At 53.8% G+C, this 112135-nt stretch carries 123 protein-coding genes, 1 pseudogene and 1 riboswitch (1 of these 125 cut by a window edge); of the genes and pseudogenes, 21 read left to right on the top strand and 103 right to left on the bottom strand.

What is annotated here, in order from left to right:
* Positions 1–122: 122 nt before the first annotated feature.
* From ACVBDQ_RS01200 to ACVBDQ_RS01330, 27 genes are all read right to left on the bottom strand, one after another.
* Positions 123–998, bottom strand: coding sequence for a tyrosine-type recombinase/integrase (locus ACVBDQ_RS01200; RefSeq protein WP_014196318.1), 876 nt, complete (start codon positions 996–998; stop codon positions 123–125).
* Positions 999–1159: 161 nt separating this feature from the next.
* Positions 1160–1978 (bottom strand): sporulation transcription factor Spo0A, encoded by an 819-nt coding sequence (gene spo0A, locus ACVBDQ_RS01205; protein ID WP_025038882.1) that lies wholly within the window; start codon positions 1976–1978, stop codon positions 1160–1162.
* 384 nt (positions 1979–2362) lie between these two features.
* Positions 2363–3658 carry a SpoIVB peptidase gene (gene spoIVB, locus ACVBDQ_RS01210; RefSeq protein WP_011231870.1) on the bottom strand — a complete coding sequence of 432 codons (1296 nt, stop codon included), beginning with the start codon at positions 3656–3658 and terminating at the stop codon, positions 2363–2365.
* A 273-nt stretch (positions 3659–3931) separates the two neighbouring features.
* Positions 3932–5653 carry a DNA repair protein RecN gene (recN, locus tag ACVBDQ_RS01215; protein WP_011231871.1) on the bottom strand — a complete coding sequence of 574 codons (1722 nt, stop codon included), beginning with the start codon at positions 5651–5653 and terminating at the stop codon, positions 3932–3934.
* A 126-nt stretch (positions 5654–5779) separates the two neighbouring features.
* Positions 5780–6229, bottom strand: coding sequence for a transcriptional regulator AhrC/ArgR (ahrC, locus tag ACVBDQ_RS01220; protein ID WP_011231872.1), 450 nt, complete (start codon positions 6227–6229; stop codon positions 5780–5782).
* A gap of 56 nt (positions 6230–6285) precedes the next feature.
* Complete coding sequence (locus ACVBDQ_RS01225; RefSeq protein ID WP_011231873.1) at positions 6286–7134, bottom strand: TlyA family RNA methyltransferase; 849 nt, start codon at positions 7132–7134, stop codon at positions 6286–6288.
* A 3-nt stretch (positions 7135–7137) separates the two neighbouring features.
* Complete coding sequence (dxs, locus tag ACVBDQ_RS01230) at positions 7138–9030, bottom strand: 1-deoxy-D-xylulose-5-phosphate synthase (protein WP_014196321.1); 1893 nt, start codon at positions 9028–9030, stop codon at positions 7138–7140.
* Positions 9031–9278: 248 nt separating this feature from the next.
* On the bottom strand, positions 9279–10172 hold the full coding sequence (locus ACVBDQ_RS01235; RefSeq protein ID WP_014196322.1) for a polyprenyl synthetase family protein: 894 nt from the start codon (positions 10170–10172) through the stop codon (positions 9279–9281).
* A gap of 3 nt (positions 10173–10175) precedes the next feature.
* Complete coding sequence (locus ACVBDQ_RS01240) at positions 10176–10406, bottom strand: exodeoxyribonuclease VII small subunit (RefSeq protein WP_012820585.1); 231 nt, start codon at positions 10404–10406, stop codon at positions 10176–10178.
* Positions 10403–11749, bottom strand: coding sequence for an exodeoxyribonuclease VII large subunit (gene xseA, locus ACVBDQ_RS01245; RefSeq protein WP_011231877.1), 1347 nt, complete (start codon positions 11747–11749; stop codon positions 10403–10405). The genes ACVBDQ_RS01240 and xseA overlap by 4 nt, the downstream gene beginning before the upstream one ends.
* 11 nt (positions 11750–11760) lie before the next feature.
* A complete protein-coding gene (gene folD / locus ACVBDQ_RS01250) occupies positions 11761–12615 on the bottom strand; it encodes a bifunctional methylenetetrahydrofolate dehydrogenase/methenyltetrahydrofolate cyclohydrolase FolD (protein WP_011231878.1) in 855 nt (284 codons plus the stop codon).
* Between the two features lie 59 nt (positions 12616–12674).
* Complete coding sequence (nusB, locus tag ACVBDQ_RS01255; RefSeq protein WP_011231879.1) at positions 12675–13067, bottom strand: transcription antitermination factor NusB; 393 nt, start codon at positions 13065–13067, stop codon at positions 12675–12677.
* Between the two features lie 192 nt (positions 13068–13259).
* On the bottom strand, positions 13260–13661 hold the full coding sequence (locus ACVBDQ_RS01260) for an Asp23/Gls24 family envelope stress response protein (protein ID WP_011231880.1): 402 nt from the start codon (positions 13659–13661) through the stop codon (positions 13260–13262).
* Between the two features lie 10 nt (positions 13662–13671).
* On the bottom strand, positions 13672–15027 hold the full coding sequence (gene accC / locus ACVBDQ_RS01265; RefSeq protein WP_011231881.1) for an acetyl-CoA carboxylase biotin carboxylase subunit: 1356 nt from the start codon (positions 15025–15027) through the stop codon (positions 13672–13674).
* Positions 15028–15042: 15 nt separating this feature from the next.
* Positions 15043–15576, bottom strand: coding sequence for an acetyl-CoA carboxylase biotin carboxyl carrier protein (gene accB, locus ACVBDQ_RS01270; protein WP_011231882.1), 534 nt, complete (start codon positions 15574–15576; stop codon positions 15043–15045).
* A gap of 144 nt (positions 15577–15720) precedes the next feature.
* On the bottom strand, positions 15721–16272 hold the full coding sequence (locus ACVBDQ_RS01275; RefSeq protein ID WP_011231883.1) for a SpoIIIAH-like family protein: 552 nt from the start codon (positions 16270–16272) through the stop codon (positions 15721–15723).
* A gap of 23 nt (positions 16273–16295) precedes the next feature.
* The gene (gene spoIIIAG / locus ACVBDQ_RS01280) at positions 16296–16928 is read right to left on the bottom strand and encodes a stage III sporulation protein AG (RefSeq protein WP_011231884.1); all 633 of its coding nucleotides are present in this window, start codon (positions 16926–16928) and stop codon (positions 16296–16298) included.
* A gap of 7 nt (positions 16929–16935) precedes the next feature.
* A complete protein-coding gene (gene spoIIIAF, locus ACVBDQ_RS01285; protein WP_014196325.1) occupies positions 16936–17547 on the bottom strand; it encodes a stage III sporulation protein AF in 612 nt (203 codons plus the stop codon).
* A 10-nt stretch (positions 17548–17557) separates the two neighbouring features.
* The gene (spoIIIAE, locus tag ACVBDQ_RS01290) at positions 17558–18721 is read right to left on the bottom strand and encodes a stage III sporulation protein AE (protein ID WP_014196326.1); all 1164 of its coding nucleotides are present in this window, start codon (positions 18719–18721) and stop codon (positions 17558–17560) included.
* A 13-nt stretch (positions 18722–18734) separates the two neighbouring features.
* Complete coding sequence (gene spoIIIAD, locus ACVBDQ_RS01295) at positions 18735–19121, bottom strand: stage III sporulation protein AD (protein WP_011231887.1); 387 nt, start codon at positions 19119–19121, stop codon at positions 18735–18737.
* 21 nt (positions 19122–19142) lie between these two features.
* Positions 19143–19349 carry a stage III sporulation protein AC gene (spoIIIAC, locus tag ACVBDQ_RS01300; protein WP_011231888.1) on the bottom strand — a complete coding sequence of 69 codons (207 nt, stop codon included), beginning with the start codon at positions 19347–19349 and terminating at the stop codon, positions 19143–19145.
* Positions 19350–19364: 15 nt separating this feature from the next.
* Complete coding sequence (gene spoIIIAB, locus ACVBDQ_RS01305; RefSeq protein ID WP_318549040.1) at positions 19365–19877, bottom strand: stage III sporulation protein SpoIIIAB; 513 nt, start codon at positions 19875–19877, stop codon at positions 19365–19367.
* Positions 19874–20794: a stage III sporulation protein AA gene (gene spoIIIAA / locus ACVBDQ_RS01310; protein ID WP_011231890.1), complete on the bottom strand. Its 921-nt coding sequence runs from the start codon at positions 20792–20794 to the stop codon at positions 19874–19876. Before spoIIIAA ends, spoIIIAB begins: the two co-directional genes overlap by 4 nt.
* 61 nt (positions 20795–20855) lie before the next feature.
* Positions 20856–21137, bottom strand: coding sequence for a YqhV family protein (locus tag ACVBDQ_RS01315; protein ID WP_011231891.1), 282 nt, complete (start codon positions 21135–21137; stop codon positions 20856–20858).
* Between the two features lie 176 nt (positions 21138–21313).
* Complete coding sequence (efp, locus tag ACVBDQ_RS01320; RefSeq protein ID WP_011231892.1) at positions 21314–21871, bottom strand: elongation factor P; 558 nt, start codon at positions 21869–21871, stop codon at positions 21314–21316.
* A gap of 27 nt (positions 21872–21898) precedes the next feature.
* Positions 21899–22960: a M24 family metallopeptidase gene (locus tag ACVBDQ_RS01325; RefSeq protein ID WP_011231893.1), complete on the bottom strand. Its 1062-nt coding sequence runs from the start codon at positions 22958–22960 to the stop codon at positions 21899–21901.
* A 260-nt stretch (positions 22961–23220) separates the two neighbouring features.
* On the bottom strand, positions 23221–23751 hold the full coding sequence (locus ACVBDQ_RS01330; protein ID WP_081130484.1) for a YqhR family membrane protein: 531 nt from the start codon (positions 23749–23751) through the stop codon (positions 23221–23223).
* Positions 23752–23937: 186 nt separating this feature from the next.
* On the opposite strand from ACVBDQ_RS01330, the gene ACVBDQ_RS01335 reads away from it, so the two are divergent.
* Positions 23938–24873 carry a DUF1385 domain-containing protein gene (locus ACVBDQ_RS01335; RefSeq protein WP_011231895.1) on the top strand — a complete coding sequence of 312 codons (936 nt, stop codon included), beginning with the start codon at positions 23938–23940 and terminating at the stop codon, positions 24871–24873.
* A 22-nt stretch (positions 24874–24895) separates the two neighbouring features.
* Positions 24896–25252, top strand: coding sequence for an SA1362 family protein (locus ACVBDQ_RS01340; RefSeq protein WP_011231896.1), 357 nt, complete (start codon positions 24896–24898; stop codon positions 25250–25252).
* Between the two features lie 78 nt (positions 25253–25330).
* Here ACVBDQ_RS01340 and ACVBDQ_RS01345 read toward each other — a convergent pair whose 3' ends face one another.
* From ACVBDQ_RS01345 to ACVBDQ_RS01360, 4 genes and pseudogenes are all read right to left on the bottom strand, one after another.
* Positions 25331–26212: a patatin-like phospholipase family protein gene (locus ACVBDQ_RS01345; RefSeq protein ID WP_021322362.1), complete on the bottom strand. Its 882-nt coding sequence runs from the start codon at positions 26210–26212 to the stop codon at positions 25331–25333.
* An 87-nt stretch (positions 26213–26299) separates the two neighbouring features.
* Positions 26300–26725 (bottom strand): transcriptional regulator MntR, encoded by a 426-nt coding sequence (gene mntR / locus ACVBDQ_RS01350; protein WP_011231898.1) that lies wholly within the window; start codon positions 26723–26725, stop codon positions 26300–26302.
* A gap of 161 nt (positions 26726–26886) precedes the next feature.
* Positions 26887–27006, bottom strand: a pseudogene (locus tag ACVBDQ_RS01355) (spore photoproduct lyase); the annotation flags it as partial.
* A gap of 102 nt (positions 27007–27108) precedes the next feature.
* On the bottom strand, positions 27109–27300 hold the full coding sequence (locus tag ACVBDQ_RS01360; protein ID WP_014196329.1) for a DUF2332 family protein: 192 nt from the start codon (positions 27298–27300) through the stop codon (positions 27109–27111).
* A gap of 55 nt (positions 27301–27355) precedes the next feature.
* On the opposite strand from ACVBDQ_RS01360, the gene ACVBDQ_RS01365 reads away from it, so the two are divergent.
* The gene (locus tag ACVBDQ_RS01365) at positions 27356–27796 is read left to right on the top strand and encodes a hypothetical protein (RefSeq protein ID WP_318549036.1); all 441 of its coding nucleotides are present in this window, start codon (positions 27356–27358) and stop codon (positions 27794–27796) included.
* 44 nt (positions 27797–27840) lie between these two features.
* Here the strand turns inward: ACVBDQ_RS01365 and ACVBDQ_RS01370 are convergent, their stop codons facing one another.
* The 3 genes from ACVBDQ_RS01370 to ACVBDQ_RS01380 form a co-directional block, all read right to left on the bottom strand.
* On the bottom strand, positions 27841–29253 hold the full coding sequence (locus ACVBDQ_RS01370) for a LysM peptidoglycan-binding domain-containing protein (RefSeq protein WP_062898810.1): 1413 nt from the start codon (positions 29251–29253) through the stop codon (positions 27841–27843).
* Between the two features lie 124 nt (positions 29254–29377).
* A complete protein-coding gene (locus tag ACVBDQ_RS01375) occupies positions 29378–31951 on the bottom strand; it encodes a vitamin B12-dependent ribonucleotide reductase (protein WP_446663009.1) in 2574 nt (857 codons plus the stop codon).
* 253 nt (positions 31952–32204) lie between these two features.
* Positions 32205–33041 carry a lipoate--protein ligase family protein gene (locus tag ACVBDQ_RS01380; protein ID WP_110107718.1) on the bottom strand — a complete coding sequence of 279 codons (837 nt, stop codon included), beginning with the start codon at positions 33039–33041 and terminating at the stop codon, positions 32205–32207.
* Positions 33042–33250: 209 nt separating this feature from the next.
* Here ACVBDQ_RS01380 and ACVBDQ_RS01385 point away from each other — a divergent pair, with 209 nt between their 5' ends.
* Positions 33251–33625, top strand: a complete 375-nt coding sequence (locus ACVBDQ_RS01385; RefSeq protein WP_011231903.1) for a rhodanese-like domain-containing protein — start codon at positions 33251–33253, stop codon at positions 33623–33625.
* Positions 33626–33681: 56 nt separating this feature from the next.
* Here the strand turns inward: ACVBDQ_RS01385 and ACVBDQ_RS01390 are convergent, their stop codons facing one another.
* The 4 genes from ACVBDQ_RS01390 to gcvT form a co-directional block, all read right to left on the bottom strand.
* Positions 33682–34869, bottom strand: coding sequence for an ROK family transcriptional regulator (locus ACVBDQ_RS01390; protein WP_014196334.1), 1188 nt, complete (start codon positions 34867–34869; stop codon positions 33682–33684).
* 313 nt (positions 34870–35182) lie between these two features.
* Complete coding sequence (gene gcvPB, locus ACVBDQ_RS01395; RefSeq protein WP_446663010.1) at positions 35183–36655, bottom strand: aminomethyl-transferring glycine dehydrogenase subunit GcvPB; 1473 nt, start codon at positions 36653–36655, stop codon at positions 35183–35185.
* A complete protein-coding gene (gcvPA, locus tag ACVBDQ_RS01400) occupies positions 36648–37994 on the bottom strand; it encodes an aminomethyl-transferring glycine dehydrogenase subunit GcvPA (RefSeq protein WP_011231906.1) in 1347 nt (448 codons plus the stop codon). Before gcvPA ends, gcvPB begins: the two co-directional genes overlap by 8 nt.
* A 35-nt stretch (positions 37995–38029) precedes the next feature.
* A complete protein-coding gene (gene gcvT, locus ACVBDQ_RS01405) occupies positions 38030–39124 on the bottom strand; it encodes a glycine cleavage system aminomethyltransferase GcvT (RefSeq protein ID WP_011231907.1) in 1095 nt (364 codons plus the stop codon).
* 186 nt (positions 39125–39310) lie between these two features.
* Positions 39311–39399, bottom strand: a riboswitch (glycine riboswitch).
* A 219-nt stretch (positions 39400–39618) separates the two neighbouring features.
* On the opposite strand from gcvT, the gene ACVBDQ_RS01410 reads away from it, so the two are divergent.
* Both ACVBDQ_RS01410 and ACVBDQ_RS01415 read left to right on the top strand, forming a co-directional pair.
* Positions 39619–41283 carry a DEAD/DEAH box helicase gene (locus tag ACVBDQ_RS01410; protein WP_014196337.1) on the top strand — a complete coding sequence of 555 codons (1665 nt, stop codon included), beginning with the start codon at positions 39619–39621 and terminating at the stop codon, positions 41281–41283.
* A complete protein-coding gene (locus ACVBDQ_RS01415) occupies positions 41270–42064 on the top strand; it encodes a YqhG family protein (protein WP_011231909.1) in 795 nt (264 codons plus the stop codon). Before ACVBDQ_RS01410 ends, ACVBDQ_RS01415 begins: the two co-directional genes overlap by 14 nt.
* A 102-nt stretch (positions 42065–42166) precedes the next feature.
* Here the strand turns inward: ACVBDQ_RS01415 and ACVBDQ_RS01420 are convergent, their stop codons facing one another.
* The 8 genes from ACVBDQ_RS01420 to comGA all read right to left on the bottom strand — a co-directional run bounded on the left by ACVBDQ_RS01420 (position 42167) and on the right by comGA (position 46616).
* A complete protein-coding gene (locus ACVBDQ_RS01420; protein ID WP_011231910.1) occupies positions 42167–42346 on the bottom strand; it encodes a YqzE family protein in 180 nt (59 codons plus the stop codon).
* A gap of 46 nt (positions 42347–42392) precedes the next feature.
* Complete coding sequence (gene comGG / locus ACVBDQ_RS01425) at positions 42393–42782, bottom strand: competence type IV pilus minor pilin ComGG (RefSeq protein ID WP_014196338.1); 390 nt, start codon at positions 42780–42782, stop codon at positions 42393–42395.
* A 74-nt stretch (positions 42783–42856) separates the two neighbouring features.
* Entirely contained in the window at positions 42857–43303 is a 447-nt protein-coding gene (gene comGF / locus ACVBDQ_RS01430; protein WP_014196339.1) for a competence type IV pilus minor pilin ComGF, read from the bottom strand.
* On the bottom strand, positions 43282–43608 hold the full coding sequence (locus tag ACVBDQ_RS01435) for a type II secretion system protein (protein ID WP_011231913.1): 327 nt from the start codon (positions 43606–43608) through the stop codon (positions 43282–43284). The genes comGF and ACVBDQ_RS01435 overlap by 22 nt, the downstream gene beginning before the upstream one ends.
* Positions 43592–44029 carry a competence type IV pilus minor pilin ComGD gene (comGD, locus tag ACVBDQ_RS01440; protein ID WP_011231914.1) on the bottom strand — a complete coding sequence of 146 codons (438 nt, stop codon included), beginning with the start codon at positions 44027–44029 and terminating at the stop codon, positions 43592–43594. The genes ACVBDQ_RS01435 and comGD overlap by 17 nt, the downstream gene beginning before the upstream one ends.
* Positions 44019–44315, bottom strand: coding sequence for a competence type IV pilus major pilin ComGC (gene comGC / locus ACVBDQ_RS01445; protein ID WP_011231915.1), 297 nt, complete (start codon positions 44313–44315; stop codon positions 44019–44021). The genes comGD and comGC overlap by 11 nt, the downstream gene beginning before the upstream one ends.
* A gap of 202 nt (positions 44316–44517) precedes the next feature.
* Positions 44518–45546, bottom strand: coding sequence for a competence type IV pilus assembly protein ComGB (comGB, locus tag ACVBDQ_RS01450; RefSeq protein WP_014196341.1), 1029 nt, complete (start codon positions 45544–45546; stop codon positions 44518–44520).
* Positions 45543–46616 carry a competence type IV pilus ATPase ComGA gene (gene comGA, locus ACVBDQ_RS01455; protein ID WP_021322348.1) on the bottom strand — a complete coding sequence of 358 codons (1074 nt, stop codon included), beginning with the start codon at positions 46614–46616 and terminating at the stop codon, positions 45543–45545. The genes comGB and comGA overlap by 4 nt, the downstream gene beginning before the upstream one ends.
* A gap of 192 nt (positions 46617–46808) precedes the next feature.
* Here comGA and ACVBDQ_RS01460 point away from each other — a divergent pair, with 192 nt between their 5' ends.
* Together ACVBDQ_RS01460 and ACVBDQ_RS01465 are read left to right on the top strand one after the other, a co-directional pair.
* Positions 46809–47507 carry a helix-turn-helix transcriptional regulator gene (locus tag ACVBDQ_RS01460; protein ID WP_011231918.1) on the top strand — a complete coding sequence of 233 codons (699 nt, stop codon included), beginning with the start codon at positions 46809–46811 and terminating at the stop codon, positions 47505–47507.
* Between the two features lie 158 nt (positions 47508–47665).
* Complete coding sequence (locus ACVBDQ_RS01465; RefSeq protein WP_008879854.1) at positions 47666–47908, top strand: DUF2626 family protein; 243 nt, start codon at positions 47666–47668, stop codon at positions 47906–47908.
* An 83-nt stretch (positions 47909–47991) separates the two neighbouring features.
* Here the strand turns inward: ACVBDQ_RS01465 and ACVBDQ_RS01470 are convergent, their stop codons facing one another.
* Both ACVBDQ_RS01470 and ACVBDQ_RS01475 read right to left on the bottom strand, forming a co-directional pair.
* Positions 47992–49125, bottom strand: coding sequence for a class I SAM-dependent methyltransferase (locus ACVBDQ_RS01470; protein ID WP_020278526.1), 1134 nt, complete (start codon positions 49123–49125; stop codon positions 47992–47994).
* A 321-nt stretch (positions 49126–49446) separates the two neighbouring features.
* Complete coding sequence (locus tag ACVBDQ_RS01475; RefSeq protein ID WP_011231920.1) at positions 49447–50079, bottom strand: MBL fold metallo-hydrolase; 633 nt, start codon at positions 50077–50079, stop codon at positions 49447–49449.
* 169 nt (positions 50080–50248) lie between these two features.
* Here ACVBDQ_RS01475 and ACVBDQ_RS01480 point away from each other — a divergent pair, with 169 nt between their 5' ends.
* Entirely contained in the window at positions 50249–50425 is a 177-nt protein-coding gene (locus ACVBDQ_RS01480; RefSeq protein WP_011231921.1) for a DUF2759 domain-containing protein, read from the top strand.
* Positions 50426–50460: 35 nt separating this feature from the next.
* Here the strand turns inward: ACVBDQ_RS01480 and ACVBDQ_RS01485 are convergent, their stop codons facing one another.
* The 4 genes from ACVBDQ_RS01485 to ACVBDQ_RS01500 form a co-directional block, all read right to left on the bottom strand.
* Positions 50461–51621, bottom strand: a complete 1161-nt coding sequence (locus tag ACVBDQ_RS01485; protein ID WP_062898811.1) for a M14 family metallopeptidase — start codon at positions 51619–51621, stop codon at positions 50461–50463.
* Positions 51622–51804: 183 nt separating this feature from the next.
* Positions 51805–52758 carry an ROK family glucokinase gene (locus ACVBDQ_RS01490; RefSeq protein WP_011231923.1) on the bottom strand — a complete coding sequence of 318 codons (954 nt, stop codon included), beginning with the start codon at positions 52756–52758 and terminating at the stop codon, positions 51805–51807.
* Positions 52759–52765: 7 nt separating this feature from the next.
* Positions 52766–52978, bottom strand: a complete 213-nt coding sequence (locus ACVBDQ_RS01495; RefSeq protein WP_011231924.1) for a YqgQ family protein — start codon at positions 52976–52978, stop codon at positions 52766–52768.
* Between the two features lie 95 nt (positions 52979–53073).
* Positions 53074–54537 carry a spore germination protein gene (locus tag ACVBDQ_RS01500; RefSeq protein WP_021322345.1) on the bottom strand — a complete coding sequence of 488 codons (1464 nt, stop codon included), beginning with the start codon at positions 54535–54537 and terminating at the stop codon, positions 53074–53076.
* 125 nt (positions 54538–54662) lie between these two features.
* On the opposite strand from ACVBDQ_RS01500, the gene ACVBDQ_RS01505 reads away from it, so the two are divergent.
* Positions 54663–55526, top strand: coding sequence for a hypothetical protein (locus ACVBDQ_RS01505; protein ID WP_011231926.1), 864 nt, complete (start codon positions 54663–54665; stop codon positions 55524–55526).
* Positions 55527–55576: 50 nt separating this feature from the next.
* Here the strand turns inward: ACVBDQ_RS01505 and ACVBDQ_RS01510 are convergent, their stop codons facing one another.
* The 5 genes from ACVBDQ_RS01510 to rpmG all read right to left on the bottom strand — a co-directional run bounded on the left by ACVBDQ_RS01510 (position 55577) and on the right by rpmG (position 58707).
* On the bottom strand, positions 55577–56746 hold the full coding sequence (locus ACVBDQ_RS01510) for a rhomboid family intramembrane serine protease (RefSeq protein ID WP_014196348.1): 1170 nt from the start codon (positions 56744–56746) through the stop codon (positions 55577–55579).
* A gap of 165 nt (positions 56747–56911) precedes the next feature.
* Complete coding sequence (locus ACVBDQ_RS01515; RefSeq protein WP_011231928.1) at positions 56912–57091, bottom strand: hypothetical protein; 180 nt, start codon at positions 57089–57091, stop codon at positions 56912–56914.
* A gap of 77 nt (positions 57092–57168) precedes the next feature.
* Positions 57169–57942 carry a DUF92 domain-containing protein gene (locus ACVBDQ_RS01520; RefSeq protein ID WP_011231929.1) on the bottom strand — a complete coding sequence of 258 codons (774 nt, stop codon included), beginning with the start codon at positions 57940–57942 and terminating at the stop codon, positions 57169–57171.
* Positions 57932–58504: a 5-formyltetrahydrofolate cyclo-ligase gene (locus ACVBDQ_RS01525; RefSeq protein WP_033007314.1), complete on the bottom strand. Its 573-nt coding sequence runs from the start codon at positions 58502–58504 to the stop codon at positions 57932–57934. The genes ACVBDQ_RS01520 and ACVBDQ_RS01525 overlap by 11 nt, the downstream gene beginning before the upstream one ends.
* A gap of 53 nt (positions 58505–58557) precedes the next feature.
* Complete coding sequence (rpmG, locus tag ACVBDQ_RS01530) at positions 58558–58707, bottom strand: 50S ribosomal protein L33 (protein ID WP_011231931.1); 150 nt, start codon at positions 58705–58707, stop codon at positions 58558–58560.
* Positions 58708–58866: 159 nt separating this feature from the next.
* Between rpmG and ACVBDQ_RS01535 the strand changes: the two genes are divergently transcribed.
* Together ACVBDQ_RS01535 and ACVBDQ_RS01540 are read left to right on the top strand one after the other, a co-directional pair.
* On the top strand, positions 58867–59217 hold the full coding sequence (locus ACVBDQ_RS01535; protein WP_012820534.1) for a sigma factor-like helix-turn-helix DNA-binding protein: 351 nt from the start codon (positions 58867–58869) through the stop codon (positions 59215–59217).
* Positions 59214–59663: an endolytic transglycosylase MltG gene (locus ACVBDQ_RS01540; RefSeq protein WP_014196352.1), complete on the top strand. Its 450-nt coding sequence runs from the start codon at positions 59214–59216 to the stop codon at positions 59661–59663. The genes ACVBDQ_RS01535 and ACVBDQ_RS01540 overlap by 4 nt, the downstream gene beginning before the upstream one ends.
* Before the next feature lie 144 nt (positions 59664–59807).
* On the opposite strand, the gene pstB is transcribed toward ACVBDQ_RS01540, so the two are convergent.
* The 4 genes from pstB to sodA form a co-directional block, all read right to left on the bottom strand.
* On the bottom strand, positions 59808–60617 hold the full coding sequence (gene pstB / locus ACVBDQ_RS01545; protein WP_119878022.1) for a phosphate ABC transporter ATP-binding protein PstB: 810 nt from the start codon (positions 60615–60617) through the stop codon (positions 59808–59810).
* A 329-nt stretch (positions 60618–60946) separates the two neighbouring features.
* Positions 60947–63061, bottom strand: a complete 2115-nt coding sequence (locus ACVBDQ_RS01550) for a peptidoglycan D,D-transpeptidase FtsI family protein (RefSeq protein ID WP_074043510.1) — start codon at positions 63059–63061, stop codon at positions 60947–60949.
* 71 nt (positions 63062–63132) lie between these two features.
* On the bottom strand, positions 63133–64425 hold the full coding sequence (locus ACVBDQ_RS01555; RefSeq protein ID WP_074043511.1) for an MFS transporter: 1293 nt from the start codon (positions 64423–64425) through the stop codon (positions 63133–63135).
* Positions 64426–64567: 142 nt separating this feature from the next.
* Entirely contained in the window at positions 64568–65182 is a 615-nt protein-coding gene (gene sodA, locus ACVBDQ_RS01560) for a superoxide dismutase SodA (RefSeq protein WP_044730821.1), read from the bottom strand.
* A gap of 202 nt (positions 65183–65384) precedes the next feature.
* Here sodA and ACVBDQ_RS01565 point away from each other — a divergent pair, with 202 nt between their 5' ends.
* The gene (locus ACVBDQ_RS01565; protein ID WP_318549024.1) at positions 65385–67064 is read left to right on the top strand and encodes a methyl-accepting chemotaxis protein; all 1680 of its coding nucleotides are present in this window, start codon (positions 65385–65387) and stop codon (positions 67062–67064) included.
* Positions 67065–67159: 95 nt separating this feature from the next.
* Positions 67160–67933, top strand: coding sequence for a DUF1189 domain-containing protein (locus tag ACVBDQ_RS01570; protein ID WP_074043513.1), 774 nt, complete (start codon positions 67160–67162; stop codon positions 67931–67933).
* 38 nt (positions 67934–67971) lie between these two features.
* Here ACVBDQ_RS01570 and pstA read toward each other — a convergent pair whose 3' ends face one another.
* The 3 genes from pstA to ACVBDQ_RS01585 are packed head-to-tail and all read right to left on the bottom strand — an operon-like array spanning position 67972 to position 70740.
* Complete coding sequence (pstA, locus tag ACVBDQ_RS01575; protein WP_074043514.1) at positions 67972–68895, bottom strand: phosphate ABC transporter permease PstA; 924 nt, start codon at positions 68893–68895, stop codon at positions 67972–67974.
* 1 nt (position 68896) lies between these two features.
* Positions 68897–69793 carry a phosphate ABC transporter permease subunit PstC gene (gene pstC, locus ACVBDQ_RS01580; RefSeq protein ID WP_371878453.1) on the bottom strand — a complete coding sequence of 299 codons (897 nt, stop codon included), beginning with the start codon at positions 69791–69793 and terminating at the stop codon, positions 68897–68899.
* 56 nt (positions 69794–69849) lie between these two features.
* Positions 69850–70740 (bottom strand): phosphate ABC transporter substrate-binding protein PstS family protein, encoded by an 891-nt coding sequence (locus ACVBDQ_RS01585; RefSeq protein ID WP_074043515.1) that lies wholly within the window; start codon positions 70738–70740, stop codon positions 69850–69852.
* Positions 70741–71038: 298 nt separating this feature from the next.
* Between ACVBDQ_RS01585 and ACVBDQ_RS01590 the strand changes: the two genes are divergently transcribed.
* Both ACVBDQ_RS01590 and ispG read left to right on the top strand, forming a co-directional pair.
* Entirely contained in the window at positions 71039–71353 is a 315-nt protein-coding gene (locus tag ACVBDQ_RS01590) for a LysM peptidoglycan-binding domain-containing protein (protein WP_042381076.1), read from the top strand.
* A gap of 82 nt (positions 71354–71435) precedes the next feature.
* Positions 71436–72560, top strand: a complete 1125-nt coding sequence (gene ispG, locus ACVBDQ_RS01595) for a flavodoxin-dependent (E)-4-hydroxy-3-methylbut-2-enyl-diphosphate synthase (protein WP_023634660.1) — start codon at positions 71436–71438, stop codon at positions 72558–72560.
* A gap of 61 nt (positions 72561–72621) precedes the next feature.
* Here ispG and ACVBDQ_RS01600 read toward each other — a convergent pair whose 3' ends face one another.
* Positions 72622–72969: a hypothetical protein gene (locus tag ACVBDQ_RS01600; protein WP_011231947.1), complete on the bottom strand. Its 348-nt coding sequence runs from the start codon at positions 72967–72969 to the stop codon at positions 72622–72624.
* Between the two features lie 97 nt (positions 72970–73066).
* Between ACVBDQ_RS01600 and ACVBDQ_RS01605 the strand changes: the two genes are divergently transcribed.
* On the top strand, positions 73067–73633 hold the full coding sequence (locus tag ACVBDQ_RS01605; RefSeq protein ID WP_042381078.1) for a nucleotidase: 567 nt from the start codon (positions 73067–73069) through the stop codon (positions 73631–73633).
* A gap of 16 nt (positions 73634–73649) precedes the next feature.
* On the opposite strand, the gene ACVBDQ_RS01610 is transcribed toward ACVBDQ_RS01605, so the two are convergent.
* From ACVBDQ_RS01610 to ACVBDQ_RS01625, 4 genes are all read right to left on the bottom strand, one after another.
* On the bottom strand, positions 73650–74075 hold the full coding sequence (locus ACVBDQ_RS01610) for a Fur family transcriptional regulator (RefSeq protein WP_042381080.1): 426 nt from the start codon (positions 74073–74075) through the stop codon (positions 73650–73652).
* Positions 74072–74905, bottom strand: a complete 834-nt coding sequence (locus tag ACVBDQ_RS01615; protein WP_074043516.1) for a metal ABC transporter permease — start codon at positions 74903–74905, stop codon at positions 74072–74074. Before ACVBDQ_RS01615 ends, ACVBDQ_RS01610 begins: the two co-directional genes overlap by 4 nt.
* Before the next feature lie 37 nt (positions 74906–74942).
* Positions 74943–75698, bottom strand: a complete 756-nt coding sequence (locus tag ACVBDQ_RS01620) for a metal ABC transporter ATP-binding protein (protein WP_074043517.1) — start codon at positions 75696–75698, stop codon at positions 74943–74945.
* Between the two features lie 82 nt (positions 75699–75780).
* On the bottom strand, positions 75781–76662 hold the full coding sequence (locus tag ACVBDQ_RS01625) for a YitT family protein (RefSeq protein WP_079936347.1): 882 nt from the start codon (positions 76660–76662) through the stop codon (positions 75781–75783).
* 95 nt (positions 76663–76757) lie between these two features.
* Between ACVBDQ_RS01625 and ACVBDQ_RS01630 the strand changes: the two genes are divergently transcribed.
* Positions 76758–77018 carry a DUF2624 domain-containing protein gene (locus ACVBDQ_RS01630; RefSeq protein WP_011231953.1) on the top strand — a complete coding sequence of 87 codons (261 nt, stop codon included), beginning with the start codon at positions 76758–76760 and terminating at the stop codon, positions 77016–77018.
* Positions 77019–77038: 20 nt separating this feature from the next.
* Here ACVBDQ_RS01630 and ACVBDQ_RS01635 read toward each other — a convergent pair whose 3' ends face one another.
* Both ACVBDQ_RS01635 and ACVBDQ_RS01640 read right to left on the bottom strand, forming a co-directional pair.
* A complete protein-coding gene (locus ACVBDQ_RS01635; RefSeq protein WP_074043519.1) occupies positions 77039–77938 on the bottom strand; it encodes a deoxyribonuclease IV in 900 nt (299 codons plus the stop codon).
* Between the two features lie 41 nt (positions 77939–77979).
* A complete protein-coding gene (locus tag ACVBDQ_RS01640) occupies positions 77980–79290 on the bottom strand; it encodes a DEAD/DEAH box helicase (protein WP_446663011.1) in 1311 nt (436 codons plus the stop codon).
* A 397-nt stretch (positions 79291–79687) separates the two neighbouring features.
* Between ACVBDQ_RS01640 and vrrA the strand changes: the two genes are divergently transcribed.
* Both vrrA and ACVBDQ_RS01650 read left to right on the top strand, forming a co-directional pair.
* Entirely contained in the window at positions 79688–80218 is a 531-nt protein-coding gene (gene vrrA, locus ACVBDQ_RS01645) for a VrrA/YqfQ family protein (protein WP_011231956.1), read from the top strand.
* A 121-nt stretch (positions 80219–80339) separates the two neighbouring features.
* Positions 80340–81290, top strand: a complete 951-nt coding sequence (locus ACVBDQ_RS01650; RefSeq protein WP_011231957.1) for a 4-hydroxy-3-methylbut-2-enyl diphosphate reductase — start codon at positions 80340–80342, stop codon at positions 81288–81290.
* 81 nt (positions 81291–81371) lie between these two features.
* Here the strand turns inward: ACVBDQ_RS01650 and ACVBDQ_RS01655 are convergent, their stop codons facing one another.
* The 20 genes from ACVBDQ_RS01655 to rpsU all read right to left on the bottom strand — a co-directional run bounded on the left by ACVBDQ_RS01655 (position 81372) and on the right by rpsU (position 98073).
* Positions 81372–82493: a Nif3-like dinuclear metal center hexameric protein gene (locus tag ACVBDQ_RS01655; protein ID WP_011231958.1), complete on the bottom strand. Its 1122-nt coding sequence runs from the start codon at positions 82491–82493 to the stop codon at positions 81372–81374.
* Positions 82490–83194: a tRNA (adenine(22)-N(1))-methyltransferase gene (locus ACVBDQ_RS01660; RefSeq protein WP_011231959.1), complete on the bottom strand. Its 705-nt coding sequence runs from the start codon at positions 83192–83194 to the stop codon at positions 82490–82492. The genes ACVBDQ_RS01655 and ACVBDQ_RS01660 overlap by 4 nt, the downstream gene beginning before the upstream one ends.
* Before the next feature lie 144 nt (positions 83195–83338).
* Positions 83339–83701: a cytochrome c550 gene (cccA, locus tag ACVBDQ_RS01665; protein ID WP_011231960.1), complete on the bottom strand. Its 363-nt coding sequence runs from the start codon at positions 83699–83701 to the stop codon at positions 83339–83341.
* Between the two features lie 108 nt (positions 83702–83809).
* Positions 83810–84325, bottom strand: a complete 516-nt coding sequence (locus ACVBDQ_RS01670; protein WP_023634655.1) for a hypothetical protein — start codon at positions 84323–84325, stop codon at positions 83810–83812.
* Positions 84326–84398: 73 nt separating this feature from the next.
* A complete protein-coding gene (gene rpoD, locus ACVBDQ_RS01675; RefSeq protein ID WP_011231962.1) occupies positions 84399–85526 on the bottom strand; it encodes an RNA polymerase sigma factor RpoD in 1128 nt (375 codons plus the stop codon).
* A gap of 34 nt (positions 85527–85560) precedes the next feature.
* Positions 85561–87357, bottom strand: a complete 1797-nt coding sequence (dnaG, locus tag ACVBDQ_RS01680) for a DNA primase (protein ID WP_011231963.1) — start codon at positions 87355–87357, stop codon at positions 85561–85563.
* Between the two features lie 533 nt (positions 87358–87890).
* Positions 87891–88691 (bottom strand): pyruvate, water dikinase regulatory protein, encoded by an 801-nt coding sequence (locus ACVBDQ_RS01685; protein ID WP_011231964.1) that lies wholly within the window; start codon positions 88689–88691, stop codon positions 87891–87893.
* Positions 88692–88713: 22 nt separating this feature from the next.
* Positions 88714–89337 (bottom strand): helix-turn-helix transcriptional regulator, encoded by a 624-nt coding sequence (locus ACVBDQ_RS01690; RefSeq protein ID WP_272945229.1) that lies wholly within the window; start codon positions 89335–89337, stop codon positions 88714–88716.
* A 72-nt stretch (positions 89338–89409) separates the two neighbouring features.
* A complete protein-coding gene (recO, locus tag ACVBDQ_RS01695) occupies positions 89410–90198 on the bottom strand; it encodes a DNA repair protein RecO (protein ID WP_011231966.1) in 789 nt (262 codons plus the stop codon).
* A 31-nt stretch (positions 90199–90229) separates the two neighbouring features.
* The gene (locus tag ACVBDQ_RS01700; RefSeq protein WP_011231967.1) at positions 90230–90373 is read right to left on the bottom strand and encodes a YqzL family protein; all 144 of its coding nucleotides are present in this window, start codon (positions 90371–90373) and stop codon (positions 90230–90232) included.
* A gap of 101 nt (positions 90374–90474) precedes the next feature.
* Entirely contained in the window at positions 90475–91383 is a 909-nt protein-coding gene (era, locus tag ACVBDQ_RS01705) for a GTPase Era (RefSeq protein ID WP_011231968.1), read from the bottom strand.
* Positions 91376–91774, bottom strand: coding sequence for a cytidine deaminase (locus tag ACVBDQ_RS01710; protein ID WP_021322326.1), 399 nt, complete (start codon positions 91772–91774; stop codon positions 91376–91378). Before ACVBDQ_RS01710 ends, era begins: the two co-directional genes overlap by 8 nt.
* Positions 91775–91897: 123 nt before the next feature.
* A complete protein-coding gene (locus ACVBDQ_RS01715; protein ID WP_011231970.1) occupies positions 91898–92251 on the bottom strand; it encodes a diacylglycerol kinase family protein in 354 nt (117 codons plus the stop codon).
* A complete protein-coding gene (ybeY, locus tag ACVBDQ_RS01720; RefSeq protein WP_011231971.1) occupies positions 92251–92721 on the bottom strand; it encodes an rRNA maturation RNase YbeY in 471 nt (156 codons plus the stop codon). Before ybeY ends, ACVBDQ_RS01715 begins: the two co-directional genes overlap by 1 nt.
* Positions 92718–94820, bottom strand: a complete 2103-nt coding sequence (locus ACVBDQ_RS01725) for an HD family phosphohydrolase (protein ID WP_011231972.1) — start codon at positions 94818–94820, stop codon at positions 92718–92720. The genes ybeY and ACVBDQ_RS01725 overlap by 4 nt, the downstream gene beginning before the upstream one ends.
* Positions 94821–94869: 49 nt before the next feature.
* Positions 94870–95832 (bottom strand): PhoH family protein, encoded by a 963-nt coding sequence (locus ACVBDQ_RS01730; RefSeq protein ID WP_011231973.1) that lies wholly within the window; start codon positions 95830–95832, stop codon positions 94870–94872.
* Between the two features lie 2 nt (positions 95833–95834).
* Entirely contained in the window at positions 95835–97022 is a 1188-nt protein-coding gene (gene yqfD, locus ACVBDQ_RS01735; RefSeq protein ID WP_014196371.1) for a sporulation protein YqfD, read from the bottom strand.
* 15 nt (positions 97023–97037) lie between these two features.
* Positions 97038–97322, bottom strand: a complete 285-nt coding sequence (gene yqfC, locus ACVBDQ_RS01740) for a sporulation protein YqfC (protein WP_446663012.1) — start codon at positions 97320–97322, stop codon at positions 97038–97040.
* Positions 97323–97423: 101 nt separating this feature from the next.
* Positions 97424–97870, bottom strand: coding sequence for a GatB/YqeY domain-containing protein (locus tag ACVBDQ_RS01745; RefSeq protein ID WP_011231976.1), 447 nt, complete (start codon positions 97868–97870; stop codon positions 97424–97426).
* Between the two features lie 29 nt (positions 97871–97899).
* Positions 97900–98073: a 30S ribosomal protein S21 gene (gene rpsU / locus ACVBDQ_RS01750; protein ID WP_008879912.1), complete on the bottom strand. Its 174-nt coding sequence runs from the start codon at positions 98071–98073 to the stop codon at positions 97900–97902.
* Positions 98074–98257: 184 nt separating this feature from the next.
* On the opposite strand from rpsU, the gene ACVBDQ_RS01755 reads away from it, so the two are divergent.
* Positions 98258–99193, top strand: coding sequence for a Na/Pi symporter (locus tag ACVBDQ_RS01755; protein ID WP_014196372.1), 936 nt, complete (start codon positions 98258–98260; stop codon positions 99191–99193).
* Here ACVBDQ_RS01755 and deoC read toward each other — a convergent pair.
* The 12 genes from deoC to spoIIP all read right to left on the bottom strand — a co-directional run.
* Positions 99190–99861, bottom strand: a complete 672-nt coding sequence (deoC, locus tag ACVBDQ_RS01760) for a deoxyribose-phosphate aldolase (protein WP_014196373.1) — start codon at positions 99859–99861, stop codon at positions 99190–99192. The genes ACVBDQ_RS01755 and deoC overlap by 4 nt on opposite strands.
* 137 nt (positions 99862–99998) lie before the next feature.
* Positions 99999–101348, bottom strand: coding sequence for a tRNA (N(6)-L-threonylcarbamoyladenosine(37)-C(2))-methylthiotransferase MtaB (gene mtaB, locus ACVBDQ_RS01765; protein ID WP_011231979.1), 1350 nt, complete (start codon positions 101346–101348; stop codon positions 99999–100001).
* A 76-nt stretch (positions 101349–101424) separates the two neighbouring features.
* Positions 101425–102201 carry a 16S rRNA (uracil(1498)-N(3))-methyltransferase gene (locus ACVBDQ_RS01770; RefSeq protein ID WP_412728566.1) on the bottom strand — a complete coding sequence of 259 codons (777 nt, stop codon included), beginning with the start codon at positions 102199–102201 and terminating at the stop codon, positions 101425–101427.
* 17 nt (positions 102202–102218) lie between these two features.
* Positions 102219–103157, bottom strand: coding sequence for a 50S ribosomal protein L11 methyltransferase (gene prmA, locus ACVBDQ_RS01775; protein WP_328091312.1), 939 nt, complete (start codon positions 103155–103157; stop codon positions 102219–102221).
* A gap of 5 nt (positions 103158–103162) precedes the next feature.
* A complete protein-coding gene (gene dnaJ, locus ACVBDQ_RS01780) occupies positions 103163–104311 on the bottom strand; it encodes a molecular chaperone DnaJ (protein WP_013524167.1) in 1149 nt (382 codons plus the stop codon).
* Positions 104312–104440: 129 nt separating this feature from the next.
* On the bottom strand, positions 104441–106264 hold the full coding sequence (dnaK, locus tag ACVBDQ_RS01785) for a molecular chaperone DnaK (RefSeq protein WP_013144701.1): 1824 nt from the start codon (positions 106262–106264) through the stop codon (positions 104441–104443).
* A gap of 23 nt (positions 106265–106287) precedes the next feature.
* Positions 106288–106929, bottom strand: a complete 642-nt coding sequence (gene grpE / locus ACVBDQ_RS01790; protein WP_013524168.1) for a nucleotide exchange factor GrpE — start codon at positions 106927–106929, stop codon at positions 106288–106290.
* A gap of 98 nt (positions 106930–107027) precedes the next feature.
* Positions 107028–108062 (bottom strand): heat-inducible transcriptional repressor HrcA, encoded by a 1035-nt coding sequence (gene hrcA, locus ACVBDQ_RS01795; RefSeq protein ID WP_014196378.1) that lies wholly within the window; start codon positions 108060–108062, stop codon positions 107028–107030.
* Between the two features lie 83 nt (positions 108063–108145).
* Complete coding sequence (hemW, locus tag ACVBDQ_RS01800) at positions 108146–109285, bottom strand: radical SAM family heme chaperone HemW (RefSeq protein WP_081130541.1); 1140 nt, start codon at positions 109283–109285, stop codon at positions 108146–108148.
* Positions 109286–109359: 74 nt separating this feature from the next.
* Positions 109360–111189, bottom strand: coding sequence for a translation elongation factor 4 (lepA, locus tag ACVBDQ_RS01805; protein ID WP_011231987.1), 1830 nt, complete (start codon positions 111187–111189; stop codon positions 109360–109362).
* 257 nt (positions 111190–111446) lie between these two features.
* On the bottom strand, positions 111447–111785 hold the full coding sequence (locus ACVBDQ_RS01810; RefSeq protein WP_011231988.1) for a YqxA family protein: 339 nt from the start codon (positions 111783–111785) through the stop codon (positions 111447–111449).
* Between the two features lie 12 nt (positions 111786–111797).
* A protein-coding gene (gene spoIIP, locus ACVBDQ_RS01815) for a stage II sporulation protein P (RefSeq protein ID WP_081130539.1) crosses the window boundary here: on the bottom strand, positions 111798–112135 show its 3' portion. The gene runs 862 nt beyond the window's last position; 338 of the gene's 1200 nt are visible here — the last part of the coding sequence; its start codon lies beyond the right edge, outside the window; its stop codon occupies positions 111798–111800.

Here is a 112135-nt window from a genome sequence, read left to right on the forward strand (position 1 = left end):
AATAATGTGCAAATGTTCGGAAATAATCTGCAAAACCTGGAATAATTCGCAAAGATTTTGCACATTATTTCCGAATCCGTCCGAAATAATTTGAAAAAGGGATTCTGAAATAATGTGCTAATTTACACTAATATTCTGCTCAACGTATAAAGGTCACCACCATTTAACAAATACTGCCTTGCAAAATTGTTTCGTATTTGATGTGGATGAATAGACAATCCTATTCGCTCTCCCGCTTGTTTTAGTTGCTTTTCAAACGAATGTACAGTAAGCGGAGTGTTTCTGGTGGTTGGAAACAGCAGTTCTGTATCTGTATATCTGTCCTTAAATCGTATGTAATGCTTTAATTCCCTCGCCATTACCTGTGAAAAATACACATATCGCTCTTTTCGCCCTTTTGTTTTTTTCACTAATATCATTCGATGCTTAAAATCAATATCATCAACCGTTAAAGCGAGACATTCACCAATTCTCATTCCCGTATCCTGTAACAGCATGGTAATGACTTTGTTTCTATACCCATGAAACGTTGTGTAATCAAATTGACTAAGCAACAAATTAAATTCCTCTTGGCTAATTCCCGCTTTTTGCTTTCTTTCCGTTTTAATCTGTTTGATTTTGTCCACAGGGTTCTTATGAATTTCTCCTTCTTCGTGCAACCAGTTAAAGAACACTTTAATGTTTCGAATGTAATTATTGATTGTGACGTTAGAGATTTTCTTATTGTAGTCTCTTCGGTTCTCAGGTCGATTGATTAACCTCGATGCTTCCCTATTGACTACCGTATATTTTCCTCTTTCTTGAAGGTAAGCAATGTACTGTCTTATATGTCCTGTACGAACAGCATCCACCTCTTCAATCCCGTGTTCGTTTTTTAAATAAGCGATAAATAGCTTTAATGATTGTTCATATGATGACAGCGTTTTTGGTGATAAGTTTTTGCTTTGGCAATACAGCAAAAAGTCCTGTAAATAAAAGTCCAATTCACTTAGCTTCATGATTTAACCTCCCCATCTCAATAAAAAGAAATACCCAATAAATCATTCGATTTATTGGGTGAGATGGAAAAAGTTTATTGGTTTAAAATCCGAGTTTTTAGTGTATTTTTTAAAAATTGGTTGGCTTAGCCTTTATACCTAAACCCTTGATACACTTACTCTTAAGAAGCTTTATGTTCCAATCTTAACTTGTCTGCCACCATTGCGATAAATTCCGAGTTTGTCGGCTTTGCCTTCGAGACGCTCACCGTATAGCCGAACAGCGAGGAAATCGATTCGAGGTTGCCGCGGCTCCAAGCGACTTCGATCGCATGGCGAATGGCGCGCTCGACGCGGCTGGCCGTCGTGTTGTATTTTTTCGCGATGTCCGGATAGAGCACTTTCGTGATGGAGCCGAGCAGTTCGATGTCGTGGTACACCATCGCGATCGCTTCGCGCAAGTACAGATAGCCTTTAATATGCGCCGGGACGCCGATTTCATGGATGATGCTCGTAATGCTCGCATCTAAATTTTTCGGTTTGTTGTCGCGCGCCTGGTAGGCAGAGCCGGTTTTTCTGACCATCGGCGCCGTTTTGCCATGAATCTGCCGAATGTGATGGACCAAATTCTCCATGTCGAACGGTTTTAAAATGAAGTAGGAAGCGCCAAGTTCCACTGCCTTTTTCGTGACATCCTCCTGGCCGAACGCCGTCAGCATAATGACGCTCGGCTGATGCTCACAACCTGCGCGGACTTTCTCAAGCACAGCCAACCCATCCAAGTGCGGCATAATGATGTCCAGAAGCAAAATATCCGGCCGCTTTTCCTCGAGCATATGAAGGCAATCTTGGCCGTTATACGCCGTGCCAATCACTTCCATGTCCGGCTGACTCGAGATATATTCGTCAAGCAATGTCACCAATTCGCGGTTATCATCGGCAATGCACACCTTAATGCTCAAAACGATCGTCCTCCCCCACTTTTTCTTGCTATGTAACATTCCATTAACGTACATTCGACAACAGCGGCAAAAAATCCTTTTATTTTTCAAAAAATAAAAATTATAACAAAAAACGAGCTCATTAGACAATATTCGTTTTCACCAGCGATGCGTTTGTCGAAAAATCTTTACACATTTCATTTTAACGGATGTTTCACCAAATATCTATGCCAAACCGGCAAAATTTTTGCCGCCTTTTTTGAAAAATTTTTAGTGGCAGCCTAACCAATATGGCGGAATCAATGAAGCCGCTCACAGCATTTCGAAACATTGACCTTGGGATGATCAGGAAGAGATGAATGGTGACCAAATCATCACTCGTCATTTCACCAAATATACGCAAGAATCGAATGTTGGCTGCCGGGAAAAAGCGAGCCGACTTTGTCAGCTCGCTTTCTTTTGTTTGCCGTATAGATCGATGCCTGCCTCTTGCAGCATCCACTCAATGTGGACGCCATAGCCGGATGTCGGATCGTTCACGAAAACGTGCGTCACTGCGCCGACAAGTTTTCCATCCTGAATGATCGGACTGCCGCTCATCCCTTGGACGATGCCCCCTGTTTTCTTTAACAAGCGCGGGTCCGTGACGCGAATCACGAGGCCTTTGGTCGCCGGAAATTTCTGCGGAATGGTGCTGACAATTTCCACGTCAAACTGCTCGACTTTGTCGTTTTCCACCACTGTCAATATTTTTGCCGGTCCTTCTTTCACTTGGTTCGCCAAGGCAACCGGGATCGGTTTTGTGAACGGACCGTTCGGCAGTGGTTTGATCAGCTTGCCGAAAATGCCAAACGGGCTGTTGGTGGTGATCGTGCCGATCACTTCTTCGCCGTCGGAAAAGCGGGCTAATTTTTCACCTGGATTGCCGCTCGTCCCTTTTTCGATCGATGTGACGGTCGAGCGCATAATTTGCCCGTTTTGCACGACAATCGGCTTTTTCGTATCCATGTCAGAGATGACATGGCCAAGTGCGCCATATGTTTTTGATTTGGGGTCGTAAAATGTCATCGTCCCGATGCCGGCGGCCGAATCGCGAATGTACAGGCCGATGCGGTACACATCGTCATGCTTGTCTCTCAGCGGAACGAGCTTCACCGTCATGGAGTGCTGATCGCGCAGAATTTTTAGATGAAGCGGTTTTCCCGTTTTGCCGGCCTCCTCGATGAAAGGGGAAAGGTCGCTCATGTTTTCGATTTTTTGGCCGTTAATGCCGATAATGATGTCGCCGACTTGAATGCCGGCTGCCTCTCCCGGCGATTTTTTCCCGTTTTCGGTTTCGACAAGGTGGTAACCGACGACAAGAACGCCGACGGTATTGAGCTTGACGCCGATCGATTGTCCGCCGGGAATGACTTTGAGCGTCGGCAGCACGTTGACATCCACTTGCTTGATCGGCATTCCGGCAACCTGCAACATCATCGTTTCATGTCCGCGGCGTTTCGCCTTTACAGACAGAGAACCGTTTTTTCGCTCAATATTGAGCGTTTCGGGAGCGTTTCGGTCATTGACGGCCGCTTGCACGGGAAGGGAAGCGGCAGGAAATTCAACCGCATCGCCTTCAAACAGGACAAGCTGCTTCGGAATTTGCCAATATTCCTTCATCGGTTTGGAAAAGGCGATGGCCGTCAATATACCAAGGAGAAGCACTCCTGCGATTTTTCGCGCCGTTTCTTTATTCAATGTCGTCCACTCTCCTCGCTCCCGCCTACACCATGCAAAAACGGTTACAGTTTTAATTTTGCCTGAACCGGGGAAAATATAATCGCCCTGTCGATAAAAAAGCTGCCCGGAATTGGATGGACTTGCATCCGGACAGCCGCGCGGCTTTTTGCTTATCTTTATGAAACACCGTAGTTCTCTTAAGGAAAGCGGGCGCCAAGGCAGAACAGGCAGGCGGAATCGGCCCGCTTTGAGAGGGATGCGCCTCCCCTCGACGAACAGGGGAAACAGGAATCAATGTTTCATTTTCGCCGCCAGTTCCAACAGCTCTTTGGCATGCCGTTTCGTCAATTCCGTCATCTCGACGCCGGAAATCATCCGCCCGATTTCTTTCACTTTCTCCTCCTCATTGAGCTTCCTCACGACTGTTTTCGTCCGTTCCCCATCCGTCTCTTTGGCGATCAACAAGTGCGTGTCCGCCATCGCAGCGACTTGCGGCAGATGGGAAATGCAAAGCACTTGCGACTGGCTGGCGATGCGGTAAATTTTTTCCGCCATTGCCTGGGCGACGCGTCCGCTGACACCGGTGTCGACCTCATCAAAAACAATCGACGTCACTCCTTGATGTTTGGAAAAAATCGTTTTCAACGCCAGCATAATGCGCGACAGCTCGCCGCCGGAAGCGACTTTGACGAGCGGTTTTAACGGCTCGCCGACGTTCGTCGAAATGTAAAACTCGACGACATCGATGCCATCTTCTTGGAACCTAACCGGCACGCCGTCGACCAAGGGAGCGTCAAGCGATCCTTCGCGCTTGGCAAATACGATGTCAAATTTCGTTTTGTCCATGTACAAGTCTTTCAGTTCTTGATGAATGCGCTCAATCAGGCGCCGGGCATATGTTTGCCGAACAGCGGTGACGTTTTTCGCCTCCGTGAGCAACTCGTCCGTCACCAGAGCGAGCTGCTGCTTAAGCTCATGCACATGCGTTTCGCGATTTTCGATTGTCTCGATTTCCTCGGCGATCGTCTCGGCATAGTGCAAAATATCGGCGATCGTCGCCCCGTATTTTCGTTTGAGCTGCCCGATTTCCGCGAGACGGCTTTCAATGGCATCGAGCCGCTCTGGGTCGTATTCCATCTCCTCAATTTGATCGCGCAGCTTGTACATGACTTCCTCGAGCAAATAGTAGCAGTTCGCCGTCGTTTCATGCGCATCTTTGAGCGCTGCATCCATGCCTGCGACGTCATCGAGATGGCGCATCGCCTCCCCGATGGAATCAAGCCCGCGTCCCTCTCCGGAGAGGGCCTCATAGCTTTTCTGCAGCGCGGTATAAATTTTTTGAAAATTGACGATGCGAACTTTTTCCTCCATCAGCCGCTCGTCCTCGCCCGGCTCGAGCGCCGCCTGCTCGATTTCACGCAGCTGAAACGTCAGCAAATCAAGCCGGTGCGCCATTTGCTGTTCATTTTCGCTCAGCTTTTTCAATTTGTTTCCGAGCTCCTCATACCGCTCGTAGACGGCGCGGTAGCGAGCAAGCGCCTCTGCCGCCTCTAGGCCGCCGAACTCGTCTAAAAGCGGCAGATGGCGGGACGGATCCATCAGTTCTTGATGTTCATGCTGGCCGTGAATATCAACAAGCGTCGCCCCGATGTCGCGCAGCACCGCCGTCGTGACGAGCTTGCCGTTAATGCGGCAGACGCTTTTGCCGTTGGCGAAAATATCGCGGCGCAACACGATCATGCCGTCGCTGGCGTCGATGCCAACGTCTGCGCATTTTTGCCAGCACGGATGGCGGTCATCATCAAGCAAAAACAGCCCTTCGATTTCCGCCTTTTCCGCTCCAAAGCGGACAAATTCAGCGGAGCCGCGTCCGCCGATCAACAAATGAATCGCGTCGATGATGATCGATTTGCCGGCTCCCGTTTCGCCGGTTAACACCGTCAGCCCTTTGTCAAACGACAACGAGAGCGACTCGATAATGGCGAAATTTTTAATCGACAGCTCGGCGAGCATTTCACCACTCCTTGCCTGTCCGATTAATTCCACTTTTGATTATAGCACGTATGTTCGGATTTGCAAACGAGGACCGCCCTGTCGTTCCGTCCTTGAACGTGGAACGGGAGCTGGGCCGGTCCTCGCCTAGAGCATGGACAACAGCTGGTCGGACACTTTTTCCGCATCTTTCGGAGTACGGCAGATGATCAGGCACGTATCGTCGCCGCAAATCGTACCGACGATTTCGTTCCAATCCAAATTGTCGAGCAAGACGCCGACGGCATGGGCGTTGCCCGGCAGCGTCCGCAACACAAGCAAGTTGCCCGTTCCGTCAAGCTTCACAAACACATCAACAAGCGCCCGCTTCAGCTTTTGCAGCGGATTGAAGCGCTGGTCGGACGGAAGGCTGTACTTGTAGCGGCCGTTGGCCATCGGCACTTTGACGAGCTGCATTTCTTTAATGTCGCGCGAGACGGTCGCCTGGGTGACGTTAAAGCCAGCTTCTCTCAGCCGGTCGACAAGCTCGTCTTGCGTTTCAATGTCATGGTTCATAATGATTTCGCGAATTTTAATATGCCTTTGCCCTTTGTTCACATTGCGCCACCTCCCCGCTTTTCAAAGTGCAGAGCAGATTGTCCGTCCCGCCGACGCTATTTGCCGCTTGGCTCCACGCTCCCCGCCCGCAATCGGGCATGCGCCTCGCTCACCACGTCGGCGACGGATGCTGGCAGTCGGTTTTCTCCCTCCCGGTTTCCTCCAGGATAGGCAGCATGAAGCAAAAATTCAATATTGCCGTCGCCGCCGGTAATCGGTGAATACGTTAAATGAAGAACATCGAACCCTTCCGCGCAGGCGAATTGAATGATCGATTCGAGCACTTCCTCGTGAATGTTCGGATCGCGGATGATCCCTTTTTTGCCGACCTTTTCCTTGCCGGCTTCAAACTGCGGCTTGACGAGAGCAATCACATCGCCGCCCGGCACCATGACCGTCTTGACGACCGGCAAAATGAGCCGCAGCGAAATAAACGAGACATCGATGACAGCTACTTCCGGCAGCCCTTTCGTAAACTGATCCGGCGTCACGTAGCGGAAGTTCGTCCGCTCCATTACAACGACGCGCTCGTCTTGACGCAGCTTCCAGGCAAGCTGGTTGTAGCCGACATCGACGGCATACGTCAGCTTCGCCCCATGCTGCAAGGCGCAGTCGGTGAAACCGCCGGTCGACGCGCCGATGTCAAGAACAATTTTATTTTCCACGCGAATATGAAACTCGCGCAACGCTTTTTCCAGTTTCAACCCACCGCGGCTGACGTACGGAAGCGGGTTGCCTTTCACCTCAAGCGGAATGTCAACCGGCACTTTTTCCCCGGGCTTATCGAGTCGAACGTCGTTTGAATAGACAAGCCCGGCCATGATCGCTCGCTTCGCCTTTTCCCGCGTTTCCGCCAGCCCTCGTTCGACAAGCAGCACATCGAGCCGTTCTTTTTTTCCTTTCATGTCTCAAGCCCTTTTCTGTTTTCTTGGCACCATCGTTTTGATGCGGTCGATGATATGGGTCGACGTCAGCCCGATTTCATTGAGCAGCTCGCTGACGCTTCCATGTTCGATAAAGCGGTCCGGGATGCCCATCCGTTCGATGACCGCTCCGTGATAACCATGATCATGAGCAAACTCCAACACAGCACTGCCAAAGCCGCCTTGCAGCACCGCCTCTTCGACCGTTAAGATCGGCAGGCGGCTCTCAAGCAGTTCGTGAAGCATCGCCACGTCCATCGGCTTCAAAAAGCGAGCGTTGACGACTTTCACCGATATGCCGTCTTTCGCCAGCTCGTCGGCCGCCTTAAGCGCCATCGAAATCGTCGTGCCAAACGTCAAAATCGCCGCATCGCAGCCGTCGCGCAACACTTCCCACGTGCCGATTGGGATTTCTTTCAGCTCCTCATCAAGCGGTACGCCAAGCCCGTTGCCGCGCGGGAAACGCATGGCGATTGGCCCGTCGTCGTAGCGGATGGCGGTGTACACCATGTGCTGTCCTTCGTTTTCGTCTTTTGGCATCATCAACACCAAATTCGGCACATGGCGCAAAAAGGCGATGTCAAACACCCCTTGGTGCGTTTCGCCGTCCGCCCCGACCAACCCAGCACGGTCAATGGCGAAAAAGACATTTAAGTTTTGCCGGCATACATCATGGACGACTTGGTCATAGGCGCGCTGCAAAAATGTCGAATAAATGGCCAAAAACGGTTTCATCCCTTGCGTCGCCAATCCAGCCGCGAGCGTTGTCGCGTGCTGCTCGGCGATGCCAACATCAAACATCCGATCTGGAAACTCGCTTGCGAACCCTTCCAGTTTCGAGCCGACCGGCATCGCCGGCGTAATCGCGACGATGCGCGGGTCGGTGCGAGCGAGCCGGCGCACGGTTTCGCTGACAAGCGCGCTCCATGACGGACCGGCCTCTTTCGTTTTGACAAAAGCGCCGGTTTCGATTTTGTACGGCCCTGTGCCGTGCCATGTGCCGACTTTGTCGTTTTCCGCCGGACTGTATCCTTTCCCTTTCTTCGTGATGACATGCACAAGCACCGGACCTTTCATCTTCTTCGCATAGCGCAAGTTCTCAAACAAATCCTCAAAATCGTGGCCGTCGACCGGGCCTAAATACGTAAACCCGAGCTCTTCGAAAAACACGCCGGAGACAAGCAAATATTTCAAGCTGTCTTTCAGCCGCTCGGCCGTCGCCGCCAGCTTGCCGCCGACCGCTGGGATGCGCTTGAGCAGCAGCTCCAGTTCATCTTTCACCCACTGGTATTTGCCGGCGGTGCGCAACCGACCGAGGATGTTGTGCAACGCGCCGACGTTCGGGGCGATCGACATTTCATTGTCGTTTAAGATGACAATCATATCCGTTTTCTCATGCCCGATATGGTTGAGCGCCTCAAGCGCCATGCCGCCGGTGAGCGCCCCGTCGCCGATGATCGGCACGATGTATTCATCCGTCCCTTTCAAATCACGGGCGATCGCCATTCCCATCGCCGCCGACAGCGACGTCGAGCTATGGCCCGTTTCCCACACGTCATGCTCGCTTTCGCTCCGTTTCGGGAACCCGGACAGCCCCTTGTATTGGCGGAGCGTGTCAAACGCGGCGGCGCGTCCGGTCAAAATTTTATGCACGTATGACTGGTGTCCGACATCCCAAATGAGCTTGTCTTTTGGGCTGTCGAATTCGCGGTGGAGGGCGATCGTCAGCTCGACGACCCCTAAGTTTGGGCCGATATGTCCGCCCGTTTTCGACAACTTCTCAATTAAAAACCGCCGAATCTCGGCGCTTAACCGTTTCAGCTCAGGAATGGACATGTTTTTGACAACGCGCGGATGGTCAATTTTTGTCAAGTCCAACAAAGATCACTCGCTTTCATTCTGTCGTTCTCCGAGCCGTTTCTCCTCGTACAGGTAGTATTATTATACATGATCCGGCGCGAAAAATCGACTTTTCCCGCCAACGCAGCCCGTCACCACCTAGGACGCGTTTTGTGGTGTATCTATAGAACTTGCGGCGGCCGCCCGGCGGAAAACAACCAAAAAAACAAGGCCGCCTCCGCCCCGAAGGAAAGCGAACAACGGGAACAAGAGGCCGCCGCCCCGCATCAGTGGTCGCGGACCGCGACAAGCTCGCAAATGTAGGCCAGCACCGCGTCATCGATTTTGGCTTGTTGCAAATGGCGCTTCGCGGCGTCGATGTGAAACGCCAGTTTCTCTTTGGCACCGCCTAGCGAAAGAAGCGCCGGATATGTCGCCTTCTTGTTGTCGCGGTCGCTGCCGACTCGCTTGCCGATTTTTTCTTCCATTCCTTCAATGTCCAAAATATCGTCGCGAATTTGAAAGGCGAGGCCTAAATGTGCGGCGAACTCGTTGAGTTCGCGCGTCTGCCGACCATCGGCGCCGCCAAGCAGGGCGCCGGCGTGCACGCTGTATTGCAACATTTTCCCCGTCTTATGGCGGTGGATGTATTCCAGTTCCGCAAGCGCCAGCGTTTTTCCTTCCGCCTCCATATCAGCCGCCTGTCCAGCGACCATGCCTTCCGGGCCGGCCGCCTTCGCGAGCTGCTCGATGAGCTGCAGCCGGACGGAAGGCGGAACGCGGTCGTCATCAACCTCGGCGATCAATTGAAACGCATACGTAAGCAAGGCGTCCCCGGCCAAAATGGCCATCGCCTCGCCGAACACTTTATGGTTCGTCGGTTTGCCGCGCCGCAAATCATCGTTGTCCATGCTTGGCAAATCATCATGAATGAGCGAGTACGTATGGATCATTTCAATGGCGCAAGCGACTGGCAGACCGATCGCCGGGTCTTTGCCAAGCGCTTGGATGGTCGCCAGCAACAAAAGCGGGCGGATTCGTTTGCCGCCGGCCTCAAGCGAGTAGGCCATCGCCTTTTTCAGCGTCTCCGGCCCACGAAGCCGCGCCATATAGGAGGAAAGCGCCGCCTCGACGGCCCGTTTTTGTTCGTTGAGAAACTGTTCAACCGAAAGCTGCGCCACCCGTCACTCCTCCTCCGGCGAAAAAGGGACAAGCTCGCCGTCTTCACGCAGCATGTACTCCAACTGTTTCTCCACATGCTGCAATTTATCATGGCAAAGCTTGGACAGTTTCATGCCTTCTTGAAAAAAGGCGATCGCCTCCTCAAGCGGCACGTTCCCTTCCTCGAGCTTTTCGACGATTTCCTCCAGTTTTTTCATCGCTTCTTCAAACGTCATCTCTTTTTCTTCGCTCATACGTGTTTTTCCTCCACTCCCGTCACTTGACAATCGACTCGTCCGTCTTGAACTTGAATGGAAAGATGCTCGCCGATTCGAAGCTGGTTCGTTCGTTTCACGAGCTCGCCCTGCTCATTGTACACCAAGCTGTAGCCGCGCTCCATGATGCGAAGCGGACTGAGCGCCTCAAGCCGGGCGAGGTTGGAGCGAAAGCGGAACCGATGGCGCTCCACCGCGGTGCGCATCGCTTTTTCCAGCGCATTGGCGGCCGCCTTTTGCCGTTCTTTCATCCGCTCAAGCTCTGCAGCTGGATGGTGCCGCCATAGTCTCATGTCAAGCTCATGCAACCGCTGACGATGTTTGTCGACGAGCCGTTCGCGTTGGCGGCTAAGCCGCTCAAGCAACGCATCAAGCTGCTGTTCTTTTTGTTCATAGAGCCGCTTGGGATAGCGGAATGCGTAGGATCCTTGCAGCCGGCGAAGCTGCTCTTTATCAGCGGCAAGCTGCTCTTTCATGGCGCGGATGAGCCGCCATTTCCGCTCGGCGAGCCGCTCAGCGAGCTCCCCAACATGCGGCGCCGCCATCTCAGCTGCTGCCGTCGGCGTCGGCGCCCGCAAATCGGCGACAAAGTCGGCGATCGTAAAATCTGTTTCATGGCCGACAGCGGAAATAATCGGTATTTTTGAGGCGAAGATGGCGCGAGCGACGATTTCTTCATTGAACGCCCACAATTCTTCGATCGAGCCGCCGCCGCGGCCGACAATCAGCACATCAACCCCGCCGAACGAATTCGCCCGCTCGATGGCGCGCACGATGGAGGGCGCCGCCCCGTCCCCTTGAACGAGCGCTGGAAACAAAATGACTTTAGCGAGCGGATAGCGGCGGCGAATCGTCGTCATAATATCGCGCACCGCCGCTCCAGTCGGCGATGTAACGACGCCGATGCAGCGAGGGAAGGCTGGAAGCGGCTTTTTATGGACCGGCGAAAACAACCCTTCCGCCTCGAGCCGCTGCTTCAGCTGTTCGTAGGCTAAATAGAGGCTTCCGACGCCTTCCGGCTGCATTTCTTTGACATAAAGCTGATAGTTGCCGTTCGGTTCATAGACGGAAATTTCCCCGCGCGCGAGCACGTTCATCCCATCTTCAGGGCGGAACGGCAAATGCTGGTTGTAGCCGGCGAACATGACGGCGGCAATGCGTCCTTGGCTGTCTTTCAACGTAAAATACATATGGCCGCGCGAATGCTGCTTAAAATTCGAAATCTCGCCCTTCACCCATAGATCGCGCAAATGCGGGTCGACATCGAACTTGCGTTTGATGTACTTCGTCAACGCCCCGACCGTCACATATTTCACTTCCACTGATCCTGCCCTCACTTTGCGGCCAGCTGCCGTGCCGCTTCAATCGTGTTGTGCAAGAGCATTGTAATCGTCATCGGCCCGACTCCACCCGGCACCGGCGTAATATAGCCAGCCACTTCTTTCACAGCGTCAAAATCGACATCGCCGCACAATTTGCCGTTCTCAAGCCGGTTGACGCCGACGTCGATGACGACCGCCCCGGGCTTGATGTGTTCCGGGCCGATGAGGCGCGCCTTGCCGACAGCGACGATCAAAATGTCCGCCTGCCGAGTGATGGCGGCCAAATCCGGCGTTTTCGAGTGAGTGTAGGTGACGGTGGCATGTTCGCGCAAAAACAGCTGGCCAACCGGTTTGCCGACGATGTTGCTTCGGCCGACGACGACGACGTGCTTGCCGGCGATGTCAATGCCGGCCGATTGCACCATCACTAAAATGCCATGCGGAGTGCAAGGGAGAAACGCCCGTTGGCCGATCATCATTTTTCCGACATTGATCGGGTGAAACCCATCGACATCTTTTTCCGGTGCGATCGTTTCAATGACCGACCATTCGCAAATGTGATCCGGCAGCGGCAGCTGCACTAAAATGCCGTGCACCGCCGGATCGACGTTTAACTCGCGGATTTTCGCAAGCAGCGTCTCTTCGTCGATCGCCGCCGGAAACGTGTAAAGGAACGAGCGAATGCCGACCTCGGCGCACGCTTTTTGTTTTCCTTTTACATACGAATGCGATGCCGGATCGTCGCCGACTAGAATGACGGCCAGCCCCGGCTCAACGCCGTCCGCTTTCAACTGTGCGGCTTCATCCGCCAATGCGGTGCGAATCGTCCTCGCCATCTCCGTTCCGCTAATGATTTGTGCTGTCATCGTGTTTCGTTCCCCTCTCCTCGTTCATCGTTCGATATCTGCCCGCGATGCAGCCGGTTTTATTTTTGCAGCGCCGCCTTCACTTTCGAAAGCACGCCGTTGACAAAACTTCCGGATTTCCAATCGCCGAATTTTTTCGCCAGCTCGACCGCCTCATCGAGGCTGACGCTTACCGGCACATCATCGGCGTATTTCATCTCGTACGTCGCCATGCGCAAAATGGCGCGGTCAACGTTGGCGACGCGTTCAAGCGTCCATTTTTCCAAATTGGCGCGCAACAGCTCGTCAATCTCCTCCTGGTGCTCGACGACGCCAAAGACGAGCTGGCGCAAAAACGGGTCGATGTCGCCGCCGCCCGTGACATTGTGGAGCGCCTCGTCTGGTGGAATGCGTCCGACATCGATTTGAAACAGCGCCTGCAACGCCTTTTCCCGTGCTTCATGCCGCTTCATGGCGGTCCCCCTTTCCAAAAAAACGAACATTCACAATGAAATCATATCATATTTTTCGGAAAAAGCCAGCCTTTTCCCACAAATCATTCGCGCTGCCGTTGGTTGCGCCACAACGGCCTCGTTCATTACAATAACAAACTTTGGCCAAAAAAACAAAAAGGCAGCCGCCGAAAAAGCAACTGCCTTGCGAGATCACTGTTCGACCACGCCTTGTTCCTGCTTGCCGCCCTCAAACTGGATGCCGACGATATGAACGTTCACTTCGCTCGCCTCGAGGCCGGTCATGTTCCAAAGCGCCTGGCGCACATTTTCCTGCACCTTTTTCGCCACGTTCGGAATCGATGCGCCAAACTGGACGAGGCAATAAAGATCGATGACGACGCCGTCGTCGCGCAAATCAACCTTGACGCCTTTGCCATGGTGTTTCTTTCCAAACCGCTCGGCGACGCCGGCGGCAAAATTGCCGCGCATTTGCGCGATGCCGTCGACTTCTGACGCCGCGATGCCAGCGATCACCTCAATCACTTCCGGTGCAATTTCCACCTTGCCGAGCGCCGGGTACACTTGCTCTGTTTCAAAGACATGCTCAGACATAAGGCACCTCCTATTCCGCCTTCATAATATCATATAACTCCAAAAACTTCGTATTAAACTCACCGCTTTGAAAATTCTCATGCTCCATTAATTTTATGTGGAACGGAATCGTTGTATGAATGCCTTCGATGATAAACTCCGAAAGCGCCCGTCTCATGCGGGCGATCGCTTCCGCACGCGTCGGCGCATGAACGATCAATTTGGCGATCATCGAATCATAATACGGCGGGATCGTATAGCCTGGATAGACGGCGGAATCGACGCGCACGCCCGGGCCGCCCGGCGGCAGGTACATGGCGATTTTCCCCGGCGACGGCATAAAGTTTTTCGCTGGATTTTCGGCGTTGATCCGGCACTCGATCGCCCAGCCGTTAAACGTGACGTCCTCTTGGGTGATCGACAGCTTTTCACCGGCGGCGATGCGGATTTGCTCCTTGACCAAATCGATGCCGGTGATCAGTTCAGTGACCGGATGCTCGACTTGAATGCGCGTATTCATCTCCATGAAGTAAAATTGTTTGTTCCGGTGGTCATAAATAAATTCAACCGTACCGGCGCCGGTGTAGTTGACCGCTTTCGCCGCCTTGACCGCCGCCTCGCCCATCTTCCGGCGCATCTCGTCGTCAAGCGCCGGCGACGGCGCTTCCTCGACCAGTTTTTGCAACCGGCGCTGGATCGAGCAGTCGCGCTCACCGAGATGAATCGTATTGCCGTACGAATCAGCGAGCACTTGAATTTCGACATGGCGGAAATCTTCGATATATTTTTCAATATAGACGCCTGGGTTGCCAAACGCCGTCGCCGCTTCCTGCTGGGTGATGTTGATGCCTTTGACGAGCTCGCCTTCGTCGCGGGCGACGCGGATTCCTTTCCCGCCGCCGCCGGCCGTCGCTTTAATGATGACCGGATAGCCGATCTCTTCGGCAATCGCCCGCGCCTCATCAAGGCTTTCGATAACCCCGCGCGACCCAGGCACGATCGGCACCCCCGCCTCGCGCATCGTCTCGCGAGCGATGTCTTTAATGCCCATTTTTGCAATCGCTTCCGGACTTGGGCCGATAAATGTCACGTTGCATTCACGGCACAGCTCGGCGAACGCTTCATTTTCCGCCAAAAACCCGTAACCGGGGTGGATGGCGTCACAGCCAGTCAGCGTGGCGACGCTCATAATGTTTGTGAAATTTAAATAGCTGTCTTTCGAAGCGGTCGGCCCGATGCAGTACGCCTCATCAGCCAGCTGCACGTGCAAGGCGTCGCGGTCGGCTTGCGAAAAGACAGCGACCGTCTCAATCCCAAGCTCGCGGCAGGCGCGGATGATGCGGACGGCGATTTCCCCGCGGTTCGCCACCAACACTTTTTTGATCATCGTCCGTTCTCTCCCTTATTCAGGCTTGACTAAAAACAACGGCTGGCCATATTCGACGAGCTGGCCGTTTTGCACCAACACCTCGACAATTTCGCCATCGACTTCCGCTTCAATTTCATTAAACAGCTTCATCGCCTCGATGATGCAGACAACCGTGTCTTTTTTCACCTTGTCGCCCGGCTTCACATACGGCGGCTTGTCCGGCGCCGGCGCTGCGTAGAACGTGCCGACCATCGGCGAAGTAATTTGATGCAAGTTGCCTTCCACAGCCGGCTTTTCTTCTTTGACTACCGGCGTTTCCGCTTTCGGTGCCGGCGCTTCTGAGGCCGCTGCTTGAACGGGAGCAGCTGCCGAAGCCGGTTCGACCGCTGCCGGAGCGGCAGGCGCCGGCGGCGCGACCGCCGTCTGTGCGGCCGCAGCCGACGCAACGGCGACAGCAGCCGTTCCTTTTTTCATATGTACTTTTGTTTCGCCTTGTTCGTATACGAATTCGTCAATTGAGGACTGGTCGACCAAGCGGATCAATTCACGGATTTCTTGAATTTTCATCGATCTCACACCTTTCTCCAAGTATCGTGCAGCCCGTTCCTTTCTGGCGGTGCCTAAACGTGTCCATAACGATTATACACACAACAGTAGGACAAACAAAAGACTTTTCCGCAAAAAAAGAAGCTGCCCTAAAGAGCAGCGCGTTCATCCAGCCGGCTGAAACTCAACCGTCACGTATTCAGCATCGGGTATTTCTTTTTTCACCATATGAATGACTTCATTCGCCGATTTAGCTGAGCTTTGTTTCGCTTTGATCGTCACGCGCACTTGGTTGTCATCGGCGCGCACGAGCACGTCTTCATAACCGCCTTTCGATTTGATGAGCGTCTCCAACGTTGCTTCTTTTTCGGACAATGCTTGCAATTTTTCAATTTTGTCGAGCGCTTCACTTTTTTCTTCCGCCGTCGCGTTCGCTGAAGCGACAATGGCGTTCAGCTCATCGCGCAGCCGGCTCCGTTCATCCTCAATTTTCATGCGCAGCGCTGTAAACAAGTCGTCGCCCGTTTCGCCAGACGCGGACGGCTTTTTCGCCTCTTCGACAGCGACGCTCGGCTGATCGGTTGTTTTTTCCGTTTTCTTATTGGCGGTAAATGCCGGACTGTCGTTCATATTTTTTGGCGCTGTCACGTAATAGACCGACAGCACAACGACCAAGCTCAACATCGTCAACAGCCATACGGTTTGTTTTTTCAACATGCCGATCTCCTCCCCTTACCCGGTCATTTTTTCGGCAAGACAGCGACGCGGTAGCTCGGAACGTTTAACACGCGCGTCACCGCCTCGACGATCCATTTTTTGATTTGCAAATTATCCGCCCCTTTGGCGACAACGAGAACGCCGCGGATGTCCGGCTTTTTCGTGGCGACGACAAGCGGCGTTTCTTCTTCGCCGTTATGAATAATGATGACTTCTTCATTGGTCGACTCGTTTTCGATCGTCCGCTTCCCGCCTTCCTTGTCGCTCTCTTCCGTTGTCTGCTGCTGAGTCGAACGCTTTTTCTCATACAGTTTCAACTCCGTGGAATCGAGATTGACGACGACCGTGACATCATCCACCCCTTCGATCGCCTCAAGAGCGGCTTTCAGTTCTTTTTCGTACCGCTCCTCATAGGCGGCGATCACTTTCTCTTTCGTCTCCTTGCTTGCCAGGAATGCCGGCTCGGCTGGAGCGGACGGCTGCCCGGCGGAAGGCTTCGCTTCGGCTTCCTCTCCACTGTTTGCCCAATGGCTTGCCGCCATCAAGGCGACACCAGCCAACAGCAGGACGACGACGTACGAAAACGGCCATTTTTTCTGTGCTCCTTCCCCGTCTTTCGGCGCTGAAGAAAAGAGCCGTTTGATGAGCGGCAACATCCCCCCTCTATTCCCTCCCCCTAAATTGCACGTCAATTTTATCTTCATCGATTTCCCATCGGCCGGCGAGAAAAGCGCGCACCTCCTCTGCCAGCGAAGCATCGCCCTCCGGCAAAGCCGGCGGCTTCGTCGTATCGATGACAACCGGTTCCACCAAACCGGCTGACTTCTGTTTCGAAAGGACGACCTCAATCGTCTTGATGTCATCCGGCATGCGCCAGTCGTCGCCTGGCTTGGCGTAAACGTTGACATCCGCTTTCAGCCCATACTTTTCCATCAACTCCTCATTGACATCGTTTTCGAGCTGGACAGCCATTTGTTTTAAAATATATGCGCGTTGCGAGGCTTGTATTTCTTTTTTCTGCTGTTCGATTTGATTTTTTATTGCCTCCTCCCCCGCACGGCCGTTGGAAAAATGGACGAGCGCCGACGCGATGAGCTGCTCGGGATCAACGGAAGCGAGCCGGAGCACCGGAGCGAGCATCACGAGAACGAGCATAAGCCCGACAGCCATTTTCACGTATTTTTGCATCGTCCCCGACGGCAGCAAAAAATCGATGATGACAGCAAACAACAAAAACAAAATGATGTTTGTCACCCACTCAATGACTAGCTGCATAGCGCTCCCCCTAGCGGACCATCATCGTAATGTTTCCGGCCATCACCATGACGGTGAGGCTTAAGAAAAACATGAGCGACACAATGAGCAGCGCCGCCAGCACGTAAGCGATGCTTTTGCCGATGATGTTGAGGCAGGACAATACCGGTCCGCCGCCAAGCGGCTGCAGAAGAGCAGCCGATAGTTTGTAGACGATGACGATGGCGAAAATTTTCACCGCTGGAAAGATGGCGATCATGAGCAAAATCGCCGCCCCGACCAACCCGACCGTATTTTTCAACAGCATGGAAGCGGCGACGACCGTATCGGCGGCATCAGTGAACAGCTTGCCGACGACCGGGATGAAATTGCCGGTGACAAATTTCGCCGCCCGGAGCGCCACGCCGTCAGCCACGGCCGCTGTCGCTCCTCGCACGGACATGACGCCAAGGAACACGGTCAAAATGAGGCCGAGCAAACCGAGGGAGGCTTTGTTGAGCAAATCGGCGAGCTGAGTCGCCTTGTAACGGTCGCTGAGCGTGCTGACGACAGAAAGCAGCGCAGCCAAAAGCAAAAGCGGCAAGGTGACGTATTCAACGACCGTGCCGGTGGTGTTCATCACAAACAAAATGATCGGGTGGAAAAACGCCGCCGACGCGACCCCGCCGGAAGTGGCGAGCAGGGCGAGCAGCAGCGGAACGAGGGCGATGATGAAATGGCTCATCGTCCGCACCGCCTCAAGCGCATAATCCGCCGCGAGGCGAAAGCTGTTTAAGGCGATCAACAAGAGCACCATATAGACGACCGCCTGGGCGATTTTGCTTACTTCCTGCTGAGCGAACGCATTTTGCAGCGATTGCAGCACCGTGCTGAAGACAGCAAGCAAAATGAGCGTGCCGAGCAGTTTGCCGTTCACCTGCAGTTCATAAAACAAATAGCGGGCGAGCGCCTTCAGCCATTCGGACGGCGACCATTGCTTGTCGCCGCTTAAAAAATCGGTGAGCGGCCCTTTCTCGCTTTCCGGCAAAAACCCTCCATACTCGCTGACGATCGTTTCCCAATAGCGGCGGATATCGCTCACATCGAGCTGAGCGAGCTGCTCGCTGACCGACGGTCCATCGCTTGCGGCTTGTACGACCAACGGACAAAAAAAGAGAGAAAGCAGCCCGACAATAAGGAACGCTGTTCGCTTCAATCCGTTCCCCCCTTTAGCGCGCCGACGGGATGAGGCCGATGACCGCTTCAATGATCGCCGTCAAAATCGGGACCGCCAGCGCCAAAATGATGATTTTTCCGCCGAGCTCAATTTTGGCGGCGATCGCCCCTTGGCCGGCGTCTTTGGAAATTTGGGCAGCGAACTCGGCAATGTAGGCAATGCCGATGATTTTCAGCATCGTCTCTAAATACACCATCTGAATATGGGCGCCTTCGGCCATTTTTCGCAACATCGCCAAAATGCTGCTGATTTGATCGACCAACAACAGAAAAATGGTGCAGCCGACAAACACGGTCAACAAAAAGGCGAGATTCGACTTTTGCTCTTGCAGCAACACGACCAAAAACGTCGCGATCAACCCGAGGCCGACGATTTGCAAAATGTCAATGGCCGATCCCTCCTACCCGCGGAACAAAAAGACATCCTTGATTTTTTGGAACAAATCGCTGACGATGGAAGCGACCATAAACAAAATATAAATAAAGCCGAGCAGCGTCACCCATTGGGCGTATTCTTTCCTCCCCATCTGATCGAGCACCGTATGCAAAAACGCGATGACGATGCCGACGCCGGCGATTTTCAAAATGAGATCGACATCGATGCCCATGATTCTGCCTCCTGTCTACATGAGTAAAATGACGAGCAGCAGGCCGGCCAACACGCCTAAACTTTTCGCCATCTTGGCGTAGCGCGCCTGGTTGTCTAGCGCTTCCGCTTCCTCCCGCTCAAGATGGGCGAGCGCCAGCGCGATTTGCTTTTGCTGGGTGAGCCGGTCGTATTGGCCAAGCGTGGCGCCAAATTGTTTCATCACTTCAAATTCTCCTTGCTTTAGAGCGGTTTTTCCCCATACGGATCGCAAGCTTTTTTCCCATGCCTCGGCGGCGCTCGTTTCTTCTGTGCATAACGCGGCGGCAAACCGCTCGAACAATTCGGACAACGGGGCGGCCGTTTGCCGGGCGAGATGCATAGCGGCGTCGGCAAGCGGCGTATGGCCATACATCACTTCCGCCTCAAGCGCCCTCAGCGCCGCTTTCAGCTGGCGGAGCTGGCGCGGCCGCTCGTGCAACACGCGGGCGGCGGCAAACCCAAGCCATGTTGAGGCGGCGAGAATCAACAGAGCGCCAAACCATTTCATCGATGGACCACCGCCCTTTCATACAGCACCGTTCCGCCAGCGTCGAGAATGCGTCGGATTGAGCCGGGATGGGGAATGTTGGTCAGCTCAATAAACCGTTCAAACACCTTTTGTTCCATCACCGGTCCGAGCGTCGGACGCTGCCAGACGTCTTGGATGTTGCGGCCGTGCACAGTCGTCCATACAGAGACGCCAGCATTGGCCGCTTCAAGCACTGCCTCGCTGTCCTCCTCGCGCCCGATTTCGTCGACAATCATGACATCAGGGCTCATCGAGCGGATCATCATCATCATCCCTTCCGCTTTCGGGCAGGCGTCCAACACGTCAAGGCGCGGGCCGAACGAAAACTGAGGAATCCCTTTCACACAGCCAGCGATTTCCGATCGTTCGTCAACGATCGCCACCTTTTGCGCCGGAATGCGCCTCGTCCCGCTGCTAATCAAGCGCGCCGCATCGCGCAGGAGCGTCGTTTTTCCCGTCTGCGGCGAGCCGATGATCATCGTATGACGCCAGCGGCCGTCGTACACATACGGAATCAGCGGCTCGGCGATGCCGATCTGTTCCTTGGCGATGCGAATGTTAAACGAGGAAACATCGCGGATCGCTTTCACCTTGCCCCCTTCAGTAATGACTTTGCCGGCCAGCCCAACGCGATGCCCCCCCTCAATCGTCATAAATCCGCGCTTCAGCTCTTCTTCGACGGCATAGATCGAATAATGACTCAATTTGTTGAGCAAATGCACGCCGTCTTCTTTCGTCACTTCATACGGCAGCAATCGGGCCGTTCCGTCGACGATCACCTCAAGCGGCCGGGAGACGCGGATGCGGATTTCTTCAATTCCGCGGCGGCATGAAGGAAGATGGTGCTGCAACGCGGCGGCGACCGTTTTCGGCAAAATTCCCCACACCGCTTCCATGGCCCTCCCCCTTTTCTTGTGGACTAGTTCATATGTATGGGCGGAATGCGCCGTTTATGCCTTACTTGTAAATTGCGAACAAAATGAGCGCTATCCCGAGCGCCACAAGCCCAAGCCGTGAAAACGAGAGCTCGTCCGCAAGCGAAAGCAGTCCAATCGCCATGGTCACCATCATGACGGTTGGACCGACGACAGCAAGCGCGGCATTAACGGCAAGCGCTTTTTTCACGTCATTGAACACAAGCATCAACAGCGCCGCGCTCAGTTCAATGAACGCGGACACCATCCGCATGCCAGCCATGGCCATAACGGACGGGTCGATCGATCGCAGCCAATGTTTCATGTTCCCCTCCTGTTTTGCCAAATGGGATCGATTAGTACAAACGTATGCGAAAACAAGCCGTTTCAGAAGAAGTTTTTACTGAGGAAAACGATGGGGGAGAGCAAAACGGCGCCCATTTTGCGCATAAAAAACACCGCCCCGGAAGGTGTCCGAGACGGTGCCTGTCGGGCTTGCGCTTACGCCCGCGAAACGTACGTGCCGTCGGCCGTATTAATGATGAGCGTGTCGCCTTCGTTGACGAAAAACGGCACTTGAACGACAAGGCCGGTTTCGAGCTTCGCCGGCTTCGAACCGCCAGAAGCGGTGTCACCTTTAATGCCCGGCTCTGTTTCGACGACTTTCAGCTCGACGGTGTTCGGCAGCTCGACGCCGATCGTTTCGCCTTGGTACATCATAATAAATACTTCCATATTCTCTTTCAAGAACTTCAATTCATGCTCGATTTGTTTCGCCGGCAGCTCGATTTGTTCGTACGTTTCCATATCCATAAAAACGTGTTGGTCGCCGTTGGCGTACAAATATTGCATTTTGCGTGTGTCGATTTGCGCCCGGTTCACTTTTTCGCCGGCGCGGAACGTCCGCTCCTGAATGGCGCCGGTGCGCAAATTGCGCAGCTTCGAACGGACGAACGCCGCCCCCTTGCCCGGCTTGACGTGCTGGAATTCAAGGACGCGCCAAATCTCGCCGTCCACCTCAATCGTAAGTCCTGTGCGAAAATCGTTGACTGAAATCATTAGCCGAAATCCTCCTCACGCAATCCATTATAAAATGATCAGTTCTTTTGGCGAATGGGTGAGCGCTTCGTTCCCGTCAGCAGTGATGACCGTATCGTCCTCGATGCGCACCCCGCCAAGCCCCGGGATGTAAATGCCCGGCTCGACGGTGACAACCATGCCTGGCTCAAGCACGACATCCGAACGGAACGAAAGCGTCGGCCCTTCGTGAATTTCCAATCCAATCCCATGGCCGGTCGAATGGCCGAAATAGTCGCCATACCCTTTTTCGCGGATGTAATCGCGCGTGAGCGCATCAGCCTCTTTGCCGGTCATGCCTGCCTTGAGCCCGTTCATGCCGCGTTGCTGCGCTTCAAGAACGATGTCATAGATCGTCCGCAGCTCCACGCTAATGTCGCCGACGGCGACCGTTCTCGTAATGTCGGAACAATACCCTTTATAGTAAGCCCCGAAATCAAGCGTGACGAGCTCGCCGCGCTCGATCGTTTTCTCTGACGCCACCCCGTGCGGCAGCGCCGAACGGTAGCCGGAGGCAACGATCGTATCAAAGGAGGACGAAGACGCCCCTTGTTTGCGCATAAAAAATTCCAGCTCATTCGCCACTTCGATTTCTTTAACGCCTGGACGGATGAACGACAAAATGTGCGAAAACGCCGCATCAGCGATTTCTGCTGCTTCCTTTAATATCTTAATCTCTGCCTCTGACTTAATCAAGCGCAATTTTTCTACGAGCCAAGACGTTGGCACGAGTTCAGCGCGGATGGCTTCTTCATACGACTTGTATGCGGCATAGGTGACATGTTCTTGCTCAAAGCCAAGCCTCTTGATGCCAAGCCGCTTCACCTGATTGGCAATTTCTTCGATGATCGGCCCGCTGTGCTGGACGACTTCAAACCCTTGGGCTTGCCTCGATGCTTGTTCGACGTAGCGGAAGTCCGTAACCAACACCGCCCCTTGACGGCTGACAAGTACAGCGCCGGCCGTGCCAGTAAACCCGGTCAAATAGCGGCGGTTGTAGCCGTTTGTTACTAACAGCCCGTCGATATGCTGCTCGTCAAGAAGCTCCCGAAGCTTTTCCAGCTTTTCCATGTTTCCGTCTCCTCTTCCCTTAGAGTGTGCTCGTCTCCTCCGCTGCCTGCGTCGAGAGCGGAGAAAATCTTCGCGGTCAGGATGACGCGAAAGACCTCGTAGGCGCGCCAGTTTCACGAGCGCCCGCAGCAGCCATGGACTGATGCTGAAACATGCAAAACCTTCTTTATTTTACCATAAAGATGGTCGTTTCCGCTAGACGTCCGCGCGGCGCTTGATGCAGCACTTACTTCAGCGGATGAGAGTGAAAAGAAGCTTCGTCAGTTTCCTTCATTTTCCGCCTCTTTTCCGACATTTAACGCCGTTCGATTCATTTCTTGCGTTTCAAAAGAAATCGAATACCCGACAAATACGCCATATAAAATGTATAAGCAAAGCGTCGTAATAATCGTATTCGTTTCTAAATCTGCAACTGGTTGGACGTTTGGAAACAGTGGATTAAACAAATAAAAGACAATCATCCAAAGCACCACGCCATATACCATTCCCGCCCACATACCGGCGATCTTGCGCAGGAACGCGTAGTACAAAAGCGCCGCCGCAATGGAAATGATGCCGATCAGCACGATGGCCGCATAATTGCCGGCTTTCCCATATTTCCAGTCCCCGGCAACCCACGGGATGAGAATCATATTCGGACTGATTTCACTGAAATGGAAAAAATAAGCCAAATAGCCGATCAAACTCCAAAACACCCCGCCGACAAACCCGATGATGATCGTTTTTTGTATGAGCGTCATCGGCCGCTCCGTCTCCTCCTGCTCAAGCTTCCCTTTTTGTTCCGCCATCATCGTGCACCTCCTTGTCAGTTAGTATGACCGACAGCCGACCGTCCCATGAATCAAACGAAAAAATGACCGCCCTTGTGTAAATCATGGATTTTTTGGAAATCATAATAGTAGCATCAACCTAGAGGTTTCCGGATGTTTCTTGTAGAATAAAATAATAAACATAAAAAATAGGTTGGTGTTGGCCTGATGAAATCATCAATGGAGAAACCGTTATACGGCGGCCAAGCGGTCGTTGAAGGGGTGATGTTTGCCGGCAAGACGCACTCCGTCACCGCTATTCGCCGTCATGACGGGACGATTGACTATTTTACGCTGCCTCGCCGCAGCCATCCGACGCTGGCTGCCCTGAAAAAAATCCCGTTTGTCCGCGGCATTGTCGCCATTATTGAGGCGAGCGCAAACGGGGCCAAGCATTTGCAGTTTGCCAGCGAACAATATGAGGCGTCCTCGGACGAAAAACAGGCCGCCGAAGAAAACCGCTCCAAATTCGGGCTGATTCTCGGCGCCGCCGTCATCGGTGTGCTATCGTTTTTATTCGCCAAAACCATTTTTACGCTCGTTCCGGCGCTCGCCGCCGACGCCTTTAAACCGCTCGTACCGGGGAAAATGGGGCAAATTTTGCTTGAAGGAGCCTTTAAGCTTGCTCTTTTGCTCGGCTACATTTACTTTATTTCGTTGACGCCGCTTGTTAGGCGCGTGTTCCAATACCACGGGGCGGAACATAAAGTCATCAACGCCTTTGAAGCGGGGTGGCCGCTCACTGTTGAGCACGTCCAGCGCGCCTCGCGCCTTCACTACCGATGCGGCAGCAGCTTCATTTTATTTACTGTCATGATCAGCTTGTTCCTTTATTTGTTCGTGCCGACGGATCCGCTTTGGCTGCGAATCGCAAACAGGCTCGCTTTAATTCCTGTCGTGCTTGGCGTTTCGTTTGAAGTCTTGCAGTTTACAAATAAATTGAGGGATATTCCGCTGCTAAGCTGGCTTGGCTATCCCGGGCTATGGCTGCAGCGGTTGACGACAAAAGAACCGGACGATGACCAAGTGGAAGTGGCCATCGCCTCGTTTCAGCGGCTTCTTGATTTGGAAGCGGAAGCCGAAAGGAAACAAGCGGTGCAGTAATCGATCAAAGGGGGTGGACTCATTGCGGCGCCGGGCCATTCATCCGCTTGTCGGGCTTATGATTTTGCTTGGAACGCTTGGCATTGTCTATACCCTTTTTGCCCATCCGACGGTGCTGTTCCGCCAGCTGTTGTTTGTTGCGCTGTTTTTGGCCGCCATTTATCTCTTCTACCGGTTCGTATACCAACGCCGCACCGATCAAGATCGGTTATCGTATTTAAAGGCGGTGCGGCAGTCGAAAAAGCTCCATCCCCGCTCCGGGCGCAAACAAGCAAAGCCGGCGAAACTGAAGCGGTCGCTGAAAAAACGGACGGCCATTCCGCACTTGACCGTGATCGAGGGCAAAAAAGGCAAAAAAAAGAATCGAGCTTCGTTTTAGCTTGATTCTTTTTTGTTTGCCTCTGCCGTTCAGCTAAAAAATCGGCGGCAGAGGTGTGACCTATTGTCGCTTTCCCGTCTAGTACGCCCATTGGCGCAAAAACTGCCGCGTCCGCTCGCGTCCGTAATCGATCAGGCGCCGGCGCGCTTCCAGGTCGATGGAAAATTCCGTGGAAATAACGTTGTCCACCGGCAAAAAGACGATGTTTTTTTCATGGCGGCGCGAAATGTAGCGCGCATCATGCGCCTCTCTCATGGCCGCAAACAGCGCCTCATACAAATCGAGCGCATTGGTGATCGTTCGTTTCGGCCGCTCCCCTGGTTTTGGGCTCAGCTGAACGCCCAGCACCGGCCGTTTTTTCTTCTTTTCTTCATCGAACAAAAACAGCGGAAAGTTGCTCAACACCCCTCCGTCGACAATGAAAGCCACACCGTTTCGCCCGCGAAGGCGGACCGGCTCAAAGAAATAAGGAATGCTGATGCTCATCCGCACTGCCTTGGCGATGGAAAACGACCCAGGGTCAATGCCGTATATGGCTAAATCGTCCGGCAGCACGACGATGCGTCCGTTCGTCACATCGGAAGCGACGATATACAAACTGCCGGCCGGCACATCTTGAAACGTCCGCACGCCGCGGGCGGCGAGCGCCGCCTCGAGCCACCGCTCAAACACCTTTCCTTGATACAGCCCAAGATGCCAATACAGGCGCACCCATTTCCAAAGCGAAAACGGAATCCATAGCGGCCGTTCATCCAAAAACTGCTCCAACTCCAACTCCTCAAGCAGTCGGGCGATGTCGCGGGCGCTGTAGCCTGCCGATAGCAGCGCCGAAAGCAACGCTCCCGCACTCGTGCCGGCAAGCCGCTTCCAGCGCAGACCTTTTTCCTCAATCGCTTCATACGCTCCAAGCAACGCAAACCCTTTCACCCCGCCGCCGGAAAAGACAAGATCAATGTCCACCGCCGCCTCCCCCTTTTTGCCGTTTATACATATGTAAGAAAAAAGGAGGACATTTAGTACGGCAAACAAAAAAGAGCAAGCATCGGCTTACTCTCCTTGTTCATTGCGCTTTTGGACATCGCGCAGCGCTTCAAGGCGGCGTTCGTCCTCTTGAAAATACTGCACCAAATCGCCGATCCGGTCGATGGCGTTCCAGCTCAAATGGTGTTCAATCCCTTCCACGTCGCGGTAAATGTTTTCTTCGCTGACACCGATCAAACGGAGAAACTGCTCAAGCAGCTCATGGCGGTAGACGAGCCGCTGGCCGATTTTTCTTCCTTTTGGCGTCAAGACGAGTCCGCGGTATTTCTCATACACTAAATACTCATCTTTATCGAGCTTTTGCACCATTTTCGTCACCGAGGAGGGATGGACGGACAACGCTTCAGCGATGTCAGAGACGCGGGCATAGCCCTTTTCTTCAATCAAAATGTAAATTTGCTCAATATAATCTTCCATGCTTGGTGTCGGCAACGTTTGTCCCCTCCCATTACATTTGTCTGCCGCAGACAAGTGCAGCGGCCGTCAGCATCTCTCATGAACATTGCCGCTTTGCCCGCTTCGGCTAGACGCTGCCGGGCCAGTCGGCCGCCCAGGCAAACAAAAAATAGCAATCAATCCCATTATACCATGAAGGGGACATTACGTAAAATACTGCACTTGGGCCGATGGAAAAAAGCGAGCAATACCTTTCCGAGCGGATGCGGCAACGCCTCCGGTTCGAAATACACAAGTTTGGGCATAAACGGTTTCATTCATTTCCCTCCATGTTCTCCGTATTTGATGTTAGTATGATTCAAGGATGGAGGGAAATCGCGTGCTTCTTTTGCTTGGCATCATTTTTCATGGAAGGCTCATTACCCCCAATTTGATATGTTCATCTCCCAGCGAAACCAACGACCATGCCCATCGGTTTCAGCCACGATTTGCCGATATTCTCGGCCGTCAATCATGCCATCCAGATGCAATTTCCGATCCCACATATTGTTATACACATGGAACAAATCCCGTTGGCGGCCGATTTCACGAAGCTGCTCAAGATTTGCCATGACAGCTCATGAACGCAATGATACAATAAAACTAAACTGAAAGGAGGGATGCAGAATGTCTCACGAGCTTGTCGAATTGCTTCGCTCAGTGCTGAAAGAGGAGTTGCAGCCGATTCATGAACGCCTCGACCGACTAGAAGCCGGACAACAGCGCCTCGAAGAACGGCAACAGCGCCTCGAAGAACGGCAACAGCGCCTCGAAGAACGGCAACAGCGCCTCGAAGAACGGCAACAGCGCCTCGAAGAACGGCAACAACGCCTCGAAGAACGACAACAGCGCCTCGAGGAAAAGTTGGACCATTTCATCATCGAAACGCGCAGCCATTTCAAAAAAATCGAGGACGAGCTGGCTGAGCATCGGCGTATGTTCGAGATACTGTCACATGATTGGCGTAACGCGAACATTGCGATTGAATATTTAAATCATAAGATCGGCCAGCACGATCTGGAAATGTATCAACTCAAAAAGCGGCTCGAACTCCAAGAAACAAAATAAAAGCGCATGCCCGATGACCGGCGCATACGCTCTAACTGCTTAGCTTACCCACGCTTGCGAATGCGGAAATTGTCTTCCAACAGCACCCAGTTTTCCGGATACGGATACCCGAGCACCCAGTAGCTGATTCCGCGCAATCCGTATTCTTTCACCAAGTCAAATTTCGCCAACGCGCTGCGGGCGTCCTCAAACCACACTTCATGTTGTCGCCCTTGTTCATCTGTATAGCGGTAAAACGGCGAAGCCGCCGCCGCATCGTATTGGATGGACGCCCCGTAGCGAATGGCGCGCTCTAGCGCCTCTTTCGGACTGAACGTTTCCGCCTCTTGCCCTTGCACGTGCGGCAGCACCCAGTCGCGGGCATAAATTTGAAACCCCATCATGATTTTGCTACGCGGAATGGCGGTCACCGCATAATCGAGCACGCGCCGAATTTGATTCACCGGCGAAATGGCTTGCGGCGGCCCAAATCGGTAGCCCCACTCATAGGTCATAAGGACAACAAAATCAGCGATGCGTCCGTGGGCTGGGTAGTCGTGCGCTTCGTACAGCAGCCCTTTTTGTTCAGCGCTTATTTTGGGCGCCAGCGACGTCGATAAAACATACCCTTCGGCGTGAAGCCGGTTGGCCGCCCGCTGCAAAAACTCGTTATACCGCTTGCGGTCGGACGGATAGACATTTTCAAAATCGACATTCAACGCGCGGTACCCTTTTGCTCGCATCACTTGAATGACGTTGTCAAGCAATCGCGTTTGCAGCGCAACGTCGGCCAGAATCGTCTGCGCCAGCCTCGAGCCCGGGTCTTGGTACGTAAAGTTCGTGATCGTCATCATCGGCACGACACGGGCGGCATAAGCCGCCTGAATGAATGCTGTATCATTGATCGGATTGAGCCCACCATCGGCGCGGATCGTGTAGGCGAATGGCGCGGCATAGGTCAAATGGCGGCCGACTTCGCGCACTTGCTCCGCTCCTTTCTCCCCTTGGTCCACCGTAAATGCGTTCACCTCGATGAGCGGCTTCGCCGGCGGGATGATGAGCCGCTGTCCGGGGACGATCCGGTTCGGATCGGTAATATCGTTTACTTCGATCAGCTGCTGAACCGTCACTCCGTAGAACGAAGCGATTTGCGCCAGCGTCTCCCCGCTTCGCACCGTATGGATGCGCGCTGGGATGAACAACGTTGTCCCTGGATAAAGGAGCGACGGATTCGTGATCCGGTTCGCCTGTATAATCGCTTCGACCGCCACTCCATACTGGCGCGCAATTTGCCATAACGTTTCCCCTGTGCGGACCGTATGGTAACGATATGGAACCGGGATGACGAGCGCTTGGCCAACGGCTAGCCGGTTCGGGTCGCTCAGTTCATTGGCGGCGACAATCCGCTCGAGTGGAACGCCGTAACGCTGAGCCAACTGCCAAAGCGTCTCCCCGCGCTTTACGACATGAACAATCATGACGCTCCCCCTTTCGTTCCCTCCTTTTACCACTATATTTTGGCTTTTGCCTTTTATGTAAAAAAAACGCCGGTTCCTCTACGGAAACCAGCGTTTCATCCATTCAAACCCATCCGTATCGCCATTACAGGCCGCACTTCAGCTGCGCGCCGCAGCTTGTGCACGTGTTGCAGCCGCCGATCTCTTCGATCGTCCCTTCGCGGCAAATCGGGCAAATATTGCCGATTTCGGAACCGATTGTCACATCGGTGGCGCGCACATCTTGAATCGTATCAACGAGCACGACGGGGCGTTTCGTCTCTTTTTCCTCGAGCTCCTCTGGAAGCAGTTCAAGTTGCTCTTCAATCTGATTCTCCTCAGCCTTTAACGTCAACACTTGTGCATCGCGGCTGCCGTCGACATAGACGGTTCCGCCTTTCGCACCGCAACGCCATAAACGCTCGTACACTTTTTGCACTTGCTCGACGGTGTAGCCCTTCGGCGCGTTGACCGTTTTCGACAAGCTCGAGTCGACCCAGCGTTGAATGATGCACTGCACATCGGCGTGCGCTTCCGGCGGCAAGTCCATCGCCGTCACAAACCAAGGCGGCAAGTGGTTCGGGTCGGCTTCCGGGTGTTTGTCCAAATATTCTTGGACGATGTCCGCTTTCACTTCGATAAATTTGCCCAAGCGCCCGCTCCGGTAGTACGAGAACGAGAAGTACGGCTCAAGCCCGGTTGAGACGCCGACCATCGTTCCCGTCGATCCTGTCGGCGCCACCGTCAGCAAGTGCGAGTTGCGGATGCCGTATTTCAAAATATCTTGACGAATATCTTCCGGCATCCGTTTCATGTAGCCGGTGTTGATGAACGCTTCACGCAGCTTGCGCGTCTCTTCCTCCGTTTCGCCGACCAAAAACGGGAAGCTGCCTTTTTCTTTCGCCAGCTCGATCGATGCCCGGTATGCGGTCGTGGCGATCGTGCGGAACAGCTCATCGACAAGCTGGTTTCCTTCCTCAGAGCCGTACGCTTTTTCGCAGTAAATGAGCAAGTCTGCAAGCCCCATGACGCCAAGGCCGATGCGGCGCTCGCCGAGCGCTTGTTTTTTGTTTTCCTCAAGGAAGTACGGCGTGGCGTCAATGACGTTGTCTTGCATCCGCACCCCGATTTCGACCGTGCGTTTCAGTTTTTCGTAGTCAATGACCTTCCGTTCTTTGTCGACCATGTTCGCCAAGTTAATGGCGGCCAGATTGCACACCGAATACGGTGCCAACGGTTGTTCCCCGCACGGGTTGGTCGCAACGACTTTTTGCCCGTACGCGCGGGCGTTCGTCATTTCGTTGGCGTTGTCGATGAAGAAAATGCCCGGCTCGGCCGAATACGTCGCGCAAATGTTGATCAGCTTCCACAGTTCGCGGGCGCGGATTTTCCGGTAGACGCGGACGCGATAGCCCATTTTCTCCCATTCGCGTACATCGCCGACTTCATGCCATTTTTCGTTGTAAATGCGCATTTCCTCTTCGGAATAGGTTTCCACGTCCGGGAAGCGGAGCGCGTATTCTTCGTCCTTTTCGACCGCTTCCATGAACTCTTTCGTCAAGCAGACGGAAATGTTCGCACCGGTCAAAAAGTCTGGGTTGTGCACCGTATATGTACCGCCGGTGCGCAGTTTTTCTTCGGCGTCTTTGATGATGTCTTCGGTGAAACCGCCGTAGTCAGGCGCGTTCTTGTATCGGACGATCGCTTCGTACATCGCCCGCTCCCGCTCGGTGAGCGGCGTAAATTTCAGTTTGTCGCGCGCTGCTTTTTTGATGCCTTCGTCTTCCATATTTTCGAGCAGGTAGCGCAAAATGCGCGGGTTTTGCATTTTCGAGACGATGAATTCGATAATGTCCGGGTGCCAGTCGGCCAGCATAATCATTTGGGCGCCGCGGCGGGAGCCACCTTGCTCGACAAGGTGGGTCAGCTTCGCAATATCGTCAAGCCACGAGACCGACCCGGACGATTTGCCGTTCACCCCGCGCGCAAGCGTATGGCGCGGCCGCAATGTCGAGCCGTTCGTCCCAACGCCGCCGCCGCGGCTCATGATTTCCATCACCTGCTTCCGATGTTCGGAAATTCCTTCGCGCGAGTCTTTCACAAACGGCATCACATAGCAGTTGAAATACGTCACTTCCTTGCCCGAACCCGCCCCGTACAACACGCGGCCGGCCGGAACAAAATTCAAGCTTGCGAGCTCTTGATAAAACTTTTCGAACCACTCTTTCCGCTTTTCTTCTGTCTTTTCCACCGCCGCCAGCCCAGTCGCATTGCGCTTGGCGATTTGCTCATAGAAAATTTCGAGCGGCTTATCAATAATGTCGAGCGACCGAACCACAATGCCGGTCTCCGCCTCTTCCCCTTCGAGCACGTGCCGGTATTCGTCTTCAATCAACACGCGCGCCTTTTTCGCCTCCCAATCGATGTCGACGATAAACCCGAGCCCTCGTGCCGGGAATTTCGGATCCTCCTTGATCGTCAACACGACGAAATCGCCCGGTGTGAGCGTCAGCTTCTCCGTATCTTTGAATGAATACCGGTCAAGCATGACCAAACGGGATACGCCTTTATGGGTGATGTGCATATCCGGCGTAATCGGATGCACTTGCGGAAATAGGCGGATATCCTCGTTCAGCTTGTCAATATTGATCTTCATTTTTTCGGATGACGCCACCGTCATTCTCCTATCTCTCCTCTTTTATATAATCTCTCATGTTTTTGGCAAAGTTGTCCTGTCTTCTCTACCTTACCATATCAAACAGAAAAAAACAATATATAGTATGATTTTTTATGAAAATCATACTATATATTGTTAAAGAGAACAAATGATTTCATTTTGTCAAGCAAAAAAAACAAAACACGGCGAAAAGCGGAGAAAAACGGGGGAGTGCCGCTGTTTTTGCCGGAAAACGAACGATTTACCGCGTCGCTGCTCAGCGCTTGAAGTTCCATTCGTCGCTTTCGTATTTCGTCCGCGCCAGCTCTTCGACGTACGCCCGCTCTTCGGCGGTGAGCGTGTACGGTTCCAATACGATGTTCAATCCTTTTTCAAATCCTTTGTAAAACGCCTCTTTCGCTTCCTCGATCGTCACCGTGCGGCTCGTCAACTCATTGATCGCGACCGCCTTCTTTTTAAAATCGCGCTGCAGACGCTCTTTCACCCGCTCGTTTGGATATTTAAACAAGCTGAACAGCAGCTCTTCGTCCAGATCAAGCAAAATCGATCCGTGCTGCAAAATGACGCCTTTTTGCCGCGTTTGCGCGCTGCCGGCGATTTTCCGCCCCTCAACGACAAGCTCGTACCATGACGGCGCGTCAAAACAAACGGCCGAGCGCGGGCTGCGCAAATCTGCCTTCTCTTCTTCCGTTTTCGGCACGGCAAAATACGCATCCAACCCAAGATAGCGAAATCCCTCTAAAATTCCTTGCGAAATGACGCGGTATGCTTCCGTCACCGTCTTCGGCATCGCCGGGTGCGACTCGGAGACGATCACGCTGTATGTCAATTCTTTATCGTGCAGGACGCCGCGCCCGCCAGTCGGCCGACGGACAAAGCCGAGACCGTGCCGTTTGACCGCCTCTAAATCAATTTCTTTCTCCACTTTTTGAAAATAACCAATCGACAACGTCGGCGGATTCCAGCCATAAAAGCGGATCGTCGGCGGAATTTTGCCTTCGCTGTGCCAATCGAGAAGCGCCTCATCGAGCGCCATATTGAACGCCGGCGGGCAATAGCCGGAATCGATAAAGCGCCATACTTCTTTTGCCATCGTTCCACCTTCTCTATTGTTCCATACTCTAAACGCTGCGGCGGCTTGTCGACCACCGCCAAGGGGCGGGACGCTTTTGGCCGCCTTTATTAGTTTAGCAAACAACGCCGGTGAAGGAAAGAAAAATGGCATCGCGAAAACCTCTTTGCTTCCCGGCGGCGACTTTATATAATAGGAAATAGCAGACGAAGCGAAAGGAGGCATGACGGGTGGAAGCATTGCTCATTATTCTCGGCGCAATCATCGTGTATTCCGTCATTACGTACTTCTGGCAGAAGAGAATTGTCAAAGCATTGACAGAGGAAGAGTTCCGCGCCGGTTATCGAAAAGCGCAACTCGTCGACGTCCGCGAACCGGATGAGTTTGCGGCTGGACATATTTTAGGGGCTCGCAACATCCCGCTCACGCAGCTTCGCATGCGCATGAAAGAATTGCGCAAAGACCAGCCGATCTATTTGTACTGCCAAAACGGACTGCGCAGCGGGCGAGCCGCGCAAATGCTCTACCGAAAAGGATACCGCGACTTGTACCATTTAAAAGGCGGATTTAAAACATGGACCGGGAAAGTGAAGAAAAAAGCGTAGCCCGTTAACCAAAAAGGCGCTCTGCCCAAACAGGCAGGCGCCTCTTTTCGCATGCGCTAGACCGCCGCAAATTCCGGCGGCAGGACGACCGCCTCAAGCACCGAAGCAGCCGCGCCGATGGCGCAGCTTTTCTCTTTCAGCTTGGAGGAGATGATGGACGGCTCGCTTTCTTTTTTGACGAGAATCCGCTTTCTCACTTCTTGGCGCGCCGGACCGATCACATACTCGCCCGCTTGGGCAATCGGACCGCCGATGATGACTGCTTCTGGATTGTACGCATAAATCACCTGCAACAATCCAACGCCGAGATAGCGCCCCGTTTCCTCCAAAATGCGCGCCAGCTGTTCATCGCTTTCTGCTGCCAACGCCATCGCAGCGATGGAAAAGCGTTCATCGAGCCATTCAGAACGCCCTTCTTCAGCCAAACGGCGCTCAATGTATTTTTCCGACGCATACATTTCCCAGCAGCCGATGTTGCCGCAGCTGCAGCGAATGCCGTTGACATCGATCGTATGATGGCCGATTTCACCAGCTAGGCCGCTGACACCCCGATAGAGCTGATGGTGAAGAACGACGCCGGCGCCAATGCCGATTCCGGCGCTGATGTAAACAAAGTGGGCGAACTCGTTGCCGGCGCCGAACCACTTTTCTCCAAGCGCCGCCAGTTTCGCCTCATTCTCGACAATGACAGGACGCTCAGGCCACCGTTGCCGCAAAACAGCCGCCAAGGCGACATCGTCCCAGCGCAAGTTCGGAGCAAACACAACGGTCCCGCTTTCGGTATGGACGACGCCCGGCACGCCGATGCCGATTCCCATCACACCGTACGGTGTCGCCGGCGCCCGGCGGATGGCCGCCTCGATGAGCTCCATCATTTCGCCGATGATCGCCTCCTGCCCTTCAGACGGGCGGAACGAACGCCGTTGCTCCCAAAGAATGTCCGCGTTTAAATTGGTCAACACGGCATACAAATAGTTCACCCCCAGCTCAACGCCGATAAGCGAGCCGGCGTCGGCGTTGAAGCGAAGCATGAGCGGCCGGCGCCCGCCGGTTGACTCGCCGATTCCGCTTTCATGGACGAAATGCTCGGCGATCAGTTCGTCAACAAGCGCGGAGACAGTGGCCTTGTTCAATCCGGTTGTCTTGGCGATATCGGCGCGCGAAATCGGATGCTGGTCGCGAATCAATTTTAAGACGAGCTGTTTATTCATTTTTTTTACAAGAGAAATGTTTCCTGTCCGCACGTCTCTGTCATCCTTTTCATTTGATTGATCGAATGTGTCTTGCGAAAGGGCAGGGGCGCCTCGCTATTATGGCGGTTGCTGCATCCGTCGATTCCTGCCGTGCAGGCTTCTTGGCCATCCGCTTTTTCACTCAAGCCGTCGGGCGCCCGTGCACCGACTGTTAAGGCTAACTTCTCCATATGGACACATGCTTTTTCTTTCTTGATCTTAGTTTATATAATAAACTAATTCGACGTTTTTGTCAATGGCTCATCCGGCGTACAAAGAAACGGCCCGCTCCGTTAGGGAGCGAGCGCTCATCAATGCTCAAACGTCAGTTATTGCTATGTTTCGGTTTTTGGTAGCGCAAAATCGGCTTGCGCGCTGCGGTCGTTTCATCAAGTCGCTTCACAACGGTCGTATGCGGCGCTTCTTGAACGATTTCCGGATTTTCCTCCGCCTCTTTGGCAATTTGGATCATGGCGTCAATAAACGCGTCAAGCGTCTCTTTCGACTCCGTCTCCGTCGGCTCAATCATCATGCACTCTTCGACGATGAGCGGGAAGTAAATCGTCGGCGGATGGAAGCCGAAATCAAGCAGCCGTTTCGCGATGTCAAGCGTTCTGACGCCAAGTTTCTTTTGCCGCTTGCCGGATAAGACAAACTCATGCTTGCAATGGCGGTCATACGGCAAATCGTAATACTCGGCAAGACGGCGCATCATATAGTTGGCGTTTAACACGGCGTATTCGCTCACCGCTTTCAAACCGTCCGGCCCCATCGAGCGGATGTACGTGTACGCCCGGACGTTGATGCCGAAATTGCCGTAAAACGGCTTGACGCGGCCGATCGACTGCGGGCGGTCGTCATCGAGATAATAGCCGTTTTCTCCTTTTTCGATGACCGGCTTCGGCAAAAACGGAACGAGGTCGGCTTTCACCCCGACCGGGCCTGAGCCTGGGCCTCCGCCGCCGTGCGGGCCGGTGAACGTTTTATGCAAGTTCAAATGAACGACGTCAAAGCCCATGTCCCCCGGGCGCGCCTTGCCAAGAATCGCGTTTAAATTCGCCCCGTCATAATACAGCTTGCCGCCGGCTGCGTGGACGATTTCAGCCACTTCGACGATCTGCTCTTCAAACAGCCCGAGCGTATTCGGATTCGTGAGCATAAGCGCCGCTGTATCCGGACCGACGACGCGCTTTAAGTCCTCTAAATCAACAAGTCCATCGGCGGTCGATTTGACCGTCACCGTCTCAAAACCGGCGACCGTTGCCGACGCCGGGTTCGTCCCGTGCGCTGAATCCGGGACGATCACTTTCGTCCGGTTGAAGTCGCCGTTTGCTTCATGGTAAGCGCGGATCATCATCAGCCCGGTCCACTCGCCGTGGGCGCCGGCCGCCGGCTGCAAGGTGACCGCATCCATGCCCGTGATTTCTTTTAAATGCTCTTGCAAGTCGTACATCAACTCAAGAGCCCCTTGCACCGTTTTCTCTGGCTGAAGCGGATGAATGTGGGCAAACCCGGCGAGGCGGGCGACGTTTTCATTGATTTTCGGATTGTATTTCATCGTGCACGACCCGAGCGGGTAAAAACCGGAATCGACGCCGTGGTTTCGTTTCGAGAGCGCCGTATAATGGCGCATTAAGTCAAGCTCCGACACTTCCGGGAGCTCCGGCTCTTCAGTGCGAAGATAATCGGCCGGCACGAGCTCGCTGACATCGACAGCCGGCACGTCAAGCGCTGGCAGGCTGTAGGCGATGCGCCCTGGCTTGCTTCGTTCGAAAATAAGCGGTTGATCGTTACGCATGGCCATCCCCCAATTCATTGACAAACCGATCGATTTCTTCTTTTGTCCGCAGTTCGGTGACAGCAACAAGCATATGACCGGCAAGCTCCGGATAGTCAGCCCCAAGGTCATAGCCGCCGATGATTCCTTTTTCGAGCAGGCGATCGTTCACATCAGAAACCGGCCGTCCAAGCCGGATGACGAACTCGTTGAAAAACGGGCCGGCAAACGGCGACGACAGTCCGCGCTTTTCAAGTTCCACCTTCGCATAATGCGCTTTTTGAATATTCATCGCCGCCATTTCTTTCACGCCCCGCTTGCCAAGCGCCGACAGCGCAACGGAAGCGGCCAAGGCGTTTAACGCTTGATTGGAGCAAATGTTGGATGTCGCCTTATCGCGGCGGATGTGCTGTTCGCGCGCTTGAAGCGTCAAGACAAACCCGCGGCGCCCGTCCTCATCGGTTGTCTGCCCGACAAGACGGCCTGGAATTTTGCGCATGAGCGGCGCTTTGACAGCGAAATAGCCGCAATGCGGGCCGCCAAATTGCGTCGGGATGCCAAATGGCTGCATGTCGCCGACCACAATGTCGGCGCCAAACGCTCCGGGTGGAGTCAACACACCAAGCGCCAATGGGTTGCTGGCGACGACAAACAAACTTTTCTTTTCATGCGCAAGCGGCGCGATCGCTTTCAGCGGCTCGATTTGACCAAAAAAGTTCGGGTATTGGACGACAACGCACGCCACATCATCCCCCATTTCCGCTTCAAGCGCCTTAAGATCGGTGATGCCGCCGTCATACGGAATTTCTTTCACTTCGAGCTTCTGTCCTTTGGCGTACGTGCGCACGACTTCCCGATATTGCGGATGAACGGCGGTCGAGATGAGCACTTTCTTCCGCTTCGTATGCGCGGCGCTAAGAAGCACCGCTTCGGCAAGCGCCGTGCCGCCGTCGTACATCGACGAGTTGGCGACATCCATGCCGGTCAACTCGCACACCATTGTTTGAAACTCAAAAATCGCCTGCAGCTCGCCTTGGGAAATTTCCGGTTGATACGGCGTATAGGCCGTATAAAATTCAGAGCGCGACAGGACATGGTCGACGACAGCCGGAATATAATGGTCGTACACCCCGGCTCCTAAAAAGGAAACGTATTGTTTTACGCTGGCGTTTTTTTCCGCTAAGGCCGCAAGCTCTTTCCACAGCTCTGGCTCGGATTTGGCCGGTTTCACCTTCAGCTCGCCGCGGAAGCGGACTTGTTCTGGAATATCGGCAAACAAGTCGTCAATCGAGGCGACGCCGATCGTCTTCAGCATCTCCTGTTTGTCTTCTTCCGTCATCGGCAAATAACGATGGAGCACTGCGTTTTTCCCCTTTCCTTGTCGCTTTGGAATCGTCACTTGGCCCGCCTGTAAAACGGAATCGGCACGATGTTCGCTTTCAGCCGCTTGCCGCGGATGTCCACCTCCACCTCCCGGCCGATGGCAGCCACATCCGCTTTCACCAAGGCCAAGCCGATGTTTTTCTTCAGCGTCGGCGACTGCGTACCGGTCGTGACGAACCCGACCTCTTCGCCGTCGGCAAATACAAGGTATCCGTGGCGCGGAATGCCTCTGTCGATCATTTCAATGCCGACGAGCCGGCGCGGCGGCCCTTCCTCTTTTTGCCGTTTCAATACAGCTTGGCCGATAAACGGCGTCTCTTTTTCCGTTTTGACGGCAAAACCAAGCCCGGCTTCAACTGGTGAAATCGAGTCGGACAGCTCTTGACCGTAAAGCGGCAGGCATGCTTCAAAGCGGAGCGTATCGCGCGCCCCCAGTCCGCATGGGAGAACGCTGTCACGAGCTCCGGCCGCTAGGATCGCCTCCCATAGCGCGGCGGCGTCTTCCGCTTTACAATATAGCTCAAACCCGTCTTCCCCCGTATAGCCGGTGCGCGAAACGAGCGCCTTCACGCCCGAGACTTCGACGCCGTCGGCGAATGAAAACGGGCGCAGCGCCGCCAAATCAAAATCCGTCAATCGCTGCAAGACGCGCTCCGCTGCCGGCCCTTGCAAGGCAAGCTGAGCCGTTTCGGACGATACATCTTGAAGCTCGACGTCGCCCTCAACATGCCCGCTTAGCCAAGCGAAGTCTTTTTCCGTATTCGCTGCGTTGACGACCAGCAAGTAGTCATTCTCTCCTTTTTGATAGATGAGCAAATCATCGACTGTGCCGCCGTCCTCATAGCACATGAGCGTATATTGCGCCCGGCCGGGCCGCAGTTTGGCGACGTCATTGGTCATGAGCTTTTGCAAAAACGCGAGGCTCCCACGGCCGCGGACGACAATTTCCCCCATATGGGAGACGTCAAACAGCCCGGCGCGCGTTCTTACAGCCTCATGTTCTTCCTTGATGCTGGAAAACTGCACCGGCATTTCCCAGCCGCCAAATTCAATCGTTTTGGCGCCGCAACGGGCGTACACCGAGAATAGGGGCGTGCGCTTTAGCATCTGATTCCCTCCTTTGATCCACGTCACACAAAAAAGGACAGACTTCCCCTATCAACAAGTAAGGGGGCTCTGTCCTGGCACCTGAAAGTTTCCCGCCGGCCCGTTTGGCGCGTCCGTTCGCGGTCCATGGGGCCGATCGGTTTCCTCTTGGGTGGCCTGCGTGAACGCAGGCGCTCTCCAGAGCTGCGTCAAGCAAGAGTCTTTTTGCCTGAGAGATTCGCGTTTCCGCTTGCTCCTTCGGCGCTACATTCCGTAGTCTCTCCCCTTGCCGTCATCCGCCCATCAATAAATTGTTTCCATATCGGGCATACTAACAAACACCCTGATCAACGAGTCATGAGAATGTTCTAAATTTATACTACCATCAATCACAGTCAAAGGGCAATAGGAAATAATCGAACTTTCATGGCAATTAGTCATAATAATGTTCTTTTTTTATTCAACATACCACATGCAATCTATATAAACATTCGCAACAAGGGAAGGGGATCGCCATGAACATTGACCTTGAAATGGATGAAACATGGAAGGAGGAATTTTTGGCACGCATCGAAAAAGACGGTCCGTGGGCGAGCTGGGAAATGTACGAACTGGCTCTTGAGGCCGCCCATCATTTAAGCGTCCCAGAATTTAATGGCTTGCAGGCGCCCAAACACCTGCCCCACTTGACGATCCTTCCGCACCAGCTTGAAGTGGCGCGCCGCGTCGTCGAGGAGATGAACGGCAAAGCCATTTTGGCGGATGAAGTCGGGCTTGGAAAAACGATCGAGGCCGGGCTCGTCTTAAAAGAATATATGATTCGCGGCCTTGTGAAAAAAGCGCTCATTCTCGTTCCCGCCTCCCTTGTTTCGCAATGGGTGAGAGAGTTGAACGAAAAATTTTTCATCCCGGCCGTCCAGCAGAAAAAGAGCTACGTCTGGGAGCAGTGCGATATCGTCGTTTCCTCGATCGACACGGCGAAAAAACCGCCGCACCGTGACATCATCTACGGGCAGTCGTACGACATGATCATCATCGACGAGGCGCACAAACTGAAAAATAACAAAACGAAAAACTACGAGTTTGTGCAAAATTTAAAAAAGAAGTTTTGTTTGCTCCTGACAGCGACGCCGATCCAAAACCGGATCGAAGAAATTTTCAACCTCGTCTCGCTGTTGAAACCCGGCCATTTAGGCAGCTCGGAACAGTTTGCCAAAACGTACGGAAAAACGCGGGCCGTACAGACGAACGACCATTTAAAAGCGCTCGTCAACAAAGTGATGATCCGCAACCGCCGCGCCGATACGCCGATCGAATGGGCGAAGCGCCACGTTGAACCGGTGCTGATCGAGTTTACGAATGAGGAGCGGGAACTGTATGAAGCGGTCAAGGCGCTCCGCCGCGAATCGTTCGCCGGCTCGTTTTCGCTCATCACGCTTCTTCGTGAGGCGTGCAGCAGCCGCGAGGCGCTGTTTCTCACGATCAAAAACATGATCGATAAATGCAGCGGAGCGGTTCCGGAGCCGCTTGAACGCGTATTGGAAAAAATCAACGCCGTCACGACGAACTCAAAGGCGGAAAAAGCGCTCGAGCTTATCCGTTCCATTCATGACAAAGTCATTATTTTCACGGAATACCGGGCGACGCAGCTTTACTTGCAATGGTTTTTAAAGCAGCACGGCATCTCGTCCGTTCCGTTTCGCGGCGGCTTCCGGCGCGGCAAAAAAGACTGGATGCAGGAACTGTTTAAACACCACGCCCAAGTGTTCATCGCCACCGAGGCGGGCGGCGAGGGCATCAACTTGCAGTTTTGCCGCTATGTCATCAACTACGACTTGCCGTGGAACCCGATGCGCCTTGAGCAGCGAATCGGCCGCGTCCACCGGCTCGGGCAGACGGATGACGTCTACATTTATAACTTCGCTGTCAAACAGACGGTCGAAGAACATATTTTAACGCTTCTGTACGAAAAAATCCGCCTGTTCGAACGAGTCGTCGGCGAGCTGGACGACATTTTGGCGAAAATGAACCTCGCCAACCTGGAGCGCTACTTCGAAGACGCCTTCGTTCATTCACGAAGCGAAGGGGAGATGAAAATCAAAATGGAAAACATCGTCGCGATGATCGAGCTGGCGGAGCAGCTTGGAAAGGAAGGAGGAGAGCGGCATGCAGCAACATGAAATCCGCCGCTTTGTCGAACGCTATTTTGCGGCCAACGGCTGCACGTTTGTGGAAGCAAGCGACGACTACCTCACCGTGCAGCTGACGGCAGAAATGGACAAAGAACTGATGAATCGGCCGTTTTACTGGCATTATATTGAACGGACAGGCGGCGTGCCGCAGCCGATGCGACTGACGCTCATCACCCGCGCGAGCGAGCGGACGGACAAACTCAAAGGCGAGCGCCTCCATTTCGGCGCTCCCCGGCTGCACCAGCTGTTCCGCTCAGCGCAAAAACGCGGCAGCTTCATCCGCCTGTATGAGGAGCCAAGCGCGCCTTTGGACGGCAACGCCGCCCTCCATCCATGGCTCGGCATGAACGTCACGATTTCGTACGAATGCGACCGAAAAAAAGATGAAATCGTCTCCCTTGGCCTTCATCTCATTAGCGGAACGATCGTCGAGTCGTTTCATGAGCGGATGCGCGAGCGACGGCTGACGCCGAAAATCCCTGATTACTGTTTCACCATCTCCCCGCTCATTAAACCGAGAAGCGGCATCGGCCGTCTCGAGCAATACATACGCAGCCGCATCGCCGCCGACAACCATGCGTGGGCGGATGAGGCGCGCCGACGCTGGGCCGACGATTTGGCGTTGCTTGATGAATTTTACAAAGACTGCGAAGAAAAGCCGGAGTGCTATTATATTGAGAAGGAAGCGTTGGAAAAGCAGTACAAGCCGCGCATCACCGTTTCCGTCATCAACGGCGGACTGTTTTATTTGCTGCCCCGCTCATCGTGAATCAACCCCGGGATGGGTCCATCCGGCTCACAGCGCTCAAACCGACGAACTCCCTTCCGTCGGCACGAAAACCGCCCGCCGGCCTAGGCCAGCGGGCGGCTGCTACGGGCGGCGCCGAAACAGCAAGCGAAGCGAAAGCGGCACCATGCCAAACAAGCGGTATGAAAGCGGAAGCTGCTCTTGTTTCCGCACCTGACGCCGCTGCCTCCGCTCCTCTTTCGGCAAGTCCATGTAGGCGACAAATTGTTGGGTGACAAACTTGACATAATCGTTGACCGCCATCAAATCCCCCCCTTTTTTCTTTTAGTTTTTCCGCTTCTTTCCTCTTTTAACCGTTTTGCTCGCTCCATTCGACAATATGAAGCGCCGGAAGCGTGACAGTAAACATGACAGCGCGCCTCAGTCCAGAGGCTGAACGGATGGACAAAGAAACCCGAACGTGCGCTGCATCTTCCCGCACCCACCGGTAGACGGCCCTTCCGCGCGGATAGGTCCATTCCCCAGCCTCTTCCGCGGTCGACGGATCGGCTGATGCGATGCGTTCTTTTACGTCAAACACGGCCATCTGCACAAGCTCGTCCGCCTCGGCTGCCTGCCGGGCCGCATAAGCCGCCTGTCGTTCCGCTTCATAGAGGAGCAAGACATGCGTGACAGAAAAGACAAGCAACAAAGAAACGACAGCCACAATCGGAAAAATGACACCATCTTGTCGACCCATTTCCCCTTCCCTCGTTTTTCCAGTCTAAAAGGGGGAAGCGGCGGTCAAGGGGGTCTCACCGTACAAGCCGCCCGCTAAAACGCCCGCGCCACAAACGCCTCGTAAACGGTGCCGTCATCAGCCGTCACTTGCAAAAATATCCCGCGGGTGCCGGCGCGGTACGAAACAGCGCGCACATGACGGAGCGCCGTTTCATTGCCAGCGCCGTCCACCTGGCGGATCAGTTGGGCTCTTGACGCAACAACAGAAAAACTGACCGTCTCACCGCTCCATTTTTGCAAATAGAGGACATGGCCCCCAGTCGACCACTGCCTCGTTTCATTCAGCTCGATTTGCAGCTGTTGCAAAAACAGCCGCCATTCCAATCGGGAAAACGCGTCCGTCGGCTCCGGAGCCAGCAAGCGGACGGACAACAACGCCGGAACGACCGCCGCCACCGCCATCGCAGCCGCCAGCGCCAACAGCGCTTCGATCATCGTAAACCCGTTTTCTTTTGCCGCTACCGCTTGCCATACCCGCACCGCTCCATCTCGCGGCCGACGTAATCGTTCCAACGCACGCATACTTTCCACATTCGTCCCCCTTCATCGCTCGCTTGCAGCCGAAATACTGTACGCCCGTCGGCGATCATGGTTTCTCCGGCAAGCGGCTCCTCATACAACGCGATGGCCAACAGCCGGCGCGCTTTCTCCTCGAGAATGAAGCTGTTGCGCTCATGCGCCATTTGCATCAACAGTGGAAGAAGAACGGCCGCTGTCGTCCATAGCAGCGCCAAAGCGAACAATGCTTCAACAAGCAAAAATCCGCCGCTACATTTTTTGCACATAAAATCGCCCTTTCCCCAGCAAAAAGGTGACTTTATAAGTTATTTGGCCACCCCCTATCCAAATAGTTCCAGCCCGTTCAATGTTGCCGTTGTCAGTAAAGATGAGCGGATTGCGCAGCGTGCCGAGCCGAAACCGCCACGGAGAAGGGAGCGAACGAGCGACAATCTGCCGGCCGCTCGTTGCATCAATCGCCTTGTACCCAGCGCCACCGTCGGTAAAAAAAACCGCTACATTCACCCGCCGGGCGATGGCATGCTGCTGCGCGCCATACAAATCCGCGCGCAGCACAGCCAGCATATACATCTCCTCTTGATGGCGCACAGCGCCGCCAAGCGTCGGAACAGCCAGCGCGGCAAGCACCAGCACCACCGAGAAAACGATCAGCATCTCAAGCAGCGTAAACCCGCCGTTACGAGCCACTTTCACTCACATCGCCGTTCGCGCTGATTTGGATGGCATGACCGTTCGGACATTTGTCCGACTTGATATAGCGGCCAGCGAGCAATTCCTGCACCGTCGGAATTTTGTTATGCTCCATCTCATACGCTTTCACCTGCGCTTGCACGGTGTTCAAAAACGCCTCGCATCCTTTCGAATTGATCATGCTGTTGTGCTTTGTCATATTCGGAATGGCAATCAGCAGCAGGACAGAAATCACCATCATAACGATCAACATTTCGATCAATGTGAATCCCTTTTGATTCATTGTCACTCCTCCTCGCATACGAAATTTCAGAAAGAGCGCTTAGCGAATGGCCGGTTCAGTTCGATCCGTTCCTTGACCATCGAGTCTGTTCATTGATTGGGCCTTGGGAGGAGGGGCGCGTCCCTCTCTCAAGGAGCCAACATATCAAGATTGAGCATCTTGTTCCTACAGAGCCGTCCCATCCTTGTTAAACGGAAGTTATTTACAGTTCATTCAACATAGAAAACATCGGCAACAAAATCGCCAAATACATGCCGACGACAAATGAGCCAACGACCGCCAACAAAAGCGGCTGCATGCATTTTAAGACCGACTCGATTCGTTGTTCCATCACCTGCAGCAAAAACTCGCTGTAATGTTCAAGTTCTTTGCCAAGCTCGCCGTTCGACTGGCCGTGGCGGATGACAAGCGCCAGCTCTTGTTCGTAATAGCGGGCGGCGCCGATTAATCTGTCAAGCGCCATCCCTTTCATCAACCCGTGGCGAAGGCGCCGGCCTTCCATTTGCAAAAATGGCCAGGACGACGGCTCGCTGAACACGCCGAGCGCATCATAAACCGACAACCCGGCCTGCAGCAAGCGCCCGAGCTGTCGGGCAGTCAGGCAGGTGAGGAACAGTCTCAGAAACGAAGCAAGCCCTGGAATTCGCAAGGCGAATTGAAGTTTTCGGGAGACCGGCCAGCGGCGGAAATAAGCGGTGTAAAACAGCCCGGAGAACACCGCCAAGACGGCGATGGCCGCCATCGCCATAGGGGCATGGGCGACCACCGCAAGCAGCCAAGCGGTGTGCCCGCGTTGTGGAGAAAACGCCGCCGCCGCCCGTTCAAACTGCGGCAGCAGCCACCATTCCATCAAGACGAGCATGATGATGAGCAAAGAAAGAAGGAACAGCGGATAGCGGCTGAAGCGGTGAAGCTGCTCGTGGAAGCGCGCTTTTTGCGCCAGCGCTTCCCCTGTCTCTGCCATGCCGCGCGGTAAATCGCCATGCCGTTCGGCAAAAAAGAGAAGGTTAACCGCCATGCGGTCGACCGACAGCGCTTCGACAGCCGCAAACAGCGGCAACCCGGCGCGCAGCTGCTGCAGACAGCGTTCCACTTCCATCCGGCGGTGTGTGGGAGCCTGAATGGCCAAAAACTCAAGCGCTTGCCCAAGGGGGTAACCGCGCTCGAGCAACCGGCCGAGCCGAGTGAAAAACAACGCCTGTTCAGCGAGCGGCCACATTTTGCGTTTCATCTTTCTCCCCCTCCGACGAGCTCAAGCATGCGAACGGGCAGGTAGCCGAGCGCAATCCCCTTGCGGATCAAGCGCGCCAGCGTCATATAAGAGCGCTTTGGCTTCCCTCTCCCATTGGAGAGGGAACGAATCACGTCCTCCAGCGCTGAACCGCAAAGCAACTCATAAACAGCCGTGCGCCGGCGTCGTCCAAGACGGCCGCACGATGGATGGCAATCGTCGCCGCACAGCGGGCAGCAAAGCTCGACAAGCCGCTGGGCAGAGACGGCAAGCAGCGTCTCGGCCAAATCGCCGAGCGGAATGCCGAATTCATGCAGCCGGTAGACGGCGCCGACTGCATCGGCGGCGTGCATCGTCGAGACGACCAAATGGCCGCTCAACGCTGAACGGATGGCAATGGCCGCCGTATCATGATCGCGGATCTCGCCGACCATCAACACATCCGGGTCATGGCGCAGCGCCGCTTTTAACCCGGCGGCGTATGTGATGCCTGCTTTTTCATTGATTTGCACTTGCAACAATCGTTCGTTCTGTTTTTCGATCGGATCTTCAAGCGTGATGATGTTGCGTTGCCTTTCAGCTTGGCAAAGATCAAGAAGGGTGTAGAGGGTCGTCGTTTTTCCCGACCCCGTCGGGCCGGTCAACAGCACAAGCCCTTGCGGATGCTGCATGAAGGAAAATAATCGTGCGGTGGAGCGGAAGAATAAAGATAGTTCGCGAAGCGGCAGCGAGAGGCGCTGCGGCAGAAGCCGAATGACGAGGCTTTCATCGTAGAGCGTCGGCAATGTCGATAAACGCAAATACACCGTTTCCCCAAACTCAGCCACTTCCATGGCGCCGCTTTGCGGACGGCGTCGTTCCCCGATGTCCATGCCGGCTAAAAATTTAAAGTGGGCGATGAGACGTTCCGCCGTTTCCTTCGAAAGCACGCCAACGTCGACAAGCATGCCATCAAGCCGAAGACGAACAGCGGCATCGCGGCGGCGCGGAACGAGGTGAAGATCCGAGGCGCGGCGCTGCACCGCTTCGGCGAGAAGGCGGTTTGCCGTTTGTTCGATCTCGTTCAGCACATATTCCCTCCTTTCGACAGACTGTTTTGTATTTCGACGAGCATGAGTCGTTATCCTGCTTTTGGCGCAGCTTTTTTGTGAAATTTTTTTGAATGTCAGTCCACTCACTGCCAATAGTGACAAAAATCATTCCTCGCTTTGGACGATTTCATTATAATAACCATATCAATGATTCATTTAGGAGGGAAACCAATGGAACAAACGCTGAAAATCACAAGCGTATTGTCTGACCCGACAAGATTTCATATTTATGAATATATGGCAAAAGTGCATCGCGAAGTTTCTGTTCAAGAAATCGCAGAAAAATTTCATATCCATCCAAACGTTGCCCGCTTGCATTTAACGAAGCTTGAAGACGTTCGCATGGTCGTATCGGATACGCAAAAAACGGGAAAAGGCGGGCGGCCGAGCCGGCTGTACCGCCTGTCCGACGAAGTGATCGGGCTGTATTTTCCGTTCCGCGATTATCAACTCCTCGCCCGCATCGCCATTCAAACGATGGCCAAACTCGGTCCCATTGGAAGCGAGGCGTTGCGTGAAACAGGAAAGCGGTTCGGCCGTGAGCTCATCGCCAGCCGTTTGCCGCATAACGGCACAGCGAGCGCGCTCACCATGGCGGACAAAATCGCCATAATGGAAGAGGCGGCCGAAGCGGCTGGATTTTTGCCGCAATTGCACTATGATGAAGAAAAAGGAGTGCTATACCTCGATATTTTCAACTGCCCGTTCAAAGAAATCGCCGCGCAAGCACCTGATACCGTCTGCGGCATGCACCACGCTTTTTTGGAGGGAATGGTCGAGACGCTGTTTGCCGGTGCTGAAGTAACGGAAACGGAAAATATGATGGAAGGCAGCCACCGCTGCGCCTACCGCACCATCATCCGTCCGTGACAGCGTCCCTCCTTCCTTCTTTTTTGTCTGAAGCAAGCAACGGCCGGCATTGGCATCATTTCTTACCACTTGTCCGAAAGCGTTATTTACATTCCCAATCATTGTACATTATAATAAGTAAGGACCAATGGTTTGCACAAACAAAGGAGGGATACATAATGGACCGCATGTTCCGCGTGCTCGCCTTTTGGACCGGCATTTTTGCTGTCATGTTTTACCTTGGCCATATGCATACGACGTCGCTCATCTTCTTTGGCCAAACCGTATTTTTCCTGTTCCTCGGCTTTTTAAAGCTGACCGAGAGAATGTACATTTACATTTTCGGGGCATATTTGACGATTTTCTTCGCGGCATTTACGTATTGGACGACTTTTATGATGGTGCCCGGCATGGGTGAATAAAAAACAGGCAGAACCTCCTGCCTGTTTTTTTGCCGCTTTGACCGGAACCCCTTTTCTCCATTGCAGATAGGCGAAGGAAGCCGTTAATCGGCCGGCAAAAACTCGGGCGCTGGCCAAAAGTCTCGCGCGGGGAGACTCATTCCTTTCTGCAAAATAAGCACGTCAAAAAAGCGGCTGACGCCATCGTCGGCGATCAGCGCGCGGATCATTCGATTTTGGCGGCTTGCCGGCGAAAAGAAATCGCCGCCTTCTGAAACGTTCCATTCATGCAAAAGGCCGGCCGCGAGCAAAAACCGATCTTGGCGAACGAACGCCACTTCCTCCCACCCAGCCTGACGGGCGTACAAGCGAAGCGCATCCCATTGTACATGGCTCGTCAAGTCCATCTCCCCCGGATGGCGAAGCGGGTCGGCAACAAGCTGATGGCGGAAATATCCGCGCAAGCTTCCATGCCGCCGTGCCGGGGCGCGCAACTGTTCGTCCGTATAGCCATAGTCGACCGTCACCATCACCGCCTGATGAAACAGCGGCCCAACCTCGAGCCAAAACGCCTTCATCGCGAGAGGCACCTCAAGCCTTTGCCCTTCAGCAAGATCCAATCCGCGCTCATGTAAATAGCGGACAATAGCGGGACGGCAAAGCGGCGCCTTTTCTTCAACGAGCCGGCCATCGCGGGCGGCGACAAAACATTCGTGCAAAACGCCGCCTTCCTTTACAATGACGTGAACGGGAAACGCATCAAAAAATTCGTTGCTAAACACAATGCCGGAAAACGGCCCACGCTCGGCCAGCCAGCGAGAGACATCGTCATATTGCTCCACCTTCTCGGCTGCGGGTTGAAGCGTTTCGCGCTGGCGCCGGCGGTGGAACGGGCTTTGGTCGATGATCGTATACGACAAGCGGTCGTATGTATGTGGACTTTTTTTCTTCCATTCTTCCAATACCGAAAGCGCCAATCTTCCGTCTCCGCCCCCCCACTCGCAAACAGCGGGCGGCAGGCCGCTCTGTTCCACCATCCGAACCCAAAGCGAAGCAAGCGCTTTGCCAAACACCGGCGCGAATGAGCTGTTCGTAAAAAAATCGCCTTCCTTGCCGATTTTCGCCCGCTCTCGCATATAGTAGCCGAATCGTTCGTCGTAAAGAACCATCTGCATGTAATCGGCGTACGACACCCGCCCACCCGGCGCTGCGGCAATCTGTTCATACAATCGACCCATCACCATTTCTCTACCCCGTCTTCATCATCATTCCGAAAGAAGCTCCCGCCTCAAGCAAAGTGAAGTGGGAGTCGTTCACTTTTTTACTGTTGACATAGTGAAAATAATCATATATTGTTATAGTAGCAGCTTAACTATATCCCCTCCCATTATTGTGGATAGAACATCCCCCAAAAACCCTTCTTGGCGCGGCTAAGAAGGGTTTTTTTGTGTGTTCCGGCGCCAGGAGGCCTTCCGTTGCGCTTTTCCTTGCCCAAAGGAGCCGCCTGCGTTTGCCCGAGGGAATTGCTTGTGTGAAGCCGACGTAGACGGCTTTTTTTCTTACGAAAACCCATGCAAAAACGGATTTGCATCCATCTCCGCGGCGATCGTCGTCTCTGGCCCATGGCCTGAAAGAACGATCGTTTCCTCCGGCAGCGTAAGCAGTTCGTCATGAATGCTTTTCAACAGCTGCTGATGGTTGCCGCCTGGCAAATCCGTGCGTCCGATGCTGCCGGCAAACAGCGCATCGCCGGAAAACACAATATTGGCTTGTTTGCAATAATACGAGACGCTGCCCGGGGAATGACCCGGCGTTTCGCGGACATCCAACGCAAACGGACCAATGTTCAGCACCGTCGGTCCTTTCAGGCATGTCGGTTCGCAGCGGACAGCGACCGGACCGCCGAAATAAAGCGAGCCATTCAATGCCGGATCTTGCAGCCATTGTTTTTCCTTTTCGTGCACATACACTGGAATGTCCCAGCGGGCAAGCACGTCCGGGATGCCGCCAATATGGTCAAAATGCGCATGCGTCAGCAAAATCGCCAACGGGGTCAGCCCTTTTTCCTCGATCCTGCGGACGAGCGCCGCGCCTTCCGCGCCGGGGTCAACGATCAGGCATTGTCGATCTGCAGACGACAACAAGTAAGCGTTGGCCTGAATCGGGCCGACAGGGATGCGCGTCCATTCCATGGCCATCTCCTCCTTTCCTTGACATGTCCAATATTTAACTTTATTTTACTGCTTTTTTTCAAGCGATGGAAGAGAAAAGAGAAAGGGACCTCGACAAATGGAGGAAAAAAGATTACAATGAAAAAGAATGGACACGTTTGTACATACTGTTTCATGAGGGGGTAAAACGATGGGTACGGTCATTATTTTTGCACTTGTAACGCTGCTTGCCCTTTATGGAATGCTCCGTACATTGCGCGAGAAAAACGTGCTCGGATTTTTGTTTGGACTTGCCACTACCGCCGTATTCGGCTGGTTTACCATCATGACCATTTTACATCATGGCATTCCAACCGGCACGCACTGAAAACGCAAGAGGCGAATCATGCCTCTTGCGTTTTTTTATGCCATTTTGAGCGCTGCTAAAAACAGGCCGAGGCTGTCGCGATATATTCGCGCAAACTGCGAGAGCGGCAATGGATTGACACCCTCGCCGAGCTCCACCGTGTAACCGCGCCGTCTCCACGTTTGAATGAACCAATCGCGGTAGCCGGCATGGCTGTCAATGTAGCGAACAGCCTGGTAGCCGCTTGCTTCAGCCATCGCCTGAACCGTTGCCTTCGCCTCCGGCGGCTCGAACCCTTCATATCCCCAATAAATTTCCTTGCCTTGTGTATGAAACGCGACGACCATCGCAAAATCGCCCGACTCGGCGAGCGCCGCCATCGCTTTCGCCTCCGGCTCCGTAAGCGGGGCGAATCCTGGAAAATCACGCGGTGCCGGCGCTTTCGGCGGTTTGCGGGTCTGTTCTATTTCCCAGTTAGCTGGGAATTGATTGTTTAAATCAACGCCGCGGATGTTCGCTTTCCATTGCGAAAAGTCGAGCGATCCACCGTTGATGCAGACGACTTCGCTCCGATGCGGCTCTTCTTCCGGCGGGCCGTTCAGCACAAGGTTGACGCCGTCGGGATTGACCATCGGCACAACGGAAAGAGTCACTTTACGGTAATAATCAAGCACCCGATGGCCAGCAAGCTCGTCATCGTTAACCAACGCCCTCGCGTACTCGTCGATGAGCGCCATGATTACGGCCGTCGTGATCCACTCATTCGCGTGGAATGATCCGTTCATATGCACGCGCACCGGCCCGCGGCCGATTTGCAGTTCAACGAGCGGCAAGCCGAGAACGCTATGGCCGATCGTCCGCTGGCGCACAAACGGATAGCGACAGACGAGGGCGGTGATATCCTCCATCAAAGCGGCAAAATCGTACGGACGGACGCTGCGGACGACCGGGGACGAAATCCGCTTCGGCAGCGGCGCTGTTCCGTTGATGACCGCCATCGCCCCCGGCAGCCGCCGCAGCACCTCCGTCGGCAGCGATAGGCGGTCAGCGAGCGCTTCCCACGTATCGATCGGCGCGTATCCCGGGATGGCAACGGTCTGCCCAGGGCGCAATCCCTCTTCCACATGCGGATTCGAATCGATGATCAGTTCAGTCGGCACCGAAAACCATCGTCCATATGTTTCAAACGTATCGCCGGGCCATGCTTGAAGGTGCATGCGCCGTCTCCCCTTCCCATTTCTTTACCTTAACATATGTCGGCAGACGGCAAAAAATGAGCGCCTGGCAGGCGGCAGTGCACGAATGTTCGCAAACATCTCCTTCTTTAAAGTTCGTTCCAATCTCATATCATCCAACAATAAGAAAAGGCGCCCCAACCTTTTTGGGACACCTTTCGTTGTTTACGCGCCGACAAGCTCTTTCGCCAGCCAGGCGGCGCCGATGACGCCGGCATCGTTGCCAAGCGTCGCTAAAACAAGCTTCGCCCCAGCGGCGACGCGCGGGAACGCGAAGCGGCGGAAATGGGCGGCCACGCGCTCGACAAGCATGTCACCCGCCTTGGACACGCCGCCGCCGATCACGATTTTCTCCGGGTTCGTCACATTGGCGGCATTCGCCAACGCCCAACCAAGATAGTACGTTGCTTCATCGACCACTTCCAATGCCAGCGCATCGCCCGCTTTGGCGGCGTCAAACACCGCTTTGGCCGTCACATCCCCGTTGCGAAGCTCACTCGGACGCTCATCTGCGGTCAATTTCTCCTTGGCGATCCGCACGATGCCGGTGGCGGACGCAATCGTTTCCAAACATCCGGTTTTGCCGCAGTTGCAACGGGCGCCGCCATCAGGGATCATCGTCATATGTCCGATCTCTCCGCCGGCGCCGTTTATGCCGCGCACAATGGCTCCGTTGGCAATCACACCGCCGCCAACGCCGGTGCCAAGCGTCACAAACAACAAATGGCGCGCTCCTCCCCCTGCTCCTTTCCACATTTCGCCAAGCGCGGCGAGATTGGCGTCATTATCGACCGAAACGGGCAGCCCCGTCGCCTCTTCCAGCCGTTGCTTCAATGGATAATTCGTCCACCCTATATTGACCGTCTCATACAACATGCCGGTTTCCTCTTCGACCGGTCCGGGGGCGCCGATGCCGGCGGCAAGCAGCCTCTCTTTCGCTCCGCCGAGCTGGGCGAGCGTCTTTTCAAGCGATCGGGCAATGTCAGCGACGATATGCTCACCGCGATTGGCGGTGTTCGTCGGAATTTCCCATTTGTGCACGATGTCACCCTCGGTGGTGACAAACGCCATTTTGATTGTCGTGCCCCCGAGGTCAATGCCTACCAACCATGGTTCCATTGCATCCTCATCCTTTTTTCATCCGTTTTTCCCGCTCCATTTGCGCTTCCTGCCGCAAAATAAACAAAGCGGCTTGCAGCTGTTTCGCATCGATCAGCTGGGACTGGTACAGCTCTTTCACTTCCTCTTCCATCAGCTCCAGATCAGCGAGCCGGTCGCCCACGTAAATGATCGTGCCAAACCGTTTCAACAGCTGCTGAACATCGTATACCGTCTTCATCATCATTCATGCTCCTTTTTTCCTCTTTTAATGTAGCGGCAAACGGCCGCGGCCGTCAAGACAAAAAACGCAGGCGCTAAAAATCAGCACCTGCGTCAGCGGTCAGGGTCGCGCGGGTGAAGAATCGCCGGTCGCCGGTTTTTGAGCGGCATCGGCGACCGGATGAGCACGTCGCGCATCGCTCGGTAGGAGAACGGGATGAACGGCCATAAGTACGGAACGCCAAATGACGTCATCCGCGCCAAGGCAAGAATCCAAACGGTGATGCCGATGACATAACCGTACAGGCCGAACAGGCCCGACAAAATGAGCAAGGCAATGCGGACGAGCCGGTTCGCCAAACTCATTTCATAGCTGGGCGTCGCAAACGTACCGATGGCCGTAACGGAAAAATACAAAATCACTTCATTGGAAAAGAGTCCAACTTCCACCGCGATGCCGCCGATCATAAGCGCGGCGACGAGGCCGAGCGCGGTCGCCAGCGAAGACGGTGTATGAATGGCGGCCATTCGCAGCATATCCATCCCGATTTCAATCATCAAAATTTGTGCAAACAGCGGAATGTCTCCCAATTTGGCCTTTCCCAAAAACTGGAGTGGATCCGGCAGCAGTTCCGGCTCGATCATGAGCAAATACCAAAGCGGCAGCAAAAACACCGACGCCCAAACGGCCAGAAAGCGGACGAGCCGCAAATACGCCCCGACGATCGGCTTATTCCGGTACTCTTCAGCGTGCTGCAAATGATGCCAAAACGTTGCCGGGGTAATAATGACACTTGGCGATCCATCGACGATCACAAGCACATGGCCTTCATACAAATGGGCCGCTGCCGTATCAGGGCGTTCCGTATAGCGGACAACCGGGTACGGATTCCAATGCCGTCCGGAAATAAACTCTTCCACCGTTTTCTCAGCCATAACCAGCCCGTCTGTGTCAATGGCGGTAATCGATTCCCGAACGCGGCGAACGAGTTCTGGGTCGGCTATTTCCTCGATATAGCAAATGCAAATATCGGTCTTCGAGCGCCGCGCCACCTGCACGTACTCCATGCGCAAGGAAGGGTCGCGGACGCGGCGGCGGATGAGCGCGGTGTTAAAGACGATCGTCTCGACAAAACCGTCGCGCGCCCCGCGTACGACCCGTTCCGTATCCGGCTCTTGCGGCCCGCGCACCGGATACGTGCGGGCGTCAATCAAAATGATCCGCTCAACGCCGTCAACGACTAATGCCGTCGGCCCAGCAAGCACCATCGCGACCGCTTCTTCCAAGTCGTCTGTCTGTCCGATCTCGACGTACGGAAGATATTTTTTCAGGAGCTTCTCAAGCGGGTGAACGTCCAGTTCGTGTTCCTCAAGTCGGGACAAATATCTCATCAAATAATGCAAAATATCGTCTTTGACAAATCCGTCAATCATAAACAACGCCATCGCCCGGCCGCCATATTCGACGTCAAGGCGAATGACATCGAAGCTCTTCCCGACTCCAAGCCGTTCGGCTAAATAGGATGCATTGTCATGAAGGCGACGGGACGCCAGGCGTTTGGGCATCTGTTTCTCCATCGTCATCCCCCTGCATCGTTTGCACTGTATACTCCCCATCATAGACAAGCATGAGGAAATTCATACATAAATGTTCCTTGCAATGCATATATTGGTGAAAACCTTGTCCAATCCGGGAGGATGTCATGAAACGATGGATGATCCCCTTCATGGCGCTTGCTTTTTTCCTTGCCGCCGCGCTCGCCTCGCTGTGGGAGCACGATCAGACCGCTGAAACGATCAAGTTTTTCCCGCTTGATCGCGAAGCGGCGTTCATCGAAGCGAAAACATCGCTTGCGCTTGAGGGCGGCAATGAACCCGGACGCTACGCGCTCCGCTGGTCAGCCGCCTCCATTTTAAACCGCCGCGCCTATTTGCGTCAGGACGTCTCGTTGTTGTTTGCCGATGGCCGCTTGGCCGATGTGCTGTCGAAATGGAAAACGAACACGGATGCCATCGACATGGAAAAGAAGGTCCGGATGCGGGACAGCCGCTTTTTTCAAGCCGTCTCGTTCCATCACGGCGAGCTGCATACAGGAGAGAACATCACAAGCAGCCAAACGATGTCAAGCAGCTATTTGTACGTCATTGACTCACCGTACCATCCGCGCGCATCGTTCCGGCGGCCAAGAACAGATGACGAGCGCGAATGGCAGCGCGTCTTGAACAAAGCCACGAATGAATTTCTTCGTCATAAAGCGGACGAGCTGCTCACCCACTTTTCTTTGTCAAAGAAAGATTATTACGCCCTTTATTTGCCGGAGCTCGTCGCCTACACGGAACAACCGTTGCCGGGGTTGTCAACGGCAAAAACGCAAACCGTCATCGGCCGTCTTTGGGAAGGATTGTACAAGTCGTACATCCTTGGCATAAAAAAAGAGGATGGATCCATCCTCTCGCCAATCGGCAGCACGATGCCGCTCATTCTCATTCGCAAAGATTACAGTAGGCTCTTCGTTCTCATTGAAGCGAAAACCGGGGAAAAAGTGATGCTCGTGCAACTTCTTTAACACATTTCGAAAAGAGGCCTCCCACTTCAAACAAAGCGAAGTGGGGGCGTTTACCGAAATCCGATCCATAAGCCAGCGGCGACAAGCAACGCCGCCACCGCCAACGCTCCCGCCTGCCGCCCTAAAGCGGTGTGTTTTGGCAAATGAACGACGCCAGCCGCCAAAAAACCGCCAACCAGTCCGCCGATATGGCCGGCGTTGTCGATGCCGGGAACAAGCAGGCCAAACAACAGGTTGACGATGATTAAACTGATGACGTTCATCCCCATCGTTCGAAAAAATAAATGCCGGTAGACAGTGCCGAAGTAAAGAAGAGCCCCGAACAGCCCGAAAATGGCTCCCGACGCCCCGGCCGATAATGACGGTGTAAACAAAAAACTCGCCAGCGCTCCGAAAAATCCAGCCGTTACGTAAATGAACAAAAAGCGAAGCGAGCCGTACAGCCGCTCAACCGTGATCCCTAAATAATACAAGGCGAGCGTGTTGGTCAGCAGATGCAAAAAACCAATATGCAAAAACATTGGCGTCAACAGCCGCCACCATTCTCCCGCCTCAATGAGCGGATTGAATTTGGCGCCGTAGTGGATCAACACATCCGGATTCGTGCTCCCGCCGCTCCATTCGAGAACCAAAAACATCGCAACCTGCACGACGATGAACAGCCGGGTGAACATCGGCTTGCCATACTCAAAAATGCGCCGTTCCTCCTCACGGCGGCGCCGCCATTCGCGGACCACCTCGCGCTTTAAGCGCTCGGCGGCAGCAAACGGATCGGACGTTTCCACAGGCGGCTCAAAACGGAGCGCAACACCCGTCATCTCCGCAAGCCGCGGCAGCACGTCCCCCATATTGCCGCTGTGAAGGAGGAGCGTATGAAGCACGCCATCGGACACTCCAGAGAGCGGCAACGGCTCGGCGACAAGAAATTCCCAATCGTCAACCGGCGGATACACCATCACATAAACATTGATGACCCGGCCCGCTTTGCTGAAATTCCATCCCCTCATTTGCTGAACGAATTGCCATGTATATTCCATATCAAGGCGCAACGATCGGCTCCAATCAAAATCAGCGCGCACGAGGCGGATGAGTGTTGGGCGACGCCAATGGTTTGATTCCAGCCATACTTCATCGGCCTGCTCAGACATCCGTACGATGCGGTAGCCGCCGCGAGACAAACGCTGAACAAGCTGCCAAAACAGTACATCCATCGTTCCCATCACGTTCTCCTCTCCCTTTCCCTGGCGAGGCCAAGTCCGACAAACAGCAACAAAGCCAACTCATCGACCGTCCGGCAAACCGGAGCGAATGGGCCGGCGGGCGCCGGCCGCGGCGGCCGGTTTTTTCATAACCGACTTCTTCAAAAATGATTCACCGCTATTGCATCATGGACGCAACATTTGCGAAACAAGAGCGTTGCGCACAGGAGGAATGTGGAGCGCAAATCGGACAAGTTGCTTTCGCAACGACGGAACGCGCAATGCGAAGGCGGCCATTCGGTAGCGATAGCGGTAAGCAAGACATCCAGCGGCAACGACAAGCAGCGGGTACGACCATTTATTCATCGTTGTTCCTCCTTCATCATATGACATGCTCGTTATTCTTTTTCCCTTTTTCTCTCCAAATATGAAGCGGGGCGCGTCTAACGCGCCAGCACGAAGGCGGCCAGCACCGCAAAGATGACCGAAAGAACGTTCACCGCATCATTGTCAAGCCACCGCCAGCCTTTCATATGAATGGTCGCCTGCCCGCAATGCCATTTCCGCTCAGTCGTCGCCCCGCATGCCGGACAGCGGTAAGCCGCTTGCCAAGCCGCGCCAAGCCACGTATCGAACCAGCTGCCGAGCCAACCGAAAAAGGCAAGAGTAAAAACGGGTCGGACGTCGAGAAAAAACACGCCAACAGCCGCAATAAACAGTGCGCCGGCAAACGAAGCAGCCGTGCCAAGGAGCGTCACAGCCCCTGAGGTGCCGGCTTCCACCGGCCGAAAGCTCGGCCAAACCCGAGGCGGCCACGGGCTTAAAGAACCGATTTCAGATGCCCACGTATCAGCGTTCGCTGCAGCGACGGCGACAACAAACAGATCATCCCAAATCGGGTCGGGACGGACAGCGGCCAATAGCGCCAACACGGCCGGCACCCCGCCATTGGCCAGCACTTGGATGGCATCGCGCCGCCCGCCTTTCGCCAATTTTTCAGACAGTTTTGCCTTGCGTTGCCTTCCGATGTGGCTAAAGAAGCTGGAGCTGACAAAAAAGCAGCCTAACACCCATATTCCGCCCCATGAAAAGCCGCATCCAACCGCTGCGCCGATGACAACGGTTGCCGCCGCTCCTGATATGGACAACAAGCGCAACAACCACCCGCCGCCGGCGGCGAGGGCAGAGACCGCGATATACCACCATTCATCGCTCACAGTGAAGAACTCCTTGATCAGTAATAATGAATTTCACCGGCACATCATGCTCCTCGGCCGGAATGTCGTCCATCACTTGAAAGGAGTAAGCCAGCGCTGCCGTCACCGCCGAAGCTCCCGGCAAATATCGGTCGTAATACCCGCCGCCATAGCCGATCCGGTAGCCGGTTTTGGCAAAACAGACCCCCGGGACAATGATGAGATCAAACTCATCGCGGTCGATCGGCGTTGTTTGTTTTTCAATCGGCTCAAACAATCCGGCGTACGCTTTTTCGAGCTGGGCAAACGACTCAAGCCGCCGAAAGGACATCGTTTTCGCCCTTGGATCGCATTTCGGGACGCCGATCGTTTTTCCTTCCCGCCACGCCTGTTCAATGATCGGCAAGGTGTTGACTTCCGTCTCTCTCGACACCGTCATGGCGATCGTCCGCGCCGTTTGCCATAATGGCCACCGATATAAATGAGCGGCGATTTGCCGATCGTACATCTCTTTTTCTGCCGCTTTAAGCTGCCGAAGCTGATTCAACATGCGCTGGCGCCATTCCTGTTTGCCGTCCATCATCTTCCCCTTCCTCCCATAAAGATAAAAAGCAGCAGGAATCATCTTCCCACTGCTTACTTCGTTTCGCGGTGCAACGTGACTTTGCGATCGCGCGGGCAATATTTTTTCAATTCCAAACGTTCTGGGTTGTTGCGTTTATTTTTCGATGTAATATAGTTGCGTTCGCCGCATTCTGTGCATGCCAATGTAATGTTCACGCGCATCTTTTTTCCCTCCAAACGAGCTTTATACTTTATATATAATCAGACCTTTCTATGATACCATTTTTCTTCGGCGATTTCCACCTCTAAATTTCATCTTTGTTCAATAAGAGCGCCACAAGCAGAGAATGGTATGGTATAGTGAAAAGGGGAGGGATGCATGTGGTGGAATACGCAATCATCGCTTTGGCAGCTCTAGCCATTATTCTCCTTGTTCTTTCCTTTTTTGCGAAAGATGAACTGAAACCGCTCGAAGAACAAATCGATCATTTGACCGTTTCCCTGGCGCAAGAAACGTACCAGATCAAAAAGCGGCTGCAAGTCATCGAGGAGGAGCTCCTCATTCCGGAGCGGCAACGGTCCGCTTCGCCGCGGCTTGGCGGATCATTGTCGCCGGCCGATCGGCGCATCTTGTTTTTGCATAAACAAGGATTCCCGCTCGAAGACATCGCCCGTGAGACGGGGCTGACCGTTGCGGAAGTCGAGCGGGCGGTAAGGAGGTTGCGCCGATGAACAAGCGATCCATGCGTTCGTTTTCCCTCGGGTTGCTTGTATCGACAGCACTGATCGGCGCCTCGTATTACGCTTCACCCCCGGCTGCACCGACGGAAGCGGAAATCAAGACGTTCCTCAAACAGCATGGGCTTGTCGCCGTGGCGAAAGAGGAATACGACAGGCTCCGCAGCGCTCAGCCGAACGCCGCTCCGAAAGCGGCGTCCAAGCAGATGTCCGAACCATCAGGGCAAACCGTTTACGTCTATCGACTCGTTATTCAAAAAGGAGATACGCCAGAGACCTTTGCCCGCGAACTTGAAGAGGCTGGCATCGTTCAAAGCGCCCGCGCCTTCAACGACTACTTGGAACAACATGGGCTGACGCGCTCCATCCGCCCCGGCGTCTACAACGTGCGGAGCGATATGGACTACGCAGCCATCGGCCGTTTGATTGCCGAACCATAACGAAAGAAGGTGTCCCTCCCAAAGGACCGGGACACCTTTTCTTAAGGCTGTGTCTGCGCATCAAACAGCGTTTTTTGAAAGAAACACATCTTTTTTGAAACGAACTTTTTGTCCGTCATGCCTGACGCCCTCCGGCCGCTTTTATCATCCGAACCGCCCGGCGATATAATCCGCCGTCCGCTGATCAGCTGGACGAGAAAACAACGTTTTTGTCTCTCCGTACTCAATCACTTCTCCGTTTAAGAAAAACGCTGTCCGATCGGAAATGCGAGCCGCCTGCTGCATATTATGCGTGACAATGATGATGCTGTATTTTGTTTTCAGCTCGCCCATCAACTCCTCGACCTTCGCTGTCGAAATGGGATCGAGCGCTGATGTCGGTTCATCCATTAAAATGACATCCGGCTCGACGGCCAAACAGCGGGCGATGCACAGCCGCTGCTGTTGGCCGCCCGATAAACCGAGGGCATTTTCATGAAGCCGATCTTTGACTTCCTCCCAGAGCGCCGCTTGGCGCAAGCTTTTTTCGACGATCTCATCGAGCCGCCGCCGGTCGCGGATCCCATGAATGCGCGGCCCATAGGCGACGTTGTCATAAATCGACTTTGGAAACGGGTTGGGCTTTTGAAACACCATGCCCACTTGCGTCCGCAGCTGTTCAACAGGGTATGACGTGTCAAAAATGCGGCGGCCGCGATACAAAATCTCCCCTTCGAGCCGGACGTTTGGAATGAGCTCGATCATTCGATTGAGCGTTTTGATATAGGTTGACTTGCCGCATCCTGACGGGCCGATAATCGCTGTAATCTCGCGTTCATAAAAAGACAGGTGAATATGTTTTAACGCATGATGCTCGCCATACCATACGTTCAGTCCATTCGTTTCGTAAACAACCTCTTTTTTCACCAACTGGGCCGAAGGAATGTCCTCTTTTCGGCGCTCCACCACCGCCATCGTCCTCATCGGCGTGACTCCTTTCATTTCCTTCCGCCCTCACTGGCAGCGGAAGATCGAGTTTTTCCTATCATAAGCATACAAAACGATCGTTAACGCTGTGTGGACGGTATGTAAAGTTTTTGTAAACGAACATCATTTTTTGGCTCTTCACCACAACATGTACTTGACAAGCAATACGGTTTCCTGCACAAAGATATGCAAAAAGTGCTGATTTTCCCTCACAAGCGTAAATAGGGTATGTTCAGAAAAAATCAAGTACAACTTTTAGTGAAGAGCCATTTTTTTGCAAGCGCAAAAAAGAGGCGCCCGTTCAGGCGCCTTTCATGTCAGCGCGCATCGGCGGCCTCCGCGCCGCCTTGCGCATCAAAGCTGCTCCCGCCTCCGGCCGCCCGCTTCGCTTTCAATTCAAAATAGGCGTCCAAAATGCGGCGGCCGATCCGGTCATTGATTCCGTCGCTCTCCCCTTGCGTCGCCCACGGGACGACAACGGCGAACGACACTTCTGGATCGTTGTACGGCGCATAGCCAACGAGCGTCAAGTTGTACGTTGGATCATTCCGTCGGCTTTGGATCGGCCCATCGTAAAACGCCTCTGCCGTCCCCGTTTTGCCGGCCGGCTTGTACGAAGCACTCGCAAAGTACGAATACGCCGTTCCGCCCGGCTCTTGCATCACACGGCGGAATCCTTCTTGCACCCGCTTGATGTATTCCGTCTTCATATCGATCCGGTTTAGCACGACCGGCTCGAACCGTTTCATGATCCGGCCAGGCTTTTTTCCGTCAGCCGACGGCTCACGAATTTCTTTGACAAGCTGCGGCTTCATCCGATAGCCGCCGTTGGCGATCGTCGAGACGTATTGCGCCAGCTGCATCGGCGTATACATATCGTATTGGCCGATGGCTAAGTCAAGCAAAAACCCGCCGCGCGTGCTCTGGCCTTGGAAGCCGCCGAGTTCGTTCGGCAAATCGATGCCCGTTTTCACGCCAAGGCCGAATTGGCTGAAATAGTGGCGAATCGTCGTAAACGCCTCTGGATTGATGCGAAGCGGCGCGTGCGGACGATACACACCGCCCCCGATGGCGATCGCCGTTTTGAACATATAGACGTTCGACGACTGCTTGAGCGCCGTCAGCTCGTTGATCGTCCCCATCGTCTTCCATGATTTTTTCACCGGGGTTCCTTTAATATACAGCGGCTCGTCCTTAATATACGTATTCGGATGAAGCACCCCTGTTTGAAAGCCGGTGAGAACAGTCGCCCCTTTCACCGCCGATCCCATCGCATAGGCGGACGTGATGTTGCCGATGGCAAAGTCGACAAATTTGCCGTCTTGAAGAAGCTTGCCGGCCATCGCCAACACTTCGCCCGTCTTCGGGTTCATCATGACGACAAACGCCCGGTCCAAGAGCGGCGACCGGCCTTTGCGCTTCGTCGCCAAAATCTCTTGTTGAATGATTTGCTCAACCTTTTGCTGGAGCTCGGCATCAATGGTCAACACGAGGTCTTTGCCGCGCTCGCCTGGGTACACTTGCTCAACCGAGATGACGTTGCCCGATTTGTCGACAACGTTTTTCACTTTTGCCTTTTTGCCGTGCAGCACTTCTTCATACTGCATCTCCAAATAGCTTTTGCCGACGCGGTCATTGCGGCTGTAGTCGCGGGCTAAAAAGTAATCGAGCCGTTCGCGCGGGACGCCTTCGTCTTCTTCAGTCACACTGCCGAGCACAGAGCGGAATGTGTTGTCATAGACGTATTTCCGGTCCCAATCCACCGTCGTATTGACGCCGGGCAGCTCGCTCAAATGCTCGCTGACGACCGCATATTCGCGGTCGGTCACTCCTTTGCTTTTGACCGTCTGTGGCGTCAAGGCGTAGCCGCTTTCCATCTCATGTTTAATGGCGATCACTTCAAGCTCCGCTTTCGAAATTTGCGCCAAATCTTGCTTCGTGATGCGATCGAGCGTCCACTCGTACACTTTTTTGTCGATCTCTTTTTGCGTCAATCCTTGATCAGCGAGCTTTTTCCGTTCTTGTTCGCTCACCTTCTGTTTCGCTTCTTTCGGATGCGTTAAAATCCAATAATCTTTCATATCGCGCTCAGTCACTTTTTTCTCAGCATCGGGAATGTCGATGTATTGAGCAAGTTTCCTTGCTATGTCCAATATTTCTTCCGGCTGTGTCGTTTTTGAGCGCGTGTACATAATCGCCTTTTGTGGTGTGTTGTCGACGATCACGCGGCCGAACCGATCGTAAATTTTGCCGCGCGGCACCGGCGTGCTGACGATTTCATCCTGCGTCCGCTCCACTTCGCGCCGATAATCTTCACCATAGACGATCTGTACGACGCCAAGGCGCAAAATCAGCGCTGAAAACAGCAAAAAAACAAAGAAAAACAAAATGTTTAACCGAATCGGCACTTGCGCCCGCTTTTTCCGTTTCATCCCCCGGTCCTCCTTCCCTCCCCCTATTGTAAAAGAAAAAGGCGGGCATGGCTAGGGAAAAACTTGGCCCCTCACACCGGCGAACGGCCTCGTTCGCCGGCCAGTTTCGGCCGAAGCAAAAGCCGCTCGCGCTGATCGCGCTCCGAACGGCCATCGGTAAAGCGAATGCGGCGGACAAACCAATAAATCACCAAATGCCCGGCTCCGCACACAAACATAAGCACCCGAATGCCAGCCTCTTCGCCAAAGAGCGCCACAGCCGTCAAAAAGGCTAAAATCGACACCACCCGTCCGGCGTTTAAAAACAATTCGCGGACAACGATGTATTCGACGCGCGCCTCGGCCGATTTCCAGCTCTTCCCGATGACGTCAAACGTCAAGGAGGAATACGGAACAAGCAGCAATGGATACGCAATGGCGATCGTGATGGCATAAAGAATGAGGCGCGGATAGGTCGGATGAAAAACGATCAAAAAAATCGCCCCATATAGCAGCGCTCCCCCAAATAGAATGGCTTTCATCCGATATTCACGCTTGATCAGCCGGGAGACGGCATAATAGGCGACAAACGATGTAAACGAGTTGACAAGCCCGAATTTGCCGAGCGCCCATTCACTTCCAGAAGTGACATACACAAGCACGGAAATGATAAACACAAACGTGCCTTCGCGCAATCCTTGAAAAAAGTGGGCATTCGTAATGAGCCGCCAGTTCCGGTTTTCATTCCTCTCCTTTAAAATGCGGACGAACAAATATTTCCCCGCGGCCTCGCGGCGCTTCAAGAAAAAGCTGAGCAGCACAGCAACAAGAAACAAGCCGAGCGACAGCGAGAAAACGAACGTATACCCTTTCGCTCCATGAAGCGACGAGATGATATAACCGGCGGCAATCGGCCCGATCATGCCGGCGGATGAGGTCAACACCCCGAAAAAACCGTTAAAAAAGTCGCGCGTCTCCGGTTCGGTAATTTCAAATGTCAACACGTTAAACGCCAGCCAATAAAAACCATAGCCGACGCCGAGCAGCGCGCCGAGAAAAAGCAAATATTGATGGGCGCGAGAGCCGACCAATAAAACGGTGACAAAAAAAACGGCTAAACACGACACGCCAAGCCGCAAAATGAGAATACGGTCAATTTGTTTTGCCAGCCGGCCGGCGAAAATAAACGTCAGCGGCTGCATCGTGACAATCGCCAAATTGTATAGCGCCAAGTCGCGGAAATCGCCGGTCTGTTTCCATAAATAAATGTTGACAAACGTGTTCGACAGGGAAACACCGAGCGCGTAAAACCCACCGATGCAAAGCAAAAGCAACAAATCGCGGTTCACTTGTTCTTGGCCGGTTAGTTTTTGGAAAAATGCCATTGCAAACTCCCCTTTTCATCTATCCGGTAGTGTGGCCATTTCCGCTATGGCTATGCACCCGGCACGAAGAAAACCGCTTCCTTTGCCTGCACCCTCCATCGCTAAAAAAAGCGGGGCGTTTTGTTTCGCCCCGCTTTTTTGATTACTTCGCTTTCGCTTCGCTGTACCGTTTCGCCACTTCGTCCCAGTTGACAATGTTCCAGAATGCGGCAATGTATTCCGGACGGCGGTTTTGGTATTTCAAGTAGTACGCATGCTCCCAAACGTCCAAGCCGAGAATCGGCGTTTTGCCTTCCATGATCGGCGAGTCTTGGTTCGGCGTGCTCGTAATTTCCAGCTCGCCGTTGTTCACGACAAGCCATGCCCAGCCAGAACCGAAACGGCCGGCCGCTGCTTTCGAAAACTCGTCTTTAAACGCGGCGAAGCTGCCGAATTTTTTGTTGATCGCCTCAGCCAGCTCACCCGTCGGCTCACCGCCGCCGTTTGGCGACAAAATCGTCCAGAAAAGCGAGTGGTTCGCATGACCGCCGCCGTTGTTGCGCACCGCCGTACGAATGCTTTCCGGAAGGGCTTCCAAATTGCTGAGCAATTCTTCGAGCGATTTGTTTTGCAAATCCGGATGCCCTTCAAGCGCCGCATTCAAATTCGTGACGTATGTGTTATGGTGCTTCGTGTGGTGAATGTTCATCGTTTCTTTGTCAATGTGCGGCTCAAGCGCATCGTACGGATACGGCAATGCTGGCAATTCAAATGGCATACCGATCTCCTCCTTTTTGGTTTATGTACACGAACGCCAAAGCGTCCGTTTGAGATTAGCTTACCAAAGTTGGCACATTGTTTCAATCGATTTGTTTGTCCTCCCTTTTTGTTTACATATTTTCAACACACCGTTGACCGTTTCTTCATAATGACAAGCTATAGTATAAGGTAGCTTCCAGTTAAGGGGGAACTCAGCGAAAATGGAAACGAAACGATCAGGTTCTTTATGGAACGCCTTTCGACTTGAGACAATTGTCATGATGGCCATGGTGCTCACAACGACGTTGTCGGCCCTTGTCATCACCTCAATCGGCTATATTCAAGGGCGCCATTCAGCTATTCAGTCGATCCAACAACAATTGCAACTATCAAGCGAAACCATGGTTGAAAAAATTTCCATTTTAAAGGCTACAACGACCAATGAAGCATTTTCTCAAAAACTGAACTACTCATTGACCTTAAATGAACGGAAATTCCACGCCTTACACCTTCATCCGGTGCAATTGATTTTAACGAAAACGGGAAAGACGGTGGCGAAACGGCCATCCTCGCCCAACCAAACACTGCCCGAACAGGTCGTGCGCGATATATTGAAAAAGAAGCAAGGGGTTTTGCATACAGACCAATGGCTGGCCGCATTTTCCAGTTCCAGCGATTTGCAGGGAGCGGTCTACATCATCGCCATTCCGGAAAAGGATTATCTGTGGCCGCTTTTGAAACAGCAAGCAACAAACCTGGCATGGTCTGTTGCCGCCATCTTGACCGTATGCCTGGCCGGATGGAGGATCATCCGCCGCGCCACCCGCCCCATTGCTTGGCTCCAGCAAGCCATGGAACGGCTTGGATCTGGCGATTGGCGGTCGCGCATCGAATTGCATGCAGCGACAAAAGATATTCTCGCCCTCGCCGATGGGTTCCATCAGATGTCCAGCAATTTGGCCGTTCTTATCGAACATATGCGCTTCAGCTCCGAGCAAATCGCAGCGGCTACCAACATTTTAAACCAAACATCCTCTGAGACAACAGCGGCTTCTGAACAAATCGCAGCGGCGGTGGCAGACACGGCGTACGGGGCAGAGCAACAAGCGCGCAAATCGGCTGACATCGCCTCTTTTTTTCAACAACTGGCAGATGAAATGGAACAAATGTCCTTTCGAATGGAGGAAGCCCGTCGTTCCACAGAACAAGCCCATTCCCAAGCGGAAAGCGGCAACCGGCTTGTTCAACGGGCAAGCAGCGACATGGCTTACCTGCAACAATCCATTGCGAAAACGATGTACACAATCGATGCATTGAAAGACCATTCGCGCCATATTGCCAGCATTCTGTCACTAATCGGAAACATCGCTGAACAAACGAACTTGCTCGCCCTAAACGCTGCCATTGAAGCAGCCAAAGCAGGGGAGCATGGCCGGGGGTTCTCAGTTGTTGCGAAAGAAATCCGGGCGCTGTCGGCGCAAACAGGACAAGCGTTGGCACAAATTCAATCCATTGTCCAAGATGTGCAAAGCCAAATCGAGGCCGCGGTTCAATCGATGAAAGCAAGCGCAAAACAACTCGATGAAACGAAAAAAACGTTCACGGAAAGCCAACAAGCCTTTGAAGAAATCACCACAATGGTGTCGCATTCATCCGCACATACGCTGCAAATTTCAGAACAATTCGCCGCCATTGAGCGGCAAATCAGCGAAATGCGTGAACATATCGCAGGGATTGCCACCGTTGCCCAACAGATTGCTTCGTCGATGGAGCAAATTTCGAATTTTACCGACGGCCAGCACAATGCCATGGCTGCCATTCGTTCCGAAGCCGATGCACTAAATGAACGGGTGTTGCAATGGCGCGCCTTGCTTGAAACCTTTCATTTGCCTTCTGACTAAAGCGGGAAGATGCCCGCTTTTTTCTTCGTCCCAAGTTGAATTCTTCCTCTTTCCCGGCTACAATGGAAAAGGAGACAAAGAAAGGTGTGTCTGCGATGAACGTATTCGTCCAGCTGTGGAAAAGCTTATATTCTCCGAAAGACATCGCCCGCTTTCGATTTCAGGGAATTGGGAAAACGATCGGTTATTTGTTTTTGCTGACTTTGCTGTCCATTCTTCCGACGTTTTACTATGTCTCCTCGTCTCTCACTGAAGGCATCCGCACAACGAGCGCCTTATTGAATAACGAGTTGCCGCCGTTTTCGATTGAAAACGGCGAACTTCACTCGGAGGCGGCCACGCCGATTCATATTGATCAAGGCGGATTTACGATCATTTTTGACAGCACCGGCAAAGTGACGAGTGAGAAAGTCGAGCAGTTTCCGAACGCCATCGCGCTCTTGAAGCATGAAGCCGTGCTCGTCGCCGGCCATCAGGCGCAGCATTACAGCTATGCCACGTTTCCGGATGTGACCATTACCGACGAAGACGTTCGCGCGTTCATCGCCGGTCTTCAGTCGCTTCTCCCTGTCCTCATCCCGCTTTTTGGGCTCGTTTTATACGTGCTCGCCTGCGCCGGGAAATTCATCAGCGTGTGCATCTTTGCCTTTTTCGGCCTGATTCTTGCCGGCGTGCTCGACAAAACGTTGCGCTACCGCCATACATGGGTGATGTCGGCTTACGCCATTACGCTGTCGACCGTCTTTTTCACCGTGATGGAAACGGTGCAAGCGGTCGTGCCCTACGGCGCGTTGATCCATTGGTTCGTTTCGCTTGTCGTCCTCTTTTTGGCAGTCAAGGAAGTGCCATCAGCCAAACGGGAAATATAAAAAAGCTGCCTGTTGATGCAGGACAGCTTTTTTTGTGCTTACGCTGCTTTGCTTCTTTCTCCTCGTCCTCGACGCGCGCGCCGCCCCCCGGAGAAATACCGCGCAAGCAAGGAAGAAGCGAGCCGTGCAGCCAAATTGAATAAAAGAACGGCCACCATCAACACAGCCGCCGATTTAGCCGCGATCAGCTTCGCGTCTGGGACAATGCCTTCGGAATTCAATTTCCAAATATGCACGGTCAGCGTTTCGGCCGGCCGGAACACGTTCAGCGGGTTGGCCTGGCTGCCCCAATCCGCATCCCAACGAAGCATCGGAGTCGTCAGCCCAGCGGTATAAATGAAAACAGCCGCTTCGCCGAAAATGCGCCCGGCCGATAAAATGACGCCGGTGACAATTTGCGGGATGGCGGCCGGAAGCACCGCTTTGACCAACGTCTGCCAGCGCGTCGCTCCAAGGGCAAGACTTCCCTCTTTAATGTTGGACGGAACATCCAAAATCGCCGTTTCGCAAATGCGCGTCAATCCAGGCAAATTGATGATCGTGACGGCTAACGCTCCGCCGAGCAGCGTATAGCCCCAACCCGTCAAGGTGACAAACGCCAACAATCCGAACAACCCGACGACAATCGACGGCAATGATGCCATCGTTTCCAAGCAAAGGCGAATGAACCCGACGATCCGCCCCTGTTTGGCGTATTCGGCCAAATAAATTCCAGCTCCCAACGAAAGCGGGACCGACAAAAGCAATGTCACAACCAACATATAAAACGAATTGATCAACTGCGGACCAATGCCACCGCCCGCTTGCGTATTGCTCGGCCGTCCGAACAGAAACTCAGGTTGCCAAAACCCCGCTCCTTTCGACAACACAACGGCAAAAAAGAAAATGAGCAACCCGATGACCGCAGCAGCCACCGCATAGAAAATGCCTGTCCATACTTTATCGATCATCCGCGCTGTCATCTTATCGCTCCTTTCTCGGACCGACCAAACGGATCACGGCAATGAAGAAAAACGAGATCAAGAGCAACATGAGCGCCAATGTCCATAACGCGTTGTTCCATGGTGTTCCGTTGATCGTATTCGCCATATCCATCGTCAATACACTTGTTAACGTCGCCGTCGGGCTGTCAAGGCCTGAAGGCAGCTTAATCGTATTGCCGATCACCATCTGCACGGCAAGCGCCTCGCCGAACGCCCGCGCCAAGCCGAGAACGACGCCAGTGGCAATCCCGGCTTTCGCCGCCGGAACGATGACGCGGGAAATCGCCTGCCAACGCGTAGAGCCAAGCCCGTATGATGCTTCCATATACGCCATTGGGACATTGGCCAAGGCGTCGGCCGCAATGCTGGTGATGGTCGGCAAAATCATCATACTAAGGACGATGATCCCCGCAAGCAGACTAAAGCCGGAGCCTCCGAACCATTCGCGCAAGAGCGGAACGAGAATCGTCACCCCAAGCCAGCCATACACCACCGACGGAATGCCGACAAGCAGCTCCAGCACCGGCTTGAGCAACGAAACGAACCATTTGGGAGCGATAAAGTTCATGAAAATCGCCAACGCCAAAGCGATCGGCGCACTGATCAACAAAGCGCCAAGCGAGACGAGCATCGAGCCAACAATAAAAATGAGCGCCCCATACTTCGGCGGCGTGCCATTTGGATCCCATTGCGCCGAAAGCAACATGTCAGAAAGCGAAAGACCGCTGTCCGTAAAGGACTGAATTCCCTTTACCGCTAAGAAGATGATCATCGTCACCGTAATCAGAACGATCAGCCAGCCGCAGATGACCGCAAACGTGCGGCCGATGTATTCTTCAAGCCAGCGATTCCGCCGTTTCGTATGCATTTGTTGCATGGCTTCATCCCTCCATTGTCAAAGGCCGGCCTAACGAGCCGGCCTTCCGCCCTTCTCTACTCCAATTCCGTCATCGGGATATACCCCATCTTTTTAACGGTCGGCGCAAATTCTTCGCTCTTGACAAAGTCGATAAACGCTCGCACCTCTTCCTTCGCTTCCCCTTTGGTAATCATGTATTCATACGACCAAAACGGGTATTTTTCCGTGCGGATGTTCTCCACCGTCGGTTCAGCGCCGTCAATTTTTACTGTTTTTAAGTTTTTCTTTTCCCCGATTAAATACGACATCGCTACATAGCTAACAGCGCCCGGCGTCGAACTGATCGCTTGCTCGACCGCCCCGTTTGAATCCTGAACCGTGCCGATCGAATCGTTGATTTTCACGTCTTTCATGATCGTTTTCTCAAATGTCGCCCGCGTGCCCGATGACGCCGGACGGTTGATCACGTGAATGGCTTCATCCGGTCCGCCGACTTCTTTCCAGTTTTTGATCTTTCCGCTGAAAATATCTTGAATTTGCTTCGTTGTTAAATTATCGACCTTCACATCGTCGTTGACCACAATCGCAAAGGCGATGCCGGCCACTTTATGGTCAACGAGCTCTGACGCTTTCGATTTGTCGTCCAGTTTCTCCGCCGCCGGCACATCAGAGTTGCCGATTTGCACGGCGCCAGCTGCCACTTGGTTGACGCCCGTGCCGCTGCCGCCGCCTTGAACGGTGATCGACACGTCCGGATATTTTTCCATAAACGCGTTTGCCGCTTCTTCTGCCAGCGGCTGAAGCGCTGTAGATCCCGCTAGGGAGATAGTGCCGGAGTAAGTTTCTTCTTTCTTCGTCGTTCCTTCATTGCCGCCCGCGCTGTTATTTTCAGTCTGCCCGCAGCCGGCCAAAACGCCGGTCATCAACAAGGCGGCCAATCCCAATTTAACTCGTTTGCTCCACATCAAGTAATCCCCCTTTTGTTTTCGTACTTTCAACGTACAAGACCATTGTAGCGAGACATTGTTAGGCCCTTATAAAGCGGTTGTTAAGTTTCTGTAAAGACCAAAAACAGGAATATTTTCAAAGCCGTCGAGCCTTGAAGGCAAAGAAGAACTGTGATGCCGTTTTTCAAAATTGGAGACATTCTTTTGTTGAGGGGTTTTCCCCATGAAATCAACGACCTTACTAAGAAAGGCATATTTTCTCTGGACAAGCATACATATGAATGAACGATAGATGTACACAAGCGGAGGAAGCGCCATGAAAAAATTCATTCTTCTCCTATTTCTCATTCTTTCCAGTTATATCGTTTACCGCGATCTTGCCATCGGAACGCTCCACCCTTCGTCTGAAACAGCAGCAGCCATTGTCCAGTCGAAACAAGCGCCCATGCCGTACCGGACCGTGACAGTTCGCCCCGGCGATACGTTGTTGTCCATCGTCGAGAAAGAACTCGACGGTCCATTGCCCGTTCCGCTTGAGCAGCTGATCCGTGATTTTGAACGGTTAAATCCAGGCGAACATGCGCAAACATTAAAAATCGGGAAAACTTATAAAGTGCCGATCTATCGCTAACCGACGAATCGCTTGTCAAACGGCGGATGGCACTGTTACAATAATGCAGAAAGCGACTTGAATGTTAAAGGAGCGAATTCCCGTGGGTGAAATCATCCATCGTTCAAAGACGCGGCCGGTCCGCGTCGGTCCGCTGACAATCGGCGGCAGCAACGAAGTCATCATTCAAAGCATGACGACGACAAAAACGCACGATGTCGAAGCGACGGTGGCGCAAATCCACCGCCTCGAGGAAGCGGGGTGCCAAATCGTCCGCGTCGCCTGCCCGGACGAGCGGGCGGCTGAGGCCATACCGGAAATAAAAAAGCGAATCAACATCCCGCTTGTCGCCGACATCCACTTTGACTATAAATTGGCGCTGAAAGCGATCGAAGGCGGCGTCGATAAAATCCGCATCAATCCAGGCAACATCGGGCGCCGCGAAAAAGTCGAAGCGGTCGTGAAAGCGGCGAAAGAGCGCGGCGTACCGATTCGCATCGGCGTCAACGCCGGATCGCTTGAAAAACGCATTTTGGAAAAATATGGCTATCCAACGGCCGACGGCATGGTTGAGAGCGCCTTATATCATATCCGCATTTTAGAAGAACTTGATTTTCACGATATTATCGTTTCGTTAAAGGCGTCCGACGTACGCCTCGCCATTGAAGCGTACGAAAAAGCGGCGCGCACGTTCGACTATCCGCTCCATGTCGGCATCACCGAAGCGGGAACGCTTTTTTCCGGCACGATCAAAAGCGCGGTTGGACTCGGCGCCATTTTAAGCAAAGGCATCGGCAATACGATCCGCGTTTCGTTAAGCGCCGACCCGGTTGAAGAGGTAAAAGTGGCGCGCGAAATTTTAAAAACGTTCGGACTCGCTTCCAATGCGGCGACGCTCATTTCCTGCCCGACGTGCGGGCGGATTGAGATCGATTTGATTCGCATCGCCAACGAAATCGAAGACTATATCGCCAAAATTCAAGCGCCGATCAAAGTCGCCGTGCTCGGCTGCGCCGTCAATGGACCAGGGGAAGCACGGGAAGCCGACATCGGCATTGCCGGCGCCCGCGGCGAAGGCTTGTTGTTCCGCCACGGCAAAATCGTCCGAAAAGTACCGGAAGAGCAAATGGTGGAAGAGCTGAAAAAAGAAATCGACAAGCTGGCGGAAGAATATTTTGCAAAGCAAAAGGAAAACAAAGCCGCTCTGAAAGGCAACGCCGCCCAATGAGCGGAATTTTCCTGCACAACCAAAAAGGGCGTCCCCGCTTGGGGACACCCTCTCGCTTTTTTTACGTATAAAACGGCATAATAAACAGGCGGACGAGAATGGCGATGACGCCGATGCCGATGGCCCACGCACCGAGCGTTTCTGCGCCGCGCCGGCGCGCGATAAACCCGACAATAATGCCGGCCGCCCCTAACAAAATCGGCCAGATAAACAAGGCGATGATGGACAGGGCCAAAGCGAGCCAGCCGAGCCCGGCGCCGTCCGCACGTTCTTCGTCCCGTTCGTCGCCGCGGCGAATCGGTTCAGCGACTTCCGCCGCTGTTTCTTCCATAAAATTGCGTTCTGGTTCCTCTTTTCCGATCGATTGCACGTAACTTCCGTTATACGTGCGCTCGCGGTCGTCTGCCATATGCTTCCCTCGCTTTCCTAAAGTAAGAAGCATTATTAGTATGGGAAACCGGCGTTATTTTATCAGTGTGAATATTTTCTAACAGGAGGGTGAAACGGTGAAAAAACGGCTTGGCATCGACATTGACGGCACGGTGACATGCCCGAGCACATTCATTCCGTATTTGAACGAAGCGTTCGGCAAAGAGCTCGCATTAAGCGATATTACGCAATACAATTTGGCGCCGTTATACGGCGTGACGGAGGAAGAAATGGACCGCTGGCTTGAGGAAAACGAAGCGGATATTTATGAGCGCGCTCCGCTTGCCCGCTATGCGCTTGAGGTGATCGACAGCTGGAAAGACCGGTATGAGTTGTATTACATCAGCGCCCGTGGCCGCCATTTGTACGATCTCACCGAGCACTGGTTTCGGCGGCACGGCGTCCATTACCACCATATTGATCTGATCGGGTCGCACGACAAAATCGCCGCCGTCCGCCAATATAAGCTGTCCGCCTTCTTTGAAGACAAGTACGACAATGCCTGTGAAATCGCCGAAGCATGTGGCATTCCGGTCATTTTGTTTGACACCCCATACAACCGAGGCCCGCTCCCCGAAAACGTCATCCGCGTCAACAACTGGCTCGAAGCAAAGCGAGAAATCGAACAGCGCCTCCGGCCATAAAATAACATCTCCCTGCTTATACAGGGAGATGTTGTTGGCATTGCGGACATGTGCCGTAAATTTCAAACTTATGGTCAGCGATCTCATAACCATCGAGCTTCTCGGCGAGCACATCCATTGGACATGCGTCAATTTCTTTTGTTTTTCCACACTGGATGCAAATGAAATGATGGTGATGGCGGCGGGCGCCGCAGGCAAAACGGAAATGTTTTTCCCCGGACAGCTCGGTCATCTCCAAAATGCCAAGCAGCGTAAAGAGCGACAAATTGCGGTACACTGTATCAACGCTCAAGCCCGGATAAGCGGGACGGAGCGCTTCAAGCACGTCTTTGGCCGTCAAGTATTTGTCGCTTTCGGCAAATAACTCCAACATTTGTCTCCGTTTTTCCGTATATTTAAATCCTTTCTCTTTCATCAACTGCAACGCTTCACCAATATTCATCGCTGCCGCCCCCTTTTCCATCCCAATACGAAAAGTAAAATGGCAACCGCTACGATGACGATCGTCCCGCCCGGCGCCCAATCGAGCTCATACGCCGCCCAGAGCCCGGCGATGACGGCCAGCTCCCCGAACAAAATCGAAAGCCCGATCGCCTGTTTAAAACTTTTGGCGATGCGGATGCTCGCCGCCACCGGCAACGTCATGAGCGACGAGATGAGAAGCACGCCGACGATGCGCATGGATGCGGCGATGACAAGCGCGACGAGCACAATAAACAAAAAGTGGATAAATTTGGTACGGACACCGGAGACACGGGCGTATTCCTCATCGAATGAAAGGAGAAACAGCTCTTTGTAAAACGTCAAAATCACCATCGCGGCAGCTGCGGCGACAGCAAACGCTGTCCAAACGTCAGCGCGGCTGACGGCGCTGACGCTGCCGAATAAATAGGAAAACAAATCGGTCGTAAACCCGTTGGCCATCGAAATGAAAATGACGCTCAAGCCGATGCCAGCCGACAAAATGATCGGAATGGCGAGCTCCTCATAATGGCGGTAAACGGCGCGCAGCTTCTCGACGAAAAGCGACCCGGCGACGGAAAAGCCCATGCCGATGTAAAGCGGATTCCAGCTGGCGGCCGCCGGGGCCGATGAACCGAGCAAGAGCCCGGCGGCAATGCCGGCGAGCGTCACATGGCTCAATGCATCGGCGATGAGCGACAGCCGCCGAACGACAATAAAGACACCGAGCAATGGCGCCGCAAAACCGGTCAAAACGCCGGCAACAAACGCATTGCGCAAAAATTCGTATTGCCAAATGGCTTCCCACACGTGTCATTCCTCCACCGTCATCGTTTCGTTCCGCCCGTTAATGCTCGTGAGAGAGAACGTGGAGCGGATGACCATAAAACTGCGAAATCGCCTCGTTGCCAAGATGTTCGAACTCTTCCGCCTTTCCATGGAAATAGAGACGCTTGTTTAAGCAGGCGATATCGGTCACCCGGTCCGTGATCGTCCCGATGTCATGCGTCACTAAGATGAGCGTTAAGCCGCGGCGGTTCAAATCGCCAAGCAGCTCGTAAAACTCGTGCACATGGCGGGCGTCCACGCCGACCGTCGGCTCGTCTAAAATGAGCAAATCCGGCTTGCTCGCCAACGCGCGGGCGATAAACACCCGCTGTTGCTGGCCGCCGGACAGCTCCGCGATATTGCGCTTTGCCAGGCCGCTTAGCCCAACGGCCGCGAGCGCTGCTTCGACCGTCCGGCGGTCTTCGTGTGTCAGCGGCCGAAACAAGCCGCGTTTGGCCACCAATCCGCTCGCCGCCACTTCCTCAACCGTCGCCGGAAAGCTGCGGTTGAAGCTGTTCGCTTTTTGCGACACGAAACCGATCCGATGCCATTCGCGAAATGATTCGATCGGCTCGCCGAACAAGAAAATGCGGCCGCTGTTCGGTTTTAACAAACCAAGCACACATTTAAGCAGCGTCGATTTTCCCGAGCCGTTCGGGCCGACCAATCCTAAAAACGCCCCTCTCGGCACCGTTAAACTGACATGCTCAAGCACGTTCTCTTTTTCATAGCGGAACGACACATCCTCGATTTGCACAACAAGCCCATTTTCCATGGCTGTTCTCCCTTGATAATTCAGAATCATTCCGATTTGCTTCACTATGCAAGTATACCCCACCATCCGCGTTTTGTAAACCTCAATGAATCGCTGATTTAAAGCGGGCGCCGCGCACTTCATGCGTCGGCATAATGGTGATGAACGCATCCGGGTCGATTTCATTGACGATCGATTTTAGTTTTGTCACTTCCAAGCGCGTGACGACTGCATAAATGATTTCCTTTTGCTCGTCCGTATATCCGCCTTTGCCGAGCAATTTTGTCGTCCCGCGGCCGAGCCGGTGCAAAATGGCGTCGGAAATTTCCTCATAATGATCGGTCACAATAAAGGCCGCCCGCGTCTCGTCAAGCCCTTCAATGACCGCATCGATCGTTTTTGAGGCGATGTAGTACGTCATCACCGAATACATTGCCGGCTCGAGGCCAAACACAAACGCCGCCCAGCCAAAAATAAAAACGTTGACAAACATGACAAACTCGCCGACCGAAAACGGGATTCTTTTCGTCATCAAAATCCCCAAAATTTCCGTCCCATCGAGCGATCCGCCATGACGGATGACCAATCCGACGCCAAGCCCGAGCGACAACCCGCCAAAAACGGTGGCTAAAATCGGCTCGGTTGTCAGCGGGGAAAAATGGTGAAACAGCCGTTCGGTGACGCCGAGGATGACGACGCCTAAAATCGTTGACAGCATGAACGTTTTCCCGATTTGCTTGTAGCCGAAATACATGAACGGGGCGTTTAAGAGGATGACGAGCGTGGCGAAATTGAGCAGCCGCCATTCGTCCGGAGTCAAGTAGTCAAGAATCAGCGATATGCCAATGATGCCGCCGTCGATCATTTTGTTCGGAACGAGCAGCCGCTCGATGGCAAACGCCGCCAAAGAGGCGCCGATGGCGATCATCAACACTCGATACATCACATGGCCTAGCGGTTCTTTTTTATGCTGTTTTGGCGCCAAACTACCACCCTTTCCCTTTTTGTTTTTTCTATTATACCATACACGCCTTTTCCATTCACGTCATATGATGGAACAGAAGCAAGGAGGCGGCTGCGATGAACATTTACCAACAGCTTGTCAAGCAAAAATTAAAAACGATCACCCCGGAAGAACTCGTTGCGTACAGCCGAGAGTACGGCTTGCCCATCACGACAAGCCAAGCGAAACAAATTCTTCATCTCGCCCGGACGAACGACATTAACGTCTTTGACCCCGAGGAGCGGAAAAAATGGGTGCGAGAGTTAGCGAAAATCACTTCGCCGGACATCGCTCGAAAGGCGAACGAGCTATTTTTGAAATTCGTGCAAAAAAAATAAAAGGGCGCATAGCCCTTTTTTCATTCCGCCCCAGCGGTGATTTTTTCAAGCAACTGATCATCGAACGACTGCGCCCGCAGCATGGCGATTTCGTATTTGTACGGTGGTTTTTTGTTGTTTTTGTCTTCGCCCACGTATGGGGTTTCTAAAATTTTCGGAATATCCTCAAGCTGCGGGTGATGGACGATATAGTTGAGCGCAGCAAACCCGATATGGCCGAAACCGATGTTTTCATGGCGGTCTTTCCGGCTGCCGCGCGGGTTTTTGCTGTCGTTGATGTGCAGTACTTTCAGCCGCCCGAGGCCGATGATCCGGTCAAACTCCTCAAGGACGCCGTCAAAATCGTTGACGATGTCATAGCCGGCGTCATGCGTATGGCACGTATCAAAGCAAACGGACAGCTTGTCATTATAGGCGACGCCGTCGATAATGTACGCGAGCTCCTCAAACGTTCGCCCGCATTCCGACCCTTTGCCGGCCATCGTTTCTAGGGCGATTTCAACCGTCTGCTCGCGCGTCAACACTTCATTCAGTCCGCGAATAATTTGCCGAAGTCCGGCTTCCACCCCCGCGCCGACATGAGCGCCTGGGTGCAGCACGAGCTGTTTTGCTCCAATCGCTTCCGTCCGCTCGATTTCCGCGTGCAAAAAGTCGACGCCTAGCGAAAACGTATCGAGATTGGTCGTATTGCCGATATTGATGATATACGGGGCGTGGACGACAATCTCTTCGATGCCGTGCGCTTGCATATGCTTGCGCCCGGCTTCGATGTTGAGCTCTTCAATCGACTTGCGCCTTGTGTTTTGCGGCGCCCCGGTGTAAATCATAAACGTGTTCGCTCCGTAGGAGGCCGCTTCTTCACTGGCGGCCAGCAGCATTTTCTTTCCGCTCATTGAAACGTGTGAACCGATTTTTAACATGTTCTTCTCTCCCTTTTCTTTGCGTTGAAGGCGGACGGCTATTATGATTTTTTGAAGCGGCCAAGCCGCTTTTTCTTCTTCTCCAGCTCCGCGCGCAGCTTTTTTTTGTAGCCCGGCTTCACCGGTTTCGCTTTTTTCAGTTTGGCGAAAAGCAGCGCCAGTTCGTCGTCTTTTTCGCCTGCCCGCTTGCTCCGCCGGTTCCACGGCGGCAGCTCCTTCCATTCGCCGCGTACGAGATCACGGTGGACAAACGAAATGCCCATTTTTTCCAACCTGGCAATCGCATCTTGGTCAGACGGCTCGTAAATCGTCGCCGCAATGCCGCTATAGCCGGCGCGCGCCGTCCGTCCGGCGCGGTGAATATAAAACTGCAGATCATCAGGCAGCTCGTAGTTGATGACATGACTGACGCCTTCAATATCGATGCCGCGCGCCGCCAAATCGGTCGCGACGACATATTGAAACTCCAAATCGCGGATAAGATTCATCATCTTTCTCCGCTCGCGCGGCGTCAAATCGCCGTGCAACACGCCGACTTTCACCCCTTGTTCAGCGAGACGGTCGGCGACCTCATCAGCCATTTTCCTTGTGTTGACAAATACGATGGCCAAATACGGGTTGTAGCTGATGAGCACATCATGAAGAAGTTTTGTTTTCTCTCGTCCGCGCAGCGGGATGAGCACATGTTCGATGTTTTCGTTCGCCGTCTGTTTCGGGTCGACGTGGACAAAGGTCGGGTTTTCCATATATTTTTTCAAAAACGGCTTCAGCTTTTCTGGAATCGTCGCTGAAAAGACGAGCATTTGCAAGTCTTTCGGCATCCGGGCAGCGATTTGGTCGACATCAGTGATAAAGCCCATATCGAGCATCAAGTCGGCTTCATCGACGACAAGGATGTGGGCCGTATGCACATCAAGCGCCTGCTCGCGAATGAAATCGTTGATGCGCCCCGGCGTGCCGATGACAATATGCGGCTGCACGTTGAGCTTTTCGAGCGCTTTTTGCTTATCCGTCCCGCCGATCAAGCAACGGGCGACGATCATCCGATCTTTCGGGCAAAACTTCGTAATTTTCAGCGTTTCGTGATAAATTTGCGTCGCTAACTCGCGCGTCGGCGCCGTGATGACGGCTTGCACTTCGGCGCGTTCCGGCTTGATTTTTTCAATGATCGGCAATAAGTACGCATGTGTTTTTCCCGTTCCGGTTTGCGATTGGCCGACCATGCTTTCGCCGCGCAGCGCCCCCGGAATGATGCGCTCTTGAATTTCCGTCGGTTTATAAAAACGAAGCGTCTTGATCGCTTCGATGATAAACGGCTGAAATGAAAAACGAGTGAACTGCGTTTCTGTCATCAAGCACCACTCCCTTCTATGAAATAAATGCAACTGGAAGGTTTCCCATCTCGTTGGCCCAAAAGCGTGCCGTCTATTTTTCCGACTGTCGGCGGCAAGCTTTGACGCGACGGAAGACGGAACAACCAACCGTTTCACAAATCCATGCATCGGTCTGGAAGCGGTATGGTTCGATCACCCGACAGTCGATCAAATACTGGCTGGCTCCATAAAAAAGCGTAAACGTGAACATTTTAAATGGCATATGGGCACCGCTTCGTCCGCTTCATCATTATAGCGAATCGCTGCCCCCTGCCGCAACTAAAGACGATCCTGCAACAAACCTTTCCCGCCTTGCCCGCATATTGTAGAAAGGAGGACATTCGTTCATCCGCACGACCGAAAGGAGGAAGCTGCTATGAGATACAGTCGGCCCCCAATGATGCCTTCTCCGTTTGCCGGAAGGCCGCCATCCCCGTTCGCCCGCATGCCGGCGCCGCCTTTTGGCCCCAGCGGCCCCGGCGGCTTCTTGGCCCGCTTGTTTTCGCGCGGGCAGCCGCCGGCTGCTGCATCGTCTCCGTGGGGGCTGCCGTTGCTGTCCAACGCCGCTAACACCGCCGCATCCAACACGGGCGGCGGCTTGGTTGGCATGTTAAACAACGTGCAAAAAATGCTTGGCATCGCACAAAACGTCATGCCGATGGTGCAACAGTATGGACCGCTCATCCGCAATCTTCCGGCGATGATCCGCATTTTCCGCGAGTTGAAACCGGCCGATGAAGGGGAAGGCGAAACAACGTCGGAAAGCGCACCGGCCAACGAAACGAAACAAAAGCCGGCCGCCAAGGCGCCAAAAAAACGCTCCGTTCCGCAGGCAAAGCGCGAAGAGCCGCAAGAAAAAGAAGCACCGGCCGCCCCGAAGCCTTCCAAGCCGAAACTGTATATCTAGTTTCTTTCCCCGCCCTAGCGCACCCGCTGTTTAGGGCGGTTATTCTTTGTCTTCTCCCCGGTGCTCCGATATAATGGAAGGTGAACAACCGCCGCACAACCGGCGGCAGGGAGGGAATATGATGGAAGTGATTAAAATTACCCCGCGCGGGTATTGCTACGGGGTGGTCGATGCAATGGTCATCGCCCGCAACGCGGCGTTGGACCCATCTTTGCCGCGTCCGATTTACATTCTCGGCATGATCGTCCATAATAAGCACGTCACGGACGCGTTTGCCGAAGAAGGCATCATCACGCTCGATGGAGAAAATCGTTTGGAAATTTTGGAAAAAATCGACCAGGGCACCGTCATTTTCACCGCCCACGGCGTCTCACCGGAAGTAAAAAAACGAGCGCTCGAAAAGGGACTTGTCACGATTGATGCGACATGCCCCGATGTGACAAAAACGCATCGGCTCATCGAACAAAAGCTCGCCGATGGCTACGATATTATCTATATCGGCAAAAAAGGACATCCGGAACCGGAAGGAGCGGTCGGCATCAATCCGGAAAGAATCCATCTTGTGGAAACCATTGATGATGTCGAACGGCTGTCCATTCACAATGAGCGCATCATGGTGACGAACCAAACGACGATGAGCCAATGGGACGTCGCCGACATCATGGCGAAAGTGAAAGAAAAATACCCGCACGTGGAAATGCATAAAGAAATTTGCCTGGCCACCCAGCTTCGACAAGAGGCGGTCGCTGAGCAGGCGAAGGAAGCCGATGTGACGATCGTCGTCGGCGACCCGCGCAGCAACAACTCGAACCGCCTCGCCCAAGTATCGGAAGAGATCGCCGGCACGAAGGCGTATCGCGTCGCTGATGTGACGGAAATCGACATCAACTGGATTAAAGATGCGAAAAAAGTCGCTGTCACCGCCGGCGCTTCCACCCCGACGCCGATTACGAAAGAAGTGATCGACTTTTTGGAGCAGTTTGACCCGAACGACCCATCGACATGGAAGAGGGAACGGAAAGTGCCGCTGCAAAAAATCTTGCCGAAAGTGAAAACAAAGAAAGAAGAGTGACGGTTGTTTCATCCATAAAGAGAGGCTGTCTTGGACAAACGGTTGAACCGCTCATCCAGGACAGCCTTTTTCGTTGGCCGTTCATACGAACTGAAACGGATCAGTATGGACGCTGGAAGCAACCACTTCTGCCTCCCATTGACGTTTCGAGAGCTCAGTGATTAAGTATCGGGCTACGCCTTCTTTCATGATTTTTTCTACATTATGTCCCGGATCAATGATGTGAAGGCCGAGCGCTTGGGCGTCATGGGCGGTGTGGTAATACACATCCCCTGTCACGTATACGTCCGCCCCGGCCGATGCGGCGGCAGCGACAAACTTATTCCCATCCCCGCCAAGCACCGCGACCGTTTGCACAAGATCATCCAGCCGGCCAACGACGCGCACCGCCGGAACGGAAAACGCCGTTTTCACCTGCTCGGCAAAAGCGCCAAGCGTCACCGGCTGCGGCAGCCGGCCAATGCGCCCGAGCCCGAAGCGGCGGCCTTCATTGTCAAGCGGATAGATATCATAGGCCACTTCCTCATACGGATGAACAGCCAGCATCGCCTGAATCGCTTCCCGTTCAAGAGAGGCCGGCACGATCGTTTCGATGCGCACTTCCTCAACTTCCTCGAGCCGCCCTTGCTCGCCGATGAACGGCCGCGCCCCTTCGTGCGGCAAAAACGTGCCGACGCCGCGGCTGTTGAACGTGCAATGGCTGTAGCGGCCGATATGCCCGGCGCCGGCATCGCCTAAGGCCTTCCGCACCACCTCAGCATGCGTCACCGGCACATAAACAACGAGCTTTTTCAACGGTTCGGTATACGTCGGCACAAGCACAGCCGTATCGTTTAAGCCGAGCGCCTCGGCAAGCCAATCGTTCAGACCGCCATCGGCCACATCCAAATTCGTATGGGCGGCGTACACCGCAATGTCATGCTTGATGCACGCGGCGATCATCCGCCCGTGCCCATCATCAGTCAGCAATTGCTTCAGCGGGCGGTACAGCGGCGGGTGGTGGGCGATGATTAAATCCACTTGCTGATCGATCGCTTCGACAACGACATCTTCGAGCACATCAAGAGCGATCATCACTTTTTTGACCGGCTTGTTTAGCGTCCCGATTTGCAGACCGATCCGATCCCCTTCCATCGCCAACTGTTTCGGAGCAAGCTGCTCAAGAAGCTGAATGATTTCATAGCCGTACGGAACGCGGCTCATAACAACGCCTCCTCCACCAATTGAACTTTTCTCTCCAGTTCACGCTTTTTCCGCTCAGCCGCTTCACTTTGCCCTTTGGCCGTCAAATCAGCGATGATCCGTTTCCAATTTTCAATCTCGCGCTTCCACTTTTCGCGGAACACCTCGCTGTTTTCCCGGCGCAAAAACGGTCCAAGGAGCAGCTCCGCCTCAAGATGTCGGTAAGGCCGTCGGGGGGCGCCAGGCTCGGCGACGAGTACTTCATAAATTTGCCCATCTTCTTTCAAAATGCGCTCAGCCACGAGCTCCCACCCATGATCAAGAAGCCAACGGCGAACAAGTTCCGCACCGATGTTCGGTTGCAAAATGAGCCGTTTGACACCGGCAAGCTTTTCCTTTCCGTCGCCCAAAATGCGGGCGATAAGCGCCCCACCCATGCCGGCGATCGTGATGCAGTCCGCCTCCCCCGGGGCAAGGATCGAAAGCCCATCCCCTTTGCGCACGGAAATGAGATGAGAAAGCCCGGACTTCTCGACTTGCTGCTGCGCTAGGCGGAACGGTCCGTCCGCCACCTCGCCGGCAATGGCTTTTGATGCGCAGCCGTGCAAGCAGGCATAGCAAGGCAAATACGCATGATCCGACCCGATGTCAGCAAGCACCGCCCCTTTTGGAATGAATGAGGCGACCGTTTCCAGCCGTTTCGACAGGCGAAATTCGTTCATAGCACCGCAATGGCAACCAACCTTCCGCCACCTGCAGCGCGAAGGCGGTTCGCCTTCCCCTCCTTTCCTCTCCAACACCGCGCGCCTCTATTGTACTAAACAAAACATCCCCTTGCCAAAAAGCAAAGGGATGTTCACCATCCATTATTTTAAACCGGCGAGCCATTTCGCCATGGCATCGGCTTTATCCGCCGGCACAAGCCCTGGCGGCATGTTGCCGCGCCCGTGTTGGATGACGTCTTTAATTTGGTCCATCGACAGCCGTTGCCCGACCCCTTTCAACGATGGACCGACGCCGCCTTCATAGTTTTGGCCGTGACAGCCAGAACACGTTTGTTGGTAAAACTGTTCTGGGTTGAATTCGGCCGTTTGTTCCGTTTTTTCGCCGCCTTTTTTCTCTTTGGCCATTTCCTTCGCATCGCCTAGCCCTTTAAACGACAAGACGAACGTCAGCACAATCCCGAATGCCATGATGATGAAAAACGGGATGAGCGGATTGCGGTTCATCTCTTTTACCTCCCTTATGTATAATGAAGAACGCTGCAAACAATTTTATTTTACTGTAAATAATGGACAAGGAAAAGCCCTAAGTTGCCGAAAAGGCAACAACACGCCTCAGCGCCACCAGATGGCGGCGGTTACAAGCAACGCCCCGCTGACAGCGGCGAGCGAAAAGTAGCGAAGGTGAAGCAGGCGGCCGACAACAAACCAGAGAACACAGTTTCCGAGCACGACAGCTACTAGCGCACCCGTTTGCCTGGGAAAATACCGATCAACCTCAAGAATGGATGCCATAAGCAAAATCCAGGCGCTTCCGATGAGCGGAAAGTGAAGGAGCTCTCGCTTGTTCCGCCACCGCCAACAAAAGAACAAGCAGGCAGCCAAAAATAGGGCGAAAAGGAGCGTTTGCAAAACGAATGACAATTCAGTAAAATAAATGACAAGAGCAGCGGCTGGAAGCAATAAACAGAGACCAGCGGCGAGCGAGCTGCGCCACCGTCGTCCGTGCGAACGGGCGTCTCCTTCCGTGTACAACGCGAGCAAATAGTCGCAATAATGTTCCGGCAGAAGGCGCGAACGTTTCCAATATTCGATTTCTTGGATGATCGTTTCCCGTCGTTGCCGATTCATAGATAGACCACCTTTCCCATAAAGAAAGAAAAAATAGTTTACTTCCGAAGAAGTAAACTATCGAACAAACCGGTCACTCTAAAAAGTCTTTCAGCCGTTTGCTGCGGCTTGGATGGCGCAGCTTGCGCAACGCTTTGGCTTCAATTTGACGGATGCGTTCGCGCGTCACGCCGAACACTTTGCCGACTTCTTCGAGCGTCCGCGTCCGTCCGTCGTCAAGCCCGAAGCGGAGACGCAACACATTTTCCTCGCGATCCGTCAGCGTATCAAGCACATCTTCGAGCTGCTCTTTCAACAGCTCGTAAGCAGCGTGCTCGGATGGCGATGTCGCGTCTTGGTCTTCGATGAAATCGCCAAGATGCGAGTCATCTTCCTCGCCGATCGGCGTCTCGAGCGACACCGGTTCTTGAGCGATTTTCAAAATTTCCCGCACTTTTTCCGGTGTCAAATCCATTTCCTCGGCGATTTCTTCCGGCGTTGGTTCGCGCCCGAGGTCTTGGAGCAATTGCCGTTGGACGCGGATCAGTTTATTGATCGTTTCGACCATATGAACCGGGATGCGGATCGTCCGCGCCTGATCGGCGATCGCCCTTGTGATGGCTTGGCGGATCCACCAGGTCGCGTACGTGCTGAACTTGTAGCCTTTCCGATAGTCAAACTTTTCGACCGCCTTGATCAGCCCCATGTTCCCTTCTTGAATCAAATCAAGAAAGAGCATGCCGCGGCCGACATACCGTTTGGCGATGCTGACGACGAGGCGGAGGTTCGCTTCCGTCAGCCGGCGTTTCGCTTCTTCATCGCCTTGCTCGATCCGTTTCGCCAGCTCGATTTCTTCTTCCGCCGACAACAGCGGCACGCGGCCGATCTCCTTCAAGTACATGCGCACCGGGTCATTGATTTTGACGCCGGGAGGAACGGACAAGTCATTTAAGTCGAATTCTTCCTCTTTGGCCAAGTCGTCGATGTCCGGATCGGCCTCAAGGTCGGATTCGCTGATCACTTCAATGCCCTGCTCAGCGAGGTATTCATAATACTCATCCATCTGGTCGGAGTCCAAATCAAAGCCAGACAACCGCTCAGCGATTTCCTCATAGGTGAGGATCCCCCGCTTTTTGCCGAGCTCAGCGAGTTGCTCTTTCACTTGTTCAAGCGATTCGCCGGCAGCTTCAGCCTGCTTTGATTGGGCTGGTTTTTCAGCCATTTCATTACCTCCTTTAAAAACTCATACCACCATGTTATGAAGAAGATAACATTTTTTTCATCTCAATCATCTCTTTCGCGATGCGGGCGGCCGTCAAAAAGTCTTTTCTTCGCTCCGCTTCCGTCTTTTCTTGCTCTTTTTCCTTTAGCATTAACCATTTCGGGTGATTCAACACATGCCGGATGCAATCGGCAAGCTCCCGATCGGAAACGTCGTCTGCGACCAACAAAAGCGACAGCTCGCTCGCCAGCGTCCGCAACTCGCCGGGAAGCCGAGACATGAGCGCGCTGGGGTCGGCTTCATGCCCCTCTTCGTAAAAGGCGTAAATGTAAGCAGCCAACGCCCGATGCTCTTCGATATTAAATCGGCCGCCGACCTGCTCCTGAACGATGAACGCCACATCGCGGCTCCGCATCATATGGGCAAGCAGCAACCGCTCGGCATTTTGAAAGGCCGGAAGCAATTTTTTCGTCAATGCCGGCCGGACCGGTTTTCCGCCGTCATTCACCTGCGGCTTTGGCTGTTCCGGCTTGGAGCGGGACAACTGTTCGTAAAGCGCGGAGAGCGACAACGAAAACTCATCCGCAAGCTGGCGCATATAATAATCTTTTTCCACCGGGCTCGACAGCTTGCTGATTTCTCGGAGCGCTTCCTCGATATAACGGAGCCGGTCGCCTTCTTCCTGCAAATTTTTTCCCCGCCGCAAACGATCCATTTTAAACGCCATGAGCGGCCGGGCGGCGGCGATCTCTTCGGCAAAACGGTCGGCGCCGCAAGTGCGTATATATTCATCTGGATCCAGCCCGTCCGGGAGCAACGCTACCTTCACGCGGCACCCGAACGCGCTCAATTGTTCGGCGGCGCGCCAGGCGGCTTCCGTTCCGGCGCTGTCGCCGTCATAGCAAATCGTGACCGTTTCCGCATGGCGGCGCAAAATGCGTGCCTGCTCCTCGGTCAGCGACGTTCCCATCGTTGCCACCACATAGTCAACGCCGGCCTGCACGGCAGAGATGACATCGGCAAACCCTTCAACGAGCAGCGCCTCTTGACGCTTGCGGATTGACACGCGCGCCTCGTGAAAAAAATACAAAAGCGTGCCTTTGCGGAAAATCGGCGTTTCTGGGCTGTTCATGTACTTTGGTTGCCCGTCGCCGAGCAGACGGCCGGAAAAACCAACCGTCTCGCCGCGATGATCATGGATCGGAAACATAATCCGATTCCGGAAGCGGTCGACGTATCGCCCGTCTTCTTTTTTCACCAACAAGCCCGCCTTTTCCATCAACACCAACGGAAACGAACGGCTCTCCAGCAACCTGACGGCGGCATCAGGAACATCCGGCGCATAGCCGATTTCAAATCGGTCGATCGTTTCTTTTGTCCACCCGCGCACCTGCAAATAATCGAGCGCGGCTTGTCCTTCTTTTGTATGGACAAGCAAATGATGGTAAAATCGTTTCAACAACGTGTGTGCTTCGACCATCGCCTTCGCCTCGTCGGCCCGGCTGCCATCACTCCCGCGGCTGTCCAGCTCATAGGCGGACAAGTCGATCCCTGCTTTGGCCGCAAGACGTTTCGCCGCTTCCACAAACGGAATGCCTTCGATATCCATTAAAAACGTAAAGGCATTCCCCCCTGCCCCGCAGCCGAAGCAGTGGAAAATTTGCTTTTCTGGGGAAACGGAAAACGATGGCGTCTTTTCTCCATGAAACGGGCATAAGCCAAAATAGTTGCGGCCTTGCTTTTTCAACTGGACGTATTCGCCAATGACGTCAACGATGTCAACGCCGCGGCGGATGGCTTCAATCGTTTCCTCGGGAATGCGATGTCCCATACGAACAACCCCGTATCGTATTTATTCTCGGCAGCAAGCCGATTTTCCTTTCCATTTCGACAAATTTTTTCAAAACGTTCGTTTCGCCCCCTTGCCCGTAAAGTCGGCTGGCTTGATCATCCGCTTCCCGCCCCTCAGCCCGCCGTCTGGACAAAGATTCATCAGAGCGGTGCATCTCGAAGATGCGCTTCGGTATATTATATTTCAGCAAGAAAAAGAAAATTTCACTTTTTTCTTGATGATCTTATGCAGCAGATGACCGCGCTCTCAAAGCAAGGGTTGCTTTACACCTCCTATTATTCTACACCATCGCAAAAAAATCCTGCTTTTTTGCCGAATGATTGACAACTTTGTCGAAAATCTTTTTTTCGTTCTTCTTGACAAGCGGCTATAAATAGTTTACTCGTCTCATGGCCGCTCTAAACCTATATAGGTCATTTTTCTCGCAATTTTTTATTATAATATAAATCGCGGCAATATGCCATAAGAAAACGCACGACTCCAAATCAAGAAATCGTGCGGATGAGGCGAAGCTAGCGCTTCAACTTTTTCATAATGATGCTCGCCGTCTCTTCGACCGCCTTGTTCGTCACATCGATGACGTCGCAGCCGATTTTTTTCACGACTTCATCAAAATAAGCGAGCTCCTCTTTGATTCGATCCATATTGGCGTAAATCGCCTGGTCGTTCAGGCCGAGCGATTTCAGCCGCTCGCGGCGGATCGAAAGCAGTTTATCCGGACTGATTTTCAAGCCGAAGCATTTCCCCGGACCGACTCGAAACAGCTGCTCCGGCGGCTCGACCTCTGGAACGATCGGCACATTCGCCACTTTCAACCGCTTATGCGCCAAATATTGCGACAGCGGTGTTTTCGATGTGCGCGATACGCCGATGAGCACGATATCGGCGCGCAAAATGCCGCGCGGGTCGCGCCCGTCATCGTATTTGACGGCAAATTCGATCGCTTCAATCTTTTTGAAGTAATCTTCGTCAAGTACGCGCACTTGACCCGGCTCATATCTTGGCGTCAGCTGGAACAAATGGCTCATCTTTTCAATGAGCGGACCGATGATATCGTATGCGACGACCCCTTCGCGCGCCGCTTCGGCGAGCAAGAATTCCCGCATCTCCGGAACGACGAGCGTAAACGCGATAATGGCGCGGTTCATTTTCGCTAAAGCGACGACTTCAGCCAATGTCGTTTTATCTTCCACATACGGGACGCGTTTCACTTGAATCGGCGAGGCGTGAAACTGGCTGGCCGCCGCTTTGACGACAAGCTCGGCCGTTTCCCCGCCGGAATCGGATACGACGTAAACAAGGCGCTGGTTCATTCTTCTCCTCCTTTGTTTGGATTTAGTCCTCTTTGGCTAGCGACACGAATGCTTTCGTTATATTCGTTTTCGTAATACGGCCGATCACTTCATATCCTTTCTCCGTTTTGCGCACGACCGGCATGGCATCGATCTGTTTTTCAATCAGCTGTTCAGCCACGTCAATGAGCGGGTCGTCCTTGTAGCAAACGGCGATGTTCGGCATCCGCGTCATAATAATATTGACCGGGATCGCCGTCAGTTCCTGCTTGCCGAGGCTTGCGCGCAACAAATCTTTGCGCGACAAAACGCCCGCAAGCAACGACTCGTCATCGACGACAAACAGCGTGCCGACGTCCTCTAGAAACATTGTGACGATCGCATCATAGACGCTCACATTCTCATTGACGACAACCGGAATCGATTGGTAATCCTCGACTTTCATCTTTTTCATTTTATCGGCGAACAGCTGCTTGCCGGTTTTTCCCGTATAGAAATAGCCGACGCGCGGCCGTGCTTCCAAGTAGCCAGCCATCGTCAAGATGGCCAAATCCGGCCGCAGCGTCGCCCTCGTTAAGTTCAGTTTCTCAGCGATGCTTTCTCCGGTGATCGGCCCGTAGTCTTTCACAATTTGCAAAATCTGCTCTTGGCGTTTATTTAGTTCGATCGTCGTTCACCACCTTGCCAAAAAAGGTCCCACACGCTATCACTCTCATTTATATTATACTACACGCCCCATTCACAATGAAAATGATGCTCCTTGCCCTCCGTCGGGGCTGAGCTTGTCTTTCAGTTCACCGATTTGCTGCAAAAAACGCTTCGTCTTCAGCGACAGGCCGGCATATTCATCATAATAGGCGGACAATACGGCGCCCAGCTCCATCTTTGTGCTTTCTTTCACCGATATGGATCCAAGCCGAGCAAGATCGATATGAAAAAAGAGGCGCAACAGCCGGACGGAAGCCGAAGAGAGCGGGAACCGATGGGGATCGGACGCCTCGCAGCGATGGCAAAGGAAGCCCGCCTCCTTGACGGAAAACGAGAAGCGCCCCTCCGTCGCCCCGCAGCGGGCACAACGGTCCAGCACCGGCGGAATGCCAAGCACTGCAAGCATTTTCATTTCGTAAATGAACGTCAAAATCTCTAAATCGCGGCCTTCGCTCATATATTGTAGTGTCTGCAAAAGAAGCTCAAACAAGTACGGATTGCGCTTTTGCTCTTCCGTGCTTTTGTCGGTGAGCTCTACAATATACACCGCATAGGCGGCGGCAAACAAATCTTCGCGCAGTGCCCGCATCGAGTCGATGAGCTCTCCCTGGTGAAGAACGCCGACGCCGCGGCTGCGGCGGATGACATAATGGCCGTATGAGAGCGGCTGCGTAACAGCAGAAAGGCGGCTGCTTGGCTTTTTCGCTCCCCTTGCCATCGCAGCCACCTTTCCCCATTCTCGGGTAAACAATGTAACAATTTTATTTGTTTCGCCATAATCGACCGTCCGCATAACGATCGCTTCACACGTTTCGAACATCCCATCACCACCGCTTCTACCAACAACGATGCTACGAGATCGGCTGGTCGATTTCTTTCTGTTCAGCGTTTTGCTCTTCACCGCCAAACTGTTGCTCTCGTTCCAACTCTTTAAATAGGAGGTACGTGTCGATATTGCCTGTTTGGCTAAACAACTTCCACGTAAACTCAAGCATGGAATGACACCTCTTTCCGCCTGCAGGCATTGCGTATTGGTGGTTTACCTATAGGTTGGCTCAGGCAAAAACGGTTTATGTCGCGTAAAATTTTCTAACCGTCAATACTCGTCTTCACGGAACCCGAAATCACGCAGCTGCGAAAGGCGGTTGCGCCAGTCTTTTTGCACTTTGACCCACAGTTCCAAAAACACTCTTGACCCAAGCAGCGCTTCGATGTCAGCGCGCGCCCGCTGTCCGATTTCCTTCAGCATCCGGCCTTGCTTGCCGATGATGATTCCTTTTTGCGAATCGCGCTCCACAACGATCACCGCGCTAATATACACCGTTGGCGACCCTTCTCGCCGCTCGATGCGTTCGACGACGACAGCAATCGAGTGCGGAACTTCCTCGCGCGTTAAGTGAAGCGCTTTCTCGCGAATGAGCTCGGCGATGATAAACTGCTCCGGATGGTCAGTAATCTGGTCCGGCGGATAATATTGCGGCCCTTCCGGCAGCCGCTCTTTAATTTGCTCAAGCAGGCGGTCGACATTGTTCCCTTCAAGCGCCGAAATCGGCACGATTTCAGCAAACGGGTACAAATCTTTGTATCGGTCAATGAGCGGCAGCAATTCATCCGGATGGACGCGGTCGATCTTATTGATGACTAAAAACACCGGGGTGTCCACTTCTTTCAGCCGTTCGATGATGAACGCCTCACCGCGCCCAAATCCTTCCTCGGCATTGACCATAAACAAAATCAAATCCACTTCGCGAAGCGCATTGAGCGCCACTTTCATCATAAAGTCGCCGAGCTTATGCTTCGGTTTGTGCACCCCAGGCGTGTCGATAAAGATGATTTGCGCGTCATCGTCCGTGTACACGCCTTGAATCTTATTGCGCGTCGTTTGCGGTTTATCGCTCATAATCGCGATTTTTTGCCCGATGACGCGGTTTAAAAACGTCGACTTTCCTACGTTTGGTCTTCCGATAATGGCAACAAATCCTGATTTGTATCCTTCTTTACGCATGCAAATCCTCCGCTGAAAAAGCTTCTGGCAGCAATTCGCTGACTGTCATGACTTTCACATCGCCTTTGAGGTTGGCTAAAATGACTTTCATATCGCCGTGGCAAAGTTCGGCGATCACTTGGCGGCATGCGCCGCACGGCGGCACCGGGCGGGGAGTGTCGGCGATGACCGCAAGAGCAGTGAACTCCTTCTCCCCTTCCGAATATGCCTTAAACAACGCGGTCCGCTCCGCACAATTGCACACGCTGTAGGCGGCGTTTTCAATGTTGCAGCCGCGGTACACACTGCCGCCTTTCGTCAACAGCGCGGCGCCGACTGGAAACTTCGAGTACGGCACGTAGGCGAGTTCGCGCGCTTTTTTCGCTTCGACAATGAGCTGCTCAATCTCCACGAGTTGACTCTTCCTTTCCTGCAAGCAAACGCTGCTTTCTTTTATTTTACAAAAAAACGCCATCCATTTCATCATTTGAAATCAAAATGTAACAGAAAAATTCGAATTTTCTCTCTCATTCGTTTAGCGAAGATGCGGCCAAAACAGCAAAATGCCGATCACAACCGCAAATCCGGCCGCCGCGAGCACCGCCGCGGCAGCGATGTCTTTCGCCGCTTTCGCCAACGGATGAAACTCACCCGTCGCCAAATCGACGGCGCGCTCAATAGCCGTGTTGACAAGCTCAAGCGCAATGACCGTGCCGACCGCCATGAGCAGCACGATCCACTCCCAGCGCGACAGCCCAACGACCCACCCGGCGGCAAAGACGACAACAGCGGCCGCCAAGTGGAAGCGCAAATGAGCTTCCTCTTTCACCGCCGCCTTCATTCCCGCCCACGCCCAAGCAAACCGGTCTCGCTCTCGTTTGCCGCGCATTATCTTGTCAACCCGAACCTCGCCAAGATGTCTTCCTGCTTGGCGAACATGACGCGCTCTTCCTCTTCTGTCCCATGATCGTAACCAAGCAGGTGCAAGAAACCGTGCACAGCCAAAAACCCGAGCTCGCGCATGAACGAATGTCCATAGGCTGCCGCCTGCTCTTTTGCCTTCGGAATCGAAATGACGATATCGCCGAGCACCGGCGGCATATCAGCGCCGACGATGTGAACCTCTTCTTCCCCTTCCTCCTCAAGAGCAAACGAAAGCACATCGGTCGGCGCATCTTTGCCGCGATAGTCGCGATTCATCGCGCGGATGCGTTCGTTGTCCACAAATGTGACGCTCACCTCCGCCCCGTCCGGCACGTTTTCAAGGGCCGCCGCCTCGGCGAGCAGCCGCTCGATCGTCTCGATTTGCTCAGCGGTCACCTCGTTCGTTTCATCTAGAAAATCAATGTGAATGGTCATGCATGCTTCACCTTTTCCTTTCGTACTTCTGGGTATTCGATGCGCGAATGGAAGACGCCGTTTAAAGTCTCGCAAAGCGAACGGGCGACGAGTTCCAACTCCTTCAGCGTAATGTCGCACTCGTTCAGCTGGTTGTCCTGCAAGCGATCAGCGATGATCGACCGGACGATCTTCTCGATTTTTTCCTGCGACGGGTTGGATAGCGAGCGAACAGCCGCTTCGACGCTGTCGGCGATGTTGATGACCGCCGCTTCTTTCGTCTGCGGCTTCGGCCCGGGATAACGAAACTCCGCTTCCGAGACAAACTCGGTTTGCTCGCGCGCCTTATGATAAAAATACTTCAGCAGCGTCGTGCCGTGGTGCTGTTCGGCGATGTCGATGATCTCCTTCGGCAGCCGGTGCTTGCGCAGCAAAGCGACGCCGTCGGCGACATGGGCAATAATAATATTTTTGCTCAACTGCGGCGACAAATGGTCATGCGGATTGCCGCCTATTTGATTTTCGATGAAATAGCGCGGCCGCTTCGTCTTGCCGATGTCATGGTAGTAGCAGGCGACGCGCGCCAGCAAGCCGTCGGCGCCGATCGCCTCGCACGCCGCTTCGGCCAAATTGGCGACCATAATGCTATGATGGTACGTCCCCGGCGCTTCAGTGAGCAACTTGCGCAAGAGCGGATGGTTCGGATTGGACAGTTCAATGAGCCGAAGCGGCGACAAAATGCCAAACGCCGCCTCCAACACCGGCAAGAGACCGATCGTCAAAATGGCAGAAAAAACCCCTGAGGCCGCCGCCATCAGCACCAACAAGCCGATTTCCGTCGGCGAATAGCGGCCGTTTTTTAACAGCAACAGCGAAAAAAGCGAAACGATATTGACCGCGGCGACAAACACGCCGGCCCGCCAAATGTTCGCTTTCGCCAGCTCCTTTGGCAGACAAAACGTCCCGGCCAAGCCGCCGGCAAGAAAGTAAACAATCAACGACACCGACACCGCGCCGGCCGTTCCAATTTCCTCATTGAACAGCAAACTGCCGCACACTGCTCCGATGATGGTCGTCATCATCGCGAGCCGCTCTCCGAGCAAAATGCGGACGAGCATCGGCCCGAACGCCGCCGGCACAAGGTAACCGATGGAAACAGCGCCGCTAGATGGCAGAAGGCGAATGAGCGCCATTGTCGTCATCATCAACGCAAAAATGGCTGTATAAAGCGACAGCTTTTCATTCGTCGTTTCCGTCCGAAAATAATAAATGAGCGGAGCAAGCAGCAACAAAACGAACACCAAAAGCCCAGCGGCGGTCCAAGACGGACGCCCGCTCTCAAGCAAGCCGACCAGCTCGAGCCGGCGGTAAACATCATTCGTGATAAACTGTCCTTCCTCGACGATCACTTGCCCTTGCAAAATTTTCACCGGCTTCACTTCATCCATCGCCTGCCGCCGTTTTTCTTCCGTCGCCGCCCGATCGTAGACGACGTTCGGAATGACCGCCTGTCGGCAAAGCTTCGCGACCGCCTCGCGAAGCGGCGGCGACAGCGCAGCGTATTCAAGCTCTTTGGCCGCTTCCGCCCGCGCCGTGTCAAGTTCCGCTTGGGAAATGCGCTCGCTCATGACGGCATGCACCGCGGTCAAGGCGGCTTCCTTCGCCGTCTTGAGCTCCTCCGGCGAGGCGGCAAGCAGCCGTTGCCATTCAGCGGCAGACAGATAGGCAAGCCATTCCGGCGGCAGCCGTTCCTCAAGTTTGGCGATCATATCGCCGAGCGGGCGGTCCGGCTCCGCCTCGCGCTGCACGCTTTCAATCGCGGCAAACAGCGAGGAAAGAAGGTCGACCCGGTTTTCGGCATATTCTTTTTTTAACGTATAGACATCCGCTACTTTCGCCGCCGCCTCTTCTTTCAGCTTGGCGGTCGCCTCTTTGTCCTCGACCGTCACCGGCGAACGGATCGTTTCCTTCGCGACGTCAAACAGGCGCAGCTCATACTGGCGCGGCTTCACTTGCCAATACAAAACGGCAAACAACAGAACAGCCAAAAGCAAAAACAGCCAAAAGCGGACAAAGCGGACTGTTTTTGTCCGCTCAAGAAAAAAACGAAACCTTCCCACCGGTTTTCCCCTCGCTTTGCAAGAAAAGACCGATCCCGTCGCTCTCGTTCTATAAGCCCGCCTCATCATAGGCGTCAATAATTTTCGCGACGAGCGGATGGCGAACGACATCCGACTGTTCCAAAAACACAAAGGCGATGCCGCCAATGGAGGCCAAAATGCGCTTGGCGACCGAAAGCCCCGATTCGACGCCCTTCGGCAAGTCGACTTGGGAAATATCGCCGGTAATGACCATCTTCGAGCCGAAGCCGAGCCGGGTCAAAAACATTTTCATTTGCGCTGGCGTCGTATTTTGCGCCTCGTCAAGAATGACGAACGCATCCTCCAGCGTCCGGCCGCGCATATAGGCGAGTGGGGCGATTTCAATCGTGCCGCGCTCAATCAACCGCTGCGTATACTCCGCTCCCAACACATCGTTTAAGGCATCATACAGCGGGCGCAAATACGGGTCAACCTTCTCTTTTAAGTCGCCTGGCAAAAAGCCGAGGCTTTCTCCAGCCTCAACGGCCGGACGAGTCAAAATGATGCGCTTGACGCTGCCGTTTTTTAACGCCTTGACCGCCATGACGACCGCCAAATACGTTTTTCCGGTGCCGGCTGGGCCGATGCCGAACGTCAAGTCATACTGTTCAATTGCTGCAACATAATAGCGCTGGCCCAACGTTTTGACGCGGATCGGCTTCCCTTTGGCGTTTTTTGTAATCTCCTCGTCGTACAGTTGAACAAGGCCGTCAAGCGCTCCTTTTTTTGCAAGCTGAATGGCGTAAAGAACGTCGCGCTCGCTGACCGCCGCCCCTTTGCGAATGACGATCAATAAATGGCGAAGCAATTCATCAACGAGCTGAACTTGCTGCGGCGTGCCGGAGACGTTGACCGTTTCCCCGCGCGTCACAATCGACACGCCGAGCTCTTCCTCGATCCGTTTTAAATGGATGTCATGGACGCCAAAGAGCGCCGCCGCTTCCTGCGGGTTTCGCACATGTTGGCTGATCGTAACGAACTGCTCTGACATTCTCAATCTCCTTGGACGATGGGTTGTGGTACAGCAATATTTTCGATGACTTCGTAATGCAATTCTACCCTTACTTTACCATTCTCTTTCGCCTGATGCAAAACTTTTTCGCTGCGAATGGCCGCCTCCTCCGGCAATTTCGCCCGCAGCTCGCGGCGGGCGATCTCTTTCGCTTCCGCGAACGCTTCTTCCCACGTGTAGCGCCGCTTCACTTCTTCCGCCTCGCGGATCGTGATGCGCTCGTAATAGAGCGGCAAGTCCCATTTCCAAAAACGAAACGGCCGTTTTTCTGTCTCAACGATGGTATGGGCAAACACCGGCTTCTTCCATCCCCAAACAGGAATCAAAAGGCGCCCGATTCCGACATAATGCCGTTCGGTGAACTTGCCGGTCAACACATGAAACGTCGTCTCAAGCGGCAGGACGACCGTAGACTTGTACCATGTTTCGCCAAACACTTTCCCTGACGCCGGCACAAACTTCGTCCTCCCTTCAGCGCCGATAATGCCAGAAACAAGCAGCTGGCCTTTTTGCACATAGTCGTTGACGGAAACGAGCGGTTGTCCCTCTTCAACGAACAAATCAGCGATGACCGCCTCTTTTTTTGCCACGAGATGACGCGGCGGAATCGGTTTTTTCGGCTCCGGAATCTCTTTTTCAACGACGCGGAAGTGAAGCGACGTCCCTTTCCACTCAACGCCGACCCACGTGATGTCCGGAACGCGTTCCGTCAGCTTTTTTTGCAGCGTCTCCGGGTCATCAAGCAGAAACTGAAATGCGCCGCGCTCGACTCCCATTCGCTTTAACTCGCGGGCGATTTGATGCTCCGTCTCTGGAGCCGCCCCTTTGATTTCGATCTTCCAAACGATGTTCGAAAGCAAAAACACAATCGCTATAAAAAGGAGCAAGCCGAGCCAAAACCCGCTGTTCCGCCAGGCCTGCCGCCAAAAAAACGGCAGCCCGGTTCTCCCGACAAACGAAAGTTTGCATTCGCTTTGCCGGGCGACATGGCGCAGCCGTTTCACGTCGCTGAGCTTAATGAAAAACGTCGCGGTATCCGCGCTATGCTTTTTCACGTTCCAGACGGCAATCCCTTGGCGGACGCAGGCGTTGATCAACCGTTCGATCCCTTTCCCTCTCGCTTTGACCCGCACGCTGCCGGCGAGTGTGTCGACCCATTCGTTTTTCATCTCCGTTCCTCCTCGCTATTCATCTATATAAACGACTTGGCTGATTTTTCCTTCCAACAAAATTTCTTCCGGCAAAATCGTTTTGATGACAAACTGTTCGCCGCGGACAAGCAGCTGCCCGTTCCGCAGCAAAAGGCGGAGCTCTTTATCGCTGAACGCGAGCAGCCCGCGGTGGTTTTCAATATAAATATGTATGTGCCCAACCATCGTAATGCGGGGCAGATCCATCATAATGTCGGCGGGAAGTTCAAGCTTTTCCGCCATCCACCGCTTCATCTGCTGGCGCCATTTTTTCACCATCAAAAAGAACCCCCTTTCATCTCATATGTATGAGACAAAAGGGGGTTCTAGCACCGCTTTTCAAAAACAACGGGCCTGCCTGCCGGCAAGGCCCATTGCATTTATGACAGCTGTTGTTGGACAAGTTTGTTGACGAGCGAACCATCCGCTCTTCCTTTCACTTTCGGCATGATCGCGCCCATCACTTTTCCCATATCCGCTTTCGAAGAGGCGCCGACTTCCTTGATCGTCTGCTCGATCAATTCGCGCAGCTCGTCCTCTGTCAGCGGCGTTGGCATATACGATTGAACAATTTCAATTTCGGTTTTCACTTTTTCGACAAGATCTGAACGGCCAGCGTTTTCAAATTCTTGGAGGGAGTCTTTACGCTGTTTCAGTTCGCGAGAAAGAACCGTCAGCTCTTCGTCTTCCGAGAGCGGGCTTTTGCCGAGCTTGATCGCTTCGTTTTGCAGCGCCGCTTTCAGCATCCGGAGAACAGACAGTTTTTCTTTCTCCTTGTTTTTCATCGCCTGCTTCATATCGTCATTCAAACGATCGAGAAGACTCACCGATTATACACCCTCTTTAATGCATGCTCTTAGTGCTTGCGCTTTCTAGCCGCCTCAGATTTTTTCTTCCGTCTGACGCTTGGCTTTTCATAAAATTCGCGCTTTCTCACTTCTTGCAAAGTGCCCGTTTTCGAAACGGCACGCTTGAAGCGACGAAGAGCGTCGTCGATCGACTCATTTTTGCGAACGATCGTTTTGGACATCCTGCTTCCCTCCCTCCGAACAACAACCATTGCATATTGTACTTGTCAATTATAATACATGCTGACAGAAAAGGTCAATAAAAAAAAGCAGCGGCGGCCTGCTGGCCGCCTCTTCCCCGCGCTGAAAAAACGGTCATCACCCGCGGACAAGGCCCATACATATAGGGTGAAAGGGGAGTCGCCCATGGGGTCGTTTCTGATGCTGTTTGCCATTTACACCGCTTTGTTTCTTCTTGGCATGTTTATGATGAAAGCTGGGCTTTACACGTTGTCCGGCCATCGATTAAAACGGTGGCTCATGCGCTTTACCGCCACGCCGCTGCAAGGATTTGCCGCCGGTTTGGCGACGACCGCTCTCCTGCAAAGCAGCTCAGCGGTGATGGTGATGACGGTCGGCCTTGTCGCCGCCGGCTACTTGTCGTTCCGCCAATCGATCGGCATCATTTTAGGCAGCAACATCGGCTCGACGGTCACGACCGAGCTGATGACGCTTGATATCGGCGATGGCGCCATCCCACTTCTTGTCAGCGGCGCGCTGCTTGTTTTTTTCGGCCGCCATCGCCTTGTTCTCGGCATCGGCATGACCACTGTCGGCCTCGCCGCTGTGCTGTTTGCCATGGACGGCTTTGGCAGCCTCGCTAAACCGCTTGCCGCCTATCCGTTCGTTGATGCATGGCTTAAAGAAACGAACCGATCCGTCGCTGTCGGCCTTCTTGTCGGCATCGTCCTCACCGCTCTCGTTCATTCGAGCGCGGCAACGATCGGCATCGCCATGGGATTTTTAAACGAACAGCTGTTGACGCTGTCCGCGGCGATTGCTCTGTTGCTTGGCGCCAACATCGGTACGTGCATCACCGGGCTTTTGGCTTCGATCGGCTCCAGCAAAGAGGCCCAGCTGACCGCCTACACCCATCTATGGCTGAACGTCGTCGGCGCCGCTTTGTTCGCCTTTTGGACCGAGCCGCTCGCCAGTTTTGCCGCCAGGCTCAGCCCAGCGCCTGATGTGCAGCTCGCTCATGTGAGCGTCTTGTTCAACGTCATTTGCTCAGTGGCTGCTCTTCGATTTGTCGGCGCCATCGAAAAGGTCATTCTGTTTTTGCATGACCGAAACCGGGCTTAGTAGTCAGCGCGGCCCGTCCCGCCGGTGACGATCGCCACCCCAGAGCTTGTGCCGATGCGCGTCGCGCCGGCGTTGATCATCGCCTCAGCGGTTTTCCAGTCACGGACGCCGCCTGATGCTTTGACGCCTGCTCTGTCGCCGACCGTTTTCCGCATCAGCGCCACATCCTCCACCGTCGCACCTCCGCCGGAAAACCCGGTCGACGTTTTCACATAATCAGCGCCGGCTTTCACTGCGAGCTGGCAGGCGCGCACTTTTTCCTCATCGGTCAAAAGCGCCGTTTCAACGATCACTTTGACAAGCGCCCTGCCAGCCGCCGCTTCGACAACCGCACGAATGTCGCGCTCGACAAGCTCGTCTTGCCCGCTTTTTAACGCGCCGATGTTGATCACCATGTCGACTTCGCGAGCGCCGTTTTCGATGGCGTTCGTTGTTTCAAACGCCTTTGTTTCCGGCGTCGTTGCCCCAAGTGGAAAGCCGATGACCGTGCAGACGCGGACATCCGTGCCGGAAAGCTCGCGCGCCGCCGTTTTCACCCACGTTGGGTTGACGCACACGGAAGCAAAGCCGTATTGCTTTGCTTCCGTGCACAGTTGCACGATTTGTTGTTCTGTCGCTTCCGGTTTGAGCAGCGTATGATCGATCATTTTCGCGATATTCATCGTCATTCGGAGAAACCCCTTTCTGCCATTTCCGTCAAGATGGAAAGTCTGACGTCTACCATCATACCATGCTCCCTCGACAAAAACTAGCCATCCGTATTGTCTCCGGAAAAAGACAGAAAAAACCCAGCAACTAGGCTGGGTTATGAGCTCCATTTGACCGAACGGGCCATTTCATCCGGCACAACGCGGACGAACTCTCCTTCATTGTACGGATAGCCGGCTTTCGTAATCTTCACTTTGACAAGTTCACCGACCATTTCCTCGGTTGCCGGGAAGCGGACTTTCAAATAGTTGTCTGTATAGCCGACGTACAAATCCGGCCGCTCTTTGTCGCGCTCTTCCGGAATGACTTCGAGCACTTGCCCTTCAAACCGGGAGGCGTACTCTTTCGCCAATTGGTCGGACAGAGCGATCAAGCGGCGGACGCGGTCATGCTTCGTTTCTTCATCGATTTGGTTCGGCATGCGCGCCGCCGGCGTGCCGGTCCGCTTCGAATAAGGAAAGACATGCAGTTCGGAAAACCGTTGTTCACGAATAAAGTTGTACGTCTCCATAAATTCGTCTTCCGTCTCGCCTGGGAAGCCGACGATGACGTCAGAAGTCACCGCCAGCTCTGGAAACACTTCGCGCAGCCGGGCGAGCCGCTCCGCGTAAAATTCCACCGTATATTTGCGGCGCATCCGCTTGAGCACCGTATTCGACCCAGACTGGAGCGGAATGTGCAAATGGCGGACGATTTTCTCCGACCGCTTCAGCACATCAATCACTTCATCGGTGATTTGGCTCGCCTCAATCGACGAAATGCGGAGCCGCTTCAGCCCCGGCACTTGCTCGTCCAAATCGCGCAACAAGGACGCAAAGTTATAGTCTTTCAGATCGGTGCCATAGCCGCCTGTATGAATGCCGGTCAGAACGATTTCTTTATAGCCGGCGGCGACGAGCTGGCGCGCCTGGCGAATGATTTCCTGCGGATCGCGCGAGCGCATTAAGCCGCGCGCCCACGGGATGATGCAAAACGTGCAGAAGTTGTTGCACCCTTCTTGGATCTTAAGCGACGCCCGCGTCCGATCAGTGAATTCCGGCACATCCATCTCCTCAAAAACGCGCGTTTTCATAATGTTGTGAACAGCGTTGATCGGCTGGCGCTCGCGCTGGAATTGCTCGATGTAATCCAAAATTTTATGCCGGTCTTGCGTGCCGATGACAATATCAACGCCCGGAATGGCCATGACCTCAGCCGGCGATGTTTGCGCATAGCAGCCGGTCACGCAGACGACGGCGTCCGGATTGCGGCGCACCGCACGACGGATGACTTGACGGCTCTTTTTATCGCCGGTGTTCGTCACCGTGCACGTGTTGATCACATACACATCCGCACGGCTTTCAAACTCTTTTCGCTCGTAGCCGGCTTTTTTAAACAGCTGCCAAATCGCTTCGGTTTCGTAATGATTGACTTTGCAGCCTAGTGTATGAAAAGCCACTGTCGGCATCTTGTTCACCTCACTCTGCCCCCCGCTTAGGGATCAGCGGGACCGAACTTTTATAAGAAACAGCCAATGTTGCTCACTAAGCGCGCTCCGCTTCGCCGTTCGGCGCGCGCAGCTCCCATTCATAAGAGGCGGCGGAAAGCAAATAGAGCGGAGCTGTTTCGGTCCGCAAAATGCGCGGCCCAAGGCTGCACGGCGAAAAGCCGTGCTGCCGAAGCTGTTCTGCTTCTTCCGGACTGAACCCGCCTTCTGGCCCGAAAACAGCCAGCAACGCGCCGCCCGGACGGAGGCGGGAAAGAAGCGCCGGAAGCGCGGCATGCCAGGCGTTTCGCGCCTCTTTTTCGTAGGCAAACAGCCGAACATCGACCGTTTGGCCAAAGGAGAGGAGCTCGACAAACGAAAGCGGCGCCCGCACGTCCGGCACCACCGTTCGTTCAGCCTGCTCAGCCGCTTCTTTCGCGATTTTTTTCCATCGCTCGACTTTTTTCTCCGCCTTTTTCGCGTCCCATTTCACGACCGACCGGGCGGCTTCGAACGGAAGAAAGCCGGCGGCGCCGAGCTCTGTTCCTTTTTGGATGACGAGCTCCCACTTTTCGCCTTTCGGCAGCCCTTGGGCGATGTAGATGCGCACCGGCAGCTCGCTTCGCTCCTCTTTCCATTGTACAATACGGGCTTGCACATGCTCATTGGCAATTTGTTCAATTTCACACACCGCCGTGCGCCCGTCTGGAAAGACGCAAATGATCCCGTCCCCCGGCTTCATGCGCATGACGCGGGCGATATGATGGGCATCATCGCCGCTGATCGCGACGATCCCGCCTTGTTGCGCCTGGCCGGAAACGAAATAGCGCTGCACAGCCATCCCTTCTTTGCTTACGGTTTCAGGGCGACAACCGCCACCCAGTCTTCCATCACGTTGATTTCCTCAATGGCAAAGCCGGCGGCAAGCAACCCGTCTTTGACGTCCTGCTTTTTCGCCTGAATGATGCCAGACGTGATGAAGCGGCCGCCTGGCTTTAACAACCGGTAGGCGTCACCAGTAAAGCGCAAAATGATTTCCGCTAAAATATTGGCGACGATCACATCAGCCGGTTCCTCGATATGGTCGAGCAAATTGTTTTGTGAGACCGTTACGATATGCTGCACCTTATTGAGCTTCACGTTCAGCCGCGCGCTGTCGACCGCCACCGGGTCCAAATCGAGCGCCCGCACCGACTGAGCGCCAAGCATCGCTGCGGCGATGCTTAAAATGCCGGAGCCGGTGCCGACGTCAATGACATGATCGCCGGGGCGCACATACTTTTCGAGCGCCTGCAGACACATGACCGTTGTCGGGTGCGTGCCAGTCCCAAACGCCATGCCCGGATCCATTTCGATGATCAGCTCATCACTAGACGCCGGCTCGTACGTTTCCCACGTCGGCACGATCGTAAACTTTTTGGACACTTTCACCGGGTGATAATGCTTTTTCCACGCCGTTGCCCATTCCTCTTCGTTTACTTCGCTCAATGTAATTTTATTTTTGCCAAGGTCGATATCATACAGCCATAAATTGTTAATCGCCTGCTTAATTTGTTCGACCGTTTCGCCAAGAAAACTGTTGACCGGCAAATATGCCTTAATGATCACCCCTTCTTCCGGATAGTCGTCCGGGTTGAGCTCGACGATCTCGCCGTACCAGTCGTCCCGTTCTTTGACCAAATCGTATGGGTCTTCGATGACGACGCCGCCGGCGCCCGCTTCATGCAAAATGTTCGAAATCGCCTCGACCGCCTCATGCGTCGTATGAATGCTGATTTCTGACCATTTCATCGCGCTTACGCTTCTCCTTTAAACGCCTTTTTGACTTTCTCAAAAAAACGGCCGTGCGGCCCGTCGTGCATCGTGTCTCCGCCGAGCCGATCAAACTCGCGCAGCAGCTGCTTTTGCTTTTCGGTCAGCTTCGTCGGCGTCACAACGCGGACAATGACGTGCTGATCGCCTTGGCCGTAGCCCCGTACGTTCGGCACCCCTTTTCCCTTCAAGCGGAAGCGCGTGCCCGTTTGCGTGCCGGCCGGGATTTTCAGCTTCACATGGCCATGGAGCGTCGGCACTTCGATCTCATCGCCGAGCGCCGCCTGGGCGAACGACAACGGCACTTCGCAATAAATATCGTCGCCGTCGCGTTTGAAAAACTCATGTGGTTCGACTCGGAAGATGATGTACAAATCGCCCGGGGGCCCGCCATTGACCCCTGGCTCCCCTTGGCCGGCGACGCGCAGCTGCTGGCCGTCGTCGACGCCGGCTGGAATTTTGACGTGAATTTTTTTCCGCCGTTTGACGCGTCCCGTGCCGCCGCACGTTGGGCATTTCTCCGGAATGTACCGGCCCGTGCCACCGCAGACGGGGCATGTCCGGCGGTTGACGATGCGGCCAAATGGCGTCGCTTGTTCGCTTGTCACTTGCCCGCTGCCGTGGCAATGCGGACAAGACGTCGGGCTTGTGCCCGGTTTCGCTCCGCTGCCCTGGCACGTGTCGCACGTCTCTTCCCGCGGAATTTCAATTTCCGTTTCTTTTCCGAACGCCGCTTCTTCAAACGTAAGCGTCATCATATACTCGACATCCGCGCCTTTGCGCGGACCGCTCGCCCGCCTGCGCGGACCGGCGCCGAAAAACGTTTCAAAAATATCTTCAAAACCGCCAAAGCCGCTAAAGCCGCCGAAATCAAACCCTCCGCCTTGGAATCCGCCGCCGCCAAACGTTTCGTTCGGGTCGGCATGGCCAAAGCGGTCGTAGCGGGCCCGCTTTTCATCATCGCTTAACACTTCGTACGCCTCTTTAATTTCCTTAAACTTCTCCGCGGCGTCCGGGGCTTTGTTCACATCTGGATGATACTGCTTCGAAAGCTTTCGATACGCTTTTTTGATCTCGTCTTTCGTCGCGTTTTTGCTGACGCCGAGAATCTCGTAATAATCGCGCTTCGCCATCGTTGATCATCCACTCCCGATTCACTCACATAAATTTAATTTTATCATTTCCCTCTGCGGCAAGGCAATATGTCAATGCTAGAAAAAAAGTCAAAGCCAAGGCAGGCCTGACTTTGACTTTCGGTTGCATTATTTATCGTCGTTCACTTCTTCAAACTCGGCGTCCACCACGTTGTCTTTATGATTGGCAGCGCCGCCTTGCGATCCTGCACTTTGCGCCTGTTTCGCCGCTTGTTCATACAGCTTGATCGACAGCTGCTGCACCGCTTCTTGCAGCGCGTCTTTTTTCTTGCGGATGTCGTCGATGTCGTTTTTCTCGAGCGCCGCTTTCAACGCCTCTTTCGCATCCTGCGCCTTCTTGATCTCATCGGCGCTCACTTTTCCTTCGACTTCTTTGATCGTTTTGTCGGTCATGAAAATGAGCTGGTCGGCTTCGTTGCGCAACTCGGCGGCTTCTTTCCGCTTCCGGTCGGCTTCGGCGTTTTCTTCCGCTTCTTTAATCATGCGCTGAATTTCTTCTTCCGACAGGCCGGACGACGATTTGATCGTAATCGACTGCTCTTTGTTCGTTCCTAAATCTTTGGCGCGCACGTGAACGATGCCGTTGGCGTCAATATCAAACGTCACTTCAATTTGCGGCACGCCGCGCGGCGCCGGCGGAATGCCGGTCAGCTGAAAGCGGCCGAGCGATTTGTTGTCCGCCGCCATCGGGCGCTCTCCTTGCAAAACGTGAATGTCGACCGTCGTTTGATTGTCAGCCGCCGTTGTGAACACTTGCGATTTGCTTGTCGGGATCGTCGTGTTCCGTTCGATCAGTTTCGTAAATACGCCGCCCATCGTTTCAATGCCAAGCGAAAGCGGGGTCACGTCAAGCAGGACGACATCTTTCACTTCGCCGGCGATCACCCCGCCCTGGATCGCCGCACCGATGGCAACGACTTCGTCCGGGTTGACGCCTTTGTGCGGCTCTTTGCCAAGCTCGCGCTTGATCGCTTCTTGGACAGCTGGAATGCGCGTCGAACCGCCGACCAAAATGACTTTATCAATATCGGCTGGCGTCAAGCCGGCGTCTTGAAGCGCCTGGCGGACCGGCCCCATCGTCCGCTCGACGAGGTGGGCGGACAACTCTTCAAATTTCGCTCTTGTCAACGTCATTTCCAAATGGAGCGGACCGTTTTCATTGGCGCTGATAAACGGAAGCGAAATTTGTGTCTGCGTGACGCCGGACAGCTCTTTTTTCGCTTTTTCCGCGGCATCTTTCAAGCGTTGGAGCGCCATTTTGTCTTTCGACAAATCGATGCCGTGCTCTTGCTTGAACTGATTGACCAAATAATCGATGATCACTTGGTCGAAGTCGTCGCCGCCCAAATGGTTGTCGCCGGCCGTCGCCTTCACTTCAAACACGCCGTCGCCAAGCTCCAAAATCGAGACGTCAAACGTCCCGCCGCCTAAGTCATAGACGAGAATCGTTTGGTCTTCTTCTTTATCAAGGCCGTAAGCAAGCGCCGCGGCCGTCGGCTCGTTGATGATGCGCTCGACTTCGAGGCCGGCGATGCGGCCGGCATCTTTCGTCGCTTGGCGCTGGGCGTCGTTGAAATACGCCGGCACCGTGATGACCGCACGCGTCACCGGCTCGCCCAAATAGTCTTCGGCGTACGACTTCAAGTATTGCAAAATGATCGCCGAAATTTCTTGCGGCGTATATTGCTTCCCTTCGATTTCGACTTTGTAATCCGTCCCCATATGGCGCTTGATCGAGATGATCGTGTTCGGGTTCGTGATCGCTTGCCGTTTGGCGACTTCGCCGACTAGGCGTTCGCCGTTTTTAAACGCGACGACCGACGGGGTCGTGCGGTTTCCTTCCGGATTCGGAATGACTTTCACTTCGCCGCCTTCTAACACGGCGACGCAAGAGTTCGTCGTTCCTAAGTCGATGCCGATAATTTTGCTCATCACTGATCACCCTCCGTTTCCGTTTATTGGCTTACTTTGACCATGGCGGGCCGCAGCACGCGGTCTTTCAGCTTATAACCTTTTTGCAGCTCCTCAACAACCGTGTTCGGCTCATAGCCTTCCGCTTCCGCCTGCATGACGGCTTGGTGCAAATAAGGGTCAAACGGCTTTCCGACCGCCTCGATCGCCTCGACGCCTTCTTTCTTCAAGGCGTCAACAAGCGACCGGTACACCATTTCCATCCCTTGCAAAATCGATTTCGCCTGTTCGTTGTCCGTCTCTATTTTCAACGCGCGTTCAAAGTTGTCAAGCACCGGAAGCAAATCGCTCGCCAAGCTTTGGGCGCGGTATTTTTCAGCCGCTTCCATCTCCTGGCGCGTCCGGCGGCGGAAGTTTTCAAAATCGGCGTACAGGCGGAGATATCGGTGTTCCATCTCTGAAAGCTTCGCTTCCAATTCGGCGATCTGCGCCTTGGCCGCCGCCAACTCCTCGGCCGTTGGCGCTTTTTCCGCCGGCTCCGCCGCTTCCTCCCCACCGGCCTCTTCAAGCGGAACGCCGCCTGATTCCCCCTCGGGCTGCGGGGCGGCTTCTTCCTCGATCGGTTGCTCCCGCTCCGGCTCATCGTATGTAGCTTGTTCCATCACTTGTTTTTCTCCTTGCTCCATCGCTTTCACCTCCCTGCCGGGGCTCTTCCCTTTTATGTATCAATGGCCACAAGGAAAGGATGGATGCGCGATCCATCCGTTATCCAATATGGCCATTCTTATTGACTTTGATACCATTTCGCGAGCGCGGCCGACAAATCGGAAGCGACACGGTTTAAGACAGTGATGACGCGCGAGTATTCCATGCGCGTTGGACCAAGAATCGCGATCGCCCCGAGCGGCTCATCGCCGACCGAATAGGTCGCTGTAATCAAGCTGCAGTTTTCCATGCCGCGCAGTTCGTTTTCATGCCCGATCGAAACCCGCACTCCTTTTTGGGTTTGCTTGCGGAGCAGGCGATAAATGTCTTTTTCCTGCTCAATGATGTCCAGAAGCGGGCGCACTTTTTGGATGTCGCTGAACTCCGGCTGGTTGAGCATATTCGCCTTGCCGGCGAAAAACACTTTTTCTTCTTCAGGGGCATCGAGCGTCTCAATGAGCGTATTGAGCACGCTGTCGTAGTTGCGGATGTGCCGGCGCAATACGTCGGCCACTTCCGTCTCCATTTTTTCTTTCAAATCAATGAGCGGAACGCCGTTCAACCGCTCGTTGAAAATGTTGACCATTTTTTCGAGGTCGCCTGCGTCCATCGATGACGGAATCGTCACGACCCGGTTTTCAACATGGCCGGTGTCCGTCACGACGATGGCGACGGCTGTCTGTTCGTTGAGCGGAACGATTTGCATCCGCTTCAGTTTGCTTTCTTTAAACGTCGGCCCGAGCGCGATGGATGTATAGTTCGTCAGCTCGGATAAAATTTGCGCCGACTTTTGCATCAGTTTTTCCAGCTCATAGATGCGCTCGGCAAACACGGAGCGGATTTTTTGAATGTCCGCCCTTGTCAGCCGCTGCGGCGGCAGCAAATGGTCGACGTAGTAGCGGTACCCTTTTTCCGACGGCACACGGCCGGAAGAAATGTGCGTTTTTTCAATATAGCCGAGCTCCTCCAAATCCGCCATCTCATTGCGGATCGTCGCCGAGCTGAACGCGATTTGATGCTTTTTCGATAACGTCCGCGAACCGACCGGCTGCCCAGAACGAATGAAATCGTCGATAATCACCTGCAAAATCAGCAGTTGGCGGTCCGTTAGCACGTGTCTCACCTCTGTTAGCACTCGAACAATTCGAGTGCTAAATCTACTACTAGGGTAGCAAATCGCCCGGCAAATGTCAATGTTTACATTTCGCCGAGGAACGCGGCAAACACTTCATTGCCGAGCAGCTTGCCTCGTTTGGTCAAGCGGATGTGAGTCTCCGTTTCCTCGAGGCGTCCGTTTTCGATTTCCCGGCGGATCGCCGCGCCAAATATGTCGTGGAGGTCGCGGCCGAACTTTTGCCGAAAGCAGGCTTTGGACACCCCTTCCGTTTTGCGCAGCCCTAAAAACATTTCCTCTTCCATCTGCTCGCGAGTGGTCAAGCGGCGCACGTCGCGGTGCGGCCATTGGCCGCGTTCGATCGCGCTGATGTAATGCCGGATGGGACCGATATTCGCCCGCCGCACCCCGTCGATATAGCTGTGCGCCCCAGCGCCGATGCCGTAGTACTCCTCATTGTTCCAGTACGTCAAGTTGTGCCGGCTTTCAAATCCCGGCAAAGCATAGTTGCTGATTTCGTATTGCCGATAGCCAGCGGCAGCCATCTGCTCCATCGCTGCTTCGTACATCTCGGCTTCCATCTCTTCGCCCGGTAGACGGAGCCGCCCTTTCCGCCATTCGTTATAAAAAATCGTCCTTGGCTCCAAAATGAGGGAATAAGCAGAAAGATGCGGCACATGAAGCGAAAACGCCGCTTCTAAATCGGCCGTAAACTGCTCAAGCGTCTGCCCCGGCAAACCGTACATTACATCAATGCTGATGTTCTGAAACCCGACTTCTCTGGCCAACGCTACAGCCCGTATGACGTCGCCTCGCCGGTGCGTGCGGCCGATCGTTTGCAGAAGCTGATCGTCAAATGTCTGCACCCCCAGGCTCAGCCGATTCACTCCGGCATCGCGCAAAATAGCGAGCTTTTCTTTCGTCAAGCCGTCCGGGTTGGCTTCGACGGTAAATTCGGCCGTTTGCGGGTCAAACTGAAAATGGCGGTGGATGCTCGCAAGCAAACAGCCGAGCTGCGCCGGCCCAAGCACCGTCGGCGTGCCGCCGCCGATAAACAGCGTCTTGAGTTGGCTGCCAAATTCCGCCGCCGTCCACGCCATTTCTTTGTCCATCGCCCGCAAATAGTCGTCAATCGGCTGGCCGGCGGCGAATACTTTGTTAAAATCGCAATAATGGCAAATATGGGCGCAAAATGGAATATGAAAATACGCTGAAACGGCCATCGGTCCTCCTCCTTTCAGCCGGCGGCGCCGCAGGAAACAAACAAGGCTATCCCCAACGGAGACAGCCTTGCTCGTTATTTTTTCTGGTCGTCGATTTTCAAGACGGCCATAAACGCTTCTTGCGGCACTTCGACCGACCCGATTTGTTTCATCCGCTTCTTTCCTTCTTTTTGCTTCTCAAGCAGCTTCCGCTTCCGCGACACGTCGCCGCCGTAACATTTTGCGAGCACGTTTTTGCGCAACGCTTTGATTGTCGAACGGGCGATGACCTTGTTGCCGATCGCCGCCTGCACCGGCACTTCAAATTGCTGGCGTGGAATCAAATCTTTCAGCTTTTCAACGATCGCTTTGCCGCGCTCGTACGCAGAGTCGCGATGGACGATAAACGATAAGGCATCGATTTTTTCGCCGTTTAGCAAAATATCCATCTTGACGAGATTGGACGGCCGGTAGCCGATCAATTCGTAGTCGAATGACGCGTACCCTTTTGTGTTCGACTTTAAAGCGTCGAAAAAGTCGTAGACGATCTCGGAGAGCGGAATATCGTAAATGAGCATGACGCGCTTTTCATCCAAATATTGCATATCGACAAACGTGCCGCGCTTTCCTTGACACAGCTCCATCACCGGACCGACATAGTCGTTTGGCACCATGATCGTCGCTTTCACATACGGTTCTTCAATGCGGTCGATTTTTTGCGGGTCGGGCATGTTCGTCGGGTTGTCGACGTCAACTTCCGTTCCGTCGGTCAAATGCACCTTGTAAACGACGCTCGGCGCGGTCGTGATCAAATCGATATGAAATTCGCGCTCGAGCCGCTCTTGGATGATTTCCATATGAAGCAAGCCGAGAAATCCACAGCGGAAGCCGAACCCAAGCGCCTGCGACGTTTCCGGCTCAAAGTGGAGCGCCGCATCGTTCAATTGCAGCTTCTCGAGCGCCTCGCGCAAATCGTTGTAGCGCGCCGTATCGATCGGATACATCCCGCAAAACACCATCGGATTGAGCTTCCGATAGCCCGGGAGCGGTTCAGCTGCCGGCCGTTCGGCATCGGTGATCGTATCGCCGACGCGCGTATCTTTCACGTTTTTAATCGAGGCGGTCAAATAGCCGACATCACCGACCGTCAATTCGTCGACGACTTTTTGCTTCGGCGTGAACACGCCGACTTCCGTCACTTCAAACTCCTTGCCGGTCGACATCATTTTAATGCGCTGCCCTGGCTTCACCGTTCCGTCGACGACGCGGACATAGGCGACGACGCCGCGGTACGGGTCATAAAGGGAATCAAAAATGAGCGCCTTCAGCGGCGCATCCGGATCACCCGAGGGAGCCGGAATTTTTTCGACGATTTTTTCCAAAATTTCTTCGATGCCGATGCCGACTTTGGCCGAAGCAAGCACCGCGTCAGAGGCGTCCAAACCGATGACATCCTCAATTTCTTGACGCACCCGCTCCGGTTCAGCGCTTGGCAAATCGATTTTGTTAATGACCGGCAAAATTTCTAAATTGTTGTCGATCGCCAAATACACGTTGGCGAGCGTCTGCGCTTCAATGCCTTGCGCCGCATCGACGACCAAAATCGCCCCTTCGCAAGCGGCCAAGCTGCGCGACACTTCGTACGTAAAGTCGACGTGGCCCGGCGTGTCGATCAAATGGAAAATATACTCTTCGCCATTTTTCGCTTTATATGTCAACTGAACCGCATTCAATTTAATCGTGATGCCGCGCTCGCGCTCAAGCTCCATCGTATCGAGCGTCTGCTCGCGCAATTCACGCTCCGACAGCGCCCCCGTCTTTTCCAAAATGCGGTCCGCCAGCGTCGATTTTCCGTGGTCAATGTGAGCAATAATCGAAAAATTGCGGATCCGTTCCTGCCGTTTCAACCGTTCTTCCCGGTTCATCGTCTCTCACTCCTGCTTCTTCGCAAAACTACACTAGCTTTGATTATAGCAACAGCGCGAAGAAGATTCAATGATGAACGAAAAGCCAAGCCGCCGTTCGGGCTTTCCGGAAAGACGCGAAACGGCCAGAGCCGCGCCAAGAAAACAATCGACAATATGGAAAGCGCAGCACTTTGTGCTCCAGCCGGCGGGCGGCGTCCAAAAGAAAAAGCCGCCATTGTGACGGCACGTTCCTGTTTCGTCCGCACATGAACGGGCTAGTCCAACACCCGGCCGACGAGCGAAAACAGCATTTCCATGAGCGCGGTGACGGCATCGGCAAAAAGTTGGCCGAGCCTAGAGAACAAGTTGAACGTTTTCAGCTCGCGAATCGTTTCTTGCTTTTCTCCTAAATCTCCAGCAACGACCGGCCGGCCAAACACCGCCGCTTCCACCTCACCATTTTCCCTTTTTTTCATATCGATGACGGATGGAAACGACGGATCGGCATAACCGCGCATCCGTTCCATGCCGCGATGCGCCTCTTGCATGCCAAACAACACGCCGAAAAAAAGAAGAAAGATCGCTAGAGTAAAGCGGATGAACCATCGTGCCATAGTGACGCTCCTTTACTTTTTCTCCGCCGGAGCCGGCGCTTCGACTTTTTCCGCCTGCCAATAATAGTCGCTGAACACATCGGCCAACGCCGACATGGAACGAAACAACTCAGTAAACGTATTGTCAACACCGCCGACTTCAATTAAAATCGCGTTTTCCGATAAATCTTGATTAAACTTGCCGTTCGTCCCGGCTCCTTTTTTCTCGATCACCCCGCGGCTCAACCCTGGATATTTCTTTTGCAGCAACTGATGCAACGCGGTAGCCAGCTGCAAGTTTTTCTCGTATGTCGCGTTTTCTCCGCCAATAATGAATGCGACACGCGCATAATCAACGCCGTTGATCGTAG

The organism is Geobacillus sp. CCR (assembly GCF_052906625.1).

Bases quoted from the DNA above. Each gene is read 5' to 3' on its own strand.
- spoIIIAB (WP_318549040.1), bottom strand. From the start codon at position 19,877: ATGAAATGGTTTGGCGCTCTGTTGATTCTCGCCGCCTCAACATGGCTT.
- lepA (WP_011231987.1), bottom strand. From the start codon at position 111,189: ATGAACCGGGAAGAACGGTTGAAACGGCAGGAACGGATCCGCAATTTT.
- ACVBDQ_RS01685 (WP_011231964.1), bottom strand. From the start codon at position 88,691: ATGAACCAGCGCCTTGTTTACGTCGTATCCGATTCCGGCGGGGAAACG.
- ACVBDQ_RS01380 (WP_110107718.1), bottom strand. From the start codon at position 33,041: ATGGCAAAAGAAGTATGGCGCTTTATCGATTCCGGCTATTGCCCGCCG.
- ACVBDQ_RS01600 (WP_011231947.1), bottom strand. From the start codon at position 72,969: ATGGCAGACGACCGCGAGCGCACGTATAACGGAAGTTACGTGCAATCG.
- ACVBDQ_RS01260 (WP_011231880.1), bottom strand. From the start codon at position 13,661: ATGTCTGAGCATGTCTTTGAAACAGAGCAAGTGTACCCGGCGCTCGGC.
- ACVBDQ_RS01330 (WP_081130484.1), bottom strand. From the start codon at position 23,751: ATGATGGCGGAACAAAAAGGGAAGCTTGAGCAGGAGGAGACGGAGCGG.
- ACVBDQ_RS01420 (WP_011231910.1), bottom strand. From the start codon at position 42,346: ATGGCGGTCAACGATTATGTCAAGTTTGTCACCCAACAATTTGTCGCC.
- spoIIIAA (WP_011231890.1), bottom strand. From the start codon at position 20,794: ATGGAAGCGGTGTGGGGAATTTTGCCGAAAACGGTCGCCGCCGCGTTG.
- ACVBDQ_RS01200 (WP_014196318.1), bottom strand. From the start codon at position 998: ATGAAGCTAAGTGAATTGGACTTTTATTTACAGGACTTTTTGCTGTAT.
- spoIIIAF (WP_014196325.1), bottom strand. From the start codon at position 17,547: ATGCAGCTAGTCATTGAGTGGGTGACAAACATCATTTTGTTTTTGTTG.
- rpmG (WP_011231931.1), bottom strand. From the start codon at position 58,707: ATGCGCGTGAACATTACATTGGCATGCACAGAATGCGGCGAACGCAAC.
- ACVBDQ_RS01515 (WP_011231928.1), bottom strand. From the start codon at position 57,091: ATGAATAAATGGTCGTACCCGCTGCTTGTCGTTGCCGCTGGATGTCTT.
- ACVBDQ_RS01715 (WP_011231970.1), bottom strand. From the start codon at position 92,251: ATGCGCGGCAAACGAGAGCGAGACCGGTTTGCTTGGGCGTGGGCGGGA.
- ACVBDQ_RS01225 (WP_011231873.1), bottom strand. From the start codon at position 7,134: ATGAAAGGAAAAAAAGAACGGCTCGATGTGCTGCTTGTCGAACGAGGG.
- ACVBDQ_RS01415 (WP_011231909.1), top strand. From the start codon at position 41,270: ATGCAGCAACATGAAATCCGCCGCTTTGTCGAACGCTATTTTGCGGCC.
- ACVBDQ_RS01525 (WP_033007314.1), bottom strand. From the start codon at position 58,504: ATGATGGACGGCAAACAGGAATGGCGCCAGCGCATGTTGAATCAGCTT.
- ACVBDQ_RS01335 (WP_011231895.1), top strand. From the start codon at position 23,938: ATGAAATCATCAATGGAGAAACCGTTATACGGCGGCCAAGCGGTCGTT.
- ACVBDQ_RS01540 (WP_014196352.1), top strand. From the start codon at position 59,214: ATGAACAAGCGATCCATGCGTTCGTTTTCCCTCGGGTTGCTTGTATCG.
- ACVBDQ_RS01570 (WP_074043513.1), top strand. From the start codon at position 67,160: ATGAACGTATTCGTCCAGCTGTGGAAAAGCTTATATTCTCCGAAAGAC.
- ybeY (WP_011231971.1), bottom strand. From the start codon at position 92,721: ATGACCATTCACATTGATTTTCTAGATGAAACGAACGAGGTGACCGCT.
- ACVBDQ_RS01550 (WP_074043510.1), bottom strand. From the start codon at position 63,061: ATGAAACGGAAAAAGCGGGCGCAAGTGCCGATTCGGTTAAACATTTTG.
- ACVBDQ_RS01730 (WP_011231973.1), bottom strand. From the start codon at position 95,832: ATGTCAGAGCAGTTCGTTACGATCAGCCAACATGTGCGAAACCCGCAG.
- ACVBDQ_RS01585 (WP_074043515.1), bottom strand. From the start codon at position 70,740: ATGTGGAGCAAACGAGTTAAATTGGGATTGGCCGCCTTGTTGATGACC.
- ACVBDQ_RS01640 (WP_446663011.1), bottom strand. From the start codon at position 79,290: ATGACAGAAACGCAGTTCACTCGTTTTTCATTTCAGCCGTTTATCATC.
- yqfD (WP_014196371.1), bottom strand. From the start codon at position 97,022: ATGAAAAACGAATGGGTCGACACACTCGCCGGCAGCGTGCGGGTCAAA.
- ACVBDQ_RS01655 (WP_011231958.1), bottom strand. From the start codon at position 82,493: ATGAGCCGCGTTCCGTACGGCTATGAAATCATTCAGCTTCTTGAGCAG.
- ACVBDQ_RS01470 (WP_020278526.1), bottom strand. From the start codon at position 49,125: ATGGGTCGATTGTATGAACAGATTGCCGCAGCGCCGGGTGGGCGGGTG.
- cccA (WP_011231960.1), bottom strand. From the start codon at position 83,701: ATGAACCGCAATCCGCTCATCCCGTTTTTCATCATCATGGCATTCGGG.
- rpsU (WP_008879912.1), bottom strand. From the start codon at position 98,073: ATGTCCAAAACGATCGTTCGCAAAAATGAGTCGATCGACGACGCTCTT.
- gcvT (WP_011231907.1), bottom strand. From the start codon at position 39,124: ATGCTAAAGCGCACGCCCCTATTCTCGGTGTACGCCCGTTGCGGCGCC.
- gcvPB (WP_446663010.1), bottom strand. From the start codon at position 36,655: ATGCGTAACGATCAACCGCTTATTTTCGAACGAAGCAAGCCAGGGCGC.
- spoIIIAC (WP_011231888.1), bottom strand. From the start codon at position 19,349: ATGGGCATCGATGTCGATCTCATTTTGAAAATCGCCGGCGTCGGCATC.
- prmA (WP_328091312.1), bottom strand. From the start codon at position 103,157: ATGAAATGGTCAGAAATCAGCATTCATACGACGCATGAGGCGGTCGAG.
- ACVBDQ_RS01635 (WP_074043519.1), bottom strand. From the start codon at position 77,938: ATGTTAAAAATCGGTTCACACGTTTCAATGAGCGGAAAGAAAATGCTG.
- pstB (WP_119878022.1), bottom strand. From the start codon at position 60,617: ATGGCGGTGGTGGAGCGCCGAAAAGAGGACATTCCTTCGGCCCAGTTG.
- dnaK (WP_013144701.1), bottom strand. From the start codon at position 106,264: ATGAGCAAAATTATCGGCATCGACTTAGGAACGACGAACTCTTGCGTC.
- comGG (WP_014196338.1), bottom strand. From the start codon at position 42,782: ATGGGTCGACAAGATGGTGTCATTTTTCCGATTGTGGCTGTCGTTTCT.
- comGC (WP_011231915.1), bottom strand. From the start codon at position 44,315: ATGAATCAAAAGGGATTCACATTGATCGAAATGTTGATCGTTATGATG.
- ACVBDQ_RS01410 (WP_014196337.1), top strand. From the start codon at position 39,619: ATGAACATTGACCTTGAAATGGATGAAACATGGAAGGAGGAATTTTTG.
- ACVBDQ_RS01510 (WP_014196348.1), bottom strand. From the start codon at position 56,746: ATGGGAACGATGGATGTACTGTTTTGGCAGCTTGTTCAGCGTTTGTCT.
- ACVBDQ_RS01435 (WP_011231913.1), bottom strand. From the start codon at position 43,608: ATGTGCAAAAAATGTAGCGGCGGATTTTTGCTTGTTGAAGCATTGTTC.
- ACVBDQ_RS01700 (WP_011231967.1), bottom strand. From the start codon at position 90,373: ATGCTTGAGTTTACGTGGAAGTTGTTTAGCCAAACAGGCAATATCGAC.
- accB (WP_011231882.1), bottom strand. From the start codon at position 15,576: ATGAAAATTCAAGAAATCCGTGAATTGATCCGCTTGGTCGACCAGTCC.
- ACVBDQ_RS01465 (WP_008879854.1), top strand. From the start codon at position 47,666: ATGGACCGCATGTTCCGCGTGCTCGCCTTTTGGACCGGCATTTTTGCT.
- efp (WP_011231892.1), bottom strand. From the start codon at position 21,871: ATGATTTCAGTCAACGATTTTCGCACAGGACTTACGATTGAGGTGGAC.
- ACVBDQ_RS01485 (WP_062898811.1), bottom strand. From the start codon at position 51,621: ATGCACCTTCAAGCATGGCCCGGCGATACGTTTGAAACATATGGACGA.
- spo0A (WP_025038882.1), bottom strand. From the start codon at position 1,978: ATGTTACATAGCAAGAAAAAGTGGGGGAGGACGATCGTTTTGAGCATT.
- folD (WP_011231878.1), bottom strand. From the start codon at position 12,615: ATGACAGCACAAATCATTAGCGGAACGGAGATGGCGAGGACGATTCGC.
- ACVBDQ_RS01370 (WP_062898810.1), bottom strand. From the start codon at position 29,253: ATGATTGTTCATGTCGTAAAGCGCGGGGAGACGCTTTGGCAGTTGGCT.
- ACVBDQ_RS01375 (WP_446663009.1), bottom strand. From the start codon at position 31,951: ATGACGGTGGCGTCATCCGAAAAAATGAAGATCAATATTGACAAGCTG.
- ACVBDQ_RS01565 (WP_318549024.1), top strand. From the start codon at position 65,385: ATGGAAACGAAACGATCAGGTTCTTTATGGAACGCCTTTCGACTTGAG.
- ACVBDQ_RS01670 (WP_023634655.1), bottom strand. From the start codon at position 84,325: ATGAATCGGCAACGACGGGAAACGATCATCCAAGAAATCGAATATTGG.
- deoC (WP_014196373.1), bottom strand. From the start codon at position 99,861: ATGACGATGAATATCGCGAAAATGATCGATCATACGCTGCTCAAACCG.
- ACVBDQ_RS01610 (WP_042381080.1), bottom strand. From the start codon at position 74,075: ATGAATATTGGTGAAGCGTTGCAGTTGATGAAAGAGAAAGGATTTAAA.
- ACVBDQ_RS01755 (WP_014196372.1), top strand. From the start codon at position 98,258: ATGGGGTCGTTTCTGATGCTGTTTGCCATTTACACCGCTTTGTTTCTT.
- ACVBDQ_RS01490 (WP_011231923.1), bottom strand. From the start codon at position 52,758: ATGGAACCATGGTTGGTAGGCATTGACCTCGGGGGCACGACAATCAAA.
- dnaJ (WP_013524167.1), bottom strand. From the start codon at position 104,311: ATGGCGAAGCGCGATTATTACGAGATTCTCGGCGTCAGCAAAAACGCG.
- recO (WP_011231966.1), bottom strand. From the start codon at position 90,198: ATGTTCGAAACGTGTGAAGCGATCGTTATGCGGACGGTCGATTATGGC.
- ACVBDQ_RS01620 (WP_074043517.1), bottom strand. From the start codon at position 75,698: ATGGAAAATGGGCTTGTTGTGCAAATCGAGGATGTGTCGTTCCGCTAT.
- ACVBDQ_RS01505 (WP_011231926.1), top strand. From the start codon at position 54,663: ATGAAACGATGGATGATCCCCTTCATGGCGCTTGCTTTTTTCCTTGCC.
- yqfC (WP_446663012.1), bottom strand. From the start codon at position 97,322: ATGGTGAAAAAATGGCGCCAGCAGATGAAGCGGTGGATGGCGGAAAAG.
- ACVBDQ_RS01325 (WP_011231893.1), bottom strand. From the start codon at position 22,960: ATGGAAAAGCTGGAAAAGCTTCGGGAGCTTCTTGACGAGCAGCATATC.
- ACVBDQ_RS01365 (WP_318549036.1), top strand. From the start codon at position 27,356: ATGTCTCACGAGCTTGTCGAATTGCTTCGCTCAGTGCTGAAAGAGGAG.
- ACVBDQ_RS01275 (WP_011231883.1), bottom strand. From the start codon at position 16,272: ATGTTGAAAAAACAAACCGTATGGCTGTTGACGATGTTGAGCTTGGTC.
- ACVBDQ_RS01590 (WP_042381076.1), top strand. From the start codon at position 71,039: ATGAAAAAATTCATTCTTCTCCTATTTCTCATTCTTTCCAGTTATATC.
- grpE (WP_013524168.1), bottom strand. From the start codon at position 106,929: ATGGAGCAAGGAGAAAAACAAGTGATGGAACAAGCTACATACGATGAG.
- ACVBDQ_RS01480 (WP_011231921.1), top strand. From the start codon at position 50,249: ATGGGTACGGTCATTATTTTTGCACTTGTAACGCTGCTTGCCCTTTAT.
- ACVBDQ_RS01360 (WP_014196329.1), bottom strand. From the start codon at position 27,300: ATGGCAAATCTTGAGCAGCTTCGTGAAATCGGCCGCCAACGGGATTTG.
- era (WP_011231968.1), bottom strand. From the start codon at position 91,383: ATGCGTAAAGAAGGATACAAATCAGGATTTGTTGCCATTATCGGAAGA.
- comGB (WP_014196341.1), bottom strand. From the start codon at position 45,546: ATGAAACGCAAAATGTGGCCGCTCGCTGAACAGGCGTTGTTTTTCACT.
- hemW (WP_081130541.1), bottom strand. From the start codon at position 109,285: ATGGCCGTTTCAGCGTATTTTCATATTCCATTTTGCGCCCATATTTGC.
- ACVBDQ_RS01500 (WP_021322345.1), bottom strand. From the start codon at position 54,537: ATGGAGAAACAGATGCCCAAACGCCTGGCGTCCCGTCGCCTTCATGAC.
- mtaB (WP_011231979.1), bottom strand. From the start codon at position 101,348: ATGCCGACAGTGGCTTTTCATACACTAGGCTGCAAAGTCAATCATTAC.
- sodA (WP_044730821.1), bottom strand. From the start codon at position 65,182: ATGCCATTTGAATTGCCAGCATTGCCGTATCCGTACGATGCGCTTGAG.
- ACVBDQ_RS01460 (WP_011231918.1), top strand. From the start codon at position 46,809: ATGGAACAAACGCTGAAAATCACAAGCGTATTGTCTGACCCGACAAGA.
- ACVBDQ_RS01495 (WP_011231924.1), bottom strand. From the start codon at position 52,978: ATGAAGACGGTATACGATGTTCAGCAGCTGTTGAAACGGTTTGGCACG.
- ACVBDQ_RS01240 (WP_012820585.1), bottom strand. From the start codon at position 10,406: ATGAGCGAAGAAAAAGAGATGACGTTTGAAGAAGCGATGAAAAAACTG.
- ACVBDQ_RS01630 (WP_011231953.1), top strand. From the start codon at position 76,758: ATGAACATTTACCAACAGCTTGTCAAGCAAAAATTAAAAACGATCACC.
- rpoD (WP_011231962.1), bottom strand. From the start codon at position 85,526: ATGGCTGAAAAACCAGCCCAATCAAAGCAGGCTGAAGCTGCCGGCGAA.
- vrrA (WP_011231956.1), top strand. From the start codon at position 79,688: ATGAGATACAGTCGGCCCCCAATGATGCCTTCTCCGTTTGCCGGAAGG.
- pstC (WP_371878453.1), bottom strand. From the start codon at position 69,793: ATGCAACAAATGCATACGAAACGGCGGAATCGCTGGCTTGAAGAATAC.
- dnaG (WP_011231963.1), bottom strand. From the start codon at position 87,357: ATGGGACATCGCATTCCCGAGGAAACGATTGAAGCCATCCGCCGCGGC.
- ACVBDQ_RS01650 (WP_011231957.1), top strand. From the start codon at position 80,340: ATGGAAGTGATTAAAATTACCCCGCGCGGGTATTGCTACGGGGTGGTC.
- ACVBDQ_RS01660 (WP_011231959.1), bottom strand. From the start codon at position 83,194: ATGAACGAATTTCGCCTGTCGAAACGGCTGGAAACGGTCGCCTCATTC.
- ACVBDQ_RS01475 (WP_011231920.1), bottom strand. From the start codon at position 50,079: ATGGAATGGACGCGCATCCCTGTCGGCCCGATTCAGGCCAACGCTTAC.
- recN (WP_011231871.1), bottom strand. From the start codon at position 5,653: ATGCTCGCCGAGCTGTCGATTAAAAATTTCGCCATTATCGAGTCGCTC.
- nusB (WP_011231879.1), bottom strand. From the start codon at position 13,067: ATGAAGCGGCATGAAGCACGGGAAAAGGCGTTGCAGGCGCTGTTTCAA.
- pstA (WP_074043514.1), bottom strand. From the start codon at position 68,895: ATGACAGCGCGGATGATCGATAAAGTATGGACAGGCATTTTCTATGCG.
- ACVBDQ_RS01555 (WP_074043511.1), bottom strand. From the start codon at position 64,425: ATGGCATTTTTCCAAAAACTAACCGGCCAAGAACAAGTGAACCGCGAT.
- ACVBDQ_RS01315 (WP_011231891.1), bottom strand. From the start codon at position 21,137: ATGAAACATTGGCTGCGATCGATCGACCCGTCCGTTATGGCCATGGCT.
- accC (WP_011231881.1), bottom strand. From the start codon at position 15,027: ATGATCAAAAAAGTGTTGGTGGCGAACCGCGGGGAAATCGCCGTCCGC.
- ACVBDQ_RS01810 (WP_011231988.1), bottom strand. From the start codon at position 111,785: ATGGCACGATGGTTCATCCGCTTTACTCTAGCGATCTTTCTTCTTTTT.
- spoIIIAG (WP_011231884.1), bottom strand. From the start codon at position 16,928: ATGTTGCCGCTCATCAAACGGCTCTTTTCTTCAGCGCCGAAAGACGGG.